Source organism: Clostridium sulfidigenes, from assembly GCF_052067195.1.
Lineage (GTDB): Bacteria > Bacillota > Clostridia > Clostridiales > Clostridiaceae > Clostridium_J > Clostridium_J sulfidigenes.
In genome coordinates, this window is record NZ_JBQHQR010000011.1 from 1 (window position 1) to 115,343 (window position 115,343).

Below are 115,343 nucleotides of genomic sequence, written 5' to 3' on the forward strand. Positions count from 1 at the left end.
CCCAGCTGAGCTATGCGACCTTATATGGTGGAGGAGGACGGATTCGAACCATCGAAACGAAACGTAACAGATTTACAGTCTGCCCCCTTTGGCCACTCGGGAACTCCTCCATAATTTTAATATAACTAGATTTTCGCAGTAGCTTGACCTGAGCTAATTTCCAATCTTTTACATAAATAAAAATGTCACTAAACTGACAAGACTTAGTATACAATTATATTGATTTTTTTTCAACCCCTTTTTTCAATATTTTTATAAAAATTTTATTGTTTTTTTCTCAATTAATCATATTTTTTTCATTTTAGGCATTTTGTCACTTAAATTTAAATCATTATACTAATTAAAAGCATTAATAATAAACTATTATTTCAATATATTTAATTTATTTCTTACACGATAATACCTGAAACCCGTATGAACAGAACAACTATTTTTATAGTTCTCTATTTTAATAGTTCTCTAGGAAACTAGATATCTATTTTCCTAGAGAACTATAAGTATAAGTTTATATTTAAATAGTTATTTATATAATTAATTTCCTTCTACTTTGTCCATATCTATATATTTAGAAAATATCTTCTTTAATTCTTCTATTTGCTCTTCATCTACCTTACGCTCTATTACATTGAGAGTTCTTAATACAGCTAATCGTTCATTATTATAAGTAAGGAATTCGTTTATCTCTGAATAGTCTTCTTCATTCAACTCTTTACATATACCTATTATCTTTGCCTTCTCTGAAATTGTTAACTCATCTATTAATTCTTCTGGTGGTACCTTCATTACTTTGTTCTTTTCCTTAACCTGCTTATTATATTTATCAAACTCTATTTCATCAATTTTAACTATTTCATTATCACTCTTATAAATTTGATTTAGCTGATTTTGCCTTTCTCTATTAGCTTGAATTCTTCTTTTTTTTAATTCTTCATCTGATACAATAGTTTCATTAATCCCATTATTTTTAATTAAATCCTGTGAAGTATTTGCCTCCATATTCTCCTTTTCTATACCAGTAGTAATTTCTTTATTATAATTTTCAGCTTTCTCACTGCTTTTAGCTATAACCTTATTTTCCTCTTTGTAATCTAAGTTTTCATTACTTATATTAAAGCTCACTAATGCTATTATATTTACTATTGTATATAGAATTATGATCACAGAATATCCCTTTCTATTCATAACATATCCTCCTTAAATAAAAACTATCTAAATTATTCCATATTTTTTAGAATTTATACCGAAGTTGCTTCATATAAATTCATATGGAGGTGTTTCTGTGAGCAAAGTTAAGATTCATTACAAAGATTCATTAGGTTATTATACCTTATCCAACTTTTTAAAAGATGAATTAAATGCAAACACAATTATTGTTTGTATAGGAACTGATAGATGCATTGGAGACTGCTTAGGTCCTCTTATTGGTAGCATGTTAGAAGAAAAATTTTTTCCATTGCCAGTCTATGGAACTATAGCTAATCCTATACACGCATTAAATTTAGATAGTAAACTATCGGATATAAAATTAAAACATCCAGATTCTAAAATTATTGGTATCGATGCTTGTCTTGGTCCTCCTAATAAAATTGGCGAGATACAAGTTCGAGATTACCCCATTAATCCTGGAAAAGGTGTTGGTAAATCTCTTTCCCCTGTAGGTGATATATCAATAATAGGTATTGTCGATTCTAGCGATATTGATGAACCCTTTACAAGTAGAAATATACGATTAAATCTAATTTTGGAAATCTCTAAAGTAATAACTCAAGGACTTGTTCATGGGTATTATCTCAGCTCATTATGTGATTAATAATGAACAATTATCATCTAGATATTATATACGGTACATGGACTTATTTAACTATTTATACTATTAAAATCTTTTTAACAACCCTTAATTTTAAAGATAGAATTATAGTTTTTATTAACTCTCCCTTTCATAGAAAATGAGTTCCTTACAACAACTAGAAATGATACAAAATAAAATATACCTACTATACAAATAAATATTTGTATAGTAGGTATATTAAATCACATTTTTATATTTATATAACCTTTATTTTTAACTTCTATTGTTAGACATCATATAAACTTATTTACATAATTTAAAATATAGGTTTAATATTCTAACTTGTACATCTTAACTATTTATTGAAACATTATATCCTGTAAAAGAATCGTCTAACTTATCTACATAGTCAAGCATTTTCCCTGTTCCAATAGCTACACAAGATACTGAATCTTCTGCTACATATACTGGTACATTAGTAACTTGTTCAATGAGTTTGTCTAATCCATCTAATAAAGCTCCGCCACCAGTCATTATTATACCTTTATCAGCTATATCTGCAGCCAGTTCAGGTGGTGTTTTTTCTAGTACAGAATGTGCACATTCAGCTATGGAAGTAACGGCTTCTTTTAATGCCTCTTCCATCTCACTAGAACAAACTGTGATATTTTTAGGTAGTCCAGTTATAAGATCTCTTCCTCTTATCTCTGCCTTCACTTCCTCATCTTTAGGATATGCGCATCCAATGTTTATTTTAAGTTCTTCTGCTGTTCTTTCTCCAATCATTAATTTATGCTTTTTCCTTATGTAACGAATTATAGCATCATCAAAATCGTCTCCAGCAACTTTAATAGACTCTCTTACAACCATTCCTCCTAGAGAAATTACTGCTATATCGGTGGTACCTCCACCTATGTCAATAACCATATTCCCACTAGCTTTAGTTATGTCTAACCCTGCTCCTATAGCTGCTGCCAAAGGTTCTTCAATTAATAAAACCTTTTTAGCTCCTGCATTTCTTGCCGCATCCTCAACAGCTCTTCTTTCTACTTCAGTAGCCTCACATGGTACACACATTACAACTCTTGGTGTTGACATCTTTCTCTTACCGCAAGCTTTTTTTATAAAGTGCTCTAACATTTTTTCTGTAACATCATAATCTGATATTACCCCATCTCTAAGTGGACGAATTGCAACAATATTTCCTGGCGTCCTACCTATCATTTTTCTAGCTTCTTCACCTACTGCTAAGACCTTATTGGCACTTTTATCTATTGCTACAACTGAAGGTTCTTTTAGTATTATACCCTTACCCTTTGTGTAAACCAGTACTGTAGCCGTACCTAGGTCTATTCCCATATCTGTTCCTACACCGAAAAAAAACATCTTAAAATTCACTCCTGCTCTCTAGTATTTTCTTCTTATTGAAATACTATACAATATTTACTAAAACAATATACACCTATTATATTACTATTCTACCTAACCTTCAATTGTTTTATATTTCATTTTAGTAGCTTTTCCACCTCTAATATGTCTTTCAGCTTTATTTAGATCTAAGATGTTTTTTGCTTCCTCTGCTATTTGAGCATTTATTTTAGGTAATCTCTCAGTCATATCCTTATGAATTGTACTTTTACTTACACCAAATACCGATGCTGTTTTTCTTATTGTAGCCTCGGATTCTATTATATATTTTGCTACTTCTAGTACTCTATCTTCAATATAGTCTTTCAAAGCGTTACCTCCTTAACCCTTCTATAATTATAAATATGCTAACTTCCTTATTTAAATTACATTCTTGCTAGCCTTTTACTTTAAAGTTTAAAAGCTAGCAAGAATATTAATTCTATTTTAGTTATTTCTTATAACTAACATATTTAGCTGGGTCTACTTCTTTTCCACCTTGTAATACTTGGAAGTGAAGATAATCTCCATATTCCTCATATGCAAGGTTTGTAGTTTTACCTACAGCCCCTATTTCTTGACCAGCTGTAACTTTATCTCCAGCTTTAACTAGAACCTGTTCTTTAAGGTTTCCATATATTGTAGTTAGTCCATTTTGATGGTCTATTTCTACATAGGTACCTTCTGTATTTGCATCTACTTTTTTAACCACTCCAGCACTTACTGCTACAACTGCTGAACCTTCTGCAGCTTTAACATCCATAGCTAAGTGATTTTTATAACTCTTAGTTGTTGACCAATATACTGGATCTTCAGAATATGCTCTACCTAAAGTACCTTCTACTGGATTTTTAAAACTAACTTTAGTTTGAGATGAAACTGCTGCAGTATCATCATTCTTAACTGTTGGTACTGGCTCAAGCTCCTCTTTAACTTGTAATGCATTCTCAGGTTTTTCTGGTTGAGTTACAACTTCTTTTTCTGTTTGTTCTAATGCTACTTTATCTTCTTCAGAATTCTTATTGTTATTTCTTCCAGCTGTTATAGCTGCAACTGTAGCAACAGCACATAGACAAACAAATAAAATTACATAGAAGCCTTCTTTTTTGAAAAATTGCTTCACTTTATTAAGTTTATTGTTCATAAAAACACCTCCATCAGTATTGTGGACGTTTATTGGGAAATTAATACACTATAAGAAAAATTTTTTCTTATTTATCTCATCTTTTTCATATTTTTTTGCTAAAAACTAAAAAAATAGGGCAAAAGCCCTATTTCTTTCTAATTTTCATTGATATTTTTTATTTCAATACCTGTATAATAATGTTTTAAAATCTCTTCACAACTCTTGCCTTGGCTAGCCATTACATTAGCTCCCCATTGACTCATACCTACTCCATGACCAAAGCCATTACAATTTATAGCAACTTGATTATTTAAAAACTCTAAAGAGAAGTTAGCGGAATTCAATCCAAACAACTGTCTAAATTTAACCCCTGTTATAGTAACATTGCCAAGGGTTATTTCTTTCACTGACCCACCATCTGTATAATTATTTATTTTAATATGATCTTGTAGATTAGCAGGTGATAAATTTGCATTACTATAACTGCTATTAACCACTTGCGCAAATCTGTTTATGTCTATAGTTTCCGTACTTTTATATCTTGGTGCAATATCTTCACCTAAACTTTCAACACTTCTAAGATAAGGTAGTGCTGTAGAAAATACATCTTCAACATTTTCAGTTTTTCCACTACTTGTAGAGAAATAATAAGCCCCCAATACTAATTCATTATTATATGTTAATACCTGTCCTCCAGTCTCATTCACCACATCTTCAACTAGTTTCCATTTATTTTCTCCACCTATACCTAATTGAGCTATTTTTACTTCTTTGGGTGTATATACCTGACAGTGAACAGTATCACACAAATCTGCGCCTCTTCCATTGGCACATCCACTTGATACAGCTTTTGTATGAGCTAAGGTATATGTCCTTGCTGCTATAGCTTGCGCCTTCAAAGCCTCTTTATTAAAGTTTAATGGCATCTCACTACATACTACGCCCTTAATATATTCTTCTAAAGGCATCTCTATAATCCTATTTTCCTTTGTCAAATAAACCTTTATTGTATCTACATCTAGCTTAAAGGAAATGCCCTTATTTGATTTCTCACCTTTATTTTTAGATTGCATCACTTCTATAGCCTGTGATGAGTCATTTCCTTTTTTACCTATATTACCTCCTTCACCTAATATCAATTTATAGGATAATATTAGAAATCCTAGTAATACTGCTGAATAAATAGCCACCATCAATATTGGTTTAATAATAACTATAGCTTTATCATAATTAAAATTTATTTTAATCCTCCCATAGTACTTCACTTTTCTTCCTCCTAATAAATAAACTTCTCTCCTATACTAGATAGACTTAGTTATATTTATTATTACATTTATGGTAATATGCTTATAATTTTGTAAATATAAAAATGCCCAGCCTTAAATTAAAAGCTGAGCTATATAAAGTATAATTATATTCTAGTTATTTCTGCGCCTAGAGCATTGAGTTTATCCTCTATTGTTACATATCCTCTATCTATATGGTATATGTGATCTACTATAGTCTCACCCTTAGCACATAAACCTGCCAGAACCAGTCCTGCTCCTGCTCGAAGATCTGGTGCTACTACTTCAGCTCCTGTAAGCTCTTTAACACCTTCTATTGTCGCAATTCTTCCGTTAACATTAATATTAGCTCCCATCCTTCTTAACTCTGCCGCCTGCATAAACCTATTTTCAAATATAGTTTCTGTCACACTGCTTCTTCCAGGTGTAATACTTAATAATGTCATCATTTGTGATTGCATATCTGTTGGAAATCCTGGATGAGGCATAGTCATAATATCTGTGGGTTTTAATTCTACATCTCCATCTACAACAATTTTACTTCCGAATACATCAATCTTAACACCCATTTCACGTAATTTAACTATCACTGACTTGAGATGTTCTTCATCTACACCTTCTATTGTAATTTTACTTTTTGTAATGGGTGCTGCTATTATAAATGTTCCTGCTTCAATCCTATCAAATATAGGTGTATACGAAACTCCTTCTAATCTTTTTACTCCTGTTATGCATATCTTACCACTTCCTGCACCTTGAATCTTAGCCCCCATTTTATTTAAAAAATTTGCTAAGTCTACTATCTCAGGTTCCTTAGCTGCATTCTCTATAAAAGTATCTCCTTTAGCAAGAGTTGCAGCCATCATCAAGTTCTCTGTGGCTCCCACAGATGGGAAGTCTAAATAAACTGTATTACCCTCTAATTGTTCTGCAACTACTTCAACATATCCGTGTTCCTCTTTAATTGTTGCTCCTAAAGCTTTTAGTCCCTTCAAATGCAAATCTATAGGTCTAGATCCTATTTTACATCCTCCAGGCAGAGAAATTTTTGCCTTTCCAAATCTAGCTACCATTGCACCTATAACTAGGAAAGATGCTCTCATTTTTCTTACTAAGTCATTATCTATACCTTCATATTTTAAGTTTTTTGTATTAATATCAATTTTATTATTATCTCTATCTATATTAACCTCTGCTGAAAGGGATCTTAATACCTCACATAGTACAAATACATCTTCTAGCATAGGTGATCCATTGATGGTTGATACACTATCTGTTAGTATAGTGGACACTAGTATTGGTAATACAGCATTCTTGGCTGAACTTATGTTTACACTCCCTTTTAATCTACGGTTTCCATTTATATAAAATTTACTCATGTTAATCCTCCATTTAAAATGCTATTTCTTAGTATGTTATCCTGATTACAGGTGTCCCCATTATTAAATAGCATCCTGAGGAATATCTAACTATAGCACAGTTAAAATCTATCTCCTCACCTAGTATTATTTCTTTATCGTATAAATTTGTATTGCTTATAATACTATATCCATTACTTATTTCTACTTCATCAATATTTTGTGCTTTATTTAAATATAATTGCTTTAAAATCACATCTCTTGTTTCATCTATTGTGCCGTTTAAGATTTTACTTTTTACATATAGTGAGTATTCCACCTTACTACTAATTGGGGATAAAATTTCTTTAATTTTCTTTTCTACAGTTTTTTCTTCATCAATATCTAAATTAGGTTTACAAATAGAAATTCTTAGTACAACATCATATCCTTTACCATAATCAGCTATTGAAATCCTTCCATCATATTCTTCATGGTTATAATCTATTTTAAAACTTAAGTCCTTATTAACTTCTTGGTAAACTTGTCCCATAGCCTTTTCTATATTAGTTGTTATAGTTTCATATATATTTTCTTTACTTTCTTGACTATAAAACCTGCCCTCCACTACATATTCCTCAGTAGAAGCATTTACACTATTTAATATTCCACTAAACATATCCTCTTCACTCTTCCCATAAAAGGTTTTATCCCTTATAATTAATATGCTTAATGTGAACATCACCACAATTAATAACTTACTATATAACTTCATACATATCCCACCTTAATATAAGAATAAATCCACCTATATTAAATCATTAACTTTTTTACTTTTTTTATTCATATTTACATATAATGTAATCAGTTATATTTTTATTTATACTAATAATATATAGCAACTTTTAAAATGTGTTCATAAATAAATTACTTTTTAATATAATGTAGAAAATAAAAAGATAATTTATGAAATCACATAAATTATCTTTTTATTTCTATCTTTAAATTATGAATTAAAAGTCTTTTTCATCTAAGATTTCAAATAAGTTATTCTGATTTATTAACCAATTACCCTGTTCCTCAGAAAGATATATATCCTTATCTATTTCATGTTTTTTTACAGTTTCCTCTTTATCATTCTTTATAACCCAATCAAAAGAAATATTGAACCGTCTCATATCATCGGATTTTTCTTTTTCTTTTATATTTAGATTTTCTATTTCTACAGTACACTTTTTAAGGTAGGATTGTCTTAATCTATGCGAAAAAATCAACATAGTTTCATAGCCATTATATCCTTCTTCAGTCATATATTCAGCAAACTCTTTTGCATCTTCAGATAACTTATCTCCAGGTACATAACCTTTAGTTACATATTCATGATACATCTCTATATCTTTTTCATCTACAATATAATGCTTCTCAATAAATCCTCTTATTGTATCTTCTGCCTTATCCTCTTTTGAATTACATCCTGTTAAAACTAATGTTGATATTACTAAAAATGTGATAATGAAAATGTTTAGTAATTTACTTTTCATGATTTCCCTCCAAAATATATTTAATTTCAAGCAAAATATTTAATTATAACAAAGATATAAAATACTTTAATGAAAAAATTTCATATCCTATAATAGATATTTTATAAATACTACCACATCACGAAATCAGTATATATAATTTCAAATCTATTATATCCATTTATGAGCCACTGTCCATTTTCTTTTGAAAGATACATATCTTTATCTACCTTATGTTCCTTTACTATCTCCTCTTCATCATTCCTGATAATCCAGTCAAAAGAAACATTAAAACATCTCATATCCTCAGACTTTTCTTTTTCAATTATTTTTAAATTTTCTATTTCTAAAGTACAATTTTTAGCATAAAGTTCTTTTAATCTATTGTAAAAATATCCATCTGTCCTATATACCTCAAATCCTTTTTCAGATAAATATTCAGCAAATTCTTTATCAGCTTTTGTTAACTTATCTCCTATTCCATAACCATTTTTAACATATTCGCCATATGCTTTTACCTCTTCTTCATCTGCTACATAATGCTTCTCAATAAATCCTCTTATTGTATCTTCTGCCTTATCCTCTTTTGAATTACATCCTGATAAAACTAATGTTGATATTACTAAAAATGTGATAATAAAAATGTTTAGTAATTTAGTTTTCATAATACCCCCTATATTTACTTAAATTTAAATACTTTCTTTGAATATATAAAAAAATACAATATCATATCTAAAAATAATGCTATATAATAACTTTTTTCTACTCTAAAAACATTGACTATCCCTTTAGAAGCCATGACCCATAACATACTGATGAATATATTTAAAATATTTATAACAATAGCTTGAATCTTAAACTTAATAGTACGACTTGTAAAAATAAAATTCATAAAGGTCCATATAAAAAATATTATAGTTCCTATTATAAATACTATAAAACTAAATTTAGATAGGATTCTAATGTTATAATTTGATATATCTATAAGACCTATAATTTTTAGTCTCACAAGTAATTGAATAATTATATATATAAGCACACATACATAACTAGATTTAAGGATAAATAAATATTTAGTATTATTAAATATACCTGATATTCCTTCCTCAAAGTCAGAATTATTGCCTATATTATTCTTAGCTATTTCAAAAGCCTCTTCCTCTGATTTGCCTGATTCCACTAAATCACTAACTTCAGTTATAATGTAACTTTTTAATTCTTCCTTTAATTCCTTAACTTCTAATGTATCTTCAAAAGCTGAACTAAAGAGCTTTCTTAAGTATCTATTTATTTTTCTCTTTAACTTAATACTTAAATTATTCACTATTAACTGCCCCCTCTAAACTTTAAAATAAGCTCTGTTATCTTATTAAAATCTCCATTCAATTTATTAAGTTGAACTTCACCTTCTTTTGTAATTAAATAATGCCTTCTTTTGATTCCATTATCTCCTTCTATTACTTTAGATGTGATAAAGTTTTGTTTTTCTAATCGTTTTAAAGCTATATATAAAGTTCCTGTTTGAAGTTCAAAGTTATCCTTAGCAGCTATATTAACTAGTTTCATTATGTTATATCCATAAATATAATCATTACCTTTAATAATAGATAAAATTAAAATGTCTATAAACCCTTTTAATAACTCTTTATCTATTTCCAATCACACCCCTCCTTTTACTTAATATATATAATATTATTATATGTAGTAATACTATATATAGCAATACTATTCTCGAAATATTTTTATTATTTTGAATATTTTATCGGATTTTATTCCTATACATTTAAAAGGAGCACATTAAATGATTTTCATATCATTTAATGTGCTCCTTTAGTTTATATAAATATTTGAAATATATGGTACCTAAATTTATTCTACCCACTGTGCTATAGTACAGAGAATACTAACATTATTTTTTCTTACCTTTAGGACTCCGTCAGAAGTATTAACTTTGTACTTCTTTCCATCTGCATCTTCAAAGGTTGTTATTGTTGGTATAAGTCCTGCAATTATAGCAGAATGATCTGGAAGAATTCCTAGTCTGCCTTCTGTAGTTTCACAGTTTAAAGAGACTGCATCTCCTTTAAAAAACTCACTCTCTGGAGTAATTATTGTAAGCTTAAAGACCTTTTTCATATTTTATCACATCCAAAATAATATTAACCCAAAGTCTTAGCTTTCTCTATAACATCATCTATTGTTCCTGCAAATAAGAATGCTGACTCTGGTAAATGATCATGTTTACCTTCTAATATTTCCTTGAATCCTCTTATTGTTTCTTTTATAGGAACATATCTACCTTTTAAACCAGTGAATTGCTCTCCTACTGTAAAAGGTTGAGATAAAAATCTTTGAACTCTTCTTGCTCTATTAACAAGAACTTTATCTTCATCTGATAATTCATCTACACCTAATATAGCTATAATATCTTGAAGTTCTTTATACCTTTCAAGAATATACTTTACTTGAGTAGCTATTTCATAATGTTCCTCACCAACAATTCTAGGATCTAGTACTCTTGAGCTTGATTCTAATGGATCAACCGCAGGATATATTCCAAGCTCTACTATAGCTCTAGATAGAACTGTAGTTGCATCAAGATGGCTAAATGTTGTTGCTGGTGCTGGGTCAGTAAGGTCATCAGCAGGAACATATACTGCTTGAACAGAAGTAATTGATCCACTGTTAGTAGATGTTATACGTTCTTGTAATGCCCCCATCTCTGTTGCTAGGGTTGGTTGGTATCCTACAGCACTTGGTATTCTACCTAATAATGCAGAAACCTCTGAACCAGCCTGAGTAAATCTAAATATATTATCTATAAATAATAATACATCTTGACCTTTATCTCTGAAGTATTCAGACATAGTAAGTCCTGTAAGTGCAACTCTCATTCTAGCTCCTGGTGACTCATTCATTTGTCCAAATACTAAAGCTGTCTTATTTATAACCCCTGAATCTAGCATCTCATTGTATAAGTCATTTCCTTCTCTTGTACGCTCTCCTACACCAGTGAATACTGATAATCCACCATGTTCTCTAGCTATATTGTTGATTAATTCTTGTATAAGTACAGTTTTACCAACTCCTGCACCACCAAAAAGTCCTATCTTTCCACCCTTTTGATATGGTGCTATTAAATCTATAACCTTTATACCAGTTTCAAACATTTCTGGTTCCACAGATTGCTCAGCAAAGCTTGGAGCTGGTCTATGAATTGTATAATAATTATTAGTATCAAGAGGACCTTTTCCATCTTTAGTTTGACCTAATACATTGAACAATCTTCCAAGTACCTGTTCTCCTACAGGCACTTCAATAGGTCTTCCTGTATCTATAGCCTTAACTCCACGTTTAAGTCCTTCTGTTGATTCCATAGATATAGTTCTAACTATATCATCACCTATATGTTGTTCAACCTCAGCAACTATAACTCTACCATCCATCTTAATTTGGATAGCATTATAAATGTTAGGCAATGAGTCTGTGTCAAATTTTATATCTATTACTGGTCCAATAATTTGAACTACTTTACCAATACGTTGTGCCATATTAATTCGCTACATCTAACTATATTAACATATAAGTTAAATATAACTCCTCCTATCTATACTTTTTATATAGGTTACGATATAATGGCTTATTAACTTTGTGCTTGAGCTCCACCAATAATTTCTGAAATCTCTTGAGTGATAGCCCCTTGTCTAACCCTATTATATTTTAACCTTAAAGAAGCTATTAATTCATCTGCATTTTGAGTCGCACTATTCATTGTTTCCATTCTATTTCCCTGTTCTGAAGCCTTAGAATTTATCATTGCATTAAGTATCATTGCATTACAATAGGATGGTACTATTGACTCTATAAGCTCTTCTTTGTTACCTTCTATATCAAATTCATCTTCACCAATATGGTCTTCTTCACTTTCTTCAAAAGTAAGAGGCAATAATCTACACTCTTTTGGTTCTTTTACTATTGGATTTTTAAACCAAGTATAAAGTATACTTACTTCTCCTACTTTTTCTTCACTAAACATATTGAAGCTATACTCAAAGATACTCTTAGCTTCAGTAGCTGTAGGCACATCAGAGATAGTTTGATTATATTTATCTAATGTCTTAATCCTATGTCTCTTAGCTAAGCTTTTACCTTTTTCACCAATAACTGCTATTAAATAATCCTCTTCATGGCCTTTAGTTATTTCTTTAAGCTTATCTATAACATTATTATTATAGGCACCGCACATTCCCATATCTGAAGTTATAACAATGATTAATTTCTTTTTACTTCCATTGGATTGCATATATCTATTTTCTTTTGGCAGTGATGGAATTACTTCATTCATAACTTCTCTATAGCTTTTAAAATACGTGTCATTTGTATATAAGGATACCCTTACCTTTTTTAGTTTAGATGTTGCTACTAAGGCCATAGCCTTAGTAAGCTTTTTTGTATTCTCTATAGATTTTATTCTCTTTTTTAAAATAACTAATCCTGCAACGCCCATATTTTCACCTCCTAAAAATTTAGGTGATATCTCTAAATTTCAGTTAAAAATACTTTTTTAAATTCAGTTATGGCCATATTAAGTCTTTCTTTTATTTCTGAATCTAATTCTTGTTTTTCTTTTATAGAACTTGGGATATCTCTATAATGAGTACCTATATATTCTAAAAATTCCTTTTCAAAAGCTTTAACCTTATGAACTGGAATATCGCTTAAGAAATCATTAACTCCGCAATATATTATTATTACTTGCTTTTCTACATCCATAGGAGCATATTGTCCTTGCTTTAATATTTCTATAAGCCTTTTACCCTTTTCAAGTCTCTTAACAGTTTCCTTGTCTAAATCTGATCCAAATTGAGTAAAGTTCACAAGTTCTCTATATTGAGCAAGTTCTATTCTAAGGGTTGATGATACTTGTTTCATAGCTTTAATTTGTGCATTTCCTCCAACCCTAGATACTGATATACCTGCATTTACCGCTGGTCTTTGACCTGCATGGAACAAGTCAGATTCTAAGAAAATTTGACCATCTGTTATAGATATTACATTTGTAGGAATATATGCTGTAACATCTCCTGCTAAAGTTTCTATTATTGGAAGAGCAGTTAATGATCCTCCTCCTAAGTCATCAGAAAGTTTTGCAGCTCTTTCTAAAAGTCTTGAGTGAAGATAGAATACATCTCCTGGATAAGCTTCTCTTCCTGGTGGTCTACGAAGTAATAATGACATAGTTCTATAAGCAACAGCGTGCTTAGACAAATCATCATATACTATAAGTGCATCTCCACCTTTATACATAAAATATTCAGCCATTGAACATCCTGAGAAAGGTGCTAAATATTGAAGAGATGCAGATTGTGATGCCGTTGCAGCTACAACTATTGTATAGTCCATAGCCCCTTCAGCCTTTAGTGTATTAACTATATTAGCAACAGTTGACTGTTTTTGACCTATAGCTACATAAACACAAGTTACATTTTTACCCTTTTGATTTATGATAGCATCTATTGCTAATGCACTTTTTCCAGTCTGTCTGTCTCCTACAATTAACTCTCTTTGACCTTTTCCAATTGGAATCATAGAGTCTATAGCCTTTATACCTGTTTGCATAGGTCTTTTTACTGATTGTCTCTCTATAACTCCTGGTGCTTCTACTTCTACAGCTCTATATTCTGAAGTTACTATCATTCCGTTACCATCGATAGGATTTCCTAGAGAATCTACAACTCTTCCTATAAGAGCTTCACCAACAGGTACTTCTACTACTCTACCCGTTCTTTTTACTATATCGCCTTCTCTGATACCTTCTTCAGAACCTAATAATACGCACCCAACATTGTCTTGCTCTAAGTTAAGGGCAATTCCATATACGTTATTAGGAAATTCTAATAGCTCTCCTTCTAAACAATTATCTAATCCATATATTCTAGCTATACCATCTCCAATTTGGATTATAGTACCAGAATCTATAGTGTTAATGTGACTTTCATATCTATCTAATTCTCTTTTTATAATAGATGTTATCTCACCTGGTTTAATATGCATGATTCCACCTCTATTCTCACCACGATTTAAAGCCTGTATTACATGTCATCTCTAACATATCTAAGCTTACTTTTTACTGTTCCATCAGTAATATCATTTCCTATTTTAACTAATACTCCACCAACTATACTCTCATCTATTTCTTCATGGATTACTATTTTTCTACTATAGAACTTCTCAAGTCCTTTAGTTAACTTAATTCTCTCTTCATCAGTTAGTGGAATTACAGTCCTAACTGTGGCATTAAGAATTTTACCTTTTTCATCTAAATCTATAATACACTCTTGAGATTTAGCCTTACCAATCTTACATTTTTCACTATTAATTATCTCATCAATTGTAGCTTTAGTAGTTACATCTTCACCTATAATAACTTTGATATCATCTTTGTAAGACTCATCTACTATATTATTTATGACAATTTCTCTACTATAGAAATCCATTAACCAACCTCTTAATTTTTTTATTTCTTCTTCATTTAGAGGTTTGTTTGTTATAATATCTGCTAATAATTCTTTATTAAGCTCACTAAAGTTATATCTACCTACGTTACCTTCGGATATATTCTTAAGATCCATAAGTTTAGTCTTAATAGTTCCATCTATGGTTTCATCTCCTACAGAGATTAACATTCCACCTAATAGAGATTTATCTATTTCTTCTTCTATTATTACTGTCTTTTCATAACGTTTTTCTAACTTACTTTTAATAGTTTCTCGTTCATTATGATTTAATGGAATTACAGACTTAATTTTAGCTACAACGGTATTATTATTTTTAAGGTATACTAATCTAAACTGATTATACTTTTCTCTCAAATAAAGTATCCTTCCTTTATCAATAAGTAATAGTAAAAAACTTAAAAGTTCATCCTCTATCTTACCCTTAAATAATTCCTCAAATATTCTCTTTTTATTGTGCTTATTAATTTGAGGATTTCTGATAATCTTTATAAGTCCTTCATTATTATCCATTTCCTCAACTACTTCACCTAGTTCTTGCAAAACAGTTTCTATATTACCTGCTTCTTTACACATTTCATAAAGAGCTAGAGCATACCGCCTATCTAAAAATTCATACATTTTTAAATACCTACCTTAGCTATAAATTTATCAATTAACTCTCTGTGACTTTCTTCATTAATTTCTTTCTCTAAAGTTTTCTCAGCAAGTTTCATGGATAAATCAATAATTTCTTGCTTAATTTCTTTACTAGCTTTTTCTCTTTCCCTTTTTATTTCTTTAGTAGCTCGTTCTTTTATGTTAGCTACTTCTCTTTGTGAGTCTTCAACTATCTCAGCATAGACTTTATCAGCTTTTTGCTTATAACTCTCTACTAATTTCAAGCCATCATTTCTATATCTTTTAACATCTTCATCATACTTTTGTTTTAATAACTTCGCTCTTTCTTCTTCATCCCTAGCCTTTTTGAAAGCACTTTCCACTTCTTCTTTTCTAGTATTGATAACTGCTAAAGTCTTATTAAACACAAATTTTCTTAGTATTAAATAAAATATAAAGAAATTGATGGTTGATGGTACTATAATACTCCAATCAATATTCATAAGCTACGTTCCACATCATCCTCTTAATTTAATTACAAATATATACTACACTACCTACTATATCTTCTTCAAAATGCAACTAATTAAGATATGGAACTATACCCTCCTTCTCAATATTTTTACTAAGATATTAACCTTTTACTCCGAATAATATTAATAACAATCCAAGTAAAAATCCATATATAGCTGTGGCCTCTGATAAAGCTCCCCCTACTATTAAAGCACTCATTATTTTACTACTAGCCTCTGGTTGTTTTGCTATACTCTCTACTGCTTTACCAGTAGCATTTCCTGTTCCTAATCCTCCACCAATAACTGCAAGTGCTGCTATACCTGCTCCTAATGCTGACATTCCTGCTATAAAAGCTGCTGAATCCATTTATAATTCCTCCTCAAAAATAAATATTTTTTATATTTATAGTAATTTACTATTAATAATTTTTATTTAGTTAAATTTAGTTTTTAATGTTCTGCTGTAATCTTAATATTAATCATTGTTAACATTACAAAAATAATCATTTGTATGGTTCCATCAAATATATCAAAATAGAAATGGAACGGTATAGGTAATCCTATTGCTGCAATAAAATTTAATCCTGTAAGAGCTCCGTATAGAAGTTCCATGATCATTGTTGCTGCAAAGATATTTCCAAAAAGTCTTAGACTTAATGATATTGGAAGCATAATTCTCTCCATTATATTTATTGGTAACAATAATGGTACAGGAGATGCATATCCTTTAAAATAACCCCAAAGACCTAGCTTTTTAATAGTATGCCCTTGAATTACAAAAAAAGTAGTAAGTGCAATTCCTAAGCTTACACTAAAATCTGATGTAGGTGGCTTTATTCCAAATAACCCTACCATATTTAATAAAAATAAATAAATTCCTAAGGATCCTATGTAAGGAATAAAAGGACTTGAACCTGGTCCCATGTTATCTTTAACTACATTAGATAAAAATTCTATTCCAACTTCTACAATACTTTGTACCTTACCTGGAACTTTTTTAACCTTTCTACTATATAGAATGGATAAAACCAATGCTAATGCAATAAATACCCATTGTATAAAAACACTTGACATAATTTCATATTTATATCCAAAGATATTAATTGCAAACAAAGGTGCCATTTCTTCCATAACATCATACTCCTTTCTGACTCTTCAAGCTAAAACCATAACATAATATAGCTAATAGCTGAGCCGTATATCCTGCAATAAAAATAAAAAAGCTCACCTCACTTTTCTTAATTATAGCGAGAGATATTCCACAAACAAGTCCTATTCTAACTATATAGGATAAAAGTATTAATAAACCTTTAAATCTCTTATCCTTCATAATAATCATTTCAGTTGTCAGTGAGTTAATAATAAAATTCACAAAACTACAAATTATCCCCAATAAAAAAAACCAGGATATCCAGTTAAAGAATAACATTAAAATTAATGAAACTATAATTCCTATAATAGAATCAAATAAGCCAACAAGCTTAATAACCTCTGAGCACTCTTTATTCATTGGATTGGACCACCTCGCTTTTGCATATATGATATTATACATCTAGGTTCAAATCTTCTAAAACCTAAATTTCCACCAAATTAGGTCAAATTAGTTCTAAAGAAGTAAATAATCAATAATAGTACAAGTTCTCTCTGCTTTGCTACATTTTTTGAGGTTTTACAATAAAAGGATTATTTAAAAAAACTTTTATTCATTTGTCTGTTAAAACTGAAAATTTACAATAAGTAGTCAAAAGAATTTAAAATATCAATTATTTTCTGAATTAAAAGATTTCTTACTAAAATATTCCCTAATAAACTCTAATAAATCAATTTAAACCTCTACATTACACTTTATATATAAAAAAGTATATAATTGTATATTCATTGTATGCAATTTTTTATGCATTGCATTTATTAGAAAAACGGATGCTCCGTTTAATTTTACTTAATATTGATTAAATATTTATTAACTTATTCAAAATTCTAACTAATAAGGGCTACTCTTCTCTATAGAAACATTGTTTTTAGGCTTATTGCTTTACTTTTATCCTTTAAAGTTATTTTTATTGTATCTTATCGATGCTATTTCTATACTAAACTAAGTTATAAATATTTGAACTTTATATTAAAATACAGAATATTATATGATCTTAACCTTATTAAGTAATATAATAAAGTTATAGTATTTTTTTATTACCTAAAAAAAAATAATAAAAAATAATAATTTTCTCTTGATAATTATTATTTAATAGTATATAATAAGTTCATAAGATAAATACATCGAGAAAATCTAAAAACAAAAATTATTATAATATGAAGATTTAAGGAGGAAATATTTATGAAAAAATTTGTATGTACAGTTTGTGGTTATATTCACGAGGGAGATTCAGCTCCAGAGTTTTGTCCAGTATGTAAGGCAGGTGCTGATAAATTTGTAGAAAAATCAGAAGGCAACCTAGCTTGGGCTGATGAACACAGAATAGGAATTGCAGCAGAAGTTGATCAAGAAGTAATCGAAGGATTAAGAGCTAACTTTACTGGAGAATGTACAGAAGTTGGAATGTACTTAGCAATGAGTCGTCAAGCAGATAGAGAAGGATATCCTGAAGTAGCTGAAGCTTATAAGAGAATAGCATTTGAGGAAGCTGAACACGCAGCTAAATTTGCTGAATTATTAGGAGAAGTAGTTGTAGCAGATACAAAAACTAATTTACAAATGAGAGTTGATGCTGAGCATGGTGCTTGCCAAGGTAAAAAAGACCTTGCTACATTAGCTAAAAAATTAAATCTAGATGCAATTCATGATACAGTTCATGAAATGTGCAAAGATGAAGCTAGACACGGTGCTGCTTTCAACGGTTTATTACAAAGATATTTTGGTAAATAACCCCCATTCCCCCAATTTTATAAAATTTACCTAAATAATATATGGAGCTCTAGTATTAACTAGAGCTCCTTTTTGTATGGAATCTAATATGTTAATATTATTTTTCTTAGAAAAATACCCTGATTAGAAATCTAAATCTAATCAGGGCAATATTACAATTGTAATAATATACTACTTAGTTCCGAATAAACGATCTCCAGCATCACCTAAGCCTGGAACAATATATCCATGTTCGTTTAATTTCTCATCTATTGAAGCTAAATATATATCCACATCTGGATGTGCTTCCATAACAGCTTTTATTCCTTCAGGAGCTCCAACAAGACACATAAGTCTTATATTTTTAGCCCCTCTTTTCTTAAGAGCATTTATTGCATCTATAGCTGAACCTCCAGTTGCAAGCATTGGGTCAGTTACTATAATATCTCTATCTTCTATATCTTGAGGTAATTTACAGAAGTATTCTACCGGCATTAAAGTTTCTTCATCTCTATACATACCTATATGTCCAACTTTAGCTGCAGGTATAAGCTTAAGCATACCATCAACCATTCCAAGTCCAGCTCTTAGTATAGGTACTATTGCCATTTTCTTTCCTGCAAGAACTTTACACTTTGTAATTCCTATAGGAGTTTCAATTTCTACTTCTTCTAGTTGCATATCTCTAGTAACCTCATAAGCCATAAGCATAGCAACCTCTTCTACTAATTCTCTAAAGTCCTTAGACCCCGTATTTACATCTCTCATGAATGCTAATTTATGTAGTATTAATGGATGGTCTATTTGTGTAACTTTACTCATATGTTCTTATCCTCCTAAAATTATTTATTATATTTTTTTTCTATCTCCATTATCTTGTTAACCCTATTCTCGTGTCTTCCACCTTCAAAGGTTGATCCAAGAAATGCATCAACTATATCTAAAGCAAGTCCGATTCCTACAACTCTTTCTCCCATTGCTAATATATTGGCATTATTATGTTCTCTAGTTGCATGTGCACTAAAAGTATCACTGCATAGCGCCGCTCTTATTCCTGGTATTTTATTAGCTGATATACTTATTCCAATTCCTGTACCGCATATTAAAATTCCATAATCATATTCTTTAGCAACTACTACTTCAGCCACTTTTTCAGCAAAATCTGGATAGTCACAAGAATCTTCTGTATATGTACCATAATCCCTAACTTCTATGTTCTTTTTTTCTAAGTGTTTAATTACTTCTTTTTTTAATCTTAAACCACCATGATCACTACCTATTGCTATTTTCATATTTATCCCTCCAATTATACTTTTAATATGTTAAAGCCAGCACTTTTTTTAAGTCTATTCATTACTGCAGTACCTACTCCACTCTCTTCAAATGCTTCACAAAGAATTATATCAATGTCTATACTATCAAAACTTCTTAAAACTCTAAATAAATTTTTACCTATATCTTCTATATCACATCTTGCTCCAATAGAAACAACAGTTCCTTTATTATATAAAGATTTTGTTTCATCAGTTGCAATAATTCCAACTTTTTTACCTTGTTTAATATAATTTAATACTATTTCATTAATTTTTGCAACAACTTTATCTATATCACCGTCTACTATCTTCACAGGAGCCTTCGGTGCATAATGTCTATATTTCATTCCTGGTGCCTTAGGCTTAAAATCTTCTGTAGGCTTTGATAATACAGATGGATCTATATAAACCTGATTATCTATTTCCCTTAACATCTCTAAGGTTATAGCGCCTGGTCTTAAAATACATATAGGGGAAACTGTACAATCTACTATAGTTGATTCTACACCTACAATACTATTTTCTCCTCCTAATATATAGTCTACCTTTCCCTCTAAATCTTCAACACAACTTTCCATGTCTGTAGGACTAGGTCTACCGGATATATTAGCTGAAGGTGCTGCTATAGGTACTCCAGCGGCTTTTATTAAACCTATAGCGATATTATTTTGTGGCATTCTAATTCCCACAGTAGGCAACTTTGCACTAGTAACCTGTGGAACTAGTTCAGTCTTCTCAAGTATTATGGTTATTGGTCCTGGCCAAAACTTTTTTATTATTTCTCTTGCTACAATTGGTACATTTTTAACATAGGGCTCTATATTATAATCCCCTACATGAATAATCAGAGGATTATCTTGTGGCCTACCCTTTGCCATAAAAATTTTAGCTACTGCTTCACTATCTAACGCATTAGCACCTAATCCATATACGGTTTCCGTAGGGAAGGCTACAAGGCCACCATCTTTTATAACTTTTCCTGCTTCTTTTATCACACTTTCATCTGGAGTCTTCTCACTTAACATCACAACTTTTGTTTTCATACCTATTAACACCCACTTCAATAATCCATTAAAATAAATTTATCATTACAAACCCAAATATAATTCCAAATATAATCCACATTGCATTTGTATAACTACTATGCAATTCATTGCTTTCCGGAAGCATTTGCCCAAAAGCTACATAAAGCATAATTCCACTGGCAAAGGCAATACTATAGCCTAAAAACGAAGATGATATAGAATTAATTAACATGCCTATCCAGGCTCCTATAACAGTTGGAAATGCTACTAAAAAACTATACCATAAAATTTTAAATGGTTTCTTGCCAGCAGCTATTAACGGTGTTGCCATGGCAATTCCTTCTGGTATATCATGAATGGATATTAATATACTCATCTTTATACCTAATCCCGAACCCTTAACAAATCCAAAACCCATTATAATGCCTTCTGGAAAGTTGTGCATCATTAACCCTAAAGCCATTAATATTGCAACTTTTGTATGATTTATCATATTTGGATTTCTATCATTACTGTGGCTACTTACTTTAATTAAACAATCTATAAAATATATAACTATTACTCCAATAATTATAACTATGAGAGTTCTAATAAAGCCAATCTTATCAATTGATTCTGGTATAAGTTCTAAGAAAATTATTGATATAATTATCCCTGTAGCAACTGCCAATAAAACTCCTAATAACTTGTCAGTAGGATTTTTTAAGGATACTCCAATTAATGCACCAACCATAGTTCCTATTAGAGATACTATAGCAGAAAAAATTCCTATTATAAATATAGTACTATTCATAATTTCTCCTTGAAAATTATTATTAGTAAAATATATTTATAAATTCTATGTTTTATTCTGTTTTCTATATTCTTTTATATTAGCTATAGCATCCTCAGTAAATACAGCAGTTACACAATACTTAAAAAGTAGATCTAATAGCATATATTTCTTTACTCCACCTCGTTTTACTACAAAGTAATAATAGTCATCATCCTTAGGCATTTTTACTTTAACATAATATTTTCCTATGCCACTGAATCTCTCTAGCACTTTATTCGTAACCAATCTCAATCTTTTATTCCTAAACTTAGACTTTGTTATTATCAATATATCAAAGTACTTTTCTTGAGGTATTGTATGAATAATTGCTACTTTACTATAGTGAATTTTATATTTTATTCTACCACCTAAAATAGATATCAGTATTTTATCTTCATATAATTGAAATTTTAAATATTCTTCATTGTATCTCATTAGTACAGAAAATAATATTAAACTTTCAATAACACAAAGATATATAATAAAAAATATATTTATTTGTTTAGCTATAAGCAACACTATAGGCAATATTATAAAAATAAAGCCCATAGATAGCATAAACCTTTTGTAAGATTTTCTTTGCTTCTTTAGGACTTTATCTATATCCATTAAGTAATCCTCCACCTTACAAAATTTAATACCTAAATACCATTTCCCATTGCCTTCATTTTTTCGGCTTGGTCAGCAGTTATTAACCCATCTAACATCTCATCTATATCTCCATCTAGGAAAGCTTCAAGTTTATAAAGAGTTAATCCTATTCTGTGATCTGAAACCCTTCCTTGAGGATAGTTATAGGTTCTAATTCTTTCACTTCTATCTCCAGTTCCAACTTGACTCTTTCTATCATCTGCAATTCCTTTAGCTCTTTCTGCTTCTGCTGCTTCATATAGTCTAGCTCTTAATATTTTCATAGCCTTTTCCTTGTTTTTAAGCTGGGATTTTTCATCTTGGCATGAAACTACAAGTCCTGTTGGTAAGTGAGTCATTCTTACTGCTGAATCTGTTGTATTAACGCACTGTCCACCATTTCCTGAAGCTCTAAATACGTCTATTTTTATATCATTCATATTTATGTCGATATCTACGTCCTCAACTTCTGGAAGTACTGCAACAGTGGCTGTAGATGTATGGATTCTACCACTTGATTCCGTGTCAGGTACCCTTTGAACTCTATGCACTCCACTTTCATACTTTAATTTACTATAAGCCTTATCACCCTTAACCATGAATACTACTTCTTTAAATCCACCAATATCAGTTTCATTAGCACTCATTATTTCTACTTTCCATCTGTTACGCTCTGCATATCTTGTATACATTCTAAATAAGTTAGCTGCAAATAAGGCTGCTTCATCTCCGCCAGCTCCACCTCTAACTTCTATAAATACGTTCTTATCATCATTAGGGTCTTTAGGTAATAATAATATTCTTATTTCTTCCTTAGACTTGTCGCATTGTTCCGTTAATGCCTTTATATCTTCTTGAATCATCTCTCTCATTTCTCTATCTGATTCTTCATTTAGCATTTCTTTATTTTCAGCTAATGCATTTTCAGCATCTCTGTATTCTCTATACTTTCCTACTATTATCTCTAATTCTGCATGCTCTTTACAAAGTTTTTGCCACTCCTTTTGATTAGCCATAATACTAGGATCACTAATCATATTTGATAATTCATCATATTTGTTTTCTAAAAAACCTAATCTCTCTAACATATATTAACACTCTCCGTAATTTAATCATAAATCTTAATTTTTTACATCATTACATTATATCATAAAAATATTATTTATGGTAACTTTCCTATGACAACTCGATGATTTCCACCCAAATCCCTTAAACTATATATATCACTAAATCCTTCAGTTTTCATGATAGATTTTACTTCCATTTCCTGATCATGTCCTATTTCAAAGCATAAATATCCATCAGAGGAAAGTACCTCTTTTCCTTCTTTGCATATCCTTCTATAGAAATCAAGTCCATCTTGACCTCCTGAAAGAGCTAGGTGAGGTTCATAGTCTTTAACATCTCCCATAAGTGTAGGAATTACTTCCTCCTTAATATATGGTGGATTTGACACTATCATATTAAATTTTAAACCTTCTTTTATTGGTAATTGAAATAAATCACTTTTATTTACATTGGTCTTTTCTCCTAAATTTAAATTTGAAATATTTTTTTTAGTTACATTTAATGCTATATCACTTATGTCGTATAACCACACTTTGCTATTTTCCACATAATGGCCTATGGAAATTCCAATATCTCCACTTCCACAGCACATATCACATATTAAACTTATATTATTTTTCTTTATTATAGAAATACACTCTTCTACTAAAATCTCTGTATCTGGTCTTGGTATCAACACTCCCTCTTCTACGAAAAAGTTAATACCCATAAATTCAACTTGCCCTAGAATATATGCCATAGGCTTTTTGCAACTTCTTAAATTTATAAGTTTAAAAAACTCTTGCTCTTTATCTAAAGTTAATATTTCTGACCTGTTCATAATTATATACAACTTTTCTACATTTAAAACCCTACATAATAGAAGCTGTGCATCTATTATGTATGATTCAATATCACTACTTTTTAATATATCATATGCCTTTATTAACGCTTCATTTATATTCATATTGTTCCTCATTCACTATAATTCATTCTAACCCCTCTGCAGCTTTTAATGAAGTTATTGCAACTTCAAGCATAGATTCATCCGGTTCTTGTGTTGTTATCTTTTGCAAAAGTAACCCTGGCCATGCAATAATTTTTGATATTTTACTATCACTCTTTCCTAGCCATTTTATAACCTCATAAGTTACTCCAGATACCACTGGTAGTAATAATACTCTAGAAATCACTCTCTGACCTATAGATTGCCATCCCGTGAAGGAAAATATAATTATACTAATAACCATAACTAAGAATAAAAAATTAGTTCCACACCTTGGATGGAGTCTTCCAAACTTCTTAGCATTTTCTGGTGTTAAATTTATACCACTTTCATAGCAAAATATAGTTTTATGCTCAGCTCCATGATATTGATATACTCTTTTTATGTCTTCTAGTTTTCCAACAATAAATATATAGCTTATAAATATTATAACTCTTATTATTCCTTCTATAATATTTAAAACTACCACATTAGATGTTATTGTTTTTTTTACCAAACTAGTTAATGCCGTTGGTAAAATAAAAAAGAGTAATATAGAAAAAGCTAGGGAAAGAACTAATGATATACCCATTAGTACACTATTTCCTTTCTCCTTAAAAACTTTATCAAACCATTTATCAAATTTGGATTCTGACTCTTCCTCATCATCCTCAAAGAAGGAAGCTGAATACTCTAAGCTTTTTATACCTATAATTAATGATTCTATAAGAGATATAAATCCTCTAATTATAGGAAATCCAAAAAATTTATTTTTCTTAGTCAAGCTTTCACTTGATTCTTTTTTAACTTCAATACTACCATTAGGAAGCCTTACAGCAGTTGCAAGCCCCTTAGATCCCCTCATCATTACACCCTCTATAACTGCCTGTCCCCCGACCGTTGTCTTCTTTTCCATTTTAACACCTGCCTTCTATTTCATATTTCTTATTTCTAACTTCATAATACTATCTTAATATAAGCATCCTATTATTTTAGTTGTTATCTACTATTTGCTGCTTCCTCTTCATACTTAATATAACATTCTGCACAAAGAGACTCGTACTCTACATTGTCTTCATTATCAATGGCAACTTGATTACCTTCAAAAACAAATTTACCATTAATCTTTCTTCCATTTAATATAGCTTTCTTACCACATTTACAAATTGTTTTTAGCTCCTCTAAACTATGAGCTACTAGTAAAAGTCTTTCACTACCTTCAAAGCCCTCCATCTGAAAATCTGTTCTTAAACCATAGCATATTACTGGAATATTTAATTTAACAGCTATCATAAACATTTCATCAACTTGATCTTTTGTAAAAAACTGAACTTCATCTGCTAGTATGCAGTGAATTTGTCCATTTTTCTTTATATAATCTTCTACAGTAGTAAAAATATTCTCTCCTTTAGAAAAACTTAAATCTACTTCTTTTGTAACTCCAAGCCTAGATACAATTTTATTTCCTCCCTTTGTATCAGTCTTGGGTTTAATTATTATTACTTTCATTCCTCTTTCTTCATAATTATAAGCTACTTGAAGAAGATTTGTAGACTTTCCACAATTCATTGCTCCATATCTAAAATATAGTTTACTCATAGTAATATTCCTCCAAAGTCCATCAATTAATCACATAATATTATTTTAGTAGAAAAAACTCCATTAATCAAATTAATATTATAAGTACATTTTCAAAAATAAATATTTTTATATACACTAATACTATATAATACAATTAATAATCATATTGACCTTATTTTATCTCTATGTTATAATCTAATAGTTGATAATACGGGTATGTATGTTATATCGAAAGAGGTGAAATGAAATGCAAGAAGGAATACATCCAAACTATAACGACGAAGCTGTTGTTAAGTGTGCTTGTGGTAATACTTTTGTAACAGGTTCTGTTAAATCAGAATTAAAAGTTGATATTTGTTCAAAATGTCATCCATTCTTTACTGGTAAGCAAAAGAATGTAGACGTTGGTGGAAGAGTTGACAAGTTTATGAAAAAATTCAACCTTAAAAGCGAATAATCATATATATTTTTATGTAGGAGAAGAATACTTCTCCTATTTTTTTATGTCCAAAAGCCATAGGTATAAACTCTACCTATGGCTTTTCATATAATCTATTTTAATATATCTTGGTTTTTAGATACAATTTCAAAAAATTCTTCATTATTGTTAGTTTTTGATAAAATTCCTATAAGTTTTTCAGTAACAGCTTGAGGGTTCCCTGTCTTATACATAATCTTTCTTATGTTATAACTAACTTCAAGCTGTGATTTTGTAAGAAGCAAATCCTCTCTACGAGTTCCTGACTTATAAATATCTATAGCTGGGAAGATTCTACGTTCTTGTAGCTGTCTATCAAGGTGTACTTCCATGTTACCAGTACCCTTAAACTCTTCAAAAATCATATCATCCATCCTACTTCCAGTCTCAACCAAAGCTGTAGCAAGAATAGTTAAACTTCCGCCTTCCTCAACATTTCTAGCTGCACCAAAAAACTTTTTAGGCATAAGTAAAGCTCCTGTATCTAATCCACCTGATAGAGTTCTACCCGTTCTAGTTATTGTTAAGTTGTAAGCTCTAGCTAATCTTGTTAAACTATCTAAAAGAATTATTACATCTTGTCCTTGTTCTACCATCCTTTTTGCTCTTTCAAGCACCATATAAGCTACCTTCGCATGATGTTCTGGCTCTTCATCAAAGGTTGAGTAAATTACATCTCCCTTAATAGATCTTTGCATGTCTGTAACCTCTTCTGGTCTTTCATCGATAAGAAGTACTATAACTTTAACTTCTGGATGATTAACTGCTATACTATGAGCAATTTTCTTTAAGATAGAAGTCTTTCCGGCTTTAGGTGGAGCAACTATTACACCTCTTTGACCTTTCCCTATAGGTGATAATATGTCCATTAATCTAGTTGATAAATCTTTAGAATCCTCAGTTTCTAATTTCAATCTCTCTGTAGGATATATAGGAGTTAGTCTCTCAAAAGATGTTCTCCCAACAGCTCTCTCTGGATTTTCACCATTTATTTTTGTTACTTGTAGAAGAGCTTGATATTTTTCTCCTTCTTTAGAGCTTCTTACTTTACCTTCTACTTCATCACCATTCTTAAGATTAAATCTTCTAACTTGAGATATTGAAACATATATATCGTTATTTCCACTTAAATAGTTATTCATTCTAAGTAATCCAAAATTAGCATTGTCACTTAATTCGAATATTCCTTTTGATGTTTCTGATTCACTTATTAAACTCTTTAATCTTTCACGCTTCTCTTCTATACTATCAACCTTTTCTTCCACTACAGTTTCCTTTGATTCTTCAATGTCCAAACCTTTACTAATAACTTCATCTTTACTATTATCTTCTTCTACATCTTTCTTAGTAAGTTTCTCCTTAAGAATTATACCTTCTTTTTTTATTTGAGCAGGTTGTATTTTTTCATCATCCTTATGGGAATCTTCTTCATTTTTAATCTCACCAGATTTTAAAGATACTCTTTCAATTTCTTCAATTAATTCATTCTTTTTAAACTTAGTAATATTTTTTATTCCTAATTCCTTTGCAATACTCTTTAATTCTATAACACTCATGCTATGTAAATTTTCACTATTCAAAGGATCACCTCCTAATTGTATATTTCATTTAAATGTAACTTTGGAAAATAATATTTATATGATTAATATAATTCGATATTATTTATAAATGATAGAAATTTGAAGCTTTCTTTTAAAATGTATTAAAATTTTGTATTGTTTATTTTATTTGTTTAATCTATTCATATAATTATATATAACTAAACTTGCTGTAGTATAGATTTTACTATATAAGTATACACTATATTTTCAAAAAATCTATTACCAACTAAAATATTTATTGTTATATCAATAAATATTTTACTTTAAATTGAAAAATCTAAGAACTCTGTTTATCATTTTAACCAAATATTTCTATACATATACAGAACTAAGCTATTTAAATAATCTATTATAATTTAAAACTACTTATCCTTATCTATCAAATCCATTATATTATACTTAGTTATTTTATATTGAAGTGTTTGCCTTGGTATATTAAGAAATTTACTTGCTTTACTTACATTATTACTATGAATAATTAAAGCTTCCTTTATATATTTAATTTCCATATTCACAAGTTTATCTTTAAGGGACAAACTTTCAATAATATTTCCTAATTGCAAATCAGATATTTCAATAATTCCATGCCTTTTATAATTTAAAGCACCTTCGATTATATGTTCTAATTCTCTCACATTTCCATCATAGTCCTTTTTCATTAAAACTTCTAATGCATAACTATCTATTCCATTAACACTAGTACCTAACCTTTTATTATGCTTTTCTATAAACATTGATACAAGTATAGGTATGTCTTCTTTTCTAGAATTTAATTCAGGCATGTTAATTCTTATAACATTAAGTCTATAGTATAAATCCTTTCTTAATTTATTGCTCTTAACTAAAAAATCAGGATTCTCATTTACTGATGCTATTATTCTTATATCTGTTTTTCTAGTGTTAGTCTCACCGATTCTTCTAAATTCTCCTTCTTGAAGAACCCTTAAGAACTTTCCTTGAAAAATTATATCCATAGAATTTAACTCATCTAAATACAAAGTACCACCATTGGCTATATCAAATAACCCTTCTGACTCTATAGCTCCAGTAAAACCACCTTTTCCTACTCCAAAAAAAATACTCTCTAACAAGTTGTCTGGAATTGCAGCACAGTTCTGTGCTATAAAGGGTTTTTTTCTTCTTATTGAACTATTATGTATAGCTTGTACTATCAATTCTTTTCCTGTGCCAGTATCACCATAAACGAAAATTGGAGATTTTGAATTACATACCTTCATAGCTAATTCTTTAACATTTCTTATTTCTTTACTATTCCCAATTATATCTTCAAAGCTATACAAAATTCACAACTCCTTTAATAATAGAAGCTATGCATTATATAATTCTGCATAGCTTCTAAGTAAAACATTTTTGTACTATTTAACATTTATGGTAGCTACAAGCTTAGTATTAATAATTTGGTCTTTGGCTATTATTACATCATAGTCAACTTTTACTTTTCCACCAGCTTCATTAATATCTATGTTTACATCATTAGTTTTAATTTTAATAGATAATCCACCATGAGGAGTATTATAAAGAATAGACGAACTACTCCCATTTTTAAACTCCATATTAGTATTTACGTCCCCTTCTCTTATAAGATTAAAATAATTTTCACCTATTCTAAAAGTAGTTAATGTATCCCCTAACCCCGAAAGTTCTGTTTCTTCATATGTAGCAACATACTCATCATCTTCTTTAAAAAATGATCCTGGACTAACAATTTCAATACATTCATCCTCATCATTATTCTGTATACTACTTACTCTAATTATAGCATCCTTATCCATAATATTTACCTCTATTCTTCCTAAGAATCTTATTTAAAATATATTCAAACTCTAAGGCTATTTTATTTACTCTTCTAAAAACTTTTCTATATAAGATAAGAATTTATTTCCTCATCAGTTGCACAAATCTCTTCTACAGTCCTGTGATCCTTACTTCCAAACTCTGAATATCTAACAGTGGCCTTTGGTTCATCTTTACCTTTACTATATCTTATAGCAATCTTAGCTGCAATAGATATTACTTCTTCTGTAGCTTCACCTATAATTACTATCATAGAACCATTAAAGTCCTGAACTAACAGTATTGTATCACCTTCCTTAAGAAGACTTTTTATCATTTCTCCTTCTTCTTGAGTTCTTGTAGATATAACTTTAGCCTTAGGTGTAACTCTAAAATGACGACCTATTCTAAGTAATTCAAGCTCTCGTTCCTCTGGATTTTGGTTATGAGATAAAAGTTCTTTTAACCTAACAGAATAATTTGGCTCTGTTAATTTGCATCCTCCTGCTGGTGATGGATATTCCTTTATACCCCACTTATCAGCAAGCTCCATTTGAATCTTTCTTCCTCTACCTTGAATATTTAAAAGTCTTTCCCTATCTACAAGGCCATTCTCTTCCATCTCTGTAGGTTTAAGATTTTTAGCACAAAGAGGACGAAGAATTTTACTTCCTATTCCACTTTCATTTTTAACTTTATCTAATGCACTTCTATTTTGAGACATAGGTCTTTGATTTAAAACCTCTCCAGTTATAATAAAATCTGCATTTAATTTTTCTAAGAGTTGTCCACAGTACTTCATCATCATAGCATGACAATCAATACAAGGATTCATATTTTTTCCATATCCGTTTTTAGGATTTTTAACCATCTTAAAATGTTCTTCCTTAAAATCTACTACTTCTAAAGGAATATCTATCTGTTTTACCATTCTTCTTGCATTTTCTTCGTTAAAAAAATAAGATTTAAAGCATATTCCAATAACCTCAATTCCTTGATCTTTAATTAACTTTGCTGCAAGAATACTATCTAAACCGCCTGAAACCATAGCTAATGCTCTTGTCATTTTTTTCTTCACCTAACTCTCTTAGTTTCTTTATCTTGTATCTTTTACTCTAATCTATAGTATATTAATCTCTTTATATCATATTAACTTATAGAAATATTAAAAATAACACATATAATAATATTACTATTTTCTTTTATTACTAGCAACTTGAAAGTAATGGTTAGTAAATTTTACTTACTAACCTCTTTCAACTGCCAATTCAATTAATCTATCTATAAGATTACTATAGGATAACCCTGTAGCTTCCCACATCTTAGGATACATGCTTATACTTGTGAAGCCTGGTATAGTGTTTACTTCATTTAAATATATTTCTCCACTTTCCTTATCTACTAAAAAGTCCACTCTAGCCATGCCTGCACAATCTAACTTTTTATAAATTTTAAGGGATAAATTTCTTATAGTAGCCATTTCTTCATCATTTAAATTAGCTGGAATTAAAAGTTTAGATTCCGCATTAGAATACTTAGCTTCATAATCATAAAATTCCTTAGCTGGAATTATCTCTCCTGGAACTGAAGCTTTAGGGTCATCATTTCCAAGTACAGAAACTTCTATTTCCCTAGCATTTAATCCTTCCTCTACAAGAATCTTTCTATCATGTTTTAAAGCTTCTATTAATCCATTTTCAAGACTTTTTCTATCATGAGCTTTAGTTATTCCTACAGAAGAACCACTGTTAGCTGGTTTTACAAAACAAGGATATCCTAGGTTATGTTCAATTTTATTTATAAATTTCTCACTATCATTTCCATAATCAAAGGCATTTACCACTACATAGTCTGCTTGTTTTATACCTTCATGTTCTAAAAGATATTTCGTATAAACCTTATCCATACATACAGATGAACTCATAACTGAAGGACCTACACATGGTAATTTCATCAGTTTACATAGACCTTGAATAGTACCATCCTCACCATACATACCATGAAGTACAGGAAAAACTACATCTACCTCTTTATTTAGTAATAATTTAATTCCATCTCCAACTTGATTTTTATAGTCTTCTTCCCATTTTCCATTTCCTATATTCTCTATATCACCTTTATAAAGAAACCATTTTCCCTCTTTAGTTATACCTACTGGAAATATACTATATTTTTCTTTATCTATATGATTTAGAACAGATGTTGCCGATACCCTAGACACCTCATGTTCTGTTGATTGTCCTCCAAACAGTATTGCTACCTTCTTCATATTTATCACTCCTAACAATAATTTTATCCTTGGTACAATCTATTCACTATGAAAATAAATAGTGAACATAAATAAATTATACTCCTTATATTTTATATATGTTCACTACCATATTCAATATTATTTAAACAGATTTTTCAATATATCTTCTATTTTAAATTTTATTACTATATTATCATCTTCCGTATTATCCGCTAAAGCATCACTAACTTCTTTAATCTCTTCTATTTTTTCACTACTAACATTTTCTGAATTAGTGTTATCCACCATATTGAATTCTTCATCATCTAAAACTTTTTTCATTTCCTCTTCAGTCTCTTCATAGGCAACTTCACCTTTTGTTATATCTACAAAACATATAGGAGGAAACATAACACACCACCAATTTTGGCCTTCACCAGTTCCAATTATTATTCTATATGCTTCATATTCTCCTTGAGGCAAAGTAATATTACCATAGGTTTTAACAGGAAAATTCTCTTTATCTAGGGTAGATTCTACAGAATAGTCATAACCATTTTCTTTTATAACTTCTCTAGCTATCTCAAGAACTTTTTCGTTTTCCCTATTTAAAATCTCTCTTGATTCTTCTATATTCTTACTGTCTTTTAAAAGTGGTTGTACATATTCTAAAACTTTATCTCTAACTTTAAGCTTTAGATTTTGATCTTTTTCACTATCACTATTAGCAATAACGTGAAACCTAATTAACTTTCCTGATATATCTTCTATTGAAACATTATCAGACATCTTATTTTCAGAAATAAAATTAGCTGCTTCAACTCCCTGTACCTTAACTAAAAGTATAACTATAAAAAATATGGTAACAACTATAGATATAATTTTTTTCATCGTTTCTTCCTCCTAAAACTTAAAATCATATCTTAATTGTTACCACATGGACAAGTTATATTCACTTTTAATAATATTTTTATTAATATTTTAGAACATCATACTTTTAATATTTAATTTGATAACCCTATATTTCTTATATCATTGTTCACTTCAATAGATATTTCTGCATTTTCAAGAGCCTGTGGCCAGTTGTCTTTTACTTCATTCCAAATTCCTTTATGAAACCTTCTAATATCACTTCCAATATCTAATACATCTACCTTTAAATTATTTCTAGTAAAATCTATAAGCTCTTGGAAGTCCTTTTTCATAGACTCATTAAATTGTTGTTCAATCTCCTTTATAACCTCACTATCTAAAGATTCTGCTTTAGCATAATACCCCTTTAAGGTACCCTCTGTATCAATGGTGTACTTAAGCTTTAATTTATTATCTTCATAGTCTATATGTAAATCTCTATCTACATTTTTTATATAGTAATCTATATTATGCCCTTCTTTATTTATAGCCTTTCTACAAGAACCAATATCTCCTCTAAGTATTTGAATATCTGTCATCTGATTATTATCTAAATAATCCTTTATGGTAAAATCTTCTATAACAGCCATGCCTGTAAGCTGTATATCTTTTTCATTTTCAAGAGAAAAGACTGGTAACGCACTGGAATTGTAAGATTTAACCATGTCTATGTATTTTGTTAAATTTACAGGTGCTACTGTCCCATTTTTACTACTGTTACCCATAAGACTAGTGATATAATTATCAATATTTTCTTCAGTTACAGGCTTAACTTCCACATAATCCTTGGCCTTTCCTTTAACTATAGTCATCATAATTGTTCTATTTAAACTTGGTTCTCTTTCAATATAATCCATTACTTCTTGTAAAACTTCAGGATACTTAAATAAGTCTTCACTTAAAAGTAATAGTTTACTATGTCCAAAGTGAAGAGTTCTACTGCTCTTTGCAAGGGCTTTAAAATATGTATCCGTCATCGAATACCCTTCTACAGTTATAGAAAGTTCTGAAGCAGTCCCCTTTTTAGAATCCATATTTCTAATGTCTGGAAATCCATAAGTAACTCTTAATGTATTATTTTCTTCAATACTCTCTTCTGATGTATTTTCCTTAGAATTTATTATTTCACTCCTAGCTTTAATATCTTCACCTACATCTATTGCTATGGTAGATACAAAGGCTTTTCTATCAATCTCTACGCTATCCCAACATCCAGTAAGAAGTAAAGATATAATCATTATAGGAATAAGTTTTATTATCTTATTCTTCACTTTGCATCCTCCTTTTCTTTATATAGCTTAATAATAGAGTTATTCCTATCACAACTATAATTGTTGTAATAAAACCAATTCTTAAATAGCCAAATTTAAAATTTCTAACTTCTATAATACTTTTAGGTATCATAGCTGCTAAATATACTATAGGAACATATATCATAGATGACGTTCTAATATCATCTAAATTAAGACTCTCTTTTAATATGGAAGAAGCAAAGTAATATATATTAGCAAAGGATGTAAAATAGAATATTACCCACAAGGACATAACTAAACCATCCCACTTTTCCAAAAATCCACTTCTTGAACTTATAGATTGTAGCATTGTTATGGTTGGGAATATACTTTCAGCAGTTTGTACTGATGATAAAGTAGCAGACACTAATATAAATATTATTACATAGAACAAACCTACAAAAAGACTACTTCTTCTCAAAATAGGACCAATCTTTCCTTTTTCTCTTACATAGGGTATCAAAATAAAAGCAATAGAAAAGCCATTAAATAGAAATAGCATTTCAAAACTAGATATAAAATAGTTTTGAATAGGTGAAGAACCTATTGGTAAAAGATTTTTAAAATTTGCTTCAGGTAAAGTTAACAATAAAATTATTGCTAAAGGTAAAAACATAACCCAGAAGGCTATTTCATTAAAATGTACCACATTAGCAAGGCCTCCACGACTTAAATACATCCCTATAAATATAAATGTTATTATTATTACTTCAGTAGGTGTATTAACTAAAAGATACATGGTTATAACCTCAGAAAATACCCTAAGAGAAAATGCTAATACAATTATTATCACCAATGAATATATTAAAGATATAATTGTTCCTAAAACCCCTCCATAGGTATCTTTTAATATTGGTGTAATATCCTTATATTTATTTATTTTAACTATTTCATATATACAAAAAAGAATTAAACAAATTGCAATTCCTGCTATTATTGCAGATATCCAGCTATCCGCTCCTACATATTTAGCTACAATAGCGGGAGCATAAAAAACACCTACCCCTATCATGGATACTGATAAGCTAGCAAAGAGTGCAAATTCTTCAATAAATCCTTTATTTTTCATATTTCAACCTCCCAGCTATGGTAACACCTTATTTAGTACCACCTTGTCTTTTAGTTTTCTGTCTTACTTCATCTCGTGGTTTTAAGAAATGTGGCCTATCTTTAAAGACTTTAAGTGGCATTCTTACATATAGGTCTTTTAAATCACTCCAAATTAAATCTACTGCTGGAGCAAGGTAAGGTATTCCAAAACTTTTTATTCTCGTTAAATGAATTATTAAAAATATAATACCTAGCATTATTCCATACAAACCAAAAACTGCTGCTAGAATAATAATCATTATTCTAAAATAAGTAAAGGCTGAAGTTACTGTATAGTTAGGTATTAAAAATGTTGTTATTGCTGTAAGTCCTAAAACTATAACCATTATAGGACTAACGAGTCCTGCCTCTACAGCTGATTGACCTATTATAAGTCCTCCAACTATACCAATAGTAGAACCAACCGGTTTCGGTAATTTTATAATAGCTTCAACTAGAAAGGCTAAACTAGCTTCCATTAGCAATACCTCTACATAGGCAGCAAAGGGTACTCCCTCTCTAGATGAAGCTATAGCATATGCTAGTTTTGTAGGAATTAAGTCTGTGTGAAATGTGGTTACAGCTACATACAAAGCAGGTAAAACTAAAGATACCAGTATTCCTACAATTCTAATGAACCTTACCATACTTCCACTTATCCAACTTGTATAGTAATCATCTGGTGATTGAAAGAAATCCACTAACACCGCTGGAACAATTAATGCAAAAGGTGAACCATCTACAATTATTCCTATTCTTCCTTCATATAAAGCAGCAGCTACCACATCTGGTCTTTCAGTACTTTGTACTTGAGGAAATGGAGTTCTATCATTATCTTCAATAAATTGCTCAACATAACCACTATCTAAAATTGCATCAATATCAATTCTATCTAATCTTTCCTTCAATTCTTCTAATACATCAGTATTTACTATGTCATCTATGTATACTATAGCCATATCGGTTTTAGATCTAACACCACATTGTCTTCCCTCAATTTTAAGGCCTACATCCCTAATTCTTCTTCTAAGAAGTGCTGTATTAAACCTAATAGTTTCTGTAAAACCTTCTCTAGATCCACGTATTACAGTTTCTCCTGAGGGTTCACCAACTCCACGATTAGGCCAAGCTCTATTAGCTACCACTAATGCTCCTTGTAGATTATCAATTAAAACTAAACTTTCACCTGATAATATTGCAGTAATTCCATCACTTAACTTATTAACTTCCCTCATATCAGATATAGCTATAATCCTATCTTTTATTTCATTAGAATCAGTTACATCTCCACTCATCTTCATCATAGGTTCAAGTAAAAAATCATTTAATAATTCCTTATCTGCCATACCATCTATATATATGACTCCACAAAGAATATCACCAAACTTAAATTCTCTAAATACCATGTCGGATGTATCTTTAAATAATTTCTTAAGATAATCCATGTTCTCTCTTGTGCTATTAGAAATATGTTCACGAATTTGATCCTTCATATAGATATCTCCTTCCCTTCAGTGCCACAAAATTAAAAAACTAATTTTTTCTGTATCTATTCTTTTAGATAAATATTCCTCTCACAATAAACATTCCAATCACAACTAACATCATAGCTATCCCAATTACTAAGCTTTGTTTTTTAGCTTTATGCTTATCCTCTCTTGAAAAATACCTTACATCGCTACCTACCATCATATACCCAGATACTAATATTAGTATTACTAGGTATATATCAAATCTTTCAATAAAAAGTCTCATCATAAATTATCATCCTTCAAATTTATATTTTAATTTATCATCTATCTAGAGCCTTAACAATTTCCTGCAAACCTAGTTTTACCTTAATATAAAGTTTATATTCATAAACAGAATTCTTTGCTTTAGAGAGAGTTTTTACTCCCTCTGAAGCTTACTAATAGAATTCTTAGCATAAACCTTTAACCTTCTTAAAATCTAATTTAACGAAAAAAATAAGAGTGCAATTCTACTTGAATCACACTCTTATCCCTAATTATATTAGGGTTATTATTTTACTAAAGAATTTCTAGATGGTTCTTGTAACAAAAACCTCTTTATACTTATCCCGTAACCTATCCGCACACTGATTTGCTTTATTAACGTCATTAAAAAAACCAAAAACAGTAGGTCCACTTCCACTCATCATTGCTCCTAGTGCGCCTTCTTTGCACATAAAGTCTTTTATATCCTCAATTTCCTTATGATCCTTTATTGTTACAAGCTCTAGTAAATTCATCATATTATCAGCTACATATTTAACATCATCCCTAGCCATAGCTTTTATGACACCTTCCACATCTGGATGAACCTTTACCTCATTAAGCTTAAATCCCTTATAAGCATCCACTGTAGATACCCCAAAATTAGGCTTAACAACTACCATTAGTTTATCTTTAAAATCCTTAAGGGGAGTTATAACTTCTCCAATCCCTTCACAAAGAGCCGTTCCCCCTTCTATACAATATGGTACATCTGCTCCTAGTTTAACTCCAAGTAATCTAAGCTCTTCATTACTAACATTTGGCCTATATATATCCCTCATAGCTCTTAAAGCTGCTGCTGCATCAGTACTGCCTCCTGCCATGCCAGCTTCTACAGGAATATTCTTTTCAATATGAACTTCTATCTCTCTTTTTATACCATAGGTATCACAAAATAACTCTATTGCCTTATACACAAGATTTTTATTATCTGTAGGGACAAACTCCTTATTACTTGTAATATGTATTCCTTCTGCTCCTTTATTAAAAGTTAATTCATCATATATATTAACAGTTTGCATAATCATCCTTAAAAGATGATATCCGTCTTCTCTTTTTCCAATAATATCAAGAACTATATTTACTTTACCATAAGCTTTTACCTTCATCTATTCATACACCTCACTACAAATGAGAATAATCCTTTTTACCCTTTACGTCAAGAACTCTGTTTATAAGTGTGATACTTAGCTTAGCAAAATAAAATGCCATGAAGTATAGAGCTAATGCTACACTTCATGGCATTTCTACTTAATAAATATTAAATATATCTAATTTAAAATCTTTAAACTGTAGCTCTTCCTGGTATAATTAATTTCTGAGATGGCTTAACTTCTTCCCCTTCAGCTAATTCATTAATATTCATAATTTCATCAACTGTAGTCAAGTATTTCTTAGCTATGCTCCAAAGAGTATCCTCTGGTTGAACTACATATATTATTATACTTGCTTTTTTCTCTGGGACTTCACCATCATTAATTGCCATGTTAACAACAAATTTATTTTTAATATTGTAATATACCTTACAATGAACTTTAACAATGGCTCTAATAGATACATTTCCAGCTTCTAAACTTCCCTCTATCATCTCTAGAGATATATTAGCATTTGCTTGCATATTTGGATTTGTTCCAGCTATATCAACCTTGCAACTAAAAGGAATCTCATCCTCTACAGTAACTAAATACTGTTCTTCATCCTCAGTTGAATATAAAACATCAACCTTTAATAATCCTTCAATTTCTATCTTATCATTTTTAATATTTTTATCAGTAATAGATACATTTCCTGTAGTCATTATAACTTTAATTGGTTTTAAATCATCACTTTTTACGTCAATATCTCCTTTAACCAAACTTTCAGTATATCCATGACCTTGTATCACATTAATATTATTTTCTTTAATATCCATGTTTAATAGTTTTGTAGGGCAATATACATCTTGTATAACTTCTACTTCTTCTTTATACATTACATGAGTAATAGCTTTAACTACAAATTCTACATCAATTACTCTGTTTTCACCCATATCGTCTTGTCTAACATCATATTCAAAGGATTGAACTTCAAATTCAGTGAAGTATTCCATATTTGGTTTTAACTCATCAACGGTAACTTCTTTATATAAAGGTACACTTTCTGAAACGCAGAACAAATCTCTTCCATTCTTGCCTTTATATAATATAGCTACATTGGCCATAGCCTCTATCTTGAGTCCACCATCATATATTCTTACATCCTTCTTACCAATAGTAACGTCATATTTTATAACCTTTAGACACTCATTTTTATCCATGTCAATTTTAACTTCTGCTTTTCCAACTAATTCAGTTTCTATAGGTTCCATAACCTTATCTACAGTCATAGGGTTCTTTAAAAACTGAATATCCTTTCCTTCATGTACATCTTTAACTATCTCAAAGGAATTTATATTATATCCATTGCACTTACATATAATAAACCCTTGAATAGCTATCTTTCTTTCATTAATAATAACACAATCCATATGTTCAATGTTTAGCTCTATATCGCAATACATATTTGATTGGGCACCAATCATGTCAATAGACTCAAAAATGTTACCATTATATACTACTGAATGAGCTTCAGTAGCTCCCCCATCTTTAGCCATATAAAGGATAGTATACTGAAGTTGACCCTCTAAATTTACCTTATCAGTTCCAACCTCTTTATTTGTTATCATAGGCTTTACATCTAACATTAGTATATTATCCACATCTGGTAGCGTATCAGGTATAACGTATTCTTCCTTTATGAACATCTTTGTGTCATTTTCAGCTATTGATTGCTCATATTCTATATAGTCTTTTATCAAATCCAAATCCATAACTTTCCCTCCTAAAATACCTACTAATAATGTATATATGAGAATGTTATGAAATATAACTACTTATATTAAATTTTCTTAAAAGAATAATTATTTATCCGATGACTACCAGCTCTAATACTCCCATCTTTTTTAAAGCGGGAGTAAAGAGCTGCTATGTCCCTGGATAACGATTTCTAGAGCTTCGAAGAAGCTAAGAACTCTGTTTATACGCAAAATAAAAGAGGCATTCTTAAAAGAACACCTCTTCATTTTACCCTGCAAACACTAGCTGAACAGTTTTTGTTAGTACATCACTATAGCTATAACTAACAGTACGTTGCACATTATTATCAAGTCTAATTGTAAATATACTGTCATATGTTTTTTCCAAAACACCATCATTTACTACTACTTTACGTCTTCCTCCATTTGCCTTCAATGTCACTTTTTCGCCAACATGACTTTCGATATCTTTTTTTATCGTAGTCAATACATTTCCCATCTTCACAGTAGACACCCTCTTTCTAATATTTCCATAAAGGCTTCCAACTTTATTATAACAGTTACCTTTCCTTATGTCAAGCAAACTAAATATTTTACAACATTTTAATAATACTTGTCAATGTTAAATATTCGTTAAATTTTTATGTATTATTTTGTTTTTTTAACGCTATGTCATTTATTCAGCTATAATGGCCAGAAACCAACTTGACATTATTATGTGTAGAATTTTTTAGAATATTCACATATAACTATATAAATCTATATTTTTAGATGAAAATGTATGGTAGCTTATAAAAGGTTTTAGTATAAAATCACCTATAGACTCAATTGTATTCACACTTATCTCGCTTGTATTTTAAAAAACACCTAATCACGGGTAATTTTCTTACCCTTATAATTAAGTATTTTATATTTTATAAATTTGTCCTGTTTTTATCAGCATTTTCTTAAATGTATTTTCATATATAAATATTTATATATGAAAATAGGTATATATAAACCTATATAACTTTATACCTATATACCTATTTAACTTTATACCTATATACCTATTTAACTTCATAACTATTTGCCTATATAACTATATAACTAGTTAACTATTTGTTCTATTCATGCGGGTTTGAGAGTTTTCCCCCTATGCATATTATAGTTAAAATTGTATAAATCACAACTCATTTTCTCATTTCACTTTACATACTGAGATTTAGGATATCCTTCTCTGTATTTACCTCTTGTTTGTAATCCTCCTACCCCTTTAATCCCTGTGATTGTATTTTTAATTACATCTTCAATATTTACTATATCTTCGATATTAGTGTAAGCTACCTTCTCACAAATTAATACTGGATCTAAACAATGGATGAGGACCCTGCTGGGAGAAGATGCAAAGTTAGCACCTGCATCAAGCAATGCTTCGTAGTTTGATTGACAGGCACCTGCAAAAATAACCAAATCATCATAATTAGAATTATAACTTCTTAATAAAGAAACACATTCTACAAAGTATTTTGAGTTTCTATAGTTTCCAAGATCCATATAATCTGATATATTCTTGCTCATTCCATCATGGCCCGTAATTACAACTATATCTGGGTTTATTTCCTTTACTAAATCTAGTATCTGGGAGGGCTGATCCTTTTCTGCTATGACTTTACCTACAGCCTCAATGGATAATTGCTTATATGTTTTTAAACAAATATCTAGGTATTGAGGATCACCATCAATATGAAGAATTTTACCTGGTCTTCCAAAGAATAATTCACTATTTTTAAAAGATGTACCTTTCTTTTCTTTTCTGTTTATCTCAGTGTCTATAACTCTTAATGCAGCGGAACTCCCTCTTGTATATGACCTTGATAGCAAAACTTTCTTTAGAGCAGTATTTACTTTTTTATTAAATACTTTATCTTTCTCCCCAACTCCCTCACTGTCAATAACCTCTAAATCATCTTCTATGCTATCTGCTTCAATTCTTATATTTAACCCCTTTAATAAATATTTTTTAACACCCTCATCATCAATTTCTATATCTATTATTTTAAATACTATATCTTTATTATAAGATTTTCTTACTACTCTATCACCTATATTCACCTATATCTCTCCTCATGATTTCCTCTTTATATCATATGAACTTTACTTAATAATTGTGAGATATTAAAACCATGGAACTCATTAAACAAATATAAAAATATAGTAAAAGATTGATAAAAATTTAACTAAATATGTTGAAATATTATTTTCATGGGTTATAATATAATTAGTTAAATAAATAACAAAGTTTAGGGGGTATATACTAAATGTCTACTGAAAAAGTTGATGTAAAATCTGTTAAGGAGTCTAAGAATGATTCCATTTCAAGCTCTAGCAATTCAGCTGAAAAAGCCATATCATCTGTAGATTCTGAAATTAACAACCTTGTTAAAAACGCTCGTGATGCCTACGAGGAATTTTTAACCTTTGATCAAAATTCCATAGATAATATAGTTAAAAAAATGACAATCTCTGCCCTAAGTAAACACCGTGAACTAGCTAAAATGGCTATAGATGAGACGGAAATGGGTGTATATGAAGATAAAATAACTAAAAATATATTTGCCTCTGAGTATGTATACAACAGTATAAAAGATTTAAAAACTGTGGGTATTGTAAATGAAGAAGAAGATTATATGGAAGTTGCAGAACCTATAGGCGTAGTAGCAGGAGTTACTCCAACTACAAATCCTACTTCCACTACAATATTTAAATCCTTAATAGCTATAAAAACTAAAAATCCTATAATATTTAGCTTTCATCCTAGAGCTCAAAAATGTAGTATAGCTACTGCTAAGTTGCTTTTGGATGCAGCTATTGAAGCAGGTGCTCCTAAGAATTGTATTCAATGGATTAGTAGTCCTTCCATTGAAGGTTCACAAAAACTTATGCTTCATCCTGGAGTAGATATTATTCTTGCTACTGGTGGTCCTGGTATGGTTAAATCAGCTTACTCTACTGGAAAACCAGCTCTTGGTGTTGGTGCAGGAAATGTTCCTTGCTATATAGAAAAAACAGCCAATATTAAAAGATCTGTTAATGACTTAGTACTATCAAAATCCTTTGATAATGGTACCATTTGTGCCTCAGAACAGGCAGTTATTATAGATAGAGAAATTAGTGATGAAGTAATTTCTCTCTTAAAAGAACGTAACTGTTACTTTCTTAATAAAGAAGAAATGTTAAAACTTCAAAAGGTTGCTATAGATGAAAAAAGGCAATCTATGAATCCAAACATAGTAGGTCAAGGAGCTACAAAAATCGCAGAAATGGCTGATATTAAAGTTCCAAATGACACAAAGGTTCTAGTATGTGAACCTGGTGGAATCGGTGCAGATTATCCTCTTTCAAGAGAAAAGCTTAGTCCTATCCTTTCAATGTTTATAGTTGATAGTACTGAAGATGGAATAAAAGCCTCTGAAGATATGATTGCTTTTGGTGGTCTAGGTCACTCTGCTGTTCTTCATTCTACCAATGACCAGGTTATTGAAGAATTCTCTAGAAGAGTTAAGGTTGGTAGGATAATAATAAACTCTCCTTCTTCTCAAGGTGCTATAGGAGATATTTATAATGTAAATATTCCTTCATTAACTTTGGGTTGCGGAACCATGGGTAGAAATTCAACAACTCAAAATGTCAGTGCAAACAACTTAATAAATATTAAACGTGTAGCTAAAAGGAGAGTTAATATGCAATGGTTTAGAGTTCCTGAAAGAATTTTCTTTGAGCCTGGTTCCCTTTCATACCTTGAAAAACTTAAAGGTAAAAGAGCCTTCATCGTAGCAGATAAATTCATGGATAGACTTGGATATGTATCTAAAGTAATGGGACATCTTAAAAAAGCTAACTTTGATGTAAATGTATTTTTAGACGTAGAGCCAGATCCATCTACAGAAACTGTTATGAGAGGAACTGCTCAAATGAATAGCTTTGAGCCTGATGTTATAATAGCTCTTGGTGGAGGGTCAGCAATGGATGCTGCTAAAGGTATGTGGCTTTTCTACGAAAATCCTGATATAGATTTTAATGGTCTTAAACTTAGATTTATGGATATAAGAAAAAGAGCTTTTAAGTTTCCTTCTCTAGGTAAAAAGTCTAGATTGGTTGCTATTCCTACAACCTCTGGAACTGGGTCTGAGGTTACAGCCTTTGCTGTTATAACTGATAAAGAAAATAATATAAAATATCCATTAGCAGATTATGAGCTAACCCCTGATATTGCTATAATAGATCCGGAGTTAGTTATGACTGTACCACCATCAGTTACAGCTGATACTGGGTTAGATGTTTTAACTCATGCTATAGAAGCTTATGTATCTGTCATGGCTTCTGATTACACTGATGCCTTAGCTCTTAAAGCTATAGAGATTGTTTTTAAATATCTACCTATTGCATATAAAGATGGAAGTAATGCTCTTGCTAGAGAAAAGATGCATAATGCTTCTTGTATTGCGGGTATGGCATTTACCAATGCATTTTTAGGAGTTAATCATAGTATAGCTCATAAATTAGGTTCAGAATTCCATATACCTCACGGAAGAGCAAATGCTATCATGCTTCCACATGTTATAAAATATAATGGAAGTAATCCAAGTAAGCTAGTAGCCTTCCCTAAATATGAATATTATAAAGCTCCTGAAAAGTTCATGGAAATAGCAAAGTTTTTAGGTTTAGCTCACTCTACCTGTGAAGAAGCTGTAAATAATTTGGTGGAAGCTATTAGAAACCTAATGCTAGAGCTAAATGTTCCAACTACCCTTAGTCAATGCGGTGTTACTAAGGAGCATCTAGATTCTGTACTATATTCATTAGCTGATGAAGCTTTTGAAGATCAATGTACTACCTCAAACCCTAGACTACCTCTAGTTTCTGAAATTGCAGAACTAATTAAGGATGCCTTTTAATAAGGATTTAAATTAAAAATAAAAAGTTGTGGTATATCACATATTCCACAACTTTTTTATCTTCTCAAGGATAATCTCCTTAAATATTATAGAATTCTTTAAATTGTCTCATAAAACTTTCAAATTTTTCTCTTTCTTGTATAAGCTCCTCCATTTTCTTATTAAAAGTGTTTTGTACCCAATTTACTTCATTATAATAATACCTATTACATATTCTCCAATATCTTTGAGGGAACATCAAGAATGCATATAGCACCATATATTCATCATCCTCTATTGGAGATATTTCATTATAATTATCAATTATAAGCTTTGCTATTTCAAAATCCCATTCTCGCCTCTTTAAAACTTTAATCATAAAATTAGATAAATCAAAAGCCCTGACCTCTCTTTTACAGTAATCGAAATCTATTATACTTACTTCATTTTTTTCGTCTACTATTATATTGTGATAAGTAAAGTCATGATGGCAAAAGCTTTTTTCTTCCTCCGATATCCTACAAATATTATAATAATTAGATTGATTTAGAACCTCTAGGGCCTTTTGACCTAAAACTTTATAATAGTCCATTGATTTTATATAATTTAAATCAAAGTCTGTCTTATGATTCCTTTTCTTTCTAACCATTTCTTTCATCTTATCAAAGGATTTTATCCTTTTTTCCATTAAATGAGGCCATCTTCCTAAGTCAGATTTTAATTTACTGTTTTCAGATGGTTCATATCCCTTTGACGCTAAATGAAAATTAGCTAAAGCTCTAGATGCCAATATTAAATCATCATCACTATGGAAATCACATTCTCTTCCATCTATCCATTGAGATAAAGTATAAATATCTTCGTTTACTAAAGCATATGGTTTTTCCTCTGTATTAAGATAATATCTATCTATGTTCTTAAACCCATTATTGTATAGATGTTCTTTAGCTCCATATACAAAGAATAATTTTTGAGTACCATAGCTTATTTTCTTTAAGCACCTGACACCTTTATTAGTTTTTAATTGATATACACCCTTATTAGGTTTAATATTTTCAATTTTAATATCAAATTGACGTTCAATTTCAAACTCTCTCATCATAATTTCGCACCCCCTCTATAATTTATATGTATCACCAGCATAATTTAGAATAGCCATAACATATTTGAGTTTAAGTGAATAGTATGGATTATAATACCTATTGTAAAGGAGCATTTATATGAATATTGGTATAGACATTAGAGCTGCCAAATGGTACAGGGGTACAGGTATAGGAACTTATTCCTATCAGCTCATAAACGCTATTAATAAAATTGATACCATAAATAAGTACACCCTCTTTAGTGATTGTAATTCTACGCCCATAAACTTTAACTCTAATTTTAAAATTTGCTCTACTCCTAATATAAATACTAATAATTTTTGGGAAAGTGTAAGTCTTCCTATAAATTTAAACAATGAAGATTTAAACATATATCATGTACCTCAAAACGGTATCGGCTTACCTTTGAATCATAATCTTCCTTTTGTTATCACTCTCCATGATACAATTCCAGCACATATGCCAGACACAGTTGGTGATAAATATCTTAGCCTTTTCAACAGTTCCATGGAGGATATAGTAAATAGATGTGATGGTATAATTACTGTTTCTAATTTTTCTAAGGAAGATATATCAAAGGATTTTAATTTCCCAAAAGAAAAAATATATGTTACCTATTTAGCTAGTGAAGATATCTATAAACCCCTTGATAAAATTCTATGCAGTACTATAATAAAAAAATACTATTCTTTACCTAAAAATTATATTTTGTATACAGGTGGTTTCAGCCCTCGAAAGAATATTTCTGGCCTTATAGAAGCTTTTAGTAAAATTCATGGTAAACTACCTAATGAAATGAAATTAGTCATAGCAGGAACTAAAGGTAAATCCTATAGTATTTATAAGAATCTTTGTGAAAAGTTAAAAATTACTGACAAAGTCATATTTCCTGGTTTTATAGCAATGGAACATATGCCTTATCTATACAATAATGCAGCCCTTCTAGTTTATCCTTCATTTTATGAAGGCTTTGGGCTTCCTCCTATAGAGGCTATGGCATGTGGTATTCCTGTAGTCGCATCCAATGTAACTTCTATACCTGAAATCTTAGGTGATAGTGCACTACTATGCTCTCCCTATTCTATAGAGGAACTGGGAGAAAGTATTTCAAAGGCACTACTAGATAATGTATTGAGAAATGATTTAATTAATAAGGGTTTTATGAAAGTAAACTCTCTATCCTGGGAGAGAACCGCAATACAAACTCTAGATAGCTATAAAAAAATAACTTCATCAGATAAAAAGGAAGATACATAGAGTATCTTCCTTTTATGCTACATCATAGGGGGGGCTAGGGTGTAGCCAACATATAAATTTTTTTGAATGTTTCTACCATATCTTGTCTTTCCTCTATATCTTGCACTTTTTTTTGTATTTTATACAGGTAACTATTAAATTTCCAAAGTTTTTTTCTATAAAAATAATCTCTAGATATAGAGTAAAATCCTTCTGGGAATAATAACATTCCATAAAGCACTTCGTACTCTTCCTTTGATATAGGTGATATGGAATTATATTTTTTTATAATTTGTTTTAACACATTGAAGTCATAGCAACTATTCTTTGTGGTCTTATTTATAAAATTACATATATCATGAACTCTTAAATCTATTATGGAATAATCAAAATCTATAAAATATCCTTTATTATCCTTTATTAAGATATTGTGATAAGCTAAATCATGATGACAAAGAATAAAATTATTTTTCTCCTTACATAGCTCCATGTAAGGTGACTTTTCTAATACTTCTATACTCTTTTTCATTCTTTCAAGGAAATAATCTACGTGAGTAAGAAATATTTCATGAAACTCATTTTTATTCTTATAACTTAGAGCCATAGTCTTCATATTTTCTAAATCCTGAAGCTTTTCCTTATAACTATTTATAAGTTTAAAACCCTTAAATCTGCTACAATCCTTAGAAAATCCTATGTCTCTTGATGCTTCATGCATCTCTGCTAGACTCCTAACTGCTATATTAATATCTAAAGGATTATTGTATTCACACTCTCTGCCTTCTATCAAATCCATAACTACATAGGTACTGTCCTTCCACACTGTGGTGATATGTCCCATATTATTTCGATAAAAATTTATGATTCTATCAAATCCATTGTTTGCTAGATAATCTATACCGTATACTATAAAATATAAATCTTCCTTGGCATAATCTATTTTTTTTAATATTTTATTTCCCTTATCTGTTACCAGAATAAATACCTTTCTTAATGGAATTACATCCGTTACTAAAAAATCATAACTATTAAAAAGTTTTATATCTAAGTTGTATTTACTAAGCCATTCCTTATAAGAAAATCTATTTTCCATAATATTTCAGTCACCTCCTTATATTAAAGACATTTCATCCTCTTTAATACCATTTAATAACCTTCTTATATACTCCTCTTCATTCCAACTTTTTTTATTCTTCTTATATTTCTCATATATCTTAATAAATTCATAGGGATAAGATAACAGTGCTCTAATGAATACTTTACTACTTTCACCCAATCCTTCTAACTTACAAAATTCATCTATACACTTATTAAAATCCACCTTAAATCCCTTTCTCTTAAGCTTTACTAAAAAATAATAGCAATCCATCTCTACCATGTTATATGCTATGTCATCGAAATTTACAATTTCTATGGTTTCACTTTTCCCTAGATTATCAAAATCTACATTAGTCAAACATATCTCTACATTATCCATACTTCTTGCAACTAACTCCATATAGCCATTATTCATTATGGTATCAATAACCTTTTCACCTCTAGCTAAAACTCTGTCTCCTCTTTCTAAAACTATCTCTTCTACTCTATCTATTGGTCCATTATCTTTAATTTTTTCTAGGCTACGTCTAAATTTTTTAAGCTGAATTTTATCATCTTCAATAAGCTTACAAGTGTGATTATTTATTCTTTTTCTTAAATATCCATTAAAGCCACAAGATAACTTATGGACTTCATTTATAATGTTAATTTGGTTTATTACTTTTTCCTCTAATATGCGTCTACTTAAGGTCTCATTGCTTTTCAGCATAAAATTTACTTTTTTAACACCCTTAGTACATAAATATTGCTGAAAGCTATCATAAAAAAATCTATTCATTTTAACACCTCTACTTACGTTTATTTTTTTCTACTTTATTTATCTTCTTCAGTATTTCTTCTTTCTCCATTTCAAGCTCCATCATCTTCTTTTTTCTTTTTTTTATTTTCTTTAATTCTTTAACGTAAGCTTCCATATCCTCTAATCTTTTATCATAATCCTCTATGGTTTTTAGTTCTTCCAGCTCTTCAATAAATTCATCATAATTTTTGTTTTCATTCTTACTCACATAACCCCCTCCTTAAAGATTATCTAACTTAAATTCTCTAAAGCTATTTATAAATTCCTGTCTTTCTTCTCTGTCATCGTCATAGGCTTTTAATTTTCTTAAAAAGAAATCCTCTCCCCACATTTTTTTCTCCCAATAATATTGAATACCTCGTTGCCAATAATCTTGAGGAAATTCCATAAATGCAGCCATGATTTTTATATCATCTTGCTCTAACCTATGGGTTGATTTATAAGCTTTTAATATATTTTTTACTCTTTCTTCATTCCATCTTCCATACTTCATAGCCCTAATTAAAAGGCTAGATAAGTCATGTAAATGTGTATCTAAAATACAATAGTCAAAATCAATGATATTAACCTTGTTATCCTTGCCTATTAATACATTGTGGTTGGCATAATCGTGATGACAAAACCCTCCTAGCCTTATCTCTTCAAGGATCTTATTTTCATAATTTGTATCACAAAGATTATTAATTGCTCTGTCACATCTCTGAAGCTCCTCTTTCATCATACTTAAATAGTACAAGTCCACATCAGTCTTTTTGCCTCTTCTATCTATAATATCTTTGAAGCTTAATATTTCTCCCTTTCTTGTCCTATACACTTCTATCCACTTAAACCAACCAACTCTAGGTTTCATATCTCTACTTACTATAAATCCTTCACTACATTTATGAAGCTGTCCTAATTTTTTAGCAGCTATAGAAAGTTCAATGGGATTTTCATAAGAACTCTCCCTACCATTAAGCCATGGCGTTACATAGGCAAAATTCTCATGGAATTTTATATAGTCCATCCCTCTTGTTGTTCTTATTATGTTTGGTACATACTGAAATCCATTGCTATCTAGATGTTTCATAGCTCCTAATATGAATAAAAAATGTGGAAGTTCATATTTTACTACCTTTAGACAATATATCTGTTTACCTGCCTCTACTCTATAAACGCTTTTTATTTTTTCTATAGAAGTTAGTCCAATGCTATATTCTTTTTTCAATATTTCTGATATCTCTAAATCTTTCAAAAAAACCTCCTCCATAAACCTTCTATAGGTAATATATGATAACTCCAATAAATGTGTGTTTAGTTTTCAAGTATTTGTAACACTTATTTATCCCCTGATTAATATGTAATATATGGTTTTAAAAGGAGTGAAATTTATGAAGTTAGCCATAGATGGTAGAGGCATAAACTGGTATAACGGAAGTGGTATAGGAACATATACAGAAAACCTTTTGAAAAACTTACTTAACATAGATAGAAATAATTTTTATCAAATTTATTGGTCTGGTGAAAACTATGAAAGTTATCAAAAGGAAAATACTAATTTAGTTATGTGCTCAAAAAAATATCAAAGATTCTTTCAAGATAATTTTTTCCCTGAAGACTTAAAAAGAGAAAATATAGATTTATATCATATTCCACAAAATGGTATAGGGTTGACTCCTGAAGTTCATTGCAAAAAAATAGTTACAATTCACGATTTAATTCCCTATATAATGCCTGAAACTGTAGGCAGAGGCTATTTACTAAAATTTTTAAAAGAGATGCCTTATATCGCAGAAGCTAGTAACGGAATTATTACAGTATCAGAATACTCAAAACAAGATATATTAAGATTTTTCCCAATAGATGAGAGTAAAGTATTTGTTACTCCCTTAGCTGCCGATAAAAAATACATGCCCTTAGACAAAGAGCTGTGCAAAAATATAATAAAAGAAAAATATGATATAGATAAACCTTTCATTCTTTATGTTGGAGGTTTTAGTAAAAGAAAAAATGTATATTCCCTTATAAGTACCTTTAGTAAGTTAGTAAACCATATGGATAAAGAATATAATTTAGTAATTGTAGGCTCCTATAGAGATGAATCTCAGGAGCTAGTAAAATTAGTTGATAAACTTAATATGAAAAGATATATAAAATTTACAGGGTTTGCACCTGATGAAGATTTACCTATTTATTACAATGCCTGTGAATGCTTTGCATATCCTTCATTATATGAAGGCTTTGGATTACCACCACTTGAAGCAATGAGTTGCGGTACCCCAGTAATTTCTTCAAATACAACCTCTATCCCAGAAGTAGTTGGACATAGTGGTATTCTAATTGATCCACATAGTGATAAAGCTCTTTTAGATGCCATGGAACTTATGCTTGGTAGTGAAACTCTTCGAAATGAATTTAGCAAAATATCACTTTTAAGAGCAAATGAATTTTCTTGGGAAAATACAGCTAAGAAAACTTTAGATATATATAATGAAATCTATAAGAGAGCCCTGGAAGAAAGGTGATACTCTTCTAGATGACTTTTATTTTAAATATATATTTTCTGTTCTCATTGAAACATATAAAACCCTACAGTCAATATACACTGTAGGGTTTTATATGTTTGAAAAAGTTTAATTATTAAGCTTAGTTTTAGTAAGATATTATTCTCCTCTAAAACTAAGCTTAAATTCATATTACAAGAACTCTTCTAACTCCTTTTCTTCCTTCATTTCATTAATCAGATGCTTTAACTCTTGATCCTTATTTTTATCCATTACTAAAATAACATCCCCTGCATCTACAATAACTAAGTCTTTAATTCCAAAACCTATAATTAGATTTTTCTGTCCAAATACTGCACAGTTCTCACTGGAATTTAAGTATGCAGAACCAACTATCCTATTACCATTGTGTTCATCTAAAAATCTAGTTAATGATGCAAAGCTTCCAATATCATCCCACTGAAATTCACTTTTTATTACATATCCTTTTCTAGTTTTCTGCATTATTCCAAAATCAACTGAGATACCATCGATTATCTTATATTCTCTCTCTATAACTTCTTCTTCATCCTCTTCTCCAACATGTTTATAAATTTCACTTACAGAGCTATACATCTTTGGTAAGTACTTTTGCATTTCTCTTAGAAATACATCAGCTCTCCATACAAACATTCCAGAGTTCCATAGATAGGTACCTTTTAAAATAAAATCTTTAGCCACATCTATATTGGGCTTTTCTGTAAATCTAGCTACCTTATAAGTTTTCATAGAGCTTATTACTGGGTCTCCCATTTCAATATATCCATAACCTGTTTCTGGCCTACTAGGCTCAATGCCTATAGTTATAAGCCCTCTTCTTTTTTCTGCAAGCTCTACTGCATTCCTCAAGGTATCTATAAATTCCTTTTCTCCTTCTATATAATGGTCAGATGGTAACACTACCATAACAGCATCCTTGTCTCTCTTTAACAACTTGGCTGCTGCAAGACCTATGCAAGTAGCAGTTTCTTTATTGCTAGGCTCTATAAATATATTTTCTTTATTTAGTTGAGATAATTCTCCATGAATTTTTTCAATATATTCTTTATTAGTAACTACAAATATATTTTCTTTATTTATTAAAGGTTCTATCCTTTTTACTGTATTAGTCAAAAAACTATCTTCATTGAAAACTTTTAAAAACTGCTTAGGATTATTAGATCGAGACAGTGGATACAACCTTGTACCTTTGCCTCCTGCCAAAATTAACGCGTATAACACAAGTATCACCTTTTATATTGCTTATTTTCATAATATGAACTTTAAAAGAAATTTGTGAAGAATAAAAACTTCTTTTGATATACCATTATAAGAAATTTTATCGTATAATTATAGAATAGTTTATGGAATAAATTTAATTTTGTAATACTTTTGTAATCTATATATATACCATAGTTGTTAATATATAATTGACATCTAGTATAAAAAATACTTAGAAAGGGTGGTTTTACATTGGGTGATGATAAGACTTCTATTAATAGAAGAACCACTGTCAATAAAACAGCATCTATAGATGCTAAAAAAAAGAGCTTAAAGAAAAAAAGAGCAAAACAACGTAAACGACGAAGAATTATATCCATTACAATAATCTCATTAATTATATTACTTATTATATTCTTAGTAAGTATAAATTCTACTCTAGGTAGAATGAAACGTACTACAATCAATGATGACAATTTAGAAATTAGTGATAAATTTAAAACTAATGATACTTATACAAAAGAATATAGTAATGTAGTAAACATTGCTTTCTTTGGATTAGATGAGAAAGTTGATAATATACAACGTTCTGATGCCATAATGATTGGCACCCTTGATCCAATTAATAATAAAATTAAGATTACCTCTTTAATGAGAGATTCCTATGTTAATATTCCTGACTATGGATATGATAAGCTTAATCATGCCTACGCTTACGGGGGACCAGAACTGTCTATAAGAACTATAAACAAGAATTTTGATCTTAATATTACTGATTATGTTTCTGTTGATTTTTCAAAACTCGAAAGTATTATTGATGCTATGGGTGGAATTGACATGGAAATGTCTGAGACTGAATTAGAACATGTAAACAACTATCTAGATGTTGTATACACTGCTGCAGGTAAAACTCCAAAACATGTACACTTTAAAGAAAATGGTACGGTTCATATGACTGGATATGAAGCTCTTGGATATACGAGAATTCGTGGAACCTTAGGTGGTGACTTTGATAGAACCGAAAGGCAAAGAAAAGTAATGAATGAAATATTTAATAACATTTCAAATTCTGGGGTTGGTAAATTAGCTATTACAATGAATAAACTTCTTCCATTTGTAGAAACTAGCCTATCTAACTCTGAAATACTCTCTCTTGGTACTCAAGTTCTATCTATGAATAACACACAATTAGAGCAAGCCAGATTTCCTAGAGATGAGTATAGTGAAGATTCTCTAATCAATGAAATTTTTTATTTTACTTTTGATGAAAATATAGCAAGAGAAGAGATTCATGACTACATATTTAAAGATAAGAAATTATGGGAAAGTGAAGTTTCTGATGATAGTGATTCTTCTGAAGGTGAGTCTGATAACAACTAACTTATAAATATATTGTAATATTTATGTAAATATTATTAAATTATATACTTTATTATTATATGTAATATTATAATAATAAAGTATATGTTTCGTTATTATTATATTTTTAAAAAATCATTTTGTTAGAAAAAATTTAATTTTAGGATGTGATAACATTGGAAGACTTAAACAAAAAAAACTTAAATAGAAGAAAAAAATCTCGAAATAAAAAGATAATTATTTCCTGTATTGCTATACTTATAGTTATACTTAGTGTTGGTTTGTTTTATGGAAATAATCTACTGTCTAAAATGAAAAGATCAAATATTGATGAAAATGATCTAGGTATTAAAGAGGAGGTTAAAGAAAAACTACAAACTAGTGAAATTAAGGATATAGTAAATATAGCAATCCTGGGTGTTGATGAAACTAAAACTGATGTAGGACGTTCAGATGCTCTTATGATAGCAACCTTTGACCCGGTTCATAAGAAACTAAAGATTACATCTATAATGAGAGATACCTATGCAGATATACCAGATTATGGAAAAGATAAAATTAATCATGCCCATGCTTATGGCGGCCCTCAACTTTCAATAAAAACTTTAAACCAAAACTTTGGGCTTAATATTGAGGACTATGTAAAAATTAATTTTAAAGAATTAAAAAAACTTGTAGACGCAATTGGCGGAATAGATATGGAATTATCCGATGAAGAAATTGTAGAAGTTGACAAATATATAGTAAGAGTTTCAAGTAAGTCAAATACTCCAGCAAAAGCTTTAGTAAAAAACGAATCTGGTAAAGTACATATGGATGGTTTTCAAACTTTAGGTTATTGTAGGATTAGAAGTACTGCTAATGGTGACTTTGATAGAACGGAAAGACATCGTAAGATTATGACTGAAATGTTTAATAAAATCTCTAAAGCCGGTACTGCAGAACTTGCTTCCATGGCAACCAAACTATTGCCTTATGTAGAAACCAGTCTATCTAACAAAGAAATAATTAATCTTGCAGCAAATGTACTTAACCTAGGAACTAAAAATATAGAACAAGAAAGATTCCCAAGAGATGAATATACTCAAAACTCAAAAATTGATGGTGTATTCTACTTATGCTATGATGAAGATTATACTGAGGAACAAATTCATGAGTATATTTTTAATGATAGAAAAATGTGGCTAGAGCCTAACCAAAAGGTATATAATCACAATGCTGAACACTCACATGGTAATGAAATTTTAGATTATCAGAATACAAATACCGAAACTATAGCTCCTAATACCAATGTGGAAACAGAGGTTTCTACTCCGAGTAACAATGGCAATACTATTGAAAATAACACTAATGATACAGGTAACTCCTCAAATGGTGATGGTTCCAATAATGTTGATAACACTGAAGGTGAAGGGACATCTACAGATACCCCAGTGGAACCACCTACAGAAGGTACTGACCAAACAACTAATCCTTAATGGGAGGAAAATTTATGAATAAAGATAAAAAAATAAAATCCAAAAAAAAATCTAAAGGATTAACCACTGGCAAAAAGGTACTTATTATAATAGCAACGATCTTAATATTTTCCTTATCAGCTTTAGGTAGCTATTTACTATCTATGGTTGGTAAATTAAACAATGTTGGTTTAAATGATTCAGACTTAGGAATAGAAAAATCTAAGAATACATCCTCTAAAATTAAAAATATAGTTTTATTTGGTATTGACCAAACTGAGGGAGATATTGGACGTTCAGATGCAATAATAATTGCTACTGTTGATTCTCTTCATAAAAAGTTAAAGCTAACCTCTATATCAAGAGATAGTTATGTTAATATAGAAGGTCATGGATATGATAAATTAAACCACGCTTATGCTTATGGTCAAGAGGAACTTGCTATAAAAACTATTAATCAAACCTTTGGTTTAGATATTACAGACTATGCAAAAGTTAATTTTAACAATCTTAAAGATATTATAGATACTTTAGGTGGCATAGATATTACTGTAGAAGATTCTGAACTAGGGGATTTAAACGGAGTAATTTCAACTTCTGGTAGACAACATGTAAATGGAACTCAAGCCTTAGCATACTCTAGAATAAGAAAAAATAGTGGTGGCGATGATAGTAGAACTGAAAGACAAAGAATGTTACTTACAGAAATATTTAATAAAGTATCTACTGTAGGCATTCTTAAATTACCTTCAATGGTTAATGATATATTACCTCATGTTCAAACTAGTCTTTCAACTTCTGAAGTTTTAAGTCTGGGAACTAAGGTATTAACCTCGGGAATGACTGATATAGAACAACTAAGATTTCCACTTGCAGAACATAGTAAAGGTGATTCAATAGATGGTGTTTACTATACTACCTTTGATGAAGAAATTACAAAAGAACAAATACAAAAATATATATATGAAGATATAAAGCCAGAAACATCTTCTAATTAATAGGAGCTACATGGATTAAATTCCATGTAGCTCTTGCTTTTATTGTGGTAAAAATTCTTTTATACTATTTAAAACAGCTTCTTCTAATTTTAATAAATTCTTATCTGAAACTTCATTATTCTCTCCAGTTACACCTAAGTATATTTTCATCTTAGGTTCTGTTCCTGAAGGTCTTACTACAAAATAACATCCATTGCAGAAGATAAATTTAATAACATTTGACTTTGGTAAATTTATAACCTCTTTACTAGAGTCTTTAACATTAATCCTATAACTAAGTTTATAGTCTTCCTTAACAGATACTTTATAATCTCCAAAGTTTCTTATATTCTCACTTCTGAAATATTCAATTATTTCTTTAATTTTTTCTTGACCATCCTTACCTTTTAGCTCTATGGATATTAATTTTTCTTTATAATATCCATAAATTTCATATAGTTCTATTAATCCTTCATATAAAGTCTTATCTATGGATTTGTAATAAAGAGTCATTTCACATATTAAAGCTGCTGCTATAACTGCATCCTTATCTCTAACGAAATCCCCTGCTAAATATCCATAACTTTCTTCAAACCCTAATAGGAACTTATTATTACCTGGAGCTTTTTCAAAGTTTCCTATAAGCTCTCCTATATACTTAAACCCTGTTAGAACTTCCTTAATCTGTACATCAAATTTCTTGCATATAGGTTTTATCATATCTGTGGAAACTATAGTTTTAATTATAGTACCCTTAGTATCTAATTTTCCTGTTTCTCTTAAGGATGATATTATATAATTAGTTAATAATACTCCTACTTGATTACCTGTAAGAACTCTATATTCACCTTTATTATCTTTCACCACAGCCCCTATCCTATCACAATCAGGGTCTGTACCAAGGATTATATCAGGATCAAAATCCCTTGCCCTTTCTAAAGCTAGCTTAAATACTTTACTATCTTCTGGATTTGGATATGGTGCTGTTGGAAAAGCTCCATCAGGTAGTTCTTGTTCTTTAACTACCTCTACACTCTTATAAGACAGTTCATCTAGCACTCTTCTTACTGGAATATTGCCAGTACCATGAATAGGAGTATATATTATTTTAAGGTCCTTACCATGATTTTTTACTAGCTCTTTTCTTATGGTAAGCTCCTTTACTCTTTCTATATATGAAGTATATATTTCTTCTCCTATATAGTTAACTAATCTTTTTTCAACTGCTTCCTTAATATCCATTACTGTAACCTGAGCAAAGGAATCAATATTATTTACAAAGGTTATAATTTCATTAGCTGATGCATCTGTAACTTGACATCCATCATCACCATAAACTTTATATCCATTATACTCTTTTGGATTATGTGAAGCTGTTAATACTATACCACCTTGGCAGTCTAACTCTCTTACAGCATAAGAAAGCATAGGGGTAGGAGTAAGCCTATCATATAAGTATACTTTTATACCATTACCAGTTAAAACCCTAGCAGCATACTCTGAAAACTCCTTAGACATATGACGAGAATCATAAGCTATTGCAACCTTTGGAGAAGTATATTTATTATTTAAATAATTAGCAAATCCTTGTGTTGCCTTTCCTACAGTATATATATTTAACCTATTACTCCCTGCTCCAATTATTCCTCTTAATCCTCCTGTTCCAAACTCTAGATCTTTATAAAATCTATCTTCTAGTTCAGTTTCATCAATAATGTTTTTTAATTCTGCTTTAGTTTCATCATCAATTTCAGGTGAATTAACCCATAAATTATATTTATCTCTATAATTCAATTATACCCCTCCCTATTATATATTTTATGTTCTTATACTTTTATTTTTTTGTCTTTAAATATCATACCCTTCATACTTTTAATAGTATTTCTATATAAGAATAAAACTATTAATATAACTATAATACCAATAATTATTGTAATAAAAGAAAATTCCATAAAACTTGTGTATAAAGCAAGAATAGATATAGCTAATATAGCTACTGTAGTCCTTCCTATACTATAATCTACTTTATAGAGTCTTCTAGATATTAAAGTTCTGGCATAATAAAATACTATATAAGCTAGCCCTGTAGAAATACCAGCACCTTTAGCCCCTAAGGTTGGTACCAAAATACTATTTCCTATAACATTAAATAGGCAAGCTATTGAAGCTATTACTATGTGATATTTAGGTTTCTTTTTGAAATTTATACCTCCAACTGATACCTCTGACATGGTATATAATACAGGCATAAATACTAAAAACGGCATTATGTAAGATGCAGTTCTATATTTAGGGCCTAAAATTAACACAATTACATCTTTAAACAATATTATACCAATTCCTATTCCAAACATTAAAAAACTAACTATATCATTAATATTTGAAAAAAACTTTGTATCCTCTGGAGCTTTTTCGTACTTTTCAAAAGCCACAGGTATCCAAAAGGTTGCAAATGATGTCTGTAATATGTTTAATATGGCTATTATACTATTAGCTGAGCTATATATTCCAACTTCATAATCACCATAAAAAGCTTTTATTGCCATCTTATCAGCAGATTGGAATAACCATGTAACCAATACTGTAAAAATCAATGGTATTCCATATTTTAAGATATCTAATTGAGAATTTTTAAGTTTTTTATCTTTAATATTCTTAAAGTTCCAACTATCTCTCTCAGTAAATATAGATATACCTGCTATTACAGCATTAGAAATTAAGGTTGCATAAGCAAGAGTTAAGAAACTATTATTATATATCATAAAGAACAATGCTATAGACATAAGATAACTAAGCTTTTGCATTACCTGTAGCATAGAATATAGTCTTCCCTTTTGCTTCATTCTTACTGTCAAAAGTGAAAATCTACTTATAGAAGCTAAAGTTATATTTAATATAAGTAATATTATAAAATTTGGATTATATTCAGATATTATATACTTTGATATAGGAACTTTAAATATAATGATTATAATTGATATTATTATATTCAATATAAACGGAATTTTTATACTTTCAAATAATAATTTGTTTCTATTAACTTCATCCTCTTCATAAAAAAACCTTACATAAGATTGGTCTAGTCCACAGGTTATAATTAACATAAGTATACTAGCATATAAATTGAACATTCCAAACTTACCGTATTCCACAGGCTCTATTATCCTAGTTATAATTGGAGAGGATATAAGTCCTATGATTAATACTAGCCAATTCCCTACCGAGAAAGATAGAAACTTTCCAAGTAAAGAGTTCTTTTTTATACCACTTAATTTTGAATTTAAATTACTCATAATTTTTAAACCTACTGATTCTCTAGAAGTTGATCTTCTGGTACATCTCTTAATACTTTTGCTGGACTTCCTATTACTACTTTTCTCGCTGGTATATCTTTTGTAACTAAAGACCCTGCTGCTGCAAATCCTTCCTCTTCTATAACCTTACCTGGAAGTACTACTACCCCTGCTCCAAGTCTACCACCATTTTTAATAGTAATACCTTTGAACTTTCCAAATCTCTCCTTTGAACGGGCTGCATAGTTATCATTTGAAGTTACAACACAAGGCGCTATAAATACATAATCCTCCACAGTAGAATATGCAGTTAAATATACATTAGTTTGAATCTTACAATTTGACCCTACTGTGCAGAAGTTTTCTACAGTTGATCCTCTGCCTATAACTGTTTTCTCTCCTATAGTTACATTTTCTCTTATAGTTGCCATGTCTGCAATTAATGTTTTATCTCCTATGATTGCGCCTCTATAAATTATAGTAGTAGCACCGATTAAACACCCTTCTCCTATGGTGCAGTTTGGTAACTTCTCTTCATCTTTAAAAATACTGTTTACCCCCCTCATTGGAGTCTTACCTATAACAGTATTATCATCTATTCTAACATTATCTTTTATTATAGTATCCTCATGAATAACTACATTATGACCAATAATGCAGTTGTCTCCTATAGTAACGTTATCTTCAATAACTGTAAACTTTCCTACCTTAACATTGTCTCCTATAGTAGCTTTTTCTGATATATAATTCATATATTACACTTCCTTTTTACCTTATAATTGATTTATATTACTTTATGAATCATAAGCTTTAGTACTAACCCATATATAACCTATTATGCACTCTATTTCTTATTCCTATCTAATAGATATATTATATCCTATATTACAATTATGTTCTATAAAAATAAAACTCACTTCTATTTATATAAATAGAGAATGCTAAGATATTTTAATATGCATTAACATTCTCTACTTATAAAATATTTATATTTATCTTGACATTTTATATTAATCTCTGCTACTTAGAAATGCAATCAAATTATTAGTAGTAGCCATATCTTTTCTTTCTAAATCTGTTGGCTGAAGCTTGATACCAAAAACCTCTTCTATTTTTAGTAACACTTCTATAATTCCTAGTGAATCTAATAATCCAGCTTCAAATAAATCTAAGTCTAAGTCCTCTCTAATTTCATCAGTGCCAGTTACTTCCTCAAATATATCTAATACTTTTTCCTTCATTTAACTTTTCCTCCTAACATTTAATTTATCTAACTTCATTACACATTCTATATATTATCAATTTATTAATACCATTTTAATTTATAGCTCTATTGATGAGTAAATAAATAACCTGAGAATAACAATAACCCAAAACAAGCTACGTGAAAGTTAATTAAAATCTGAACTCTTTGAAACCATTTTTCTTTTTTATGTTTTTTATAGAATTTAGATTTTCGTTGAATTATATCTGTAAGTACCAAAACACCGCCTTGGTATATTCCATATATTATATAAAAAACTTCTAATCCATGCCAAATTCCCATTGTAATCATAGTTACCATTTGAGCAAAATGAGATGCTCTAAATCTATCTTTAAATCTTTTCTTTCTCATAGAATTTAAAAGAATCCTAGAGTATAGATAGTCTCCAAACCATCTTGAAAGAGAAATATGCCACCTTGTCCAAAATTCTTTCATATCTTTACTAAGAAATGGTTTATTGAAATTCTCCGATGTTTTAATACCAATAATATAGCTTGTACCTACAGCAAAAGAACTATATCCTGCAAAATCAAAGAATAGATATAAACTGTAAGCATACATATAATTCAAACTATTCAGGAATGTTATATCTGTAGGAACTTTACTCATCCATAGGGTGTTTATAATATATGCTATTACAAACTTATATCCTATTCCCTTTATTATTTTTTTTAATCCTTCAAATAGATAATTATTTATGTAATCCTCTTTCAGTATTTGAGTATTTAAATTTTCTTCAAACCTTCTATATCTATCAATTGGACCTGAACTTAACGTTGGAAAAAATATGATGAAATATACTAAAGTTGAAAATTTAATTTCTTTTATAGCTCCATCATATATTTCTATAATCATCTGTATAGCTTTAAAATTCAAATAAGATAATCCAATAAATCCTATAGGTCCAAAGCTTACTTTAGCTGATACCTTCGTTATTATTATCGGTAACATAGATAGAAAAAGTGCTAAGTAATATATAAATTTATTATCTGTTTTATAACGTATCTTCAAGTACGAATAAATTACTATAATTTCTCCTAATAAAAACATCACAAATAATACAATACCTACTGAATTTATCCCTATAATCACACCAACCATAAATATTGACAATAATATACCATAAGGCTTCATATTTTTGCTCTTTATACCTAAAACTATAGCTGGAATAAGTGATAATAATAGTATATACAGATAGAAATAATCTCCATACTGTGTTAATTTTATCATTTTATTTCCTCCATAAGTCTTCTTCTATCTATCTTCCCATTTGCATTTAAAGGAAACTCACTTATTACCTTAATATTTCGTGGAATCATATACTTTGGTATATACTTTTTAAGTTCGCTCTTTATCATCAATGTATTCTTTAATGGACTTAGTTTATTATTAGTTTTTAAAGTAACAAACGCAACTAAATGAGCTATTTTACCTTCTTTGTAACATGGCAATACAACTGCATTTTTAATATTATCTAATTTTCTTATATTGTTCTCTATATCCTCAAGTTCTATCCTAAACCCATTAAGTTTTATTTGGAAATCCTTTCTCCCACTAAAATATAAGATATCCTCTTTAAAGTATCCTATGTCTCCCGATTTATATCCTCTAAGAATCTCTCCATCCATATCTTTATAGAAAAATACTTTATTAGTTATATCATCATTTTTATAGTATCCTTTACTAACACTTCTACCTATTATTACAATTTCCCCTTTTTCTCCATCCCTTAAATTCATTCCATTTTCATTAACAATTTTTATATAAGCACCCTCCATTACCTTTCCTATTGGCAATTCTTTGTTTTCATATAATACTTCATCTGTTATATCTATTCCTGTAACTGCTACAGTTGCTTCTGTTGGTCCATAACTATTTATTATCCTTATATTAGGAAACCTTAATTTTAACTCATTAACCAACATAGGTGGTAATACTTCTCCTATAAAGTACATTGTCTTTAAATTAGGCATTAATTCATGTGTAAAGGTATCATCCTGTACACATAATGTGGCAAATGCTGGAGTAGAAATCCATAATTGCATATCAGATTTTTTTAGTTCTTCAAATGTATATTTTGTATTTTCAAGAGTATTATATGATAAGCTAAATAATATTTTTCCATTAGTCAAACCCAAATATATAGGCATAACAGATAAATCAAATGAATACGAAGGCTGGTTAAGTATCGCATTATTATCATTATCAACATTCAGAAACTTAGAAAACCATTTTACAAATGAGTCAATATTATTCTTACTTATTTGCACACCTTTAGGTTGTCCTGTACTCCCTGATGTAAATAAAATATAACAATTATCATCACCTTTTACCCAAAATTTCTCTTCAATTCCTTCTGTACTATATGATCCATATACTTTTTCCAGCTCTATATAAGATATACTATATGGAATAATGTCTACATTCTCTGTAGTACAATTGATAATTACCTTTGGATTTACTTCTTGTAGAATTTTATTTATCCTATCTTCTGGAAATGTTATATCTATTGGAATATATGCTCGTCCTGATTTTAGAGCTGCTATCATAGCTATTAGAATATCATTTTCCTTATTTCCATATATAACTATAGGTGTTCTATCCTCTTTATATTTATCTAACATATAGTTAGCTAGACTATTGGATTTAGTTTCCAATTCTTCATATGTTAAAATCTGATCTTCCACAATCGCGGCAACTTTATCTTCTTTAGAATACCTTTTTATATTTTTTAAAATATCCATAATTTCCTCCTAATCAGTCTATAAACATAGTAACTTTACTAAATTTATTTATCGCCGAAATATTTGTATATTCCCTCTGTTACACTTATCCACCCCTTCCATCCTAGATGCATAACATCACTTAAATAATACTTTTCGTATTCATACTCACTTAAATTCAATACATCAAATTTTTTTTCTAATGCTATATTTTCTAGTTTATTATAAAACTCATTTCTTTCCTTTTCTGTTATGCCAGTGTAATCATAATACCATCCATTTACACCTACTAAAATGACATAAGGCCTTATATTTAAGTCATCACACAAACTTAAAAAGAAATTAAAATCATTATATTCTACAGAATTTATAAGATTTATTTTCCCATATATTCCATCCAATTCATTGACTTTTTCTTTTAAGTATTTATCATAGTAACTATCATCTACATAAAATTTATTATTTGTCACAGAATCTCTACCTTGTTTTTCTGCAATAGCATATTGTTCTTCAAAATCGAAATTATTAATCTTATCTTCATCATTTTCGTTAGGTAATTTCTTAAGTTCTCTAAGCAAATCTATATTATACCTAGTGTCTAATAAATTCTCTTTAAATCTAAAATATGGCAACGACATACAATATAACATTTTATCAATATTATTTTCTTGTAAAAATAGCTGTGCATATAATTTTTCTTCTTTAAATATATCTGAATCTCCAAGTAATTCAGTAACTCTTTTAGCAAGATATCTCTTATTTTCTTTTGAAATCTTAGGATTATTTAAAAATTTATAAAATTGAATATCAGAGAATCCTGATAAAAATTTCTCACTTTCTATCCCACCTTCTTGCATAAACCATTGTAAAGATACTAAAATTGCTAGTTTAGAATCTTTAGGATATTCTTCAATGCTTCCTAATCCTGTAGCATGTTGAAAACTTTGTATGTATGCTACTCCATATGTAGTGACATCATAATTAGCTCCACTAAACGGGAATAAATTTCTAGGATTTTGTGGAACCTTACTACTAAGTTCTGATGATCCTAATAACATTAAATCATCATTTTCTATTGATATATCTCTAAATTTAGTTCCATTCTTTTTAATGCTTCCCCCATATGCATGTTTGATTCCTGATAAATCTTTATCATTCTTTAGTTGATCAATTTCACTATTGATTACTAAATTAAATATGGAAATAAATATTGCAGTTACTATTATTGGTATAACTATAATAAATGATTTTTTCATAACTTCCTCCCACTAAAATTGATTGTAAATAAATGGTATTTCCTTAGCTTCTTGAATTACATAAAGTAAATACGCGCTAATTAAGAATAAAGTTAATATAACTATTGTTATAGCCTCATTTTTTTTAAATTTATACTTCTTAAAAAATTTCTTCATATTATCTACCACCTAATTTCCTATTTTATATGAGTATATAAAATTATATTTTAATCAAGAATTATAAGTAATGTGTTTATCTAATTCCTTAAAACAATTTTACATACTTAGTATTTTACTATAATACATACAATATAATCAATATACTGTATTATTTTATAACTTTTAATAAATAAGATTTATTAACTTTATTAATAATATAAAAATTGGCCTAAGATTAACCATCTTAAGCCAATTCTTAACTATATCCCAGATTCATGAAGATATGACGGTACTTTTGGATTAGATGTTAATCTTATAAATAATTTACTTACTGATTTATAACCTATCCCTTCTCTTATCATATCTTTATTATCTAATTTGTACTCACTACATGCATTAAGAACCTTTTTCTTTTCTTCATTATTATCTGCAACACTTTCTATTAATTGATATCTTAGAATTCCTGAGATTTTATCCTCTCTAGCTAAAAATCTACAGTCTTTTATAAGTCCATTTACATACAAACTGTTAACTGTATTTCCTGTAGCTATGTGTTGCAGATGGGTTTCATATTTATAACTATGGGTAATGTGTGTTACATTGTTAAAGGTATTTTCAAAATACAATACAGTATCTTTTAGAAGTTCGTTATTTATTTTATCTTCTGGTTGATTTAAAAATACTACATTTTCTAATTTTACCCCTAATCTACCTATTGCTGTTTTAAATTCATTGTCTCTTAAATTTACCTTCTGTTCATGTGTAAGACCCTTGTATCTTTCGTAATTAAATACCTTAGATCCACTTCCATCTGTAACTAGGACCATATAAACATTCTTACTTCCTACAGACTTTATAGCATCTATTACAGTGCTTCCCCCAAAAATAGTTTCATCATCTTGATGTTGTACATAAAATACCACTTTATCTCCATATAAATAACTCTTAGCACGACTTATAGCAATCTCGCTTATATTTCCTAAAACAGTAGCACTGTTTGCACCTGCAATTATACTCTTATCCGAATCATCTGAAACTAAAACTACAGGCTCCTTTAATACTGAAGCTGTTAATGCATCAACTAATACATGAGATTTACTTAAATTAACATGACTTTTATCGTGGAAAAATTTATTAATAACATTCCTATTAGTATCAAATCTATCTATTCCATCAATTCTTGTAGAAAAATTATTAAAATTAGTACTCATAACTCCAGTACCACCTATAGAGTAGGATTGTACATTTTTTCTGTAAGTCGTAGAATTACCATCTGTTAAAATTACAGGGTTTCCTTTATTAGCTGCTACTGGAGCTATACTCATAGCATCCGCTTCTCCTCTAAGTCCATTTACATAATATATTTCTCCAATACCATTTATTTTTTCAATTCTATTTGCTATTAAAATAGATGTATCATATCTATTTTTTCCACCCATCCTTATAACTTTTTTACCCATCTTGGTTATCTTTGACTCTATATTGGAGGAAATCACGCTCTTCCCACCTATAATGTATACAGTACTCACTTTTTTTAGCTTATTAAGTGTTACTTCTGGTAGGCTATTGGACTGAGTCAGTAAGATCGGAGAATTTACTGCACCACTTAACCCACTAGCAGAAAGTCCATCTGCTAATGAATTTCCATTAACTAGAATAACAGAGGAATATTGCATTTTAGATGCAATAATAGATGCTGTTTCATACCTATCTATACCACAAATATAGTCCATATCTATTCCATATGCACTCATTATATTGAATGTTAACAATATAAATAAGCACCCTAATATCTTTGTACAACATCTTCTCATATCAATTTCCTCCAAATATCGATAAATTATTAGTATAATACTATTATTATATCATATATTTACAAATTACATCATAATTTTCCTATATTGATTTATTTCATTTAAACAAAGAGCAAAACATAATAAATATATTTTGCTCTTTCCTTTATGCTATTTCTTCATCATTGTCTTTATTATTCTCTTCAAATCTGAACTGACCATAAGCAAATCCTTTAAACATATCAAAAGTTAAATCATTAACTTTCTGACCTTCTTCAATCCAATTAGTAAATAATTTAAATGGTTCTTCACTAAAATATTTTGAATTTACTCTTGGGAATCCTTCTAATAGATTGAATCCTTCTTCCATAGCCCTTTTCACTTCTTCTAGATTATATCTAAAGTAGTATCTATGATCACTATTTAAAATCTCCCCTATTACAAAACTATTGTTCTCTTCACTTTTCCATATAAGATTAATTTTATTACTCATTATAATCTCCTCCTTCTCTCAGTCTTCTTATAGTTAAAATATTTTCTTCATCATAAAATTTTATTATAATCCTTTTAATACCACGTTAAAATATCTTCTTTATTAATTCTATGTTTTTATTATTATATTTATTTCTATTTTAAATAAAATAAATTTCATGGGTATAAATACTTAATTTTTTAACCAATAATTAAACCTTTATTAGTATATAACTATGTGACCCTAATTTCAAATATATTTATCATCACTATTATATTTTTACCAAATTTTATTTTTCAATGCTCAACCTATTGCATAAAAATTAAATGATGCTATAATTAGTTTTGGTTAAAAAATTAACAATGTTATGAAATTAGGAGGGATTTTAATGTTTACTTTTGATACATCGTTAAAAAAGATTAAGCATGAGGTTCTAAAACAAATTGTCCTTTTATCTATTAATGATAATCTAAATACCAAAGAAATATTCAATATTCATAAATTTATAGTTGATAAAGATACTCCTGCATATAGATGCTGTATTTTCAAAGAGCGTGCCATAGTAAACCAAAGAGCTAAACTGGCTGCTGGATATATGCCTATAGGGGATGAATATAGTGATCTTATTGATATTAAAAATAACGATCAAATTATGTACGTCATAGAAGCTGCTTGTGATAGATGTCCCATAGATAAATATACCGTTACAGAGGCTTGTAGAGGTTGTATTACTCATAAATGTAAGGAAGTATGTCCTGCTAATGCCATGATGACTGTAGGTGGTAAATCATATATAAATCAGGAATTATGTAAAGAATGTGGACTTTGTAAGAAGATTTGTCCTTATAATGCTATATCCGAAGTTCGTCGTCCTTGTAAAACTTCATGCCCAACTGGAGCTCTCAAGGTAGATGAAATCACTAGACGTGCTATCATTAATGAAGATGATTGTATTCAATGTGGAGCTTGTATGACAGCTTGTCCTTTTGGTGCTATATCTGATAAAAGTCTTGTAGCTCCTGTATCTAAAAAATTATATCAGAAAAAACACAACATGATTGCAATTGTTGCCCCATCAATTTCTGGTCAGATGGGCAATAATGTTTCAATAGGCCAAATTAAATCTTCATTAAAAGCAATCGGATTTTCTGATGTGTTTGAAGCATCTTGTGGTGCAGATATGGTAACAATGCACGAAGCTAAGGAATTTGTAGAGAGAATGGAAAATGGACAAAATTATATGACTAATTCTTGTTGTCCAGGCTTCTTTAGCTACATTGAGAAAAAGTTTCCTACTGAGGTTTCTCACATCTCCAATACGGTATCTCCAATGATTGCAATGGGACGTGCCATAAAAAATGAAACTCCTGATGCTAAAATAGTATTTATTGGTCCATGCACAGCTAAGAAAGCTGAAGCTAAAAGACCAGATGTAGCTGGAGTTATTGACTACGTGCTAACCTTTGAAGAGCTTTGTGCTATATTAGATGCTTTCAATACCAATCCTGAAAACTGCAGTGAAGAGACCCTTGAAGATGGCTCAACTTTAGGTAGGGGCTTTGGTATAGCTGGTGGACTTACTGCTGCTATAGAAAATTATGTTAGCACAGAAAATATTAATGTAGAATTTAAACCAGTAAAAGTTTCAGGTTCTACAGAAATAAAAAAAGCTTTAAACATGGCAAAAATAAATAAACTACAAGGTAATTTTATTGAAGGAATGATGTGTAATGGTGGATGTATAAATGGTGCTGGAGTCTTCTCAGACCCTATGACCACTAAGGGAACCTTTATCAAAGAAGGTAAAAGTTCATCTATAAAAAATGTATCTGATAATAAGGCTAATAAACTTATGGGAAAAGTATCCTTAGATAGATAAACAATAAAAAAGTGGATTTTAAAATCCACTTTTTTATTGTTTAAATTATTTTATATTTAATTCTATCTATTTCTTACAAGAATCTCTTTCAACTATGTTATATGGTAATCTGTAATAAGTTTCTTCAACTGGAATTTTATTTACAAGCTTTATAAGAAGTCTCATTCCCACAGAGCCCATATCGTATAGGGGACGAGAAACTGTAGTAAGCTTAGGATAAAATACTCCTGATAATGCTATATTATCAAAGCCTATAACATTTATATCTTCTGGTACCCTGATTCCTTTTTCTCTTAACGCATTTATAACTCCAAGAGCTGATTGATCGCTTCCACATAAAACTGCATCAACCTTATTATCTTTTATAATATGAGTGATTCCTTCAAAGCCGTCCTCATATTTTAAACTTCCAAGATAAACTAGTTTTTCATTGAAACAATTCTCTTCATCCATGGCGTCTTTATAGCCATGATACATCTTTTTATATTCAGTAGCATTTTCTTTAATGTATCCTATATATGCTATGTTTTTATTATTTTTTGAGAATAGATAATTTACAGCATCATAGGCAGCAGTATAACTATCTATACCTACACTAGGAACATCTCCTTCATCATCCATAGCACCTATTGATACTACAGGAGTGCCAACAGATTTTATAGCTGCCTTTATCTCTTTATCTAGACGGTCTCCCATATATATTATACCGTCTACCATCTTCTCTCTTAATATATTAAAACTTTCTTTTTCTCTACTCTTGTCTAGATCAGTATTACATAACATTATATTATAATTATAAATACTTGCTAAGTCCTCTGCCCCTCTTACAATCTCAGGGAAAAGGGAATTTGATATATCTGGTATTATTATACCAATTGTGCTTGACCTTTGAGTCTTTAAGCTTCTTGCTAAAATATTTGGTCTATAATCTAACTTGTCTATTGCATCTAGAACTCTTTGCTTTGTCTCTTGATTGACTACATCTATATCATTTAGTACTCTTGAAACTGTGGCAATAGAAACATTTGCTTCTTTTGCTACATCTTTAATTGACGCTGCCACTATATATCACCTCTCTTATTATTCTGCATATTTTTAATACATATATACCTTATTTATACTATAAAGTAAAGTATAATTATAAAGTTTAGATGGAGCAATCTATTATCATATTAACTCCATCTAAACTACTTAATATTTTAATTTAACATATTATTATTAAACTCTTTCTACATGTAATAATAACTTTTCACCATTAATTTTAACTTCATTTATAGCCTTATCACTATTATAGGCTACAGTTAATGCTAATGTATCTTTCTTTATTTGATTTTCAAACTTTCTTATTACATTCTCTAAGACTTCATTTCCAGCAAAGTATAAGTTTATTTTGTCTGAAACTTCAAATCCTGTTTCTTTTCTCATGTTTTGTATTTTGCTTAGAACTTCTCTTATGTGACCTTCTTCTCTAAGTTCTTCTGAAATATTTGTATCTAATACTACACCTATTTCACCTTCTCCAGCAAAAGCAAATCCTTCTAAGCCTTGCATTGTTACAAGTAGATTTTCTTTATTCAACTCTATTTCAGTTCCATCTACATTTATTGTAACCACTTCACCATTATTTACTCTTTGTGCAAGCTCCATTTGATTCATTGAGGCTATACCTTTTCTGATTCCTGGAATCATTTTTCCGTAAGCCTTTCCTAGTACTGGAAGATTAGGTTTTATTTCAAAGTTAACATATTTAGAAAGGTCTGATCCTAGTTCTACTTGTTTAATATTAAGCTCATCCTTAACTATGTCTCCATAATATTCTGGAAGTGAGTCTACAGATACAAGCATTTTTCCAAGTGGCTGTCTATTCTTAATATTAGCCCCATTTCTTGCACTTCTTCCAAGCTTAACTATCTTATATGCCTTATCCATTTCATCTTCTAATACCGCGTCTACATCAGCTTTAACGTATTCTGGCCATTTACATAGGTGAACACTCTCTTCTGCATCCTTATCAAAAGCAACAACAAGATTTTGATATAACTCTTCTGTTATAAATGGTATAAATGGTGCAGCTATTTTAGAGAATGATACAAGTACTCTATATAAAGTCATGTAAGCACCTATCTTATCCTCTGTAAGCTCTTCACCCCAGAATCTTGCTCTGTTTCTTCTAACATACCAGTTAGATAATTCATCTACAAAATCTTCTAGTTCTTTAGCTCCTTGAGTTATTCTGTAGTTTTCTAAATGCTCATCTATATTTTTAACTAATGTATTCAGTTTAGACATCATCCATTTATCCATTACATTTTCTGATTTAAAATCTTTATAATCTATTGGATTAAAATTGTCTAATTCTGCATATAGAACATAGAAGGAGTACACATTCCATAGTGTTCCTATGAATTTTCTTTGAGCTTCTATAACAGCCTCTTCATAGAATCTTGATGGAAGCCATGGTGCACTACCAGTATAGAAATACCATCTTAAAGCATCTGCTCCTTCATTTTCAAGTACTGTAAATGGACTAAGTACATTTCCTTTATGTTTAGACATCTTAAGTCCATCTTTATCTAAAACGTGTCCTAGTACTATACAGTTTTCAAAAGGATTATTCTCAAACACAGTTGTAGAAATAGCAAGAAGTGTATAGAACCATCCTCTTGTTTGGTCTACAGCTTCAGAAATAAACTGTGCTGGGAAGTTTGCTTCAAATAGTTCTTTATTTTCAAAAGGATAGTGATATTGAGCAAATGGCATTGAACCTGAGTCAAACCAACAGTCTATAACTTCTTCAACCCTTGTCATTTCTTTTTGGCAGTGTGGACAAGTAACCTTAACCCTATCAATATATGGCTTATGAAGCTCTATACCCTCTGGTACATTTACACCTTTTTCCTTAAGTTCTTCAACACTTCCTATTAACTCTCTGTGGCCACATTCACATTCCCAAATTGGAAGTGGAGTACCCCAATATCTATTTCTAGAAATTCCCCAGTCAATTACATTCTCAAGGAATTTACCCATTCTACCTGTTTTTACATTGTCAGGCATCCAATTTATTTTATTATTATTTTCAATAAGTTGGTCCCTTACTGAAGACATTCTTACAAACCAACTTTCTCTTGGATAATAAAGAAGTGGTGTATCGCATCTCCAGCAATGTGGATATGAGTGTGTAAACTTCTCACTCTTATAAAGAATATTATTCTCCTTTAAATAAGCTAAAATCTTCTCATCTGCTTTTTTTACAAATATTCCAGCCCAAGGAGTTACTGCTGGAATAAAATTTCCTTCTCCATCTACTAGATTAATCATAGGAAGACCATATTTCTTTCCTAATTGATTATCGTCATCTCCATAAGCAGGTGCTATATGAACTATTCCAGTACCATCTGTTAATGTTACAAAGTCTCCATGAACTATATAAAATGCTTTTTCTTCAGGCACTTCGAACTTAAACATTTGCTCATATTCTTTTCCAAGCAATGTTTCTCCTTTAAATTCAGATACTACTTCATACTCACCTTGGAGTTTGTTTAAAAGAGTTCTTGAAAGAATTAGATATTCACCTTCATGTAAAACTTCTACATAATCATAAGATTTATTAACAGCAAGAGCAACGTTACTTGGTAATGTCCAAGGAGTTGTTGTCCATACTAATACATATTTGTCCTCATCTTTTAATTTGAATTTTACATAAGCTGAGCTATCCTTTACATCTTTATATCCCTGTGCTACTTCGTGAGATGATAAGGTAGTTCCACATCTTGGGCAATAAGGCATTACTTTGTGTCCTTTATATAATAAATCCTTATTCCACATTTGCTTTAAAGCCCACCATACTGATTCTATATAATCATTATGATAAGTTACATATGGATTTTCCATGTCAACCCAGTAACCAAGCCTTTCAGACATTTCTCTCCACATTTCAACGTAAGAGAATACACTATCTTTACATTGAGTAACAAATTCTTCTACTCCATACTTTTCAATCTCAGGTTTTCCTGAAATTCCAAGTTTCTTTTCAATTTCAAGTTCTACTGGAAGACCATGAGTATCCCATCCAGCTTTTCTTAAAACCTTATACCCTTTCATAACTTTATATCTTGGGATTATATCTTTCATAACTCTAGTTATAACGTGACCTATGTGTGGTTTACCATTAGCTGTTGGTGGACCATCATAGAACGTAAAATATTCACCTTCATCATTTAAGTCGAAGTTCTTTTGTATTACGTCTTTTTCTTCCCAAAGCTTTAACATATCTTTCTCAATGTCCATAAAAGACTTTGAGTTATCAATTTTCTTATACATATATTTTTCCTCCTTACATAGTTTATCTGTACCATTTCTGGTTAATCTCATGGAATCTTTTAAATATTGTAAAGTATTATAAGGTCAAATTAATTTAATAGTATGTACTCTTAATTTTATCCATAGCATCCATTAATTAATCTCATATATCATGGATAAAAATTAAAACTCCGCCCTACTAAGGACGAAGTTACTTCGCTATACCACCTACAGTGTTAATAATTTCGGATACTAACATATCCTATTCCTTAACGCAGAAATACGGAAAAACTTACTAAATTTCAGTTCTCAGCTCCTAGGTGATCTTCCTCTAATTATTCACTATGGGTTTTCACCTACCCCCACTCTCTTTAAGCTACCTTTTAGAGTACTGTCCTGTTCTTAGCTTTTATCTATACTATGTTATAAATTAATTTTACATCTATTATATTATATAAAAATTTTAATGTAAAGGGCTTTATCTCTAATAACATACTAAAATATTATTTAATCTACTACAATTTTCTCTAATCTTATTATTATAGTCATCTTTTTAAATTAAAATGTTCTTTTCACATACCAAAGCATAAATTAAGCAAAGCTGTTAATAATTAAAATAGACTAAATAGTTAACTTTACTTAATTAGGAGGTACTAACTATGGTAATTACTTGGTTTGGACATTCTTGCTTTCTACTTGAAAATTCTCATGGAGAAAAGATACTTATGGATCCTTTTAATAAATGTTTAGGTGGAACGCCCTATAAAGGTTCTGTAGATATAGTTACCATCAGTCATGACCATTTTGATCATAACTATACGGATTTAATAAATCCTGGTGCAATTATTATAAACACACCTTGCTCATATGAAAGCTCTTCTATTAAAATTCAAGGCTTTCCATCTTATCATGACAATATAAAGGGAGCTAAACGTGGTGATAATATAATTTACTTAATAGAAACGGATAACTTAAAACTATGTCATTTAGGAGATCTTGGACATATGCTAGCAGCTGAAGAATTAGATTTATTAGGTACTGTAGATATACTCTTCATACCAGTAGGGAGTAATTTTACCATCGCTCCTGAAATTGCTGCCACTCTTTGCAATAAAATCCAAAGTAAATTAGTAATTCCAATGCATTATAAAGTTCCACATATAGACTTTCCTGTTCATGGAATAGAAAATTTCATATCTTTTATGAAAAATGCTGTAAACCTAAAATCTCATACATTAACTATAAAACCACCTTTAGAAGGTGTAAATTTAGTTAAAATTTTTGAACTCTAATCTTAAAACTAGATTAGAGTTCTATTGAATTAAAAAAATATAAATGTATTTGCTGTTATTTGTTGTTATATATCATTTTTTACCTTATAATTTAAGTAATAATATGAAATATATTCTATGGGAAAATATTGTTGAGAAAGGACTGTTAATTAATGAATGATAAAGCATTGAAAGTTTTATGTACACTTGCAACGGGCACAGCCATTGCTACTTCTATGCAAGTTATAGCTATAGCTGATCCAGCTCAAACTTCAAATTCTTCATACAACTCTACAGTTACAGGAACTATAACTGCAGATGTATTAAATATAAGATCAAATCATAATACTAGTAGTAATATTATTGGTAAAATAAATTATAATACTAAAGTATCAATTCTAGAGATATCAAATGGATGGTATAAAATTAAATATAATAACACTACTGGTTGGATTTCTGGAGAATATGTAAAACTAGATAATAATTCTAATACAGTACAAGCATCTAAAACTGGAATTGTTACTGCTACTGCCTTAAATGTGCGTTCTGCAGGTAATACTAACAGTAGAATTATTGGTTCTCTTTCTAAAAATGCTAAAATCCAAATAATATCTACTAGTAATGGTTGGCACAAAATTAAATATAATAATACTACGGGTTTTGTTAGTGCTGAATACATTAATACTTCTTCAACTAATACAAACTCAGGTAACGGTACTAATAATAACAATAGTAACTCTTCTACTGATAGTACCGTTAAATCTACGGGTATTGTTAATGCAGATGCTCTAAATGTTCGTTCTAGTGGAAATACTAGTTCTAAAATAGTTGGAACTCTATATAAAAATTCTAAGGTTGAAATATTGTCAACCAGCAACGGTTGGCACAAAATCAAATTCAAAGGTGGTAAAGCCTTTGTAAGTTCAGAATTTATTTCAAAGAATAGTAGTTCTACTGACAAGAATCCTAGTAGAGGTGAAGTTATACCACCTAAAGAAATTCCACCTTCTCACACTGTAAACGGTAAGGTTGCAATTGTTAATGCAGATGCTTTAAATGTCCGTTCTGGGGCTGGCACTAGCCATACTATCCTAACTACAGTAAGATATGGTAGTAAATTACCTATTATTTCTTATACTAATGGTTGGTATAATGTTAAGGTAGGTACTACTAATGGATATATTAGCGGTGACTATGTAACCATATCTGATGAAAATCAATCATCAAATCCAATAGTAAAGGAAACTCCTCTTATACAAAGTAACTGTACTGGTGAAGACATAGTTGCTAAAGCTGAAGAATACATTGGAGTACCATACCTTTGGGGTGGATTTACCCCTGTAGGTTTTGACTGTTCTGGACTTGCTCAATATGTGTACAAGCAACTAGGAATCTCCTTAGAAAGATCTACATACTATCAAGTGCATCAAGGTGTTATTGTTCATCGTAAGGATTTAAAACCTGGAGATTTAATCTTCTTTACTACTAATGATGATGATCCTAATGATATATCTCATGTAGGAATCTATAAGGGTAATGATTTATTTATACAAGCTCCTAAACCTGGTGACTGCGTAAGAGTTTCTAACTTAAATTCTGCTTATTATAGTAATAGATATTATATTGCTAAACGTATAATAAAATAGTATAAAAAATTTTAAATTGAGAACACTATAATTAATATCTAAGAAATTAGATATGGTCAAATATTTTGAAAGGAGATTCCGTGCTTATCTTAATAATATTAAGATTTGATGCCCTAGAGTACACGACCAACAGGAGTAGCACCGCAAAACTGAGTATGTTGAAAAGGGTGCAACTATTTAAGTTGCTTAACGGAGATTATATGGAAGTAGGAACAGTAAAATGGTTTAATAGTGAAAAAGGGTTTGGATTTATATCTATGGAAGGTCATGAAGATGTATTTGTACATTTCTCTGCTGTAACGGGAGATGGCTATAAGGTTCTTGATGAAGGACAAAAGGTTCAATTTGAAATAGTTAGTGGGGATAGAGGCCCTCAAGCAGCAAATGTTACAAAAATATAGATATATATTTTAAAGAAATATGTATTATTCATCATTATAGAGACACGATTAAAATTCGTAGTCTCTATTTTTATTCGGTTTATATAGGGCTCTATTGAACTATAAAACTATGTATGCTATTATGAAAATATAAAATAATATATTGTGCTAGGGGTGCTTCGGCTGAGAAATGATTTTTCATTACCCTTTACCTGACCTAGATAATGCTAGCGTAGGGAAGCGATTAATAAGCTTAAGTTAATGCTTAGTTATTTAGCCGTGTTCTTACGAACATGGCTTTTTTGCAGAGTATAACTTCAGCTTCAACATTAGTCCTTAGCACTACTTAATTTAAGGAGGACTCTTTATGAATATCTTAGAAAATATGAAAAATATTCTAGCTAGTTGGACAACTATTGCCACCTTATTTGGTGTCCTAATTCTATTTTGTGTGTTTATAAAAGTTAAACATATCAAGTTTACTTCTAGATTAACAGCTCATATAGCCTTAGCAGTTGCTATGTCGGTAATTCTTCAGTTTTTCAAATTTTTCGAATTTCCTTTAGGTGGAAGCGCAACTCTTGCTAGTATGCTACCTATAATTTTAATATCCTTGATTTATGGGCCTACTATAGGAATATTCACTGGCTTTGTGTATGGAATACTAAACTTTGTTATAGGACCTGCATATATTCTTCACCCTATTCAAGTTCTTTTTGACTATACTCTACCTTTTATGGCAATTGGACTTTCAGGATTTTTTAAGAAAAATAAGTATTTAGCTATAATAGTAGCTTTCTTTGCAAGATTTATATTCCACTACATTGCAGGAATAATTTTCTGGGGAAGTTATGCTGCTGATTACAACTTAACTCCAGCAGTATATTCACTAGTATATAATGGTACTTATATTCTTATAGATTGTATAATTTGCTTAGCTGTATGCTCAGTTATAAATTTAAATAGTCTTACAAAACGATTAGCTCCTTATACTAATAATTCTATACAATAATTTAATAAGGATATAGCGTGATGTTCATTTAATCATCATGCTATATCCTTTTAATTACTATATTTATTTTACTTTTAGAATTCCTTCGGTTTTTCATCACTTATGTTAAACTTCCATTCTCCACGATCATAAACGTTACTTATATAATAGCTAGTGGAGGAAGCATTTTCAGTCTTTTCAAAGGTAACAATACCTTTATATTTCTTAGATGTATATCCTTCTGTTTTTATATTCATAACTACATTAAAATCATCTCTAGTAACAGAGGTATCCATGAATGTTACTGATTTAAGTTTATTTATTTTCTTCTTAAATTCCTCAATCTCTGTGGATATTTGAAAACGTGCAGCCATATTATCACTAGATATATTAACTCCAACATTACCTGCATCTTTATTAGCGGATACGTACTTATCTAAACAACTTAAAATAGAAGTATAATATACATACTCAAAGTCGATAGGTTTTCTTATATTTGCAAAGTTTTTTATAATATCATTATCAAGCCTCTTAGAAACAATATACTTATTATCATCATTATACAGATTTGCCCCATCCTTCTTGTCAAGTCCAGCTACATAATTAAAGGTCTTAAATTCTGTTGGGCTCTCATATATCTCCAGAGTATAGTCTGGGTCTAGGGTTGACTTTTCTTCAACAACACTTGCACTAGAAAGTATACTATATATATCATTTATTACATCTTTGTCAGTAACAGTAAACTTATAACTTTTATCTCTAGTACTCTGAATTGTAACCTTCATAATGTTCCTTTCTTGCATATAGTTAAAATCACTATTTCCCCTTATACCACAAGCGGAAATTAGTAATGATGATATTATTAATAATATAACTATGAAATTACTCTTTACTCTTCTCACCTTTGCCCTCCACTTGAAAAATTCTTAGAATTTTTCATTCTTTATCATATGTTTTATTATAATAGTTGTTATACATTAAATCAAATAACTCTTTTACTTTTCAAAGGAAAAAGTTTTAACTATATTTTCAAATACCACTTGTGTATTCTCTCTAGCTTTTTTATCACTAATTATAAATGTTATTCTAGCCACATAATCATCGTATGGAACATAATATTCATAGGTTCTTTTTACATTTTCTTTACTACTTTTTAAATCATACTTAATATAATCTAATTCTATATTATCTATCTTCACTTTTTCTTTTTTATAGTCTTTTATTCCCATACCCTCTACATCTGCTATGCACTTATCTATTGTTGCTTTAACACCTTCACTGCTACTTATAAGCTCTATAGAACCATAAGTATTAGCATCATCTGAAACAAATTCATTTAAGTATACAATTTTATCATCTTTATTCTCTTTTATTGTAGTTAACCAGCTACTAGGTAACTTATATTTTATTTTACCATCTAGAATATCATATTGCTTAAATTCAACCATACTATTCTGAGTTAATGTAGCTGTTCTTAGACTTTCTTCAAAATATTTTCCAACTCCTAATATAACTATCATAAGCCCTGCTAGTATTATTGCTAATCCTAATTTTCTCATATTATCATCTACTAATTTCATATGTTACCCTCCCTTTATTAATATACTATGTACCTTTTTCAAAAAATAGAATAAACTCCGAATAAAATTCGGAGTTTTAAATTCATATATTATCTTATCTCTTAACTGGTACAACCACAGTATTTCCTTTTATATCATAATACATTAACCAATGACCTGTTTTATCATTATCTTCATCTGGCATGAAAGTTACGAAACCAGTCTTTCCTTCATATGGTTGGTCTGCCAAATCTCTTGTTCCTGGTATTGCATATATAATATATTTTAAATTACCTTCATCATCACATTTATATCCAACCATGAAATTTCCATGTCGTGATATATAAGGATAATAGCAAATCATAGGATAGAACACCACAGAATATTTATTGTAATCATAAACACAATACATATCCTCTAATTTTTTTACATGAGCTTTGTACCAAAAACAATTTTTAATATTCTCATTACTACCAATCTTTTCTAAACCATAGATAACTTCTTTAAAAAATTTACCCATAGTTCCCATTGGATAATCCTTATCATTCCATTCACTTTTTTTATGTTTCTCAGGTTTGCAATCTTCACATTTTTTTTCTATATCGTCATAATCATATGATTTTTTCACCTTACAATCATCATATTTATTCTTCTTTTTAGAGTGTTTTTTCCTATAATCTTTTAACCTTTCTATTTCTTTTTCATATTCTTCAAATATTCTATTCTCATCATCAATATAGTCTTCATCATTACTTTCTAATTGTTCATTTATTAGATCATTCTTTACCAAAGGTTCAATTTCTTCAACATCAATAATATCTACTTCATCACTTATATAATTTTCATCACCTCTTATATTAGACATTGGAGTAGGGGTGATTCCAGGTATATTGATATTAGGGATAGGAGTAGGAGCGATTCCAGGTATATTGGTATTAGGGGTAGGATTAGAAGTACTTCCTGGTGCACTTGTATTTGGCATAGGAATAGAAGTACTTCCAGGTATATTAGGAATAATTCCACCATATGGAGGATTAGTAATGTTTGTATTATCAGTTCCTACATTTTGCGGCATTCCTGTTTGTTGCTGTGTATTATCAGTTCCTGTATTTTGTGATACTCCTGTCTGTTGCTGTGTATTATTGGTGTTATTTTGCATAATTCCAGTATTACTTTCTTGCTGCCCTAAATTTGTATCTTGAATTTCAGGCACTACTCTATTCATATTTTCATTATCTGATTTTAAAGTTTCTTTTACTGGTGTAGTTGTACTATTATTTTCTTTTACAGTATTGCTATCACTGGTAGCTAGAGGATAGCTCTGCCAGTTTTTAAGCTCTTCTCCTCCAATAAACCCTACCATTACAGGCATAACTTTATCTGCACTTATCTTACCAATAGCTGCTCCTTGCACCTTGTCCATACCTATGTTTGTATTTACTAAATTATTAGCATTAAATTCATTGCTAACATCAGCTTTTCCGCCATCATCTATATTGATTCGACCAAGATTTATTAGTTCATTACCATTGTTTCCTTGAACTATTAAAATCATAAAGTATGGGCCCTTTTGCTTTTTAAGATTTTGAGCATAATATGAGGCTTTTGCTTTATCATTTCTTACCTCTAACTTAGCGTAGCCTGAAGGTGTTTTATTAGAATCTAGTCCATATCCTTTTTGATCTTCTTGTAATATTATAAAAAATCTATTATAGCTTTTTCTAGACGGCATACTCTTTACCTCCATTTTTATTTATACATTATAATATATGACTACTATATATAAAAAATGAAGGATATTCTTTATTTATTTTTATAAGAAAAAAGATTCGTCTATTTAAGACGAATCTCGTATATCTTATTTGCTAAAGTAGCAAACTCTTCTATTGTTAGAGTTTCACCTCTTCTAGTTGGATTAATACCTGCATCTTCAAAAGCCTTTTCTTGCAATTCCTTAGATAATCCTATAGCTTTCATACTATTCCATAGGGTTTTTCTTCTCATATTAAAAGATTGCCTTATTATATTAAAGAAAAGTTTTTCATCCTTCACTTCAACTCTAGGTTTATCTAATTTATCTAGTCTAATAACTATAGAATCTACTTTAGGAGATGGAATAAAGCAACTTGGAGGTACATTCCTGATAATTTTTGTATCACAATAATACTTTGCAAGTAGAGTAAATGCTCCATATTCTTTAGTGCTTGGTTCTCCATTAATTCGTTCTGCAACTTCCTTTTGAATCATAATAGTTATAGATTTTATATCTAATTTATCATTTAAAAGATTTGCTATTATAGGGGTAGTTACATAATATGGCAAATTAGCTACTACCTTTACACTTTTTTCTTCACCTATTAGTTCTCTATAATTTACCTTTAAAGCATCTTTATTTATTAAACTAAAATTCTCATAACTAGATAACTCTGATTCCAAAATAGGTATTAATCTAGAATCTAACTCTATACTAGTAACTCTTTTAGCCCTTTTAAGTAACTCCTTAGTTAAAGTTCCAACACCTGGACCTATCTCTATTACGTAGTCATTCTCAGTTATATTTGCACCCTCTACAATATCCTCAAGCACTGTGTAATCAGTTAAAAAATTTTGTCCTAAACTTTTAGTAAACTTAAAATTATATTTTTCAACTAGTTCTTTTGTATTTAATTTATCCATACTAAATCTCCTTATCTACCTTCTTCATAGCTTCTACAAACTCATCCTTAGATATACCATAATTATTTAATCTAGTTAATAGCTGATTTGTATTACTATACCCTATTCCTAATTCTCTTCCAATAGCATCTCTTCTTTTTTTAGCATCTTTATCTACTGTTAATCTAAAATAGTGCATATCTTGTATAGTAAACTCATGTCTAGGCTCTTTTAATTCACACTTTGCTCCATTTAAAGCCTTGATAATAGTTTCTGGTGAAGCATTTTCAACTCCTATATTATCACCTTTTCTTCCTTCACTTTGAGTTATATAAGCATGCTTAATATTAGGAACTCTTTTAGCTATAATTCTTCTTATTTTTTCTCCAGCAAAATCAGGGTCTGTTAAAACTATTACCCCTTGTCTCTTATTAGCCTCTTTTATTCTTTCAATAACTTTACTATTTATACCAAACCCACTAACTGATATTACTTCAGCATCAACAGCTCTTTTTACAGCTGTCACATCATCTCGTCCCTCTACCACTATTACTTCCTTAATCATAAAAGCCTCCGTCCTGCATTATGCTATATAAAATATTATGTAACTTTTATATAAAAATTATCTATTTCTTTGTATTTTAAAATTTCTCAATGTAATTATATCATAGCATATTTAATTTTAGGCATCTGAAATAAAAAAATAGGAGCCTATGCTCCTATTTTAAAATATAAACGTTAACCTGTCTTCTTCCCCAGTTAACAGCTTCATCATAGCTATTAACATACACATCAACCTTATTACCTACTATGGCTCCCCCTGTATCTTCTGCAATGGCAAGTCCATATCCTTCGATATAAAGTTTTGTTCCTAATGGAATTACTCTTGGATCTACAGCTACAGTGCTGTATCCATTTGGATTACGTCTAACAGTTGTACCTGTTGCTGTTATAGTACCTGAATCTCCCCTATCGGAAGTATAGGCAGTTGATACACAAGATATCATACTTGAATATGCAAAGTCTTTTACATTGCCACCACGTGATGGTCTTACAACAGCTAAGGTTCCTATATCTATTATCTTGTTTATAGGATTTTTACTAACAACCTCTTTTACAACTCTTCTATTAACCTCTTTACCATTCTCATACACAACCTCTGTTGTGATAGTTCTCTTACCCTTAGAACCTTTTTGAACTACTTTTTCTACTCCTTGGTTAAGTTCAGAGTTTTTTCTTGTTTCAGTTTCAAAAGCTATTGGTTGAACTTCTTTTAAAAGTTTCTTCTTTACTCTTGTAACTTCAACAGTCATACCTTCTTGTAGATTTTCATCCATAGACGGAACTATCTTGTCCTCTTGACTTATTTTAATATTCTCAGCTTCTAACATATCTTCTACTGTTTTCTCTGCTGATGCTATTGATAAGTTTTTTCCATCTACCACTACTTCTACATCTACTGCCTTATTAATATAAATTATGTCACCATCATTAACTTCGCTGTCTAGTTCCACAGAAATTTTATCCTTCTGAGCAACTGTTATGCCGTTGTTCTCTAGTATAGTATTTAAATTTTTTGATAATGTAGTTATTTCTACTTTTTGACCATCAACTACTACTTCAACGGTATTCCTTAACCCCCAAATAGTAACTGCGGCACTTAATAGAATTAATACAACAACGAACACCGTCTTTGGCCAAATTGAAAAATTGCTTTTCAATTTATCTTTGAATTTAATCATCATAAAGATTACCTCCCTCAGACAAGAGTACTTTGCTATTATATATTAGATACCGTAGTTATGTCAAATTTAGCACTCTAATCATTGAATTGACTGAACTTAATGCATACTATGCATAATAAAATAATAATTAAAATAATAGCTTTTTTGTGTTTTAGTTTCAGTCTTTCCGGGGTGATAAGTACAGGTTTATACTATACATATGCAAAAATAAGTTCATTTATTCTTTATATACATTTGACTTAAAAACTAATGAAATTTATATCTATAATTTAATATATCTAAAACTACACTTTCAAATTTATATTTCAAATTATACCTCACTAATTTAAATTAAACAAGCTTTTTGTGTTAAATATTGTAATTTCTTCAATTTGATCTCTGCTTGTGCCTTTAATGTTAGCTATTTCTTCTATGATAAATTTTATATAGTTTGATTGATTTCTCTTTCCTCTATTTGGTGTTGGTGCCATATATGGACAATCAGTTTCTACCAGCAATCTATCTAGGGGCAATTCCTTTACCACTTCTTTTATAACCTTAGAATTTTTAAAAGTAACTACCCCAGTAACCCCTATATAATATCCTAATTTTAAACATTCCTTAGAGAATTCTACACTTCCTGAAAAGCAGTGAACTACTCCTACTACATCAGGAAATTCCTTTAATATTTCTAGGGTATCTCCATGGGCATCTCTATCATGAATTATAACAGGTAAATTAAATTCTTTAGCTATAGCCATTTGCTCTCTAAAAACTTTCTTTTGTACTTCTCTTGAAGGGTTTTCTTCCCAATAGTAGTCTAGTCCTATTTCTCCTATTGCAACTATCTTCTTATCCTTAGCTAGGCTACATATTCTCTCTTTAACTTCATCCCTAAATTCATCAGCATTCTCTGGATGAATTCCTGCAGCGGCATAAATGAAATCATAGTCTTCAGCTAACTTTACAGACATTTCAAGACCCTTCAAGCTAGAACCACAATTTATTACGCCTATAACCTCTTTATCTTTTATCTCTTTTAAAATAACATCTCTGTCATCATCGAATTGTTCATCATCATAATGAGCATGTGAATCAAATATCATATTATCCCCACTTTCATAAGTTAAATTTTTGTCAATTCCATATTTATCATTTAATTTATCATATATGGTAAAATAATCTTTGTCTATAGCTAAAATTCACTTATATATATAATCTAGTAAGGTATTTAGATTTTATCCAATATGTGTAAATTTATTCATGGTAACAAAGGAGTAAGTTTATACTAAAAAAGATGCTTACTGTAGTACAGAAAACATCTTTTAAACCCATATTCTTCAAAACAACCTATTATTTCTTTTTCTCCGAGATAGCTTATATGTTGTTAATAATAATACTAAGGATATTAATATAAAGATTATCTTAATCCTTATCATTTCTCCACTGGAATAATCGTAGTAATTATATAAATGACCAAGTATACCATATTTTTTTAATAATTTGCCTCTCCATAAGGATTCTTCAATTAAATAATATGAAGTAATTATAGTTATGCTAACGGCTATATCTCTTACTAAAAATAAAACTAATAGGCTTAAGGATATTATGAAAATATTTGCTGTAAATGAACATAATATTATCTCTTTAAATGGCATTATGGACACTTTATTATCTACTAATTTTATGTACAAGTTATATATGTTGATAAATGACATAGTATACATAATCACATATAAAAATAACATTGAAAATAACTTTCTTATCATAAACTTATTAGTTTTGCTTCCACCAATAGCTAATGAGATTTCTTCCATGCTATTATTAAAATCTATACCTAATGTGAAAAAAATCATTACTATAAATAAAATTAGTAAATACACATCACAATAAGTAAATAACTTTACTGGAATAATGCTCTTCACAAATTGACTATGATTTAGTATAGTGCTGACATCGATAAAAATGTATGGAAAAAGCCTTATTAGGATATTAAATAAAATTATAAAGGATATTATTGCATATAATAAATTTGTGGTAATCATATTATTTTGGAGTTTTAGATGAAACTTAAGCATTTCTATATTTACTCTCCTCTATGGTACTATGGATAATGTATGCATCTTGAAGACCTATATCTACTTTTCTAGAGTTTGATGTTAATGGCTCAGAACTTACATATTGTATATTCATGGAGTCACCAAGTTGCGAAGTTTTTAATATTTTATTTGTATTGAATATTTTTGTATAAGTTTCAAGATTCACCTCTGCTTCCCATTCCATTCCTTCAACTTCTCTAATAAATCTATCCTTTGTACCACTATAAATAAGTTCGCCTTCCTTTATTACTAACAGATAATTGCAATAAAATTCTATATCCTCAACTATGTGTGTTGTTACTAATACTATTCTATCTTTACTTATTATAGGAAATAACTCACGTATATAATTTCTCTGTTCTGGATCCAATCCTACTGTAGGCTCATCTACTACTATTAAATTAGGAGAACCTATGAGTACTTGTGCAAATCCTAACTTCTGTTTCATACCACCTGAATATTGCTTAACTTTTTTATCAATATATTCAGTCATATTCAATTTAGATATAATTTCATCTGTTTGTTGTTTTATCTTTTTTACATCACAATCTAACTTTAAGCTACCTATTATCTCTAAGAATTCTCTTCCTTTCAAATTCCCATAAGTTGAAAAATCCTGTGGTAAATAACCTATACTTTTCCTTACCTCTTTTATGTCTTTCTTATAACTTAAATTATTTAGAAATATTTCTCCATCATAGGCTTTAAATAGGGTAGTAATAAGCTTCATTGCTGTAGTCTTACCTGCACCATTAGGCCCCAAAATTCCAACTAATCCATCAGTTACTTCAAAAGAAATATTGTTTAAAGCCTTGTATTTCCCATAACTATAACTTAAATGATCTACTTTTAAATTATTCATAACTAAATATCACACTCCATTAATAAATTGCGTATAAATAAGCTTTAATGTAGTCTTTATCCATTTTTGATTCACCTGGAATAAAAGGAGCAAAAACAAGTTTTGTAATATTTCTTGGATTATCTGTATTATTTCCCATAATATCAATTATGGTATTACACATTTTATCATTATTAACTAATTCTTCATTGCCTATAATTAAATAATCCTGATATATTCGTTCCTTTATTAAAGGACTACTTATTAAGAAAATTTCTCTATCTCGTCCTTGGAATATATATTCATTGCCACTTATTGATTCTTCCATATTGGAATAAATTTTGTTATTAGAATTATATTTAATTTTTATAGTATAGTCTCTCTCATTGCTGTCATTAAGTTTAGGATACCATTCAAAAACATCCCCTAGAAAAATACCATTGTTCCTTGCGTAAAATAATCCTCTTCCCTGAAGCCATTTAGTATTTATCATACCGTTGTATACTACTTTCATGTTAATAATTTCTCCCTTTGTATATTCCCTTTCAAGAATCACCTTAAAACTATTATCGGTTCTACTAAAATCAACAGATTTTCCATCTATCAATAACTCGGAAATATTTAACTCTCTATATAACCCCAATTCTAAAGAACTAACTTTATCATCATTAACACTTATATTCATATTACAAGTATTTTCTAGTATGTTATCTATGTTAATGTTCATGTTATATTTAACTATAGTAAATCCTACATTGTCATTACAAAAAAATGTAGCATCATCACTATTATAATTTGAATATTCTATATCTGCTCTTGAAGCAATATCATAATAATCTGGTTTCATAGTATTTATAATTATTCCCATATAAGTACAAGCTATTACTACAATAATAGAAAGAGATATTGGTAGGATATAGGCTCTTAATGTTTTCTCTTGTTTTTTTATGCCATAATATATGAATATATAAGAAATGAATATAATTAATATCCAAAACAAATTATGGTATAAGTAAATCTTATCATAAATAATAACATCAATAGAGCTTGCAAAAGACTTAATGCTTATTAGTGGAAATATTAAATTAGATGTTTTATAAAAATTACATAGAAACACAAATAATATAAGTAATAATATAAAGGTTAATACATTCCCTAGATATTTACTTATAACTTGTCCAGCAAATAGCCCTAAAGCGCTGGTTGTAATTAGGAACATCACTGCATTGACAACATGACCTTTAAGTAAAGTAATAAAATAAGCCATGGAAACTTTACATAATAAACTTATAACAACCATAATTATGAAATTAGCAATAAAAATTATTAGACCTACTATAAAAGATGTAATAATTTTACTTAGGAATATTTTCGCTGGTGTAATATCTAATGTTTTAAATATATCATTTTCACTTTCACCAATTTTCATATTTAAAAGTAAAAGTGGGATCATTATAAAGTTTAAAGGTAACCATGAATTCCCAGTTAGTCCTTGTAAAGATAAAAATGAATTCCCATTAGAAAACATACTACTTATAACTTGTTGATATCCAAAAATATATAACGCAATAATACTCCATATCAGTATTCCTCTTCTTAAATTAATCATTTCATATTTTATTAATGCATTGACTTTTTTCAATATATACACCTACTTATTATTGAAATTGCAGTAAATTATTATTTTAATAATATATTTCATTAATCAAACTATAGTCTATAATAAAGTTTTATTCAATAAAAATACATAAGAGTATAAATTTTCTACATAAAAGTCTAAATCCTATATTCTGTATTTTAAAATGTTATAATTATATAGTAATATTTAAGTGGTTAAAAATTTATCTTTTAATATTTAAGGGGGTAATCTTATGATTTTTGATAGCCACATACATACTTGTTTTTCTACTGATTCTAACATGAAGCTTGCTGATGCTATTAATACAGCAGGTAAACACAACATAGGTTTAGTTATTACAGACCATATGGATTTAAATTATCCTAAGGAAGCTGGATTTCGTTTTAATGTAGATAATTACTTTAAGGAGTACGGAGAATACAGAAGTGATAATCTATTATTAGGTATAGAAGTTGGAATGTCTCTAGATTATAAAGAAGATAATGAAAAGCTTATAAATTCCTATGACTTTGATCAGGTTATAGGTTCTCAGCATACAATAAGCAATATTGATATTGGATACTCGGATATTTATGAAGGCTTATCCTATAGAGAAGTTCTAATTAAGTACTTTCAAGAAATTTGTGACTGTATAAAAACTCATCCTTACATAGATACTTTAGGTCATATAGATTATATATCCAGATACGCACCTGTAAGTGATAGTGAGATTTACTATGATAAATATAATGATTTAATAGATAGTGTTATAAAAACTTGTATTGATACTAATACTGCTATGGAAATAAATACTCGTAGAATAAAAAGCAATGTAACCTTTGATAATCTAAAAAAAATCTATAGTAGATATAAAGAATTAGGAGGGAAATATATAACTATTGGTTCTGATTCCCACAATCCTACCGCTATTAATAACAATTTTAAAGAAGCTCTTTTATTATGCCATCTATGTAATGTTAAGCCAATATATTTTAAAAATAGAAAGCCTGAACTCTTCTAAAGATTCAGGCTTTCTATTCTTCTATTCTATAACTTCTCCCTTTACTTTTACTCTACCTCCATCTGGACATGAAAGCTGAAACATCTTTCTACGTTCATCTCCAAAGTCTAAATCTCCTCCATTAAGTAAAGTATATACACTTGGATAAATATTTTGCCATAATTCATGACAAATGGGAGGACAAATATCTTCCACTTCATATATGTCTCCTTTTTTATGATATCCACACCTACACTTACTTTCTAAAACAGTTATTCTTACCTTTCCCATATAATTCCCCCAATGATTTATTTACCTTTAATTATATAATAAAAAAAGCTACATCCAAAGGATGTAACTTTTTTTATTAACGTACTATTGAACCTGATTCAATGTCACCTGGATCTACTACACATAATTTTGAATCATCATCTGTAGCTGCAGAAAGAATCATACCTTGAGATATTTCACCTCTTAAAGTTACAGGCTTAAGGTTAGCAACTAAAACTACGTTCTTTCCAATTAAATCTTCTGGCTTGCAGTGCATTGCAATACCTGATATAACTTGACGAATCTCTCCACCCATATCTACCTTAAATTTCAAAAGTTTTTTAGCTTTCTTAACTGGCTCACATTCTAAAACTTTAACTACTCTAAGGTCAATTTTTTCAAAATCATCTATAGTTATTTCTTCTTTTATTGGAGTTATTTCTCTTTTTTGTGCAGCTTTTTTAGCTGCTTCAGCGATTTCTTCAAGTTCTTTTATTTTAGCTTCCACATCTATTCTTGGAAATATTACAGCTCCCTTATTAACATTAGTTCCTGCAACAGTACCATCAAAAGAAGTCAAGCTTTCCCATGTAGAATTAGAAATATTTAATTGCTCATTTATTTTGGCACTTGTTGTTGGTAAGAATGCTGAAGTTAAAGAAGATATTATTCTTAAACTTTCACATAAGTTATAAAGAACTGTAGCAAGTCTTCCTTTTAAGTTTTCATCCTTACCTAATATCCAAGGAGTTGTCTCATCGATGTACTTATTGGTTCTTCTAATTAATGTCCATATATGATCTAGTGCATCAGAAACTCTTAAATGCTCTATTTCAGCTTCAACCTTCTTAGGTACTTCTAATGCAACGGAAATTAACTCTTCATCTATAGCCTCCTTAACATCTGGAGCTGGAATTACTCCTCCAAAGTATTTCTCTACCATAGTTACAGTTCTTGAAACTAAATTTCCAAGGTCATTAGCTAAATCTGAATTAGTTTTCTTTATAAATATTTCATTATTGAAAAGTCCGTCAGAACCAAAAGGTATTTCATGTAGTAAGTAATATCTTACAGCATCTACTCCAAAGTGATCTACAAGTATCACTGGATCTACTACATTTCCTTTAGATTTAGACATTTTACCACCATCAACTAAAAGCCATCCATGACCAAATATTTGTTTTGGCAACTCTAATCCTAATGCCATTAACATAATTGGCCAATATATAGTATGGAATCTTAATATATCTTTTCCTATTAAGTGTACATCTGCTGGCCAGAACTTTTTATAAAGCTCCGTGTTTTCTTGGTTATAACCTAATGCAGTTATATAGTTTGAAAGAGCATCTATCCAAACATAAATTACATGACCATTATCAAACTCAACTGGTATTCCCCAATCAAAAGATGTTCTTGATACACATAAATCTTGTAATCCTGGTTTTAAGAAGTTATTTACCATTTCATTTTTTCTTGATTCTGGTTGTATAAAGTCTGGATGAGATTCTATATACTCTAAAAGTCTATCTGCATATTTAGACATTTTGAAGAAATATGCTTCTTCTTTTGCCTTTTCTACTGGCCTACCACAATCTGGGCATTTTCCATCTACTGCTTGAGTCTCTGTCCAGAAAGCTTCACAAGGTGTACAATACCAACCTTCATAAGAGCCTTTATATATATCTCCTTGTTCATATAGCTGATTGAATATTTTTTGTACAGAGCTTTTATGATAATCATCAGTAGTTCTAATAAATTTATCATAACTAATGTCCATAAGCTTCCAAAGATCTTTAATTCCAGCTACTATTTCATCTATGTATTCTATTGGTTTAACGCCCTTGTCTTCAGCTATTCTTTGAAGCTTTTGACCATGTTCATCTGTTCCTGTTAAAAACATTACTTCATGACCTGTAAATCTTTTAAATCTCGCTATAGCATCAGCTGCCACAGTTGTATAAGTATTTCCTATATGAAGATTAGCTGATGGATAGTATATTGGTGTAGTAATATAAAATGGTTTCTTTGTCATATTTCTTCCTCCTAAAATTATTGTATTTTTATTATATCTTTTGGCTTTAAGTCTAAAAAAAATCTCTATGCAGAAATATTTCTACATAGAGACGTTATATACGTGTTACCACTCTAATTTATATCTACTTCACAGTAGACACCTCAATAAGTAACTCAGCCTTAGCATTTATTACTTTGTCCTATAAGGGAGACTTCCCTATTTTCCTTGGTGACTACACTTCAGAAAATCTGCTCCAAGACCATGTTCCCAAACTTCTTTTTCGCTAGTTTTCACCTATTCTAGCTCTCTTTAGAAAATTTCATTTAGTACTCTTCTTTTCTTCGCATTAAATATCAATATTAATTAATATGATAATACTATAATTATTTTATGTCAACGGTATAATTAATATATTATCTTTATTAATATATTATTAAATAGTAGCAATATAATTATTCATAATCTCCCTATAGACATATGTTTAATCATACCTTTAAAGGGTAGAATAGCCCTGAAACCCGCATGAACACAACAAATAGTTAACTATTTAACTATTTAACTAGCCTTATAGTTTTATATATAACTATTTATATAGGTGTATATTTATATAGTAATTTATTCACTTTTATGAATTTTTATACTTTATTTATTTTTATTTGTATTACATCTATTTTTTTTTGCAAATATGAATTATCATTATATATGTGCCATAATTTTCTTACATTATTATTAGGCAATTAAAAGGTAATTTTTTAAAAGGAGGTAGTTATATGGAATTATTAAAAAAGAACCTTTATTTAAATAAATCTACAGTAAAGGATGTACTTAAACTATCCTTACCAGCTGTAATAGAAATGTTATTATATACAATGATATGGACTGTTGATACTATGCTTATAGGTCAATATGGAGGGGATATTGCTGTCAGTACTGTAGGAATGTCCAGTGAAGTTATTTATACCTTTACTAATATTTTAGTTGCTCAAAGCTTATCTGTTGGAATTACTTCAATTGTAGCAAGAAGATACGGTGCTAAAGAATTAGATAAGGCTAATGAATATGCAACCTTAGGATTTTCTTTAGGATTCCTAGTAAGTATGGCTACTACACTATTTATATTCTTATTTAGTAAAAAATTGTTAGTTCTAGCTGGTGCTGAGCCAAGCATAATAGGATTAGGTACAACTTATATAAATATTGTATGTATTGGCTTGCCCTTTAATATGTTATCTAGTATGTTAAATGCTGTTAATAGATCCTATGGAAATACTAAAACTCCAATGATTGTTTCTATTGTTATGCTTGTAGTTAACCTTTCATTAGATACTGTATTAATCTTTGGTTTACTTGGTTTTCCAGAACTTGGAGTTAAGGGTGCCGCTATTGCTACAACTATAGCTAATATATCAGGATTTATTTATTCAGCTATATATACCTATAAAAAATCCCTAATAAAAATTGAATTTAAGTACTTAAAGAAATTCAGCGGTGCTAGAATAAAAAATATTACTTCTTTATCTGTACCTGCTGGAATGCAAGAAGCTGCCTATAGTTTAGCTAGGCTTTTTACAAGTATGATGATTATGCATCTTGGTACCATCGCCTTTGCTGCTAACCAAATCACTTTAACCTTAGAATCTATTTCTTTTATGCCTGGGTGGGGATTTGCCGTTGCTGCTACAACTCTAGTTGGAAATAAAGTTGGTGAAGGCGACTATAAAAAAGCTAGAGAGTATGGTCGTACTGCTATGATTTTAGGAATAGGTGTAATGTGCATATTTACATTACTATTCTTAATATTCCCAGCACAACTTATTAAAATGTTTATAGATAGTAGTAATACAGAAGTTATTTCTCTTGGGGCAGCTTGTTTAATGATAGCTGCTGCAGAACAGCCTGCCATGGCACTATCGATGATTGTAGGTGGAATTTTCAAAGGTTATGGTGATACTAAAACTCCATTTATTATAGCCTTCGTAACCTCTTGGTTTATAAGACTTCCACTAGTATTTATATTCATTTATTTACTAGGCACATCAATAACTGTGTTCTGGATTATATGTCTAATTCAATGGTCTGTAGATGGACTTCTTCTTTATATATTCTATGTGAAGAAACTGAAGCCTATAAATAGTCCCATATCAAAGCTAGACTAAAATATTGATAATCCATATATTAAAACTGCCGAATAAAGTACGCTAATGTTCTTTATTCGGCAGTTTCATTTACTATTACTTTCTTAAGTAATCTCTTATATAATTTAATTCCTCTCTAGCGTAAAATTCTTTTTATTGTTGCAACTACAGCTCCTATTATAAAAAACAAGATAAGAAGATAAAAAAAATTCTCCATAAAAACATCCATAACTTTTTCTCCCATCTAGAATCTACTTATATATCATATTTTTACAAAATATGATATATATAAACAAATTCTATACTTTTAATTAAACTCTTCCCCTGTATTAACAAATTTCTTTATCTCATTAACATTACTGCTAAATTAACAGCTAAAAGTACGGCACAAAAATCAACTATTAGAGCTACCCATAAACTGTGTCTTACCTTCTTTATACCAACAGCTCCAAAATACACAGTAATAGTATAAAATATAGTTTCTGTACCACCCATTATTATGGATGATAGAAATCCTAAGAAAGAATCTGGTCCATAGCTTTTTACTATATCTGTGAAAACTCCAATTGCTCCACTACCTGACAGTGGTTTTATAAATATTAACGGAACGATTTCTGGAGGTATACCTACCACGTTAACAGCTGGCTTTATTAAGTTTATAACATAATCCATAGCCCCTGAAGCCCTAAAGCAATTTACTGCTATAAGCATAGCTAAAAGATAAGGGAAAATCCTTACACATACATTTATACCTTCCTTAGCTCCTTCTACAAAACATTCATATACTTTTACCTTAGCAATAATGCCATATAGTACTACAGCACCTATAATTATTGGAATTATTCCCTTTAATAAATAATCAAATATATTTCCCAAAGCATATCCCTCCTTTAAAAGTATCTTTGTAAAAACTTACATAAAATAATTCCAAGTATAGATGCAAAGGTTGTAGTACATAGTGCTGGTAGAATTATTGAACCTGGATTTCCAGAATTAAATGCAGCTCTAATAGAAACAACTGTAGTTGGTACAAACTGAATACAGGCTGCATTTAACACTAGAAATAGTACCATATCGTTGCTTGCCACATCTTTATGCCCATTTATTCTATCCATTTCCTCCATAGCTCTTATACCAAAAGGGGTTGCTGCATTAGATAACCCAAACATATTAGCTGTAAGATTCATAACTATAGCTCCTAAAGCCTTATCATCTTTTCCTGCTTCTTTAAAGATTCTTTTAAGTATAGGTTTTAATAATCTGGCTAATTTGTCTGTAAGACCACTTCTCTCTGCAATTTTCATCACCCCACACCAAAGACACATCATTCCTAATAGCTCTATGATAAGCTTAACTGTATCTGATGTAGTTGATACTATGGTTTTAGATAAGAGCTCTCCATCTCCTGTAAGTACGCCAAAAGCTATACCTATAAATAAAATTCCGAACCATATTACATTTATCATACAAACTCTCCCATATCTTTAATAAATTAATATATATTTATATGTAATGTATATGTTCTTCCTTTAAACAATATTTAGCTTTTTTATTATATAGAAAATTCAATCCTCTATTTTATCATGCATAAAAACTGTCAATTTAGGAAAAACTATTAAAAATCATACTAGGAGGTATATTATGTTATGGATTTAAACGAAATAATAGAAATGAAAAATCAAAACCCTGGAGCTACTGGTTATTATAACAATAGAGAGTTATTCATTAGAAAAGTTTATGATAATTCTGGTCTTGTAGAAGTTGTTGATTTAGTTAATGGAGAAGTATACTCCCTTCATAGTAGCAAAATTGATAAGTCTTATACTAACTCCTATAATTCATTTCAATAAATTTATAGTTGAATTTAAATCTTCTCAATGATAACATTTAATGTATAGATTAAATAAAACAACTAAAGGAGATTTTTTATGAATGAAACTAATTTAAAGCAAGCGCAAAAAGAGATTGATGAAGCACTTTCTACTATTGAAAAACTAGAAGAAAATATTAAATTTAATTCTGTATCTGAGGACATGATAAAAGAAAACTTTATTTCTCTTGCTAAGAAAGTTCAAGAAATTGAATCTGTTCTTAAAAATGAAGGTATCTTATAATTAAATATTTACATAATGAAAGAGTATAACTTTGATAAATTCAAAGTTATACTCTTTTATCATTAAAAAACCTGTGTTTCCACAGGTTTTTTATGTTTATTAATATTTTTTAGCAATTTCATATAATAATCTTGCCCCTACTCCTGTTGCACCCTTTGAGAAATATTCTCTATTTGGTGTCTGTGATGTAAAAGCTGTAGCTGCAATATCAAGGTGTAACCATGGCTTATCTTCTACAAATTCACCAATAAATAATCCTGCTGTAATTGCTCCTGCACCTACAGGGCCAGTTGAGTTAACTAAGTCTGCATTACCAGTTTTTATTTTTTCTTTATATTCATCAAAGGTTGGGAATCTCCAAACTCTTTCATCACAATGTAAAGAAGCTTCCTCTAAAAGTGAGTAGAATTCATCATCATTAGTTACAACTCCTGTAGCGGCACTTCCTATAGCACCACCTACAGCACCAGTAAGAGTAGCAATATCAACTACCTTAGTTACATTTTCTTTTCTTATTATATAAGTAACTGCATCTACTAAAGTTAATCTGCCTTCAGCATCTGTATTTATAATTTCTATGGTTTTACCATTCATAGTATTAATTATATCTCCAGGTCTATATGCATCTCCTGAAATTAAATTCTCACAAGCAGCCACTACAGCTACAATATTTTTCTTTAATCCCTTTCTTGCTATGGTAGACATGGCACCGATAACAGCACCTGCTCCCCCCATATCACTCTTCATAGTCCACATACTTCCTGCAGTTTTTAGGCAATATCCACCTGCATCAAAGGTTAATCCTTTACCTACAAGCCCTAATATATTTTCTTTATTATCAGTATCACCCATGTATCTCATTACAATTAGCTTAGGTTCATTTGAAGAACCTTTACCAACGGATAAAAATGATTCCATACCAAAGTTTTTAATTTCTTCTTTATTATATACTTCAACTTGGAATCCATGATCAAGACCTAACTGCTGAACTTTTTTAGATAATGCCTCTGGAGTTAAAATATTAGCAGGCTCATTTACAAGCTCTCTTGAAATTAAATTTCCTTCTGCTAGTAGTCTTCCTTCTTCTACAGCTTCATTTAATTTAGCTAAATCTTGGTCCTCATGAAATATAATTCTTACTTCTTCTAATAGTACTTCTTTTTTATCACTTTTATATTTATCAAAATTATAAGTAGTCATTATAATGGACTCAGCAATAGCTTTAACTTTTTCATAATTACAACAACAATCCATAGATTTCACATGTAAATCTAGAACTTTTATTTTTTGTTTGATTACTTCCTTGATTAACTTAGAAGTATTATTTCTAACATTATCTACGTTACACTTAGCTTTTTCACCAAGACCTACAAGTATAGTTTTTTGTATAGACCCATCTTCTACACTAGTTAATGTATATGTATCTCCTTTTTTGCCAATAAACTCTTTGTTTTCACTTAAGCAACTAAGGATATTATTTAATTTATCACATGGAAACCCTTGTTGTAATTCCATATAACTTTCAAATAAAAATATACCTTTGGAATTGTTATGTGATTGAACATTTTTTAAGTTCTCCACTTTTATATTCATTTTAATCACCTATCCTTTCAAAACTGAATATACATTCTATACTTAAATAGTTTCTATACTTATTTTCTAAATCCTTCTATAATGTTCTATTTTTCTTCTTTGTATCCATCATACTGTGGCTGAGTAAATCCTCTTCCTACTACTTCTCTTACATCATTTATTATTATAAAAGCTTCAGTGTCTACTTCTTTTACAATTCTTTGAAGCTCAATTAATTCTTCTGTAGAGCATACAATATACAATATATCTTTACTTTTTCCAGTATATACACCCTTACCATTTATGCTTGTTATTCCTCTATTTAAGTGCTTCATTAATTCTTGTGCTATTTCACCAGACTTTTCTGAGATTATATGTACTTCTTTAGAGTAATTTACACCCTCTACTAAGGTATTTACTACTTTAGAAACTATAAAGATAGATATCAATGCATACATGGCTTTTTCTACGCCAAAAACAAATAAACCTACTACTATTATCATTCCATCTATGCACATCATTATTTGATTTATAGGTATTTTCTTCAAATAATGCTTTATAATTATTGCAAGTAAATCTGTACCTCCTGTTGATGCCGATGATCTTAATACTAATCCAACTCCAGCTCCTACAAAAAGGCCTCCAAATACACTTGATATTAATAAGTCAGATTGAACTGGCGGTATAAAACTAGTATACCAAAGGGCAACAGATACAAAAGCTGCTCCAAATATAGATTTTTTTGCAAAATCCATCCCTTTTATTTTTATTCCAACTACAAATAATGGTATATTTACAATTACATTAGTTAACCATAGTGGAATTCTAAATACATAATCTAATATAATAGCTAAACCTGATATTCCTCCGGTAACTAAATGTTGTGGTGAATAGTATACGTTTATTCCTATAGCCAGTATTGTTATACCAACCATTATCATTAGATAATTTTTAAGTTCACTTTTGTTAAAAGACTCCTTCATTTTGCCCTCCCGTTTATTTTATGTTATACTATATTATTTATGTTACACTAGTTTTATAGCATAGAATCATACATGTTGCAAACACTAATTTTAATTATACTTTTATTATTATAATAATTATATAGTTTTTAGAGTTTTTTATATGTATTTTTTATATGTTATGTTAAAATTTAATTATTATATTATAATAAGGAGTTTTTATGGATAATTATACTGTTTTTTTAAATATTATAAACCTTATATTTGTTGTAAATATTGCTTTTGCTATAATTGTAATTATATTTGAAAAGAGAAATACTAGTAATACTTGGACATGGCTTATGATAATGTTGTTTATACCATTTATTGGTTTTATAATGTATTTATTCTTTGGTCAAAATCTTCGTCGCAAAAAATTCTTTGTTCTAAAAAAGGAAGAAGAATCTGTTCTTATGCAATTCTCTGAAGAGCAAAAGCGCCTTCTCAGCGACAAAGCTATAGTTAATAATAACTCTCTATTAAAAGAATATCATGATGTAATAAATTTAAATCTATATAGTGATAATTTTATTGTTACTAATAACAACAAAGTAGATATTCTTAATAATGGAAATGAAAAATTTCCTATCATGATAGATTGTATAAAGAATGCCAAAAATTTTATTCATATTCAGTACTATATCTTTAATGATGATAACCTAGGCACTGAAATACTTAATCTTTTAGTGGAGAAAGCAAAGGAAGGCATTGAAGTTAAACTACTTTACGATGGTATGGGTTGCATTCATAATAAAAAGCATTTTTTTGATCCACTGGTAAAAGCCGGTGGAGAAGTGTATTGCTTTTTTCCTCCTTTTATACCTTATATAAATGTGAGAATAAACTATAGAAATCATAGAAAAATATGTGTTGTAGATGGAGAACATGGTTTTGTTGGAGGTTTAAATGTAGGAGATGAATATTTAGGACTATCTAAGAAATTTGGCTTTTGGAGAGACACCCATCTTCACCTTCAAGGTGACTCTGTAAATTATTTAGAAGTAAGATTTTTAATGGATTGGCGTTTTGCAAGCAAAAAAGACTTTTTTATGGAAGAAAGGTATTTTCCTAGAAAACCATACATAGATAATACAGCTGTTCAAATAATTTCTAGCGGACCTGATTCTGAGTGGTGTAGTATAAGAAATACTTACCTTAAACTAATAAGCAAAGCTGAAAATTCCATTTATATTGAGACTCCATATTTTATTCCAGATGAAAGTATCTTAACAGCTCTTAAAATAGCATGCCTATCTGGTGTAGATGTTAAAATTATAATACCTTGTAAGCCAGATCATCCATTTATTTATTGGGCATCTAAGTCCTATATTTGGGAACTTGTAGAATGTGGCGCTAAATGCTACACCTATGACAATGGATTTATTCATAGCAAAATGGTATCAATAGATGGTAAAATGTGTACTATAGGAACTGCTAATATGGATATACGTAGTTTTAATCTAAATTTTGAAGTTAATGCCATAATATATGGTACAATAACTACTTCTGAGGTTGATAAAGCCTTTGAATCAGATATATTGCAAAGTACTTTACTCACTCCTGAACATTATTCTAATAGATCTCTAATAATTAAATTCAAGGAAGCTATATCTAGACTACTATCTCCTATTCTATAAATAGGATTTTAGCTATTCTATAGATCATTTTATTGAGTATAACAAAAGTGCTGTGATTATTAAATAAACCGTCATATCTATAACTATTAGAAGTTTAAAATAGATATGACGGTTTAAGTTTTTATATTATTAATGGAGCATATATCATCAAAGTTAATAATGCATCAATTAATAAGCTTAAAACAAATTTTGATATGAATATTCCCTCAAATTCACTTGTATAAGTACAATATCCATAACTATATGTTATAACTGCTATTAATATACATAAGACAATACCAACATAAATAGGGGCTATAGCCGGTGGTAACATATATACATATTTAACATAGAACATTTTTATTATGAAAAAGGTCTTTGCACAAGTTGTTATTATAGCTACTATTATATATGCAATCTTCTTTTGCTTATTAGATAGCTTATAGTCTAGGAATGTAACTGCTCCACTTAAAACTAAACCTATTGCTATCCATGGGAATCCAACAATTATTATAGATACAAAGCTATTCATCAGTCCCTCAATAGTATAAGTAAGTGCACTTTTCTTCTCTGACTCTCTTGGTAAATTATTTACAGCCTTAAATCCTTCATCTGTTGATGCTATGACAACATCATATAAATCTTCATCTCTAAAACTTAAGTAACTAATATAATCCTCGTTTACATAAGGATTAATGCATACTCCTCTTGTTCTTGTAACTGGCTCAACTTTATTTATCTTACCATCCTTTACAACAAAGGATGCTATTCCTCTTCTTTCCTCTTTCTTCCCATAAGAGTTATCTATTGTAGAAAAGAACTTCCCACCTTCTTCGTCAGAGTAAGTTCCTATAGCATTTATTAGTTCATTTGATTCATTAATTCTTGGTTTACTTTCCTTAACCTCACCTCCAGCTATAGGAAACTCGAATAACCTACAAGAGTGAAGTTCACCTTTAACATATTGCTCAAACATTGTATATCCATTTTCTCTATCTGAAGAACAGGACATATTCTTATAAGTAACTCTATTATTCTTAGCTATTTCTTCCACTAATATAGGTTCTGAAACCCTATCTTCATTAAATGTAATTGCTTTAATATATGAGTTGTCTTCCATGTAACATATTAGAAAACCGTCTTTATTCTTACTGGCTGAAAGCATGTCTGTATTTTTTGCTGGAATAGATATCATTTTATCTTCTACTGTATTTATTATCTCAAGTTTATCTTTGTAAGCAACTACTATATTGTTATTATCTAATTGATAAGTACTATTTATTCCTTTAATATTCTCTCTACTAACCTCATTTAAATCTTTATCTATATATACCTTTAATAAGTATCCCTCACAATCTTCTATGGAGTTAAGCATTAGTATATACCCATCTACACTTTTAGCGAGTAATACATTGTTTATTAATTCTTCATTAACTTCATATTGTTTATTATTCAAAACTTCTCCTACAGTATTGGTTTCAACAATATTAAGATTTTTATTATTATCATATGCTACAAGTATTCTATTCTCTTCTTTCAAAATTACTGGAGCATTTTTCGTTGTTGCAGTTGCTATACTTACTTCCTTACTCCATGTTTTAGATGGTGGTTGTATTTCTAAATTATAGTTATTCTTATAGTTTCCAATAAGTATTAATATATACGTCACAATAATAAGAAAAATTAAAAGCATTTTTTTCTTTTTCATTTATATATCTCCTTAAACTATTTATTATTATTATGCATATGTTTTATATAACTTTAAGAGATTATTTCAATTAATTATAAGAAATAATCTCTTTTTAAATTCTAATCAAACTTTATTATTATATTATAAGAGGTACAAATATCATTAATGTAAACAATGCATCAATTAACATGAATATACTAAACTTACCTAGAAATATGCTCTCAAAATCATCTGTATAGACCATATATCCATATCCATATACAACTAGTCCAATTAAGGAGTTTATCAATATTCCTACAAATGATGGAGCTAAAATAGTAGGTAACATATGTGAATATTGCACATAAAAAGCTTTATTTATAGTACATATTTTCATTACTACAACAATAGTAGCTAGTATGATATACATATACCTTTTCTTTTTATCATCAAATTTGTAATCCATAAAAGATACTGCTCCTGCTATAACTAAACCAGGAACTATCCATCTAAATCCTATTATTATAATATAAGATACACTATACATAAAACCTTCTACTACATACCCAAGAGATCTCAATCTCTCATCTCTACGAGGTCCATTATTTGCATCCTTAAACCTCTCATTACTAGATGCTATATTAACACTATATAATCCATCCTTCTCAAAACTAAGAAATGCTATATATTCTTCATCATTATATGGATGAATACATAATTCTCTTAGTCTAGTTATCTTCTCTGAACTTGAAACTTCACCATTTTTTATTTCAAAAGAAACTATAGCTTTTTGAAATTCCTTTTTACCAAAAGGCACTCCCATGGTGGCATAAAATCTTGCACCATTTTCTGAATAGGCTCCTTTAGTATTTATAACGTAACTGGATTTATCAACCGCAAGCTTACTAACCTGGCCCTCTCCTCCACTTATAGGAAACTCCATTACTTCTGTAGCAAAGTATTCATTTCTATCATATTTCTCTACAAGCAAATATCCATTTTCTGCATCTGAAGACAATGACATTGCTCCATAAGTAATTTTGTCAGTTTTAATCATCTCTTTGATAAGAAATGGCTTTGATACCTTTCCACCTTTAACTGTAAATCCTTTAAATAATTTCTCTTTTTCTAAGTAACATATTAAAAGTTCATCTTTACTTTTATTAGCAGTAAGCATACTTAAGTTTTCTACTGGCACTTCTATATTTTCATTTGATACTGTGTTTACTAACTTAATTTTATCTTTATAGGCTAAAACTATATTTTTACTATCAATTTGTTCAGTAAATGTAATTCCTTCTTCTATTTCTCTTTTTACCAAATTTAACTCTTCATCTAAAACTAACTTTTCTAAATAATCTATGCTTAATTTATTAGAATTATAAATCAAAGTATATCCTTTATCAGTTTTGGTAAATATTAAATTCTTAAGTAATTCTTCTTCTACAGCATATTCTTTAGTTTTAATTTCTTTTCCATTTAAATCTGTTTCACATACTTTAATCTTTTTAGTGTCCTCATATGCTACTAATAAACGATTTTCTTCTTTTATGATTACTGGTGTATTCTTTCCTAACCCACTTCCAATTTTTACTTCTTTGCTCCATTTTTCTGACGGTGGCTGTTTCAATAAATTGTAGTTGTTTAAATAATTACCAATTACAATTATTAAAAATCCCATTATTATACTTAATAATAATATCCTTTTTTTATTCATATTAACTCTCCCCCAAGGTCTTAATAATTCCCCTTTTTTATCTATTAGTATAAATTATACTCCCGGTATACTGAATATTCAAACACTTTTTGCAAATATTAGCTAATATAATATTTTTTTGTAATAAAATATTTTCTTATAATGATGATTACTTTTACTTTTATATTTTAAAATTGTATTGTAAAATATACTTATGTTGTAAATAAATTTAATTAGTGAAAGGTATTTATATGCGAAAATCTGGTAAAGTAATTAATTTTGATGATGATAAAGTTTATATAGTAACAAATAATAAAGAATTTGTTACATTAGAGCGAAATGATAAAGCTCCTATTAAAGGTAATATTTATGATGGTACTGTATATGTAGATAGGTCAAATCTTATAAAAGTATTTATAATACTAATATCTATTTGTGCATTAGTATTAAGTTGTATTTATTTTATCTTCTTTTCACCTAGAGCTAATATAATCCTCTCTTTAGATTCCAATATCAAAATAGGTATAAATAGAAACAAGATAGTTAAAATTACAGATTCTAGCGGGTCTACTTTAGGATTGGAAAGTTTAAGTTCACTAAAAGGAAACGAACTAAATTTAGGCTTAAATCTTTTATTTGACTCAGCATTAAAAGAGGAATTAATCCCGAAGTGTGATGAATATTCACCTGGCAGTATATATATATATATAACTAAGGATAACAAAAGAGAGCCTCTTAATTTTGATAATTTTAAGAAATATGCTGAAAAATATAATTATAAAGTTATAATTAATAGAAATGATAATGATCTTAATATTGATTAATATATTGATTTTATAATTTTAAAACCCTAGTCAATTTATGACTAGGGTTTTATACTATACTTATTATTTATATACCGGTATTTCAAATTGTGGTTTAACATTAGGATGCTTGTCCATTATTAATTTAATATTAGTTACTTGTTTGTATGACCATACAATATCTGTAGCGTATTGATGCCATGGACTACTGTAATTATGAACATTCCATCTCATTTCGTATATAGTATCTTGATCTGGTCTCGAATAATTTATATATGAATGTATATAATTTTCAGCAATCCACTTAATACCACCTTTAATAGCTGCTTCTGGTGTAGTCCACCCATTTTTATAGGCTGCTTCTGCTCCAGAGCTTACTGGTGAATTATCAAAGGCACAAATTCCAAAGAAATTATAAACCTTAACGGTAGTTCCATCTTCTTTTTTATAGTCTACTCCTTTTGCCAAGGCAGATGTACCATTTCCAGTCTCTAATAGTGCATGTGCCACTGCATAGGCTTGATTTACATTATTGGTTTTACAAGCATCGTAAAATGCTTGTCCCATATTAGATAATTTACCCTTACCCACTAATACACTATTTAGCGTGCTTACACTTATATCTTGTATGAAGTTTAGTTTCATAAACATATATATACCATTTTTATCATTTTTATATCTGCTTGGTTCTAAATACTGTGCTATATCTGTTTTTCTTGCATCTCCAGAATATAAAGCTCTAAATATTGGTGGTTTCTTATTATATTGGATATTTGCAAAATTATCTACTGTAGTTCCTACTGAATAAGTAGACATTGTACCTAATGTGGATACATTATGGTTTGATGGAACTGTAGAAAATTCCTTTACTGCAGGTGATTCAATATACTTTCCTTCACTATCATATAATCCAGATTTTACAATTATACTATAGGTAGTGCTTGTACTATATCCTCCAGAAGGTGGTGTTATTTTTATAGCCTTGTTTGTTGCATTGTAACTTAAACCTACCTTTAATTCACCACCATTAGGTGAAAAAACTTTTACATAAGTACTAAGATTATTTATTAAGTTTGTATGTAGTTTATTACTAAGCTTTATTGTCCAAGTTTTATTTGTTGGTATATTTATTTGATGATTTAAATCCTGTATATTTACTGCTGCAAAGGCACTACCAGTTAATGCCAATGGTGTCATACACATTATAATTACTATTAAAATACTAGAAATTTTCTTTACTACTTTATTATTCATAGTTCCCCCCATATCCTCTAAATTTTTATTTATATAATATCTGTTATATTGTATAATACTAATAACATTGATATTATGCTATAATTATACAATAAATTTAAAGTGAATGTAAGTATATAGTAACTAACATTCATTAAGTCTTATGCTAGGTGGTGATATAACTATATGGATAATAAAAACTTACTTAGACTTAATAAGTACATAAGCGAAAGTGGAATTTGTTCCAGAAGAGAAGCAGATAAGTTTATTGAATCTGGTAAAGTATATGTAAATGGTATCTTAGCTACCCTTGGAACAAGAGTTAGTCCTACTGATACTGTAATAGTTGATGGAAAAACTATTAAACCTAAGTCAAATAAAGTATATATAGCCCTAAATAAACCTGTAGGAATTACTTGTACAACAGAAACTCATGTTAAGGGAAATATAATTGACTTTGTTAACTATCACGAGAGAATATTCCCTATAGGACGTCTCGATAAACCATCTGAGGGATTAATATTTTTAACTAATGATGGAGATATGGTAAATAAAATATTACGTGCAGGAAATAATCATGAAAAAGAATATGTAGTTTCCGTTGATAAACCTATTACAAAAGAATTTATTAATTCAATGGAAAATGGAATTCCTATACTTGGTACTGTGACAAAGCAATGCAAAGTTAGAAAAATTGGCAAATGTACTTTTAATATAATTTTAACCCAAGGTCTAAATAGACAAATTAGAAGAATGTGCGAATACTTAGGATTTAAAGTAACTAGTCTTAAACGTATTAGAATTATGAATGTGTCCTTAAGTAATCTTCCTACGGGAAAATGGCGTTATCTAAGCTCTGAAGAAATGTCCACAATCATTAATCTTACTAAAGATTCAATAGGTACTATTTAAAGTGAAAATCAAATATAAGTAAAAAAATAAAAAAGAAGAAGATATTTAATTCTATCTCCTTCTTTTTTATTTTTTATTTTAATTAAAATTCACCTTTAAATAATTCTGCAAATTGCTTATGTGCAATTATGTCACTATTTTCTTTTACTTCTTTAAAAGTTATTTCAAAATCATCAGATACATCTGAATAAACTTCATATATTTTCTCTGCAGTATTATTATCTCCATAAGTAATTACATATGCAACTTGATCTTTTTTGCCGTTTACATTTCTGTAATACTGATATATTTTTGCCTTTGATTTGTCTATTTTTTCATCAGTTAATACTTTATCAAGAGCAGCTTCTGCCTTTTTTACATATGCAGCTTCATCTTCATCAGTAAGTAATTTTAAAGTGTTTGCTTCATTATAATAATATTCTTTGTTAGCAAAACTATTTAATAGTGATTCAAAGCTTTCATAAGTAACCTCTGGTACTTCTGTGCTTTCTTTTTCTTTACTATCTTCAGTAGAAGCTTGCTCAGTAGTTTTAGCTGATGAATCCTCTGAAGTATTAGTTTTTGTTCCACATCCTACTAATGCTAAACCTATTGTTGCTGTTAATACTAATGCAATTATTCTTTTCATTTTAAATCCTCCATATTTCCAAATAAATTTAATACTTAGTAAATGATATACCAAATAGTATATAACCTTTTGTATACATTTACATAGTTGATACAAAATATTAAGAGTATTTCTACTCTTTGTAAATCCATATAAAATTATATCATATTTTGTAATATTTTCAATACTAAATTTCTACATATTATTTTATTAACATACATTGTTAATAAAATTTTGTCGATGCTTCATAATATAATTTTATATACTGTTAAATTATCAACTTGTCCATATTATTAACATTATCCACAGGTATCCTGTTTATAACTTAGTGAATTCAATGTTAATACATAGATTTTCATCTTATAATTCTATAATTTCTCTTCTAGACTCCATATATACCTTATAAACACGTGAAATTTTATCAACATTATCCACACTAATGTGAATAACATGTTTATAACTTTTTAATTATACATCTTTACTAGGGAAATTAGATGTTACACACTTAAACTTTTTTATCTTTCTAATAGTTACTAATGATTAAACTGTGTTAAACTTAAGTTGATATATTATTTATTATTTATTATTTATTGGAGGTTTATATATGCGAATTGGTTTAGGATATGATGTACATAAGTTAGTTCCTAATAGAGATTTAATTATTGGTGGAGTTAAAATACCACATACACTTGGGCTTTTAGGTCATTCAGATGCTGATGTTCTTATTCATGCAATTATGGATAGTTTACTAGGTGCTGCAGCACTTGGTGATATAGGAAAGCACTTTCCTGATACAGATGCTGAATTTAAAGGCATTTCTAGTATTAAACTTCTTAATGAAGTTAGAGAGTTATTAAGTAAAAATAATTATAAAATAGAAAACATAGATGCAACAATAATTGCACAGTGTCCTAAAATGTCTCCTTATATTACATCCATGAGAGAAAATATTAGTGAAGCATTAAGGATTTCTATAGATCAAATTAATGTAAAGGCTACTACTGAAGAAGGTCTTGGTTTTACTGGTATTGAAGAAGGAATTTCCTCTCAATCTATATGTTTAATAAGTAAAATATAAGATATATAAAAATACAAGTCCAAGGTTATTAAAATTCAACCTTGGACTTTTTAAAATGTTTATTACATATTCTCTATTATCTCTTCTAAATCTTTCTTAAATTCTTCTAATGGCTTATTCTCCTTAAAAGACTTCAACAATTTGGCTATTGACTCATATACATATTCGTCATCACTTATAGCTATGGTTTTGGCATTAGAATAGATGTCCTTAACTTTTTTTTCAACTTCCATTCGTAGTTCCGGAGATATATTATTGTAGTTATCCTTTAACTTTAATGCAACTAATACAGATTCATGGTTTATATAGGTTACCGAAGATTGTATTTCTGGAATTTCTTCAATGTTTGCCATAATTCTCTCACAGGTGGATATAGCATTTCTAATTTCTACTTCTTTATCTATAGGCTCATCACTCATATCTTCAACAGTAGGACCGGCTCCCACAGTATCACTTTTTTTACTATTACTATTACATCCCATTAATACCACCGTTACTATAATTAATAATACTACAATAAATAATAATATATCATTTATTTTTCCTTTCATTTTATATCCTCCTATATATAATTATATTAATTTAGTTTCTATAATCTATAGAATTAATAATAAATAACTATATATAGTTTGGCTTATAAGCATAAGTATATTCCTATTCTAAATTATATCTCCACCTTTTACATCGTATCTGAATTCTCAAATATATCATTCGTAACAACAAAATTCCCATTGTTTTCAACTAAGTCAAATTCACTTATACTTGTTATTCTTTCCTCCCTTTCAACATGAAATACATATCCAACTCTTCCATGTTTCTTAAAGAATACTCTTGATGATTTTATAACTCTAAGAGGATTTTTATTTTTATCATATATAATACTAGGAACATCATTAATCATATTTACATTCTCCTTACACCAGTTGTTAATTAATGATATATAATATTATCCTATTATATAATTTATGACTATAATCATTAGTTATAATATAAAATTTATTTGCACCATCTCTTATAAAAAAATTCACCTCCCTATATAAAATCTATAAGTAAGGTGAACTCTATTACAACTTGGTTAATTATTCAATTATTTAATGTTTCTGCTACCTGGTTTTACATAAGGTATATCTTTTTTACATAGTGGGCATTCTTCCTTATCAAAGCTTTCTATTTCCAACTTACATGCACTATAAACCGGAAGAGTTAAAGCACAATTTTCAACTCTCCTATCAACTATACAACATACACCTATAACTTCTGCACCTAAACCTCTTAGCACTTCTACAACTTCCATAGTAGATTTTCCTGTTGTAACTACGTCTTCTGTAATTAAAACTCTTTGTCCTTGCTTAATTTCAAAGCCTCTTGTTAATGTCATTACACCGTCTTTTCTTTCAGTAAATATCCCTGGCTTTCCTAGTTGTCTTGCTAGCTCATAAGCAACTATTATTCCTCCCATAGCAGGACCTACTAACATATCAACATCTAAATCTTTAACCTTGTTTGCAACTACTTCCAATACTTGCGCTGCCTTATCTGGATACTGTAGTAATTTTGCACATTGACAGTATCTATTACTATGTTTACCTGATGATAGCAAGAAATGCCCTTCTAATAATGCCTCACACTGAACTAATATATCTACAATTTTATTTTCCATAATATTTTCCTCCTATACTATTCCTCTAATTTCACTAATATCTTTAATATTTTCTTTTATTAAAAAGTCTTCTATTCCTTTTATAATTTCTAATGGTGCAAAAGGATTTATAAAATTAGCTGTACCTATTTGGATCCCTGTAGCTCCTGCCATTATAAACTCTATAGCATCTTCCCAATTTGTAATACCGCCAAGACCAACTACTGGAACCTTACATGCCTTACACACTTGATGAACCATTCTTAAAGCCATAGGCTTTACTGCTGGTCCCGAGAATCCTGCATAGATATTATCAAATACAGCCTTTCGTTTTTTGTAGTCTATAGACATTCCTTGAAAAGTATTTATTAATGATAGTGAATCAGCTCCCGCTTCTTCACAACTAAGCGCCATCTCTACTATATTTTCTGCATTAGGAGATAACTTCACCATCAATGGTTTTTTACATACCTTCTTCACTTCTTTTACTGCCTCATAGGCAACATTTGATTTTATCCCTAGAGCCATACCACCATGTTTTACATTGGGGCATGAAATGTTAAGTTCTATGATGTCTACATCAACCTGGTTTAACTTCTCGATTATACTTATATATTCTTCTACTGTAGCTCCACCAACATTAGCTATTATATTAGTGTTATATTCTTTCATCTTTGGAAGTTCATCTTTTATAAAGTTTTCTACTCCTGGGTTTTGAAGTCCTACACTATTAAGCATTCCACCTGTTGTTTCTTTGATTCTTACTCCATCATTACCTTGTCTTGGATTTAAGGTTAAGCCCTTACTACAAATTCCTCCAAGTTTTGCTATATCATAAAACTTACTATACTCTTCACCAAAGCCAAAAGTACCTGATGCTGTCATTATTGGATTCTTGAATTCCTTATTACAAATATTTACCTTAAGCATAATTTCTCCTTTAAAACTCTAAATCTAATCCATTAAATACAGGACCATCTTTACATGTTCTTTTATTTCCACTAACTGTTTTACATGTACAACCAAGACAAGCTCCTACTCCACAAGCCATCTTCTTTTCTTCTGATACATATATCTTTGTACCCACTTCCTTGCACATATCAATTACTCTATACATCATAACCTCTGGTCCACAGCATAAAACTAAGTCATAGTCTTTAGGATTAAATAGTTCCGTTACATATCCTTTATGTCCAACACTACCATCTTCTGTAGACACCTTTACTGATAAATCTAACTCACTTATTTCTTCTAACCCATAAACTTCATCTCTAAAGCCAGCAAATATATGAACTTCCGAATCCTTTATGTTATCTACCAGGTATCTCATTGGAGCAACTCCAATTCCTCCTGATACTACTGCAACCTTGCCTTTTATCTCTTCTAAGTCAAAGCCATTTCCTAATGGACCCATAACCTTAACCTCTTGTCCTTGTATAAGATAACTTAATAATTTTGTTCCTTCTCCAACTAGTTGATATAGGAATTCTATAGAATTTGATGTTATATTATGAATACTAATAGGTCTCCATAATATAGGTTCCTTTTCCCAGGCTCTTAGCATATAAAACTGTCCAGGTTCTCCTCGAAACTTCCCCTCTATAGATAATTTAAATATTCCTTTAGCAACTTCTTTATTCTCTATTACTTTACAAACTTTGTATTCATAATTATCTTTTTTCATTCTAATCTCCTAATAATTTATTCTAATATAATGCCATACAATAAAGTTGTATGGCATGAACTGTAATTAAATTTATTTTTTTAGATTTCCTATAGCTGTTAGAATTTCATTTTTCATTCTAATTGCCTCTTCTTTTGCATACTTAGCAAAGTTTTCTTCACCATCTAGTTTTCCTTTATATGCAAGCATTATACCCCTTGAAGAGTTAACAACTCCTCCATTTCCATCCTTAAGATAAAGGGCTACATCTTCTGCTTTTCCACCTTGAGCACCATATCCTGGTATTAAAAAGAATGTACTGTCTAAAGAATTTCTTATTTCTATACCTTCATCTACATGGGTACATCCTATAACCCCACCTATAGAACTATACCCACACTTACCTATATAATTTTTCCCTAAATTATTTATAGTTTCCCCTACTACATTAAATACTTTTCTATCACCCTTAGTTTCTATATATTGAATATCCTTACTACCTTTGTTTGAAGTTCTTATCAGTACAAAAACTCCCTTTTCACTATTTTCAATATAAGGTAAGTATGGCTCTATACTATCTAATCCCATATATGGACTTAGCGTTATAAAATCAGCTTCAAATTCTCCTGCAAAATGTGCTTTAGCATACATTTCAGCCGTTTTAGCAATATCGCCTCTTTTTATATCTCCTATAGATATTGCTCCCTTTTCCCTTATATACTTTAATGTATTAGAATAAGCTCTTAATCCTTCCAATCCATATGCTTCATAATATGCTATTTGTGGTTTATAGCAAGCTACATGGTCTATAGTTTCATCTATTATAGCTTTATTAAATTCGAAAATTGCATCACCTATGTTTTCAAATTTCTTCATAAAACTTTCTGGTATATATGATATATCTGTATCTAGTCCCACACATACATGTCCTTTTTTTGCAATTATATCGAATAGTCTATCTATAATCATATGATACTCCCTCACTTTTCTATTTTTTATAAACAACTTTACCACCTTTTATGGTAGTTATAACTTCTCCATATACTTTCATACCATTAAATGGAGTATTTTTACCTTTTGATAAAAATTCTTCCTTACGTATCTCATATTCTTTTTCTAAATCTAGTATTACTAAATCTCCATCATAACCTATATCTATTTGACCCTTATTAACTCCTAGTATTTCACTAGGTCTCTTACTCATGATTTCGCTTAGCTTACTTAAATCTATATGACCTGACCTTACAAGCTTTGTATAAGAAACTCCAAAGGCTGTTTCTATTCCTGATATTCCTGGAGCTCCTTTTTTCTTATCCTCTTCAGTATGAGGTGCATGATCTGTAGCAATGCTATCCACATATCCACCTTTTATAGCTTGGATTAAATATTCCATATCTTCCTTTTCTCTAAGAGGTGGATTTACTCTATACTCTACATCATTTGTTAAAGCTATATGATGGGGAGATACTTCACAAGTAACTTTATGACCTTTTTCCTTTGCTTTAATGATATATTCCATAGATTCTTTGGTACTTACATGGGAAAAGTGAACTTTACACCCTGCATGTTTTGCTAAAGTTATATTTCTCCAAGTCATAGTATTTTCTGCCAGTCTCATATCTATATCAGATAGATTATGATTCTCACAATGGCACATAACAGTTATATCCTTCTCTTTAGCCTTAATCATAGCATTTAACATAACTTCGCTGTGCATAACATCTTTTCCATCTTCTGATATTACTTTTATATCACCTTTTTTTAGCTTATCTAAATGGCTTATGTCATCTCCACTAAACTTATTAGTTATAGATATAACTTGATTAATATCTATAAGTCCTACTTCCTTACCCCTATTTATAACATAATTAACTGTCTCCATAGTGCTACATACTGGATTTGTATTTGCCATAAGGTTTACCATTACATATCCACCTTTAACTGCAGCATGAGAACCTGATTGTATATCTTCCTTATGTGTAAGTCCTGGATCCCTAAAATGCACATGTAAATCTACAAAACCAGGCATTACTATCTTTCCTGTTGCATCTATAGTTTTACAATCCTTTATGAGATTTCTTCCTAGCTCACAAATTACTCCGTCCTTTATATAGACATCTCCAACAAAGGTTCCACTCCAGTCAACTACTGTACCATTCTTTATGCAAATTTCCATAAGTATTCTCCAATCCTATCTATTAATATAATGAAGTTACCTTTTGTAAATCATCACAGTAATGACATCTATATTCCTTCGTTTCTTCATCTACTAAGTAATGTATATGCTTAATGTTAGGTTCTATAGATGTAACGCATCTAGGATTCTTACATTTAATAACATTTTCAACCTTTTTAGGAAGTGTAAGCTTAATTTTTTCCTTAATTTCTTCATTTTCTATTATATCTATAGTTATATTTGGATCTATTACTCCTAATATTTCAAAATCAATATCTATTCTAGTTTCTATTTTTATTATATCTTTTTTCCCACACTTATCACTATTAGCATTCATTATAAGGGCTACAGTGAAATCCGCTTTATCTAAGTTTAAGAAGTTAAATATTTTTATTCCTTCTCCAGCTTTTATATGATCTATTACTAATCCGTTTTTTATACTATTTATAGTTAACATATTACTTCCTCCTTATATACCTTAGTAAATTCCTAATAGTTTTAGTATTAATGCCATTCTCACATACATTCCATACTTAGCTTGCTTAAAGTACACAGCTCTATTGTCACTATCTACTTCGTATGCTATCTCATTTACTCTTGGTAATGGGTGAAGTACTATCATATCTTCTTTCGCAAGATTCATTTTCTCATTATCTAATATATAAGTATCTTTGAGTTTTATATAGTCTTCTTCATTAAAAAATCTTTCTCTTTGTACCCTTGTCATATATAAAATATCTATTTCCTTCATAGCTTCTTCCATAGTTCTAACTTGCTTGAACTCTATGTTTTTCTTTTTAAGGACTTCTTTCTTTATATACTCTGGTATTTCTAATTCTTCAGGTGAAATTAGTACGAACTTGTTGTTTTCATATCTACTTAAAGCTTTTATTAACGAATGTACTGTTCTTCCAAATTTTAAATCTCCACAACAACCTATTGTTAAATTATTTAGTCTTCCCTTTAGGGTTCTTATGGTTAGTAAATCAGTTAAGGTTTGAGTTGGATGTTGGTGTCCACCATCCCCTGCATTTACTACGGGAATATCACTATATTGTGCTGCAACCTGTGGTGCTCCTTCTTTAGGATGTCTCATTACAGCAATGTCTGCATAGCATGCAACAGTTCTTATGGTATCTGCAATACTTTCTCCCTTAGCTACTGAACTAGCATTTGGTTCTGAAAATCCGATTACACTTCCGCCTAATCTATTCATAGCAGCT

112 protein-coding genes, 1 tRNA gene, 1 riboswitch and 2 other annotated features (1 of these 116 running past the window's edge) are annotated in these 115,343 nt (G+C 29.6%); of the genes, 22 read left to right on the forward strand and 91 right to left on the reverse strand.

Annotated features, from left to right (window positions below; translation table 11 throughout):
- Positions 1–25 precede the first annotated feature (25 nt).
- Both ACTNBA_RS12780 and ACTNBA_RS12785 read right to left on the reverse strand, forming a co-directional pair.
- Positions 26–110 (reverse strand) — tRNA-Tyr (locus tag ACTNBA_RS12780).
- Positions 111–531: 421 nt separating this feature from the next.
- Positions 532–1,182 (reverse strand): hypothetical protein, encoded by a 651-nt coding sequence (locus tag ACTNBA_RS12785; protein WP_441074544.1) that lies wholly within the window; start codon positions 1,180–1,182, stop codon positions 532–534.
- A gap of 97 nt (positions 1,183–1,279) precedes the next feature.
- Here ACTNBA_RS12785 and yyaC point away from each other — a divergent pair, with 97 nt between their 5' ends.
- Positions 1,280–1,810, forward strand: coding sequence for a spore protease YyaC (yyaC, locus tag ACTNBA_RS12790; RefSeq protein WP_035135412.1), 531 nt, complete (start codon positions 1,280–1,282; stop codon positions 1,808–1,810).
- A gap of 330 nt (positions 1,811–2,140) precedes the next feature.
- Here the strand turns inward: yyaC and ACTNBA_RS12795 are convergent, their stop codons facing one another.
- From ACTNBA_RS12795 to ACTNBA_RS12885, 19 genes are all read right to left on the reverse strand, one after another.
- The gene (locus ACTNBA_RS12795; RefSeq protein WP_441074546.1) at positions 2,141–3,175 is read right to left on the reverse strand and encodes a rod shape-determining protein; all 1,035 of its coding nucleotides are present in this window, start codon (positions 3,173–3,175) and stop codon (positions 2,141–2,143) included.
- A gap of 96 nt (positions 3,176–3,271) precedes the next feature.
- The gene (gene spoIIID / locus ACTNBA_RS12800; protein ID WP_035135408.1) at positions 3,272–3,526 is read right to left on the reverse strand and encodes a sporulation transcriptional regulator SpoIIID; all 255 of its coding nucleotides are present in this window, start codon (positions 3,524–3,526) and stop codon (positions 3,272–3,274) included.
- A 121-nt stretch (positions 3,527–3,647) separates the two neighbouring features.
- Positions 3,648–4,340, reverse strand: coding sequence for a peptidoglycan DD-metalloendopeptidase family protein (locus ACTNBA_RS12805; RefSeq protein ID WP_441074549.1), 693 nt, complete (start codon positions 4,338–4,340; stop codon positions 3,648–3,650).
- A 137-nt stretch (positions 4,341–4,477) separates the two neighbouring features.
- Positions 4,478–5,587, reverse strand: coding sequence for a stage II sporulation protein D (gene spoIID, locus ACTNBA_RS12810; RefSeq protein ID WP_441074550.1), 1,110 nt, complete (start codon positions 5,585–5,587; stop codon positions 4,478–4,480).
- A 146-nt stretch (positions 5,588–5,733) separates the two neighbouring features.
- The gene (murA, locus tag ACTNBA_RS12815) at positions 5,734–6,987 is read right to left on the reverse strand and encodes a UDP-N-acetylglucosamine 1-carboxyvinyltransferase (RefSeq protein WP_441074552.1); all 1,254 of its coding nucleotides are present in this window, start codon (positions 6,985–6,987) and stop codon (positions 5,734–5,736) included.
- Positions 6,988–7,015: 28 nt separating this feature from the next.
- Complete coding sequence (locus ACTNBA_RS12820; protein WP_441074554.1) at positions 7,016–7,720, reverse strand: hypothetical protein; 705 nt, start codon at positions 7,718–7,720, stop codon at positions 7,016–7,018.
- Between the two features lie 238 nt (positions 7,721–7,958).
- Positions 7,959–8,486: a hypothetical protein gene (locus tag ACTNBA_RS12825; RefSeq protein ID WP_441074556.1), complete on the reverse strand. Its 528-nt coding sequence runs from the start codon at positions 8,484–8,486 to the stop codon at positions 7,959–7,961.
- Between the two features lie 110 nt (positions 8,487–8,596).
- Positions 8,597–9,130, reverse strand: a complete 534-nt coding sequence (locus ACTNBA_RS12830) for a hypothetical protein (protein WP_441074557.1) — start codon at positions 9,128–9,130, stop codon at positions 8,597–8,599.
- A gap of 14 nt (positions 9,131–9,144) precedes the next feature.
- On the reverse strand, positions 9,145–9,789 hold the full coding sequence (locus ACTNBA_RS12835) for a permease prefix domain 1-containing protein (protein ID WP_441074559.1): 645 nt from the start codon (positions 9,787–9,789) through the stop codon (positions 9,145–9,147).
- A 2-nt stretch (positions 9,790–9,791) separates the two neighbouring features.
- Positions 9,792–10,124, reverse strand: a complete 333-nt coding sequence (locus tag ACTNBA_RS12840) for a PadR family transcriptional regulator (protein ID WP_051824263.1) — start codon at positions 10,122–10,124, stop codon at positions 9,792–9,794.
- A 210-nt stretch (positions 10,125–10,334) separates the two neighbouring features.
- Positions 10,335–10,601: a F0F1 ATP synthase subunit epsilon gene (locus ACTNBA_RS12845; protein ID WP_346874122.1), complete on the reverse strand. Its 267-nt coding sequence runs from the start codon at positions 10,599–10,601 to the stop codon at positions 10,335–10,337.
- Between the two features lie 23 nt (positions 10,602–10,624).
- On the reverse strand, positions 10,625–12,016 hold the full coding sequence (atpD, locus tag ACTNBA_RS12850; RefSeq protein WP_150844164.1) for a F0F1 ATP synthase subunit beta: 1,392 nt from the start codon (positions 12,014–12,016) through the stop codon (positions 10,625–10,627).
- A 92-nt stretch (positions 12,017–12,108) separates the two neighbouring features.
- Positions 12,109–12,972 (reverse strand): ATP synthase F1 subunit gamma, encoded by an 864-nt coding sequence (gene atpG, locus ACTNBA_RS12855; protein ID WP_035135397.1) that lies wholly within the window; start codon positions 12,970–12,972, stop codon positions 12,109–12,111.
- 32 nt (positions 12,973–13,004) lie between these two features.
- Positions 13,005–14,519, reverse strand: coding sequence for a F0F1 ATP synthase subunit alpha (gene atpA, locus ACTNBA_RS12860; RefSeq protein ID WP_441074561.1), 1,515 nt, complete (start codon positions 14,517–14,519; stop codon positions 13,005–13,007).
- Between the two features lie 38 nt (positions 14,520–14,557).
- Positions 14,558–15,601, reverse strand: a complete 1,044-nt coding sequence (locus ACTNBA_RS12865) for a F0F1 ATP synthase subunit delta (RefSeq protein ID WP_441074564.1) — start codon at positions 15,599–15,601, stop codon at positions 14,558–14,560.
- A 2-nt stretch (positions 15,602–15,603) separates the two neighbouring features.
- On the reverse strand, positions 15,604–16,083 hold the full coding sequence (locus tag ACTNBA_RS12870) for a F0F1 ATP synthase subunit B (RefSeq protein WP_035135392.1): 480 nt from the start codon (positions 16,081–16,083) through the stop codon (positions 15,604–15,606).
- Positions 16,084–16,213: 130 nt separating this feature from the next.
- On the reverse strand, positions 16,214–16,462 hold the full coding sequence (atpE, locus tag ACTNBA_RS12875) for an ATP synthase F0 subunit C (protein ID WP_035135390.1): 249 nt from the start codon (positions 16,460–16,462) through the stop codon (positions 16,214–16,216).
- A gap of 83 nt (positions 16,463–16,545) precedes the next feature.
- A complete protein-coding gene (locus ACTNBA_RS12880) occupies positions 16,546–17,226 on the reverse strand; it encodes a F0F1 ATP synthase subunit A (protein WP_441074565.1) in 681 nt (226 codons plus the stop codon).
- Positions 17,227–17,230: 4 nt separating this feature from the next.
- Entirely contained in the window at positions 17,231–17,605 is a 375-nt protein-coding gene (locus tag ACTNBA_RS12885; RefSeq protein WP_035135386.1) for an ATP synthase subunit I, read from the reverse strand.
- Positions 17,606–18,427: 822 nt separating this feature from the next.
- Between ACTNBA_RS12885 and ACTNBA_RS12890 the strand changes: the two genes are divergently transcribed.
- On the forward strand, positions 18,428–18,976 hold the full coding sequence (locus tag ACTNBA_RS12890) for an NADH peroxidase (RefSeq protein ID WP_035135384.1): 549 nt from the start codon (positions 18,428–18,430) through the stop codon (positions 18,974–18,976).
- A 171-nt stretch (positions 18,977–19,147) separates the two neighbouring features.
- Here the strand turns inward: ACTNBA_RS12890 and upp are convergent, their stop codons facing one another.
- The 9 genes from upp to ACTNBA_RS12935 form a co-directional block, all read right to left on the reverse strand.
- On the reverse strand, positions 19,148–19,777 hold the full coding sequence (gene upp / locus ACTNBA_RS12895; protein ID WP_343824941.1) for a uracil phosphoribosyltransferase: 630 nt from the start codon (positions 19,775–19,777) through the stop codon (positions 19,148–19,150).
- A 20-nt stretch (positions 19,778–19,797) separates the two neighbouring features.
- The gene (gene rpiB / locus ACTNBA_RS12900) at positions 19,798–20,247 is read right to left on the reverse strand and encodes a ribose 5-phosphate isomerase B (protein WP_441074568.1); all 450 of its coding nucleotides are present in this window, start codon (positions 20,245–20,247) and stop codon (positions 19,798–19,800) included.
- 14 nt (positions 20,248–20,261) lie between these two features.
- On the reverse strand, positions 20,262–21,311 hold the full coding sequence (locus tag ACTNBA_RS12905; protein WP_441074569.1) for an L-threonylcarbamoyladenylate synthase: 1,050 nt from the start codon (positions 21,309–21,311) through the stop codon (positions 20,262–20,264).
- 28 nt (positions 21,312–21,339) lie between these two features.
- Positions 21,340–22,086: a ZIP family metal transporter gene (locus tag ACTNBA_RS12910; protein ID WP_441074572.1), complete on the reverse strand. Its 747-nt coding sequence runs from the start codon at positions 22,084–22,086 to the stop codon at positions 21,340–21,342.
- A gap of 45 nt (positions 22,087–22,131) precedes the next feature.
- Positions 22,132–22,716 carry a hypothetical protein gene (locus tag ACTNBA_RS12915; RefSeq protein ID WP_346885077.1) on the reverse strand — a complete coding sequence of 195 codons (585 nt, stop codon included), beginning with the start codon at positions 22,714–22,716 and terminating at the stop codon, positions 22,132–22,134.
- A gap of 32 nt (positions 22,717–22,748) precedes the next feature.
- Entirely contained in the window at positions 22,749–23,825 is a 1,077-nt protein-coding gene (prfA, locus tag ACTNBA_RS12920; RefSeq protein ID WP_441074573.1) for a peptide chain release factor 1, read from the reverse strand.
- Positions 23,826–23,899: 74 nt separating this feature from the next.
- Positions 23,900–24,751, reverse strand: coding sequence for a peptide chain release factor N(5)-glutamine methyltransferase (gene prmC, locus ACTNBA_RS12925; protein WP_441074575.1), 852 nt, complete (start codon positions 24,749–24,751; stop codon positions 23,900–23,902).
- 22 nt (positions 24,752–24,773) lie between these two features.
- Positions 24,774–25,685: a DUF1385 domain-containing protein gene (locus ACTNBA_RS12930; protein WP_346877567.1), complete on the reverse strand. Its 912-nt coding sequence runs from the start codon at positions 25,683–25,685 to the stop codon at positions 24,774–24,776.
- Positions 25,686–25,768: 83 nt separating this feature from the next.
- Positions 25,769–26,368 carry a thymidine kinase gene (locus ACTNBA_RS12935; protein WP_441074577.1) on the reverse strand — a complete coding sequence of 200 codons (600 nt, stop codon included), beginning with the start codon at positions 26,366–26,368 and terminating at the stop codon, positions 25,769–25,771.
- A gap of 229 nt (positions 26,369–26,597) precedes the next feature.
- Between ACTNBA_RS12935 and rpmE the strand changes: the two genes are divergently transcribed.
- Positions 26,598–26,807, forward strand: a complete 210-nt coding sequence (rpmE, locus tag ACTNBA_RS12940) for a 50S ribosomal protein L31 (RefSeq protein ID WP_035135372.1) — start codon at positions 26,598–26,600, stop codon at positions 26,805–26,807.
- 95 nt (positions 26,808–26,902) lie between these two features.
- Here the strand turns inward: rpmE and rho are convergent, their stop codons facing one another.
- The 14 genes from rho to yabG all read right to left on the reverse strand — a co-directional run bounded on the left by rho (position 26,903) and on the right by yabG (position 42,448).
- Positions 26,903–28,408 (reverse strand): transcription termination factor Rho, encoded by a 1,506-nt coding sequence (rho, locus tag ACTNBA_RS12945; RefSeq protein WP_441074579.1) that lies wholly within the window; start codon positions 28,406–28,408, stop codon positions 26,903–26,905.
- A 383-nt stretch (positions 28,409–28,791) separates the two neighbouring features.
- Positions 28,792–29,730 (reverse strand): sigma-54 interaction domain-containing protein, encoded by a 939-nt coding sequence (locus ACTNBA_RS12950; protein ID WP_441074581.1) that lies wholly within the window; start codon positions 29,728–29,730, stop codon positions 28,792–28,794.
- Positions 29,731–29,805: 75 nt separating this feature from the next.
- Positions 29,806–30,222 (reverse strand): YwiB family protein, encoded by a 417-nt coding sequence (locus tag ACTNBA_RS12955; RefSeq protein ID WP_346846991.1) that lies wholly within the window; start codon positions 30,220–30,222, stop codon positions 29,806–29,808.
- An 86-nt stretch (positions 30,223–30,308) separates the two neighbouring features.
- Positions 30,309–31,289 (reverse strand): tRNA 4-thiouridine(8) synthase ThiI, encoded by a 981-nt coding sequence (locus ACTNBA_RS12960; protein WP_441074582.1) that lies wholly within the window; start codon positions 31,287–31,289, stop codon positions 30,309–30,311.
- Between the two features lie 180 nt (positions 31,290–31,469).
- The gene (locus ACTNBA_RS12965) at positions 31,470–32,492 is read right to left on the reverse strand and encodes a D-alanine--D-alanine ligase family protein (protein ID WP_441074584.1); all 1,023 of its coding nucleotides are present in this window, start codon (positions 32,490–32,492) and stop codon (positions 31,470–31,472) included.
- 120 nt (positions 32,493–32,612) lie between these two features.
- The gene (gene spoIIR, locus ACTNBA_RS12970) at positions 32,613–33,344 is read right to left on the reverse strand and encodes a stage II sporulation protein R (protein WP_035134350.1); all 732 of its coding nucleotides are present in this window, start codon (positions 33,342–33,344) and stop codon (positions 32,613–32,615) included.
- Between the two features lie 113 nt (positions 33,345–33,457).
- Entirely contained in the window at positions 33,458–34,636 is a 1,179-nt protein-coding gene (locus ACTNBA_RS12975; RefSeq protein WP_441074586.1) for a Ger(x)C family spore germination protein, read from the reverse strand.
- Entirely contained in the window at positions 34,626–35,726 is a 1,101-nt protein-coding gene (locus ACTNBA_RS12980; protein WP_441074588.1) for a GerAB/ArcD/ProY family transporter, read from the reverse strand. Before ACTNBA_RS12980 ends, ACTNBA_RS12975 begins: the two co-directional genes overlap by 11 nt.
- 28 nt (positions 35,727–35,754) lie before the next feature.
- On the reverse strand, positions 35,755–37,239 hold the full coding sequence (locus ACTNBA_RS12985; protein ID WP_346869199.1) for a spore germination protein: 1,485 nt from the start codon (positions 37,237–37,239) through the stop codon (positions 35,755–35,757).
- Between the two features lie 64 nt (positions 37,240–37,303).
- The gene (locus ACTNBA_RS12990) at positions 37,304–37,504 is read right to left on the reverse strand and encodes a CLC_0170 family protein (RefSeq protein ID WP_035134343.1); all 201 of its coding nucleotides are present in this window, start codon (positions 37,502–37,504) and stop codon (positions 37,304–37,306) included.
- Positions 37,505–37,787: 283 nt separating this feature from the next.
- Entirely contained in the window at positions 37,788–38,630 is an 843-nt protein-coding gene (gene ispE, locus ACTNBA_RS12995; protein ID WP_441074592.1) for a 4-(cytidine 5'-diphospho)-2-C-methyl-D-erythritol kinase, read from the reverse strand.
- A 176-nt stretch (positions 38,631–38,806) separates the two neighbouring features.
- Positions 38,807–40,369, reverse strand: coding sequence for a DUF3794 and LysM peptidoglycan-binding domain-containing protein (locus tag ACTNBA_RS13000; protein WP_150846281.1), 1,563 nt, complete (start codon positions 40,367–40,369; stop codon positions 38,807–38,809).
- A gap of 253 nt (positions 40,370–40,622) precedes the next feature.
- On the reverse strand, positions 40,623–40,859 hold the full coding sequence (locus ACTNBA_RS13005; protein WP_035134339.1) for a Veg family protein: 237 nt from the start codon (positions 40,857–40,859) through the stop codon (positions 40,623–40,625).
- A gap of 680 nt (positions 40,860–41,539) precedes the next feature.
- A complete protein-coding gene (gene yabG, locus ACTNBA_RS13010; protein WP_346846979.1) occupies positions 41,540–42,448 on the reverse strand; it encodes a sporulation peptidase YabG in 909 nt (302 codons plus the stop codon).
- A 206-nt stretch (positions 42,449–42,654) separates the two neighbouring features.
- On the opposite strand from yabG, the gene adhE reads away from it, so the two are divergent.
- On the forward strand, positions 42,655–45,291 hold the full coding sequence (gene adhE, locus ACTNBA_RS13015; RefSeq protein ID WP_441074595.1) for a bifunctional acetaldehyde-CoA/alcohol dehydrogenase: 2,637 nt from the start codon (positions 42,655–42,657) through the stop codon (positions 45,289–45,291).
- A 79-nt stretch (positions 45,292–45,370) separates the two neighbouring features.
- On the opposite strand, the gene ACTNBA_RS13020 is transcribed toward adhE, so the two are convergent.
- Positions 45,371–46,372, reverse strand: coding sequence for a CotS family spore coat protein (locus ACTNBA_RS13020; protein WP_441074597.1), 1,002 nt, complete (start codon positions 46,370–46,372; stop codon positions 45,371–45,373).
- Between the two features lie 118 nt (positions 46,373–46,490).
- On the opposite strand from ACTNBA_RS13020, the gene ACTNBA_RS13025 reads away from it, so the two are divergent.
- The gene (locus ACTNBA_RS13025) at positions 46,491–47,630 is read left to right on the forward strand and encodes a glycosyltransferase family 4 protein (protein ID WP_441074600.1); all 1,140 of its coding nucleotides are present in this window, start codon (positions 46,491–46,493) and stop codon (positions 47,628–47,630) included.
- Positions 47,631–47,664: 34 nt separating this feature from the next.
- Here ACTNBA_RS13025 and ACTNBA_RS13030 read toward each other — a convergent pair whose 3' ends face one another.
- Genes ACTNBA_RS13030 through ACTNBA_RS13045 form a run of 4 tightly spaced genes read right to left on the reverse strand, consistent with a single transcriptional unit; the run spans position 47,665 to position 50,740 of the window.
- Complete coding sequence (locus ACTNBA_RS13030) at positions 47,665–48,702, reverse strand: CotS family spore coat protein (RefSeq protein WP_441074603.1); 1,038 nt, start codon at positions 48,700–48,702, stop codon at positions 47,665–47,667.
- 18 nt (positions 48,703–48,720) lie between these two features.
- Positions 48,721–49,485, reverse strand: coding sequence for a hypothetical protein (locus tag ACTNBA_RS13035; protein ID WP_441074605.1), 765 nt, complete (start codon positions 49,483–49,485; stop codon positions 48,721–48,723).
- Positions 49,486–49,495: 10 nt separating this feature from the next.
- The gene (locus ACTNBA_RS13040) at positions 49,496–49,714 is read right to left on the reverse strand and encodes a hypothetical protein (RefSeq protein WP_346846973.1); all 219 of its coding nucleotides are present in this window, start codon (positions 49,712–49,714) and stop codon (positions 49,496–49,498) included.
- A 12-nt stretch (positions 49,715–49,726) separates the two neighbouring features.
- Complete coding sequence (locus ACTNBA_RS13045) at positions 49,727–50,740, reverse strand: CotS family spore coat protein (protein WP_441074608.1); 1,014 nt, start codon at positions 50,738–50,740, stop codon at positions 49,727–49,729.
- A gap of 136 nt (positions 50,741–50,876) precedes the next feature.
- On the opposite strand from ACTNBA_RS13045, the gene ACTNBA_RS13050 reads away from it, so the two are divergent.
- Positions 50,877–52,010 (forward strand): glycosyltransferase family 4 protein, encoded by a 1,134-nt coding sequence (locus ACTNBA_RS13050; protein WP_441074610.1) that lies wholly within the window; start codon positions 50,877–50,879, stop codon positions 52,008–52,010.
- A gap of 171 nt (positions 52,011–52,181) precedes the next feature.
- Here the strand turns inward: ACTNBA_RS13050 and ACTNBA_RS13055 are convergent, their stop codons facing one another.
- Entirely contained in the window at positions 52,182–53,249 is a 1,068-nt protein-coding gene (locus tag ACTNBA_RS13055) for a mannose-1-phosphate guanylyltransferase (protein ID WP_441074611.1), read from the reverse strand.
- Positions 53,250–53,480: 231 nt separating this feature from the next.
- Here ACTNBA_RS13055 and ACTNBA_RS13060 point away from each other — a divergent pair, with 231 nt between their 5' ends.
- The 3 genes from ACTNBA_RS13060 to ACTNBA_RS13070 all read left to right on the forward strand — a co-directional run bounded on the left by ACTNBA_RS13060 (position 53,481) and on the right by ACTNBA_RS13070 (position 57,042).
- A complete protein-coding gene (locus ACTNBA_RS13060; protein WP_441074612.1) occupies positions 53,481–54,608 on the forward strand; it encodes an LCP family protein in 1,128 nt (375 codons plus the stop codon).
- A 155-nt stretch (positions 54,609–54,763) separates the two neighbouring features.
- Positions 54,764–56,065: an LCP family protein gene (locus tag ACTNBA_RS13065; RefSeq protein WP_441074615.1), complete on the forward strand. Its 1,302-nt coding sequence runs from the start codon at positions 54,764–54,766 to the stop codon at positions 56,063–56,065.
- A 14-nt stretch (positions 56,066–56,079) separates the two neighbouring features.
- Positions 56,080–57,042, forward strand: a complete 963-nt coding sequence (locus ACTNBA_RS13070) for an LCP family protein (protein WP_441074616.1) — start codon at positions 56,080–56,082, stop codon at positions 57,040–57,042.
- Positions 57,043–57,081: 39 nt separating this feature from the next.
- Here ACTNBA_RS13070 and ACTNBA_RS13075 read toward each other — a convergent pair whose 3' ends face one another.
- The 10 genes from ACTNBA_RS13075 to ACTNBA_RS13120 form a co-directional block, all read right to left on the reverse strand.
- A complete protein-coding gene (locus ACTNBA_RS13075; protein ID WP_441074617.1) occupies positions 57,082–58,815 on the reverse strand; it encodes a phospho-sugar mutase in 1,734 nt (577 codons plus the stop codon).
- Between the two features lie 32 nt (positions 58,816–58,847).
- The gene (locus tag ACTNBA_RS13080; RefSeq protein WP_441074619.1) at positions 58,848–60,314 is read right to left on the reverse strand and encodes a lipopolysaccharide biosynthesis protein; all 1,467 of its coding nucleotides are present in this window, start codon (positions 60,312–60,314) and stop codon (positions 58,848–58,850) included.
- 11 nt (positions 60,315–60,325) lie between these two features.
- Positions 60,326–61,066: an N-acetyltransferase gene (locus ACTNBA_RS13085; protein ID WP_441074621.1), complete on the reverse strand. Its 741-nt coding sequence runs from the start codon at positions 61,064–61,066 to the stop codon at positions 60,326–60,328.
- Positions 61,067–61,324: 258 nt separating this feature from the next.
- Positions 61,325–61,555 carry a D-alanine--poly(phosphoribitol) ligase subunit DltC gene (gene dltC, locus ACTNBA_RS13090; RefSeq protein WP_441074623.1) on the reverse strand — a complete coding sequence of 77 codons (231 nt, stop codon included), beginning with the start codon at positions 61,553–61,555 and terminating at the stop codon, positions 61,325–61,327.
- An 89-nt stretch (positions 61,556–61,644) separates the two neighbouring features.
- On the reverse strand, positions 61,645–62,805 hold the full coding sequence (gene dltB / locus ACTNBA_RS13095; protein WP_441074710.1) for a D-alanyl-lipoteichoic acid biosynthesis protein DltB: 1,161 nt from the start codon (positions 62,803–62,805) through the stop codon (positions 61,645–61,647).
- The gene (gene dltA / locus ACTNBA_RS13100) at positions 62,805–64,322 is read right to left on the reverse strand and encodes a D-alanine--poly(phosphoribitol) ligase subunit DltA (protein ID WP_441074625.1); all 1,518 of its coding nucleotides are present in this window, start codon (positions 64,320–64,322) and stop codon (positions 62,805–62,807) included. Before dltA ends, dltB begins: the two co-directional genes overlap by 1 nt.
- Before the next feature lie 44 nt (positions 64,323–64,366).
- Positions 64,367–65,557, reverse strand: coding sequence for a D-alanyl-lipoteichoic acid biosynthesis protein DltD (gene dltD / locus ACTNBA_RS13105; protein WP_441074628.1), 1,191 nt, complete (start codon positions 65,555–65,557; stop codon positions 64,367–64,369).
- A gap of 12 nt (positions 65,558–65,569) precedes the next feature.
- Entirely contained in the window at positions 65,570–65,713 is a 144-nt protein-coding gene (locus ACTNBA_RS13110) for a hypothetical protein (protein ID WP_441074631.1), read from the reverse strand.
- Positions 65,714–65,955: 242 nt separating this feature from the next.
- Positions 65,956–67,509 (reverse strand): cell wall-binding repeat-containing protein, encoded by a 1,554-nt coding sequence (locus ACTNBA_RS13115; RefSeq protein ID WP_441074634.1) that lies wholly within the window; start codon positions 67,507–67,509, stop codon positions 65,956–65,958.
- 145 nt (positions 67,510–67,654) lie between these two features.
- Positions 67,655–67,981 carry a hypothetical protein gene (locus ACTNBA_RS13120; protein WP_441074636.1) on the reverse strand — a complete coding sequence of 109 codons (327 nt, stop codon included), beginning with the start codon at positions 67,979–67,981 and terminating at the stop codon, positions 67,655–67,657.
- Positions 67,982–68,348: 367 nt separating this feature from the next.
- Between ACTNBA_RS13120 and ACTNBA_RS13125 the strand changes: the two genes are divergently transcribed.
- The gene (locus tag ACTNBA_RS13125; protein WP_441074639.1) at positions 68,349–69,839 is read left to right on the forward strand and encodes a 4Fe-4S dicluster domain-containing protein; all 1,491 of its coding nucleotides are present in this window, start codon (positions 68,349–68,351) and stop codon (positions 69,837–69,839) included.
- A 66-nt stretch (positions 69,840–69,905) separates the two neighbouring features.
- Here the strand turns inward: ACTNBA_RS13125 and ACTNBA_RS13130 are convergent, their stop codons facing one another.
- On the reverse strand, positions 69,906–70,901 hold the full coding sequence (locus tag ACTNBA_RS13130) for a LacI family DNA-binding transcriptional regulator (RefSeq protein WP_346885036.1): 996 nt from the start codon (positions 70,899–70,901) through the stop codon (positions 69,906–69,908).
- Positions 70,902–71,057: 156 nt separating this feature from the next.
- Entirely contained in the window at positions 71,058–74,159 is a 3,102-nt protein-coding gene (gene ileS / locus ACTNBA_RS13135) for an isoleucine--tRNA ligase (protein WP_441074641.1), read from the reverse strand.
- A 177-nt stretch (positions 74,160–74,336) separates the two neighbouring features.
- Positions 74,337–74,551, reverse strand: a binding site (T-box leader).
- 246 nt (positions 74,552–74,797) lie between these two features.
- On the opposite strand from ileS, the gene ACTNBA_RS13140 reads away from it, so the two are divergent.
- From ACTNBA_RS13140 to thiT, 4 genes are all read left to right on the forward strand, one after another.
- Entirely contained in the window at positions 74,798–75,430 is a 633-nt protein-coding gene (locus ACTNBA_RS13140) for an MBL fold metallo-hydrolase (protein ID WP_441074644.1), read from the forward strand.
- Between the two features lie 152 nt (positions 75,431–75,582).
- Positions 75,583–77,055, forward strand: coding sequence for a C40 family peptidase (locus tag ACTNBA_RS13145; RefSeq protein ID WP_441074646.1), 1,473 nt, complete (start codon positions 75,583–75,585; stop codon positions 77,053–77,055).
- Between the two features lie 200 nt (positions 77,056–77,255).
- A complete protein-coding gene (locus tag ACTNBA_RS13150; RefSeq protein ID WP_035130858.1) occupies positions 77,256–77,456 on the forward strand; it encodes a cold-shock protein in 201 nt (66 codons plus the stop codon).
- A 139-nt stretch (positions 77,457–77,595) separates the two neighbouring features.
- Positions 77,596–77,691: riboswitch (TPP riboswitch) on the forward strand.
- Between the two features lie 111 nt (positions 77,692–77,802).
- Positions 77,803–78,447, forward strand: coding sequence for an energy-coupled thiamine transporter ThiT (thiT, locus tag ACTNBA_RS13155; RefSeq protein WP_441074648.1), 645 nt, complete (start codon positions 77,803–77,805; stop codon positions 78,445–78,447).
- Positions 78,448–78,521: 74 nt separating this feature from the next.
- Here thiT and ACTNBA_RS13160 read toward each other — a convergent pair whose 3' ends face one another.
- From ACTNBA_RS13160 to ACTNBA_RS13205, 10 genes are all read right to left on the reverse strand, one after another.
- Positions 78,522–79,328: a YhfM domain-containing protein gene (locus tag ACTNBA_RS13160; protein WP_441074651.1), complete on the reverse strand. Its 807-nt coding sequence runs from the start codon at positions 79,326–79,328 to the stop codon at positions 78,522–78,524.
- Between the two features lie 93 nt (positions 79,329–79,421).
- Complete coding sequence (locus ACTNBA_RS13165) at positions 79,422–80,006, reverse strand: hypothetical protein (protein WP_346885031.1); 585 nt, start codon at positions 80,004–80,006, stop codon at positions 79,422–79,424.
- Positions 80,007–80,100: 94 nt separating this feature from the next.
- Positions 80,101–81,717, reverse strand: coding sequence for a hypothetical protein (locus ACTNBA_RS13170; RefSeq protein ID WP_441074654.1), 1,617 nt, complete (start codon positions 81,715–81,717; stop codon positions 80,101–80,103).
- 101 nt (positions 81,718–81,818) lie between these two features.
- A complete protein-coding gene (rsmA, locus tag ACTNBA_RS13175) occupies positions 81,819–82,661 on the reverse strand; it encodes a 16S rRNA (adenine(1518)-N(6)/adenine(1519)-N(6))-dimethyltransferase RsmA (protein ID WP_150846218.1) in 843 nt (280 codons plus the stop codon).
- Between the two features lies 1 nt (position 82,662).
- Complete coding sequence (rnmV, locus tag ACTNBA_RS13180) at positions 82,663–83,205, reverse strand: ribonuclease M5 (RefSeq protein WP_441074656.1); 543 nt, start codon at positions 83,203–83,205, stop codon at positions 82,663–82,665.
- A gap of 154 nt (positions 83,206–83,359) precedes the next feature.
- Positions 83,360–84,385: a resuscitation-promoting factor gene (locus ACTNBA_RS13185; RefSeq protein ID WP_346867032.1), complete on the reverse strand. Its 1,026-nt coding sequence runs from the start codon at positions 84,383–84,385 to the stop codon at positions 83,360–83,362.
- A 320-nt stretch (positions 84,386–84,705) separates the two neighbouring features.
- Complete coding sequence (locus ACTNBA_RS13190) at positions 84,706–85,470, reverse strand: TatD family hydrolase (RefSeq protein WP_441074658.1); 765 nt, start codon at positions 85,468–85,470, stop codon at positions 84,706–84,708.
- 234 nt (positions 85,471–85,704) lie between these two features.
- Positions 85,705–86,181 (reverse strand): hypothetical protein, encoded by a 477-nt coding sequence (locus ACTNBA_RS13195; protein ID WP_441074660.1) that lies wholly within the window; start codon positions 86,179–86,181, stop codon positions 85,705–85,707.
- A 253-nt stretch (positions 86,182–86,434) separates the two neighbouring features.
- Positions 86,435–87,325, reverse strand: a complete 891-nt coding sequence (locus ACTNBA_RS13200; RefSeq protein ID WP_441074661.1) for an ATP-binding cassette domain-containing protein — start codon at positions 87,323–87,325, stop codon at positions 86,435–86,437.
- Positions 87,326–87,344: 19 nt separating this feature from the next.
- Positions 87,345–88,946, reverse strand: coding sequence for a hypothetical protein (locus tag ACTNBA_RS13205; RefSeq protein ID WP_441074662.1), 1,602 nt, complete (start codon positions 88,944–88,946; stop codon positions 87,345–87,347).
- Positions 88,947–89,175: 229 nt separating this feature from the next.
- Between ACTNBA_RS13205 and ACTNBA_RS13210 the strand changes: the two genes are divergently transcribed.
- Positions 89,176–89,943 (forward strand): histidinol phosphate phosphatase, encoded by a 768-nt coding sequence (locus ACTNBA_RS13210; RefSeq protein ID WP_441074664.1) that lies wholly within the window; start codon positions 89,176–89,178, stop codon positions 89,941–89,943.
- 21 nt (positions 89,944–89,964) lie between these two features.
- Here ACTNBA_RS13210 and ACTNBA_RS13215 read toward each other — a convergent pair whose 3' ends face one another.
- Positions 89,965–90,213 carry a TIGR04076 family protein gene (locus tag ACTNBA_RS13215; protein WP_346846945.1) on the reverse strand — a complete coding sequence of 83 codons (249 nt, stop codon included), beginning with the start codon at positions 90,211–90,213 and terminating at the stop codon, positions 89,965–89,967.
- Positions 90,214–90,289: 76 nt separating this feature from the next.
- Positions 90,290–92,224 carry a methionine--tRNA ligase gene (metG, locus tag ACTNBA_RS13220; RefSeq protein ID WP_441074666.1) on the reverse strand — a complete coding sequence of 645 codons (1,935 nt, stop codon included), beginning with the start codon at positions 92,222–92,224 and terminating at the stop codon, positions 90,290–90,292.
- A gap of 84 nt (positions 92,225–92,308) precedes the next feature.
- Positions 92,309–92,557: a binding site (T-box leader), on the reverse strand.
- Between the two features lie 419 nt (positions 92,558–92,976).
- Between metG and ACTNBA_RS13225 the strand changes: the two genes are divergently transcribed.
- Positions 92,977–94,362, forward strand: a complete 1,386-nt coding sequence (locus ACTNBA_RS13225; RefSeq protein ID WP_441074668.1) for an MATE family efflux transporter — start codon at positions 92,977–92,979, stop codon at positions 94,360–94,362.
- A 321-nt stretch (positions 94,363–94,683) separates the two neighbouring features.
- On the opposite strand, the gene ACTNBA_RS13230 is transcribed toward ACTNBA_RS13225, so the two are convergent.
- Together ACTNBA_RS13230 and ACTNBA_RS13235 are read right to left on the reverse strand one after the other, a co-directional pair.
- On the reverse strand, positions 94,684–95,217 hold the full coding sequence (locus ACTNBA_RS13230) for a spore maturation protein (RefSeq protein WP_084178068.1): 534 nt from the start codon (positions 95,215–95,217) through the stop codon (positions 94,684–94,686).
- Between the two features lie 14 nt (positions 95,218–95,231).
- Entirely contained in the window at positions 95,232–95,807 is a 576-nt protein-coding gene (locus ACTNBA_RS13235) for a nucleoside recognition domain-containing protein (protein WP_441074669.1), read from the reverse strand.
- Between the two features lie 180 nt (positions 95,808–95,987).
- Here ACTNBA_RS13235 and ACTNBA_RS13240 point away from each other — a divergent pair, with 180 nt between their 5' ends.
- The gene (locus tag ACTNBA_RS13240; protein ID WP_035130841.1) at positions 95,988–96,191 is read left to right on the forward strand and encodes a hypothetical protein; all 204 of its coding nucleotides are present in this window, start codon (positions 95,988–95,990) and stop codon (positions 96,189–96,191) included.
- A gap of 78 nt (positions 96,192–96,269) precedes the next feature.
- Positions 96,270–96,455: a hypothetical protein gene (locus ACTNBA_RS13245; RefSeq protein WP_035130839.1), complete on the forward strand. Its 186-nt coding sequence runs from the start codon at positions 96,270–96,272 to the stop codon at positions 96,453–96,455.
- Between the two features lie 99 nt (positions 96,456–96,554).
- On the opposite strand, the gene ACTNBA_RS13250 is transcribed toward ACTNBA_RS13245, so the two are convergent.
- Together ACTNBA_RS13250 and ACTNBA_RS13255 are read right to left on the reverse strand one after the other, a co-directional pair.
- Positions 96,555–98,048 carry a leucyl aminopeptidase gene (locus ACTNBA_RS13250; RefSeq protein ID WP_441074671.1) on the reverse strand — a complete coding sequence of 498 codons (1,494 nt, stop codon included), beginning with the start codon at positions 98,046–98,048 and terminating at the stop codon, positions 96,555–96,557.
- Between the two features lie 86 nt (positions 98,049–98,134).
- Positions 98,135–99,010 carry a YitT family protein gene (locus tag ACTNBA_RS13255; RefSeq protein ID WP_441074672.1) on the reverse strand — a complete coding sequence of 292 codons (876 nt, stop codon included), beginning with the start codon at positions 99,008–99,010 and terminating at the stop codon, positions 98,135–98,137.
- A gap of 200 nt (positions 99,011–99,210) precedes the next feature.
- On the opposite strand from ACTNBA_RS13255, the gene cls reads away from it, so the two are divergent.
- Entirely contained in the window at positions 99,211–100,665 is a 1,455-nt protein-coding gene (gene cls / locus ACTNBA_RS13260; RefSeq protein ID WP_441074673.1) for a cardiolipin synthase, read from the forward strand.
- A gap of 121 nt (positions 100,666–100,786) precedes the next feature.
- On the opposite strand, the gene ACTNBA_RS13265 is transcribed toward cls, so the two are convergent.
- Positions 100,787–102,352, reverse strand: coding sequence for an MFS transporter (locus tag ACTNBA_RS13265; protein ID WP_441074675.1), 1,566 nt, complete (start codon positions 102,350–102,352; stop codon positions 100,787–100,789).
- A 118-nt stretch (positions 102,353–102,470) separates the two neighbouring features.
- Positions 102,471–104,030: a hypothetical protein gene (locus ACTNBA_RS13270; RefSeq protein WP_441074676.1), complete on the reverse strand. Its 1,560-nt coding sequence runs from the start codon at positions 104,028–104,030 to the stop codon at positions 102,471–102,473.
- A gap of 230 nt (positions 104,031–104,260) precedes the next feature.
- Here ACTNBA_RS13270 and ACTNBA_RS13275 point away from each other — a divergent pair, with 230 nt between their 5' ends.
- The gene (locus ACTNBA_RS13275) at positions 104,261–104,833 is read left to right on the forward strand and encodes a hypothetical protein (RefSeq protein WP_441074678.1); all 573 of its coding nucleotides are present in this window, start codon (positions 104,261–104,263) and stop codon (positions 104,831–104,833) included.
- 63 nt (positions 104,834–104,896) lie between these two features.
- Here ACTNBA_RS13275 and ACTNBA_RS13280 read toward each other — a convergent pair whose 3' ends face one another.
- Positions 104,897–106,066: an N-acetylglucosaminidase gene (locus ACTNBA_RS13280; RefSeq protein WP_441074679.1), complete on the reverse strand. Its 1,170-nt coding sequence runs from the start codon at positions 106,064–106,066 to the stop codon at positions 104,897–104,899.
- 165 nt (positions 106,067–106,231) lie between these two features.
- Here ACTNBA_RS13280 and rluF point away from each other — a divergent pair, with 165 nt between their 5' ends.
- Positions 106,232–106,957 (forward strand): 23S rRNA pseudouridine(2604) synthase RluF, encoded by a 726-nt coding sequence (gene rluF / locus ACTNBA_RS13285; RefSeq protein ID WP_441074680.1) that lies wholly within the window; start codon positions 106,232–106,234, stop codon positions 106,955–106,957.
- Between the two features lie 82 nt (positions 106,958–107,039).
- On the opposite strand, the gene ACTNBA_RS13290 is transcribed toward rluF, so the two are convergent.
- On the reverse strand, positions 107,040–107,585 hold the full coding sequence (locus ACTNBA_RS13290) for an LptM family lipoprotein (RefSeq protein ID WP_441074681.1): 546 nt from the start codon (positions 107,583–107,585) through the stop codon (positions 107,040–107,042).
- A gap of 583 nt (positions 107,586–108,168) precedes the next feature.
- On the opposite strand from ACTNBA_RS13290, the gene ispF reads away from it, so the two are divergent.
- Entirely contained in the window at positions 108,169–108,642 is a 474-nt protein-coding gene (gene ispF / locus ACTNBA_RS13295; RefSeq protein ID WP_441074683.1) for a 2-C-methyl-D-erythritol 2,4-cyclodiphosphate synthase, read from the forward strand.
- 62 nt (positions 108,643–108,704) lie between these two features.
- On the opposite strand, the gene ACTNBA_RS13300 is transcribed toward ispF, so the two are convergent.
- The 9 genes from ACTNBA_RS13300 to pyrB all read right to left on the reverse strand — a co-directional run.
- A complete protein-coding gene (locus ACTNBA_RS13300) occupies positions 108,705–109,193 on the reverse strand; it encodes a YhcN/YlaJ family sporulation lipoprotein (RefSeq protein WP_441074685.1) in 489 nt (162 codons plus the stop codon).
- A 128-nt stretch (positions 109,194–109,321) separates the two neighbouring features.
- The gene (locus ACTNBA_RS13305) at positions 109,322–109,543 is read right to left on the reverse strand and encodes a hypothetical protein (protein ID WP_441074686.1); all 222 of its coding nucleotides are present in this window, start codon (positions 109,541–109,543) and stop codon (positions 109,322–109,324) included.
- 186 nt (positions 109,544–109,729) lie between these two features.
- Positions 109,730–110,302 (reverse strand): orotate phosphoribosyltransferase, encoded by a 573-nt coding sequence (pyrE, locus tag ACTNBA_RS13310; RefSeq protein ID WP_441074688.1) that lies wholly within the window; start codon positions 110,300–110,302, stop codon positions 109,730–109,732.
- 12 nt (positions 110,303–110,314) lie between these two features.
- Positions 110,315–111,211, reverse strand: a complete 897-nt coding sequence (locus ACTNBA_RS13315; RefSeq protein ID WP_441074689.1) for a dihydroorotate dehydrogenase — start codon at positions 111,209–111,211, stop codon at positions 110,315–110,317.
- 10 nt (positions 111,212–111,221) lie between these two features.
- Positions 111,222–111,965, reverse strand: coding sequence for a dihydroorotate dehydrogenase electron transfer subunit (locus ACTNBA_RS13320; protein ID WP_441074691.1), 744 nt, complete (start codon positions 111,963–111,965; stop codon positions 111,222–111,224).
- A gap of 72 nt (positions 111,966–112,037) precedes the next feature.
- Positions 112,038–112,913, reverse strand: a complete 876-nt coding sequence (gene pyrF, locus ACTNBA_RS13325) for an orotidine-5'-phosphate decarboxylase (RefSeq protein ID WP_441074692.1) — start codon at positions 112,911–112,913, stop codon at positions 112,038–112,040.
- A 19-nt stretch (positions 112,914–112,932) separates the two neighbouring features.
- Positions 112,933–114,120, reverse strand: coding sequence for a dihydroorotase (locus ACTNBA_RS13330; protein ID WP_441074693.1), 1,188 nt, complete (start codon positions 114,118–114,120; stop codon positions 112,933–112,935).
- Positions 114,121–114,142: 22 nt separating this feature from the next.
- A complete protein-coding gene (locus ACTNBA_RS13335) occupies positions 114,143–114,577 on the reverse strand; it encodes an aspartate carbamoyltransferase regulatory subunit (protein WP_346871228.1) in 435 nt (144 codons plus the stop codon).
- Between the two features lie 21 nt (positions 114,578–114,598).
- Positions 114,599–115,343 carry the 3' portion of an aspartate carbamoyltransferase gene (gene pyrB, locus ACTNBA_RS13340; RefSeq protein ID WP_035130807.1) on the reverse strand. 179 nt of this gene lie beyond the right edge of the window, so 745 of the gene's 924 nt are visible here — the last part of the coding sequence; its start codon lies beyond the right edge, outside the window — the gene reads right to left on this strand; it ends in the stop codon at positions 114,599–114,601.

Excerpts from the sequence above, each read along its gene's own strand:
- ACTNBA_RS13200 (WP_441074661.1), bottom strand. The coding sequence starts at position 87,325 with ATGAATAATTTAAAAGTAGATCATTTAAGTTATAGTTATGGGAAATAC.
- prmC (WP_441074575.1), bottom strand. The coding sequence starts at position 24,751 with ATGAATATAAATGAAGCGTTAATAAAGGCATATGATATATTAAAAAGT.
- ACTNBA_RS12820 (WP_441074554.1), bottom strand. The coding sequence starts at position 7,720 with ATGAAGTTATATAGTAAGTTATTAATTGTGGTGATGTTCACATTAAGC.
- ACTNBA_RS13240 (WP_035130841.1), top strand. The coding sequence starts at position 95,988 with ATGGATTTAAACGAAATAATAGAAATGAAAAATCAAAACCCTGGAGCT.
- ACTNBA_RS12830 (WP_441074557.1), bottom strand. The coding sequence starts at position 9,130 with ATGAAAACTAAATTACTAAACATTTTTATTATCACATTTTTAGTAATA.
- ACTNBA_RS12980 (WP_441074588.1), bottom strand. The coding sequence starts at position 35,726 with ATGAAAAATAAAGGATTTATTGAAGAATTTGCACTCTTTGCTAGCTTA.
- ACTNBA_RS13110 (WP_441074631.1), bottom strand. The coding sequence starts at position 65,713 with ATGAAGAAATTTTTTAAGAAGTATAAATTTAAAAAAAATGAGGCTATA.
- ACTNBA_RS13080 (WP_441074619.1), bottom strand. The coding sequence starts at position 60,314 with ATGAGTAATTTAAATTCAAAATTAAGTGGTATAAAAAAGAACTCTTTA.
- dltA (WP_441074625.1), bottom strand. The coding sequence starts at position 64,322 with ATGGATATTTTAAAAAATATAAAAAGGTATTCTAAAGAAGATAAAGTT.
- rnmV (WP_441074656.1), bottom strand. The coding sequence starts at position 83,205 with ATGATTAAGGAAGTAATAGTGGTAGAGGGACGAGATGATGTGACAGCT.
- ACTNBA_RS12985 (WP_346869199.1), bottom strand. The coding sequence starts at position 37,239 with ATGAAGGATCAAATTCGTGAACATATTTCTAATAGCACAAGAGAGAAC.
- ACTNBA_RS13215 (WP_346846945.1), bottom strand. The coding sequence starts at position 90,213 with ATGGGAAAGGTAAGAATAACTGTTTTAGAAAGTAAGTGTAGGTGTGGA.
- prfA (WP_441074573.1), bottom strand. The coding sequence starts at position 23,825 with ATGTTAGAGAGATTAGGTTTTTTAGAAAACAAATATGATGAATTATCA.
- ACTNBA_RS13185 (WP_346867032.1), bottom strand. The coding sequence starts at position 84,385 with ATGATGATTAAATTCAAAGATAAATTGAAAAGCAATTTTTCAATTTGG.
- ACTNBA_RS13165 (WP_346885031.1), bottom strand. The coding sequence starts at position 80,006 with ATGAAATTAGTAGATGATAATATGAGAAAATTAGGATTAGCAATAATA.
- ACTNBA_RS13275 (WP_441074678.1), top strand. The coding sequence starts at position 104,261 with ATGCGAAAATCTGGTAAAGTAATTAATTTTGATGATGATAAAGTTTAT.
- ACTNBA_RS13140 (WP_441074644.1), top strand. The coding sequence starts at position 74,798 with ATGGTAATTACTTGGTTTGGACATTCTTGCTTTCTACTTGAAAATTCT.
- rpiB (WP_441074568.1), bottom strand. The coding sequence starts at position 20,247 with ATGAAAATAGCAATAGGTAGTGATCATGGTGGTTTAAGATTAAAAAAA.
- ACTNBA_RS12885 (WP_035135386.1), bottom strand. The coding sequence starts at position 17,605 with ATGAATAAAGAGTGCTCAGAGGTTATTAAGCTTGTTGGCTTATTTGAT.
- ACTNBA_RS12890 (WP_035135384.1), top strand. The coding sequence starts at position 18,428 with ATGAAAAAATTTGTATGTACAGTTTGTGGTTATATTCACGAGGGAGAT.
- ACTNBA_RS12955 (WP_346846991.1), bottom strand. The coding sequence starts at position 30,222 with ATGGATAAGGATGCTATAATTAGAGTAAGTAGTATACAGAATAATGAT.
- ACTNBA_RS13290 (WP_441074681.1), bottom strand. The coding sequence starts at position 107,585 with ATGAAAAGAATAATTGCATTAGTATTAACAGCAACAATAGGTTTAGCA.
- rpmE (WP_035135372.1), top strand. The coding sequence starts at position 26,598 with ATGCAAGAAGGAATACATCCAAACTATAACGACGAAGCTGTTGTTAAG.
- ACTNBA_RS13115 (WP_441074634.1), bottom strand. The coding sequence starts at position 67,509 with ATGAGAAGATGTTGTACAAAGATATTAGGGTGCTTATTTATATTGTTA.
- ACTNBA_RS12845 (WP_346874122.1), bottom strand. The coding sequence starts at position 10,601 with ATGAAAAAGGTCTTTAAGCTTACAATAATTACTCCAGAGAGTGAGTTT.
- ACTNBA_RS12795 (WP_441074546.1), bottom strand. The coding sequence starts at position 3,175 with ATGTTTTTTTTCGGTGTAGGAACAGATATGGGAATAGACCTAGGTACG.
- ACTNBA_RS13245 (WP_035130839.1), top strand. The coding sequence starts at position 96,270 with ATGAATGAAACTAATTTAAAGCAAGCGCAAAAAGAGATTGATGAAGCA.
- ACTNBA_RS13270 (WP_441074676.1), bottom strand. The coding sequence starts at position 104,030 with ATGAATAAAAAAAGGATATTATTATTAAGTATAATAATGGGATTTTTA.
- thiT (WP_441074648.1), top strand. The coding sequence starts at position 77,803 with ATGAATATCTTAGAAAATATGAAAAATATTCTAGCTAGTTGGACAACT.
- ACTNBA_RS13120 (WP_441074636.1), bottom strand. The coding sequence starts at position 67,981 with ATGAGTAATAAAATTAATCTTATATGGAAAAGTGAAGAGAACAATAGT.
- ACTNBA_RS13020 (WP_441074597.1), bottom strand. The coding sequence starts at position 46,372 with ATGATGAGAGAGTTTGAAATTGAACGTCAATTTGATATTAAAATTGAA.
- ACTNBA_RS13320 (WP_441074691.1), bottom strand. The coding sequence starts at position 111,965 with ATGAAAAAAGATAATTATGAATACAAAGTTTGTAAAGTAATAGAGAAT.
- murA (WP_441074552.1), bottom strand. The coding sequence starts at position 6,987 with ATGAGTAAATTTTATATAAATGGAAACCGTAGATTAAAAGGGAGTGTA.
- ACTNBA_RS12865 (WP_441074564.1), bottom strand. The coding sequence starts at position 15,601 with ATGTATGAATTTTTAGATAGGCGGTATGCTCTAGCTCTTTATGAAATG.
- ACTNBA_RS13255 (WP_441074672.1), bottom strand. The coding sequence starts at position 99,010 with ATGAAGGAGTCTTTTAACAAAAGTGAACTTAAAAATTATCTAATGATA.
- ACTNBA_RS12910 (WP_441074572.1), bottom strand. The coding sequence starts at position 22,086 with ATGAATAGTACTATATTTATAATAGGAATTTTTTCTGCTATAGTATCT.
- ACTNBA_RS12965 (WP_441074584.1), bottom strand. The coding sequence starts at position 32,492 with ATGAAGAAGGTAGCAATACTGTTTGGAGGACAATCAACAGAACATGAG.
- ispF (WP_441074683.1), top strand. The coding sequence starts at position 108,169 with ATGCGAATTGGTTTAGGATATGATGTACATAAGTTAGTTCCTAATAGA.
- ACTNBA_RS12805 (WP_441074549.1), bottom strand. The coding sequence starts at position 4,340 with ATGAACAATAAACTTAATAAAGTGAAGCAATTTTTCAAAAAAGAAGGC.
- ACTNBA_RS13315 (WP_441074689.1), bottom strand. The coding sequence starts at position 111,211 with ATGCTTAAGGTAAATATTTGTAATAAGGAATTCAAGAATCCAATAATG.
- rsmA (WP_150846218.1), bottom strand. The coding sequence starts at position 82,661 with ATGGATAAATTAAATACAAAAGAACTAGTTGAAAAATATAATTTTAAG.
- ACTNBA_RS13150 (WP_035130858.1), top strand. The coding sequence starts at position 77,256 with ATGGAAGTAGGAACAGTAAAATGGTTTAATAGTGAAAAAGGGTTTGGA.
- ACTNBA_RS12935 (WP_441074577.1), bottom strand. The coding sequence starts at position 26,368 with ATGAGTAAACTATATTTTAGATATGGAGCAATGAATTGTGGAAAGTCT.
- ACTNBA_RS13070 (WP_441074616.1), top strand. The coding sequence starts at position 56,080 with ATGAATAAAGATAAAAAAATAAAATCCAAAAAAAAATCTAAAGGATTA.
- ACTNBA_RS12915 (WP_346885077.1), bottom strand. The coding sequence starts at position 22,716 with ATGGATATAGATAAAGTCCTAAAGAAGCAAAGAAAATCTTACAAAAGG.
- dltD (WP_441074628.1), bottom strand. The coding sequence starts at position 65,557 with ATGAAAAAATCATTTATTATAGTTATACCAATAATAGTAACTGCAATA.
- ACTNBA_RS13300 (WP_441074685.1), bottom strand. The coding sequence starts at position 109,193 with ATGAAAGGAAAAATAAATGATATATTATTATTTATTGTAGTATTATTA.
- ACTNBA_RS13235 (WP_441074669.1), bottom strand. The coding sequence starts at position 95,807 with ATGATAAATGTAATATGGTTCGGAATTTTATTTATAGGTATAGCTTTT.
- ACTNBA_RS12905 (WP_441074569.1), bottom strand. The coding sequence starts at position 21,311 with ATGAAAACAAAAGTTGTGATGTTAAGTGAGAAGACTCCAGATGAAAGT.
- cls (WP_441074673.1), top strand. The coding sequence starts at position 99,211 with ATGGATAATTATACTGTTTTTTTAAATATTATAAACCTTATATTTGTT.
- ACTNBA_RS13195 (WP_441074660.1), bottom strand. The coding sequence starts at position 86,181 with ATGGAAGAAATCTCATTAGCTATTGGTGGAAGCAAAACTAATAAGTTT.
- pyrE (WP_441074688.1), bottom strand. The coding sequence starts at position 110,302 with ATGGAAAATAAAATTGTAGATATATTAGTTCAGTGTGAGGCATTATTA.
- pyrF (WP_441074692.1), bottom strand. The coding sequence starts at position 112,913 with ATGATTATAGATAGACTATTCGATATAATTGCAAAAAAAGGACATGTA.
- dltC (WP_441074623.1), bottom strand. The coding sequence starts at position 61,555 with ATGAAGGAAAAAGTATTAGATATATTTGAGGAAGTAACTGGCACTGAT.
- ACTNBA_RS13145 (WP_441074646.1), top strand. The coding sequence starts at position 75,583 with ATGAATGATAAAGCATTGAAAGTTTTATGTACACTTGCAACGGGCACA.
- ACTNBA_RS13030 (WP_441074603.1), bottom strand. The coding sequence starts at position 48,702 with ATGGAAAATAGATTTTCTTATAAGGAATGGCTTAGTAAATACAACTTA.
- ACTNBA_RS13210 (WP_441074664.1), top strand. The coding sequence starts at position 89,176 with ATGATTTTTGATAGCCACATACATACTTGTTTTTCTACTGATTCTAAC.
- ACTNBA_RS12930 (WP_346877567.1), bottom strand. The coding sequence starts at position 25,685 with ATGGAAAAGAAGACAACGGTCGGGGGACAGGCAGTTATAGAGGGTGTA.
- ACTNBA_RS13305 (WP_441074686.1), bottom strand. The coding sequence starts at position 109,543 with ATGATTAATGATGTTCCTAGTATTATATATGATAAAAATAAAAATCCT.
- spoIIR (WP_035134350.1), bottom strand. The coding sequence starts at position 33,344 with ATGAAAAAAATTATATCTATAGTTGTTACCATATTTTTTATAGTTATA.
- rluF (WP_441074680.1), top strand. The coding sequence starts at position 106,232 with ATGGATAATAAAAACTTACTTAGACTTAATAAGTACATAAGCGAAAGT.
- ACTNBA_RS12880 (WP_441074565.1), bottom strand. The coding sequence starts at position 17,226 with ATGGAAGAAATGGCACCTTTGTTTGCAATTAATATCTTTGGATATAAA.
- ACTNBA_RS13125 (WP_441074639.1), top strand. The coding sequence starts at position 68,349 with ATGTTTACTTTTGATACATCGTTAAAAAAGATTAAGCATGAGGTTCTA.
- ACTNBA_RS12870 (WP_035135392.1), bottom strand. The coding sequence starts at position 16,083 with ATGAATATTGATTGGAGTATTATAGTACCATCAACCATCAATTTCTTT.
- ACTNBA_RS13050 (WP_441074610.1), top strand. The coding sequence starts at position 50,877 with ATGAAGTTAGCCATAGATGGTAGAGGCATAAACTGGTATAACGGAAGT.
- ACTNBA_RS13190 (WP_441074658.1), bottom strand. The coding sequence starts at position 85,470 with ATGATATTTGATTCACATGCTCATTATGATGATGAACAATTCGATGAT.
- ACTNBA_RS12990 (WP_035134343.1), bottom strand. The coding sequence starts at position 37,504 with ATGATGAGACTTTTTATTGAAAGATTTGATATATACCTAGTAATACTA.
- atpE (WP_035135390.1), bottom strand. The coding sequence starts at position 16,462 with ATGGATTCAGCAGCTTTTATAGCAGGAATGTCAGCATTAGGAGCAGGT.
- ACTNBA_RS12785 (WP_441074544.1), bottom strand. The coding sequence starts at position 1,182 with ATGAATAGAAAGGGATATTCTGTGATCATAATTCTATATACAATAGTA.
- ACTNBA_RS13335 (WP_346871228.1), bottom strand. The coding sequence starts at position 114,577 with ATGTTAACTATAAATAGTATAAAAAACGGATTAGTAATAGATCATATA.
- ACTNBA_RS13265 (WP_441074675.1), bottom strand. The coding sequence starts at position 102,352 with ATGAAAAAGAAAAAAATGCTTTTAATTTTTCTTATTATTGTGACGTAT.
- ACTNBA_RS13250 (WP_441074671.1), bottom strand. The coding sequence starts at position 98,048 with ATGAATATAAAAGTGGAGAACTTAAAAAATGTTCAATCACATAACAAT.
- ACTNBA_RS12960 (WP_441074582.1), bottom strand. The coding sequence starts at position 31,289 with ATGACAAGAGCATTAGCTATGGTTTCAGGCGGTTTAGATAGTATTCTT.
- adhE (WP_441074595.1), top strand. The coding sequence starts at position 42,655 with ATGTCTACTGAAAAAGTTGATGTAAAATCTGTTAAGGAGTCTAAGAAT.
- ACTNBA_RS13025 (WP_441074600.1), top strand. The coding sequence starts at position 46,491 with ATGAATATTGGTATAGACATTAGAGCTGCCAAATGGTACAGGGGTACA.
- ACTNBA_RS12825 (WP_441074556.1), bottom strand. The coding sequence starts at position 8,486 with ATGAAAAGTAAATTACTAAACATTTTCATTATCACATTTTTAGTAATA.
- ACTNBA_RS13280 (WP_441074679.1), bottom strand. The coding sequence starts at position 106,066 with ATGAATAATAAAGTAGTAAAGAAAATTTCTAGTATTTTAATAGTAATT.
- ACTNBA_RS13170 (WP_441074654.1), bottom strand. The coding sequence starts at position 81,717 with ATGCCGTCTAGAAAAAGCTATAATAGATTTTTTATAATATTACAAGAA.
- ACTNBA_RS13035 (WP_441074605.1), bottom strand. The coding sequence starts at position 49,485 with ATGAATAGATTTTTTTATGATAGCTTTCAGCAATATTTATGTACTAAG.
- metG (WP_441074666.1), bottom strand. The coding sequence starts at position 92,224 with ATGACAAAGAAACCATTTTATATTACTACACCAATATACTATCCATCA.
- upp (WP_343824941.1), bottom strand. The coding sequence starts at position 19,777 with ATGAGTAAAGTTACACAAATAGACCATCCATTAATACTACATAAATTA.
- ACTNBA_RS13225 (WP_441074668.1), top strand. The coding sequence starts at position 92,977 with ATGGAATTATTAAAAAAGAACCTTTATTTAAATAAATCTACAGTAAAG.
- ACTNBA_RS13000 (WP_150846281.1), bottom strand. The coding sequence starts at position 40,369 with ATGGATTTGGATTTGATAAAAGACTATATAGAATATGAGCAATCAATA.
- atpA (WP_441074561.1), bottom strand. The coding sequence starts at position 14,519 with ATGCATATTAAACCAGGTGAGATAACATCTATTATAAAAAGAGAATTA.
- atpG (WP_035135397.1), bottom strand. The coding sequence starts at position 12,972 with ATGGGCGTTGCAGGATTAGTTATTTTAAAAAAGAGAATAAAATCTATA.
- atpD (WP_150844164.1), bottom strand. The coding sequence starts at position 12,016 with ATGGCACAACGTATTGGTAAAGTAGTTCAAATTATTGGACCAGTAATA.
- ACTNBA_RS13085 (WP_441074621.1), bottom strand. The coding sequence starts at position 61,066 with ATGAATTATATATCAGAAAAAGCTACTATAGGAGACAATGTTAAGGTA.
- ispE (WP_441074592.1), bottom strand. The coding sequence starts at position 38,630 with ATGAAGGTAAAAGCTTATGGTAAAGTAAATATAGTTCTTGATATTATT.
- ACTNBA_RS13330 (WP_441074693.1), bottom strand. The coding sequence starts at position 114,120 with ATGGAAATTTGCATAAAGAATGGTACAGTAGTTGACTGGAGTGGAACC.
- ileS (WP_441074641.1), bottom strand. The coding sequence starts at position 74,159 with ATGTATAAGAAAATTGATAACTCAAAGTCTTTTATGGACATTGAGAAA.